Source organism: Streptomyces sp. NPDC102467, from assembly GCF_044765445.1.
GTDB lineage: Bacteria > Actinomycetota > Actinomycetes > Streptomycetales > Streptomycetaceae > Streptomyces.
This window is the reverse complement of record NZ_JBIWKA010000008.1, coordinates 57,672-169,903: the sequence shown is the minus strand read 5'-3', so window position 1 is coordinate 169,903 and position 112,232 is coordinate 57,672. Positions and strand designations below refer to the sequence as shown.

At 70.8% G+C, this 112,232-nt stretch carries 104 protein-coding genes, 11 tRNA genes, 1 other RNA gene and 2 pseudogenes (2 of these 118 cut by a window edge); 59 read left to right on the top strand and 59 right to left on the bottom strand.

Translation table 11 applies throughout. The features are described 5' to 3' along the window. From ACIREE_RS18445 to ACIREE_RS18415, 7 genes are all read right to left on the bottom strand, one after another. Positions 1–1,126: the 5' portion of a hypothetical protein gene (locus ACIREE_RS18445; RefSeq protein WP_404152704.1), read on the bottom strand. 458 nt of this gene lie to the left of the window's left edge; the window shows 1,126 of its 1,584 coding nt (coding positions 1–1,126); the start codon lies at positions 1,124–1,126; the stop codon falls past the left edge of the window. A 93-nt stretch (positions 1,127–1,219) separates the two neighbouring features. Beyond that, the gene (locus ACIREE_RS18440) at positions 1,220–1,534 is read right to left on the bottom strand and encodes a hypothetical protein (RefSeq protein ID WP_404152701.1); all 315 of its coding nucleotides are present in this window, start codon (positions 1,532–1,534) and stop codon (positions 1,220–1,222) included. Between the two features lie 30 nt (positions 1,535–1,564). Next, on the bottom strand, positions 1,565–1,903 hold the full coding sequence (locus ACIREE_RS18435; protein WP_404152699.1) for an RRQRL motif-containing zinc-binding protein: 339 nt from the start codon (positions 1,901–1,903) through the stop codon (positions 1,565–1,567). Then, positions 1,903–2,910 carry a DUF2637 domain-containing protein gene (locus ACIREE_RS18430; RefSeq protein ID WP_404152696.1) on the bottom strand — a complete coding sequence of 336 codons (1,008 nt, stop codon included), beginning with the start codon at positions 2,908–2,910 and terminating at the stop codon, positions 1,903–1,905. The genes ACIREE_RS18435 and ACIREE_RS18430 overlap by 1 nt, the downstream gene beginning before the upstream one ends. Continuing rightward, a complete protein-coding gene (locus tag ACIREE_RS18425) occupies positions 2,907–3,440 on the bottom strand; it encodes a hypothetical protein (protein WP_404152693.1) in 534 nt (177 codons plus the stop codon). The genes ACIREE_RS18430 and ACIREE_RS18425 overlap by 4 nt, the downstream gene beginning before the upstream one ends. Next, on the bottom strand, positions 3,437–3,703 hold the full coding sequence (locus ACIREE_RS18420; protein WP_404152691.1) for a DUF6284 family protein: 267 nt from the start codon (positions 3,701–3,703) through the stop codon (positions 3,437–3,439). Before ACIREE_RS18420 ends, ACIREE_RS18425 begins: the two co-directional genes overlap by 4 nt. Positions 3,704–3,836: 133 nt before the next feature. Then, positions 3,837–4,028 carry a hypothetical protein gene (locus ACIREE_RS18415; RefSeq protein ID WP_404152688.1) on the bottom strand — a complete coding sequence of 64 codons (192 nt, stop codon included), beginning with the start codon at positions 4,026–4,028 and terminating at the stop codon, positions 3,837–3,839. 458 nt (positions 4,029–4,486) lie between these two features. Here ACIREE_RS18415 and ACIREE_RS18410 point away from each other — a divergent pair, with 458 nt between their 5' ends. The 3 genes from ACIREE_RS18410 (at position 4,487) to ACIREE_RS18400 (ending at position 6,807) form a co-directional block, all read left to right on the top strand. Then, positions 4,487–4,870: a GntR family transcriptional regulator gene (locus ACIREE_RS18410; RefSeq protein ID WP_404152685.1), complete on the top strand. Its 384-nt coding sequence runs from the start codon at positions 4,487–4,489 to the stop codon at positions 4,868–4,870. Between the two features lie 157 nt (positions 4,871–5,027). After that, positions 5,028–5,813 (top strand): aminotransferase class IV family protein, encoded by a 786-nt coding sequence (locus ACIREE_RS18405; protein WP_404152681.1) that lies wholly within the window; start codon positions 5,028–5,030, stop codon positions 5,811–5,813. A 55-nt stretch (positions 5,814–5,868) separates the two neighbouring features. Continuing rightward, positions 5,869–6,807: an SUMF1/EgtB/PvdO family nonheme iron enzyme gene (locus ACIREE_RS18400; protein ID WP_404152679.1), complete on the top strand. Its 939-nt coding sequence runs from the start codon at positions 5,869–5,871 to the stop codon at positions 6,805–6,807. Positions 6,808–7,104: 297 nt separating this feature from the next. Here the strand turns inward: ACIREE_RS18400 and ACIREE_RS18395 are convergent, their stop codons facing one another. Further along, entirely contained in the window at positions 7,105–8,001 is an 897-nt protein-coding gene (locus ACIREE_RS18395) for a bifunctional DNA primase/polymerase (protein ID WP_404152677.1), read from the bottom strand. A 367-nt stretch (positions 8,002–8,368) separates the two neighbouring features. On the opposite strand from ACIREE_RS18395, the gene ACIREE_RS18390 reads away from it, so the two are divergent. The 9 genes and pseudogenes from ACIREE_RS18390 (at position 8,369) to ACIREE_RS18350 (ending at position 17,441) form a co-directional block, all read left to right on the top strand. After that, positions 8,369–8,680: a hypothetical protein gene (locus ACIREE_RS18390; RefSeq protein WP_404152675.1), complete on the top strand. Its 312-nt coding sequence runs from the start codon at positions 8,369–8,371 to the stop codon at positions 8,678–8,680. Positions 8,681–8,922: 242 nt separating this feature from the next. Further along, positions 8,923–10,119 (top strand): acyl-CoA dehydrogenase family protein, encoded by a 1,197-nt coding sequence (locus tag ACIREE_RS18385; protein WP_404152673.1) that lies wholly within the window; start codon positions 8,923–8,925, stop codon positions 10,117–10,119. 2 nt (positions 10,120–10,121) lie between these two features. After that, on the top strand, positions 10,122–11,075 hold the full coding sequence (locus tag ACIREE_RS18380; RefSeq protein ID WP_404152670.1) for a bifunctional MaoC family dehydratase N-terminal/OB-fold nucleic acid binding domain-containing protein: 954 nt from the start codon (positions 10,122–10,124) through the stop codon (positions 11,073–11,075). Between the two features lies 1 nt (position 11,076). Then, positions 11,077–12,126: pseudogene (locus ACIREE_RS18375) on the top strand (acyl-CoA dehydrogenase family protein); the annotation flags it as partial. 212 nt (positions 12,127–12,338) lie between these two features. Further along, on the top strand, positions 12,339–12,752 hold the full coding sequence (locus tag ACIREE_RS18370; RefSeq protein ID WP_404153316.1) for a MaoC/PaaZ C-terminal domain-containing protein: 414 nt from the start codon (positions 12,339–12,341) through the stop codon (positions 12,750–12,752). Next, entirely contained in the window at positions 12,749–13,915 is a 1,167-nt protein-coding gene (locus tag ACIREE_RS18365; RefSeq protein WP_404152667.1) for a lipid-transfer protein, read from the top strand. Before ACIREE_RS18370 ends, ACIREE_RS18365 begins: the two co-directional genes overlap by 4 nt. Before the next feature lie 67 nt (positions 13,916–13,982). Further along, the gene (locus ACIREE_RS18360) at positions 13,983–14,795 is read left to right on the top strand and encodes a DUF1906 domain-containing protein (protein WP_404152664.1); all 813 of its coding nucleotides are present in this window, start codon (positions 13,983–13,985) and stop codon (positions 14,793–14,795) included. Positions 14,796–15,052: 257 nt separating this feature from the next. Beyond that, positions 15,053–15,661, top strand: a complete 609-nt coding sequence (locus ACIREE_RS18355; protein ID WP_404153313.1) for a SigE family RNA polymerase sigma factor — start codon at positions 15,053–15,055, stop codon at positions 15,659–15,661. A gap of 133 nt (positions 15,662–15,794) precedes the next feature. Continuing rightward, complete coding sequence (locus ACIREE_RS18350) at positions 15,795–17,441, top strand: long-chain fatty acid--CoA ligase (protein WP_404153311.1); 1,647 nt, start codon at positions 15,795–15,797, stop codon at positions 17,439–17,441. A gap of 80 nt (positions 17,442–17,521) precedes the next feature. Here the strand turns inward: ACIREE_RS18350 and ACIREE_RS18345 are convergent, their stop codons facing one another. Further along, positions 17,522–21,721: a PAS domain-containing protein gene (locus ACIREE_RS18345; protein ID WP_404152661.1), complete on the bottom strand. Its 4,200-nt coding sequence runs from the start codon at positions 21,719–21,721 to the stop codon at positions 17,522–17,524. A gap of 194 nt (positions 21,722–21,915) precedes the next feature. Next, on the bottom strand, positions 21,916–22,419 hold the full coding sequence (locus ACIREE_RS18340; RefSeq protein ID WP_404152658.1) for an SSI family serine proteinase inhibitor: 504 nt from the start codon (positions 22,417–22,419) through the stop codon (positions 21,916–21,918). A gap of 165 nt (positions 22,420–22,584) precedes the next feature. Here ACIREE_RS18340 and ACIREE_RS18335 point away from each other — a divergent pair. The 10 genes from ACIREE_RS18335 (at position 22,585) to ACIREE_RS18290 (ending at position 32,270) form a co-directional block, all read left to right on the top strand. Then, positions 22,585–22,675 (top strand) — tRNA-Ser (locus tag ACIREE_RS18335). Between the two features lie 190 nt (positions 22,676–22,865). Next, positions 22,866–22,938 (top strand) — tRNA-Arg (locus ACIREE_RS18330). Between the two features lie 112 nt (positions 22,939–23,050). Next, entirely contained in the window at positions 23,051–23,992 is a 942-nt protein-coding gene (locus ACIREE_RS18325; protein ID WP_404152656.1) for a DUF2797 domain-containing protein, read from the top strand. Between the two features lie 233 nt (positions 23,993–24,225). Then, positions 24,226–24,582 (top strand): antibiotic biosynthesis monooxygenase family protein, encoded by a 357-nt coding sequence (locus ACIREE_RS18320; RefSeq protein WP_404152653.1) that lies wholly within the window; start codon positions 24,226–24,228, stop codon positions 24,580–24,582. Then, positions 24,575–25,456: an amidohydrolase family protein gene (locus ACIREE_RS18315; RefSeq protein WP_404152651.1), complete on the top strand. Its 882-nt coding sequence runs from the start codon at positions 24,575–24,577 to the stop codon at positions 25,454–25,456. Before ACIREE_RS18320 ends, ACIREE_RS18315 begins: the two co-directional genes overlap by 8 nt. A 91-nt stretch (positions 25,457–25,547) precedes the next feature. Next, positions 25,548–26,270, top strand: a complete 723-nt coding sequence (locus tag ACIREE_RS18310; RefSeq protein ID WP_404153309.1) for a chitinase — start codon at positions 25,548–25,550, stop codon at positions 26,268–26,270. A gap of 111 nt (positions 26,271–26,381) precedes the next feature. Then, a complete protein-coding gene (locus tag ACIREE_RS18305) occupies positions 26,382–27,134 on the top strand; it encodes a response regulator transcription factor (protein WP_404152648.1) in 753 nt (250 codons plus the stop codon). Continuing rightward, a complete protein-coding gene (locus tag ACIREE_RS18300) occupies positions 27,131–28,654 on the top strand; it encodes a sensor histidine kinase (protein WP_404152646.1) in 1,524 nt (507 codons plus the stop codon). Before ACIREE_RS18305 ends, ACIREE_RS18300 begins: the two co-directional genes overlap by 4 nt. A gap of 26 nt (positions 28,655–28,680) precedes the next feature. Then, the gene (locus ACIREE_RS18295) at positions 28,681–30,090 is read left to right on the top strand and encodes a glycosyltransferase (protein ID WP_404152643.1); all 1,410 of its coding nucleotides are present in this window, start codon (positions 28,681–28,683) and stop codon (positions 30,088–30,090) included. Next, positions 30,087–32,270: an ArnT family glycosyltransferase gene (locus tag ACIREE_RS18290; RefSeq protein ID WP_404152640.1), complete on the top strand. Its 2,184-nt coding sequence runs from the start codon at positions 30,087–30,089 to the stop codon at positions 32,268–32,270. The genes ACIREE_RS18295 and ACIREE_RS18290 overlap by 4 nt, the downstream gene beginning before the upstream one ends. 119 nt (positions 32,271–32,389) lie before the next feature. On the opposite strand, the gene ACIREE_RS18285 is transcribed toward ACIREE_RS18290, so the two are convergent. After that, the gene (locus ACIREE_RS18285; RefSeq protein ID WP_404152637.1) at positions 32,390–33,259 is read right to left on the bottom strand and encodes an endonuclease/exonuclease/phosphatase family protein; all 870 of its coding nucleotides are present in this window, start codon (positions 33,257–33,259) and stop codon (positions 32,390–32,392) included. A gap of 85 nt (positions 33,260–33,344) precedes the next feature. Between ACIREE_RS18285 and ACIREE_RS18280 the strand changes: the two genes are divergently transcribed. Both ACIREE_RS18280 and ACIREE_RS18275 read left to right on the top strand, forming a co-directional pair. Further along, positions 33,345–34,856 carry an MFS transporter gene (locus tag ACIREE_RS18280; RefSeq protein WP_404152635.1) on the top strand — a complete coding sequence of 504 codons (1,512 nt, stop codon included), beginning with the start codon at positions 33,345–33,347 and terminating at the stop codon, positions 34,854–34,856. Positions 34,857–34,935: 79 nt separating this feature from the next. Then, positions 34,936–35,709 (top strand): TetR/AcrR family transcriptional regulator, encoded by a 774-nt coding sequence (locus ACIREE_RS18275; protein ID WP_404152632.1) that lies wholly within the window; start codon positions 34,936–34,938, stop codon positions 35,707–35,709. A gap of 26 nt (positions 35,710–35,735) precedes the next feature. On the opposite strand, the gene ACIREE_RS18270 is transcribed toward ACIREE_RS18275, so the two are convergent. Together ACIREE_RS18270 and ACIREE_RS18265 are read right to left on the bottom strand one after the other, a co-directional pair. Beyond that, positions 35,736–36,200, bottom strand: coding sequence for a PPOX class F420-dependent oxidoreductase (locus ACIREE_RS18270; RefSeq protein ID WP_404152630.1), 465 nt, complete (start codon positions 36,198–36,200; stop codon positions 35,736–35,738). Between the two features lie 73 nt (positions 36,201–36,273). After that, a complete protein-coding gene (locus tag ACIREE_RS18265; protein WP_404152627.1) occupies positions 36,274–36,639 on the bottom strand; it encodes an STAS domain-containing protein in 366 nt (121 codons plus the stop codon). Between the two features lie 198 nt (positions 36,640–36,837). Here ACIREE_RS18265 and ACIREE_RS18260 point away from each other — a divergent pair, with 198 nt between their 5' ends. Both ACIREE_RS18260 and ACIREE_RS18255 read left to right on the top strand, forming a co-directional pair. Beyond that, on the top strand, positions 36,838–37,584 hold the full coding sequence (locus ACIREE_RS18260) for an ANTAR domain-containing protein (RefSeq protein ID WP_404152624.1): 747 nt from the start codon (positions 36,838–36,840) through the stop codon (positions 37,582–37,584). 28 nt (positions 37,585–37,612) lie between these two features. Beyond that, positions 37,613–38,383 (top strand): GAF and ANTAR domain-containing protein, encoded by a 771-nt coding sequence (locus tag ACIREE_RS18255; protein ID WP_404152621.1) that lies wholly within the window; start codon positions 37,613–37,615, stop codon positions 38,381–38,383. Positions 38,384–38,420: 37 nt separating this feature from the next. Here ACIREE_RS18255 and ACIREE_RS18250 read toward each other — a convergent pair whose 3' ends face one another. The 3 genes from ACIREE_RS18250 to ACIREE_RS18240 form a co-directional block, all read right to left on the bottom strand. Then, positions 38,421–39,239, bottom strand: a complete 819-nt coding sequence (locus tag ACIREE_RS18250; RefSeq protein WP_404152618.1) for a YceI family protein — start codon at positions 39,237–39,239, stop codon at positions 38,421–38,423. A 213-nt stretch (positions 39,240–39,452) separates the two neighbouring features. After that, complete coding sequence (locus ACIREE_RS18245) at positions 39,453–41,981, bottom strand: MFS transporter (protein ID WP_404152615.1); 2,529 nt, start codon at positions 41,979–41,981, stop codon at positions 39,453–39,455. Between the two features lie 19 nt (positions 41,982–42,000). Then, on the bottom strand, positions 42,001–42,507 hold the full coding sequence (locus ACIREE_RS18240; protein ID WP_404152612.1) for a MarR family winged helix-turn-helix transcriptional regulator: 507 nt from the start codon (positions 42,505–42,507) through the stop codon (positions 42,001–42,003). A gap of 194 nt (positions 42,508–42,701) precedes the next feature. Here ACIREE_RS18240 and ACIREE_RS18235 point away from each other — a divergent pair, with 194 nt between their 5' ends. Beyond that, entirely contained in the window at positions 42,702–42,914 is a 213-nt protein-coding gene (locus ACIREE_RS18235) for a hypothetical protein (protein WP_404152609.1), read from the top strand. Between the two features lie 104 nt (positions 42,915–43,018). On the opposite strand, the gene ACIREE_RS18230 is transcribed toward ACIREE_RS18235, so the two are convergent. The 9 genes from ACIREE_RS18230 to ACIREE_RS18190 form a co-directional block, all read right to left on the bottom strand. Continuing rightward, positions 43,019–43,807, bottom strand: coding sequence for a hypothetical protein (locus tag ACIREE_RS18230; RefSeq protein WP_404152606.1), 789 nt, complete (start codon positions 43,805–43,807; stop codon positions 43,019–43,021). A 100-nt stretch (positions 43,808–43,907) separates the two neighbouring features. Then, the gene (locus ACIREE_RS18225; protein ID WP_404152603.1) at positions 43,908–44,864 is read right to left on the bottom strand and encodes a SigB/SigF/SigG family RNA polymerase sigma factor; all 957 of its coding nucleotides are present in this window, start codon (positions 44,862–44,864) and stop codon (positions 43,908–43,910) included. A gap of 246 nt (positions 44,865–45,110) precedes the next feature. Next, complete coding sequence (locus ACIREE_RS18220) at positions 45,111–45,929, bottom strand: RNA polymerase sigma factor SigF (protein WP_404152600.1); 819 nt, start codon at positions 45,927–45,929, stop codon at positions 45,111–45,113. A 181-nt stretch (positions 45,930–46,110) separates the two neighbouring features. Beyond that, on the bottom strand, positions 46,111–46,404 hold the full coding sequence (locus tag ACIREE_RS18215; protein WP_404152597.1) for a Dabb family protein: 294 nt from the start codon (positions 46,402–46,404) through the stop codon (positions 46,111–46,113). A gap of 36 nt (positions 46,405–46,440) precedes the next feature. Continuing rightward, the gene (locus ACIREE_RS18210) at positions 46,441–46,629 is read right to left on the bottom strand and encodes a hypothetical protein (RefSeq protein WP_363197858.1); all 189 of its coding nucleotides are present in this window, start codon (positions 46,627–46,629) and stop codon (positions 46,441–46,443) included. A 381-nt stretch (positions 46,630–47,010) separates the two neighbouring features. Then, positions 47,011–47,095, bottom strand: a tRNA-Ser gene (locus tag ACIREE_RS18205). 10 nt (positions 47,096–47,105) lie between these two features. Then, entirely contained in the window at positions 47,106–47,564 is a 459-nt protein-coding gene (gene tadA / locus ACIREE_RS18200; protein ID WP_404153306.1) for a tRNA adenosine(34) deaminase TadA, read from the bottom strand. A gap of 108 nt (positions 47,565–47,672) precedes the next feature. Next, entirely contained in the window at positions 47,673–48,233 is a 561-nt protein-coding gene (locus ACIREE_RS18195) for a hypothetical protein (RefSeq protein WP_404152594.1), read from the bottom strand. A 204-nt stretch (positions 48,234–48,437) separates the two neighbouring features. Then, positions 48,438–48,644, bottom strand: coding sequence for a hypothetical protein (locus tag ACIREE_RS18190; RefSeq protein WP_404152592.1), 207 nt, complete (start codon positions 48,642–48,644; stop codon positions 48,438–48,440). Between the two features lie 134 nt (positions 48,645–48,778). Between ACIREE_RS18190 and upp the strand changes: the two genes are divergently transcribed. After that, positions 48,779–49,414, top strand: coding sequence for a uracil phosphoribosyltransferase (gene upp, locus ACIREE_RS18185; protein ID WP_404152589.1), 636 nt, complete (start codon positions 48,779–48,781; stop codon positions 49,412–49,414). Between the two features lie 96 nt (positions 49,415–49,510). Here the strand turns inward: upp and ACIREE_RS18180 are convergent, their stop codons facing one another. The 4 genes from ACIREE_RS18180 to ACIREE_RS18165 all read right to left on the bottom strand — a co-directional run bounded on the left by ACIREE_RS18180 (position 49,511) and on the right by ACIREE_RS18165 (position 51,400). Continuing rightward, a complete protein-coding gene (locus tag ACIREE_RS18180; RefSeq protein WP_404152586.1) occupies positions 49,511–50,161 on the bottom strand; it encodes a LytR C-terminal domain-containing protein in 651 nt (216 codons plus the stop codon). Between the two features lie 98 nt (positions 50,162–50,259). After that, complete coding sequence (locus tag ACIREE_RS18175) at positions 50,260–50,556, bottom strand: type II toxin-antitoxin system VapB family antitoxin (protein WP_003955420.1); 297 nt, start codon at positions 50,554–50,556, stop codon at positions 50,260–50,262. 290 nt (positions 50,557–50,846) lie between these two features. Then, the gene (locus tag ACIREE_RS18170; protein ID WP_404152583.1) at positions 50,847–50,990 is read right to left on the bottom strand and encodes a hypothetical protein; all 144 of its coding nucleotides are present in this window, start codon (positions 50,988–50,990) and stop codon (positions 50,847–50,849) included. 62 nt (positions 50,991–51,052) lie between these two features. After that, positions 51,053–51,400: a hypothetical protein gene (locus ACIREE_RS18165; RefSeq protein WP_404152580.1), complete on the bottom strand. Its 348-nt coding sequence runs from the start codon at positions 51,398–51,400 to the stop codon at positions 51,053–51,055. 161 nt (positions 51,401–51,561) lie between these two features. Between ACIREE_RS18165 and ACIREE_RS18160 the strand changes: the two genes are divergently transcribed. After that, positions 51,562–54,240: a GNAT family N-acetyltransferase gene (locus ACIREE_RS18160; protein WP_404152577.1), complete on the top strand. Its 2,679-nt coding sequence runs from the start codon at positions 51,562–51,564 to the stop codon at positions 54,238–54,240. An 11-nt stretch (positions 54,241–54,251) separates the two neighbouring features. On the opposite strand, the gene ACIREE_RS18155 is transcribed toward ACIREE_RS18160, so the two are convergent. After that, positions 54,252–55,013, bottom strand: a complete 762-nt coding sequence (locus ACIREE_RS18155; protein WP_404152575.1) for a sulfite exporter TauE/SafE family protein — start codon at positions 55,011–55,013, stop codon at positions 54,252–54,254. Positions 55,014–55,189: 176 nt separating this feature from the next. Here ACIREE_RS18155 and ACIREE_RS18150 point away from each other — a divergent pair, with 176 nt between their 5' ends. The 3 genes from ACIREE_RS18150 (at position 55,190) to ACIREE_RS18140 (ending at position 58,489) form a co-directional block, all read left to right on the top strand. Beyond that, positions 55,190–56,101 (top strand): LysR family transcriptional regulator, encoded by a 912-nt coding sequence (locus ACIREE_RS18150; protein WP_404152572.1) that lies wholly within the window; start codon positions 55,190–55,192, stop codon positions 56,099–56,101. A 114-nt stretch (positions 56,102–56,215) separates the two neighbouring features. Continuing rightward, entirely contained in the window at positions 56,216–56,542 is a 327-nt protein-coding gene (locus ACIREE_RS18145) for a cupin (RefSeq protein WP_404152570.1), read from the top strand. 51 nt (positions 56,543–56,593) lie between these two features. Beyond that, complete coding sequence (locus ACIREE_RS18140; protein WP_404152567.1) at positions 56,594–58,489, top strand: propionyl-CoA synthetase; 1,896 nt, start codon at positions 56,594–56,596, stop codon at positions 58,487–58,489. Here the strand turns inward: ACIREE_RS18140 and ACIREE_RS18135 are convergent. Then, positions 58,472–59,164, bottom strand: a complete 693-nt coding sequence (locus tag ACIREE_RS18135; protein WP_404152564.1) for a sensor domain-containing protein — start codon at positions 59,162–59,164, stop codon at positions 58,472–58,474. The two genes, ACIREE_RS18140 and ACIREE_RS18135, sit on opposite strands and share 18 nt — an antisense overlap. A 307-nt stretch (positions 59,165–59,471) precedes the next feature. Here ACIREE_RS18135 and ACIREE_RS18130 point away from each other — a divergent pair. Next, a pseudogene (locus ACIREE_RS18130) lies at positions 59,472–60,339 on the top strand (MFS transporter); the annotation flags it as partial. Positions 60,340–60,523: 184 nt separating this feature from the next. Then, positions 60,524–60,739, top strand: coding sequence for a hypothetical protein (locus tag ACIREE_RS18125; RefSeq protein WP_404152561.1), 216 nt, complete (start codon positions 60,524–60,526; stop codon positions 60,737–60,739). 22 nt (positions 60,740–60,761) lie between these two features. Here ACIREE_RS18125 and ACIREE_RS18120 read toward each other — a convergent pair whose 3' ends face one another. The 3 genes from ACIREE_RS18120 to ACIREE_RS18110 all read right to left on the bottom strand — a co-directional run bounded on the left by ACIREE_RS18120 (position 60,762) and on the right by ACIREE_RS18110 (position 63,381). Continuing rightward, positions 60,762–61,532, bottom strand: coding sequence for a S1 family peptidase (locus ACIREE_RS18120; RefSeq protein WP_404152559.1), 771 nt, complete (start codon positions 61,530–61,532; stop codon positions 60,762–60,764). Positions 61,533–61,810: 278 nt separating this feature from the next. Next, positions 61,811–63,037 (bottom strand): sensor histidine kinase, encoded by a 1,227-nt coding sequence (locus ACIREE_RS18115; protein ID WP_404152557.1) that lies wholly within the window; start codon positions 63,035–63,037, stop codon positions 61,811–61,813. A gap of 256 nt (positions 63,038–63,293) precedes the next feature. Further along, positions 63,294–63,381: transfer RNA gene (locus tag ACIREE_RS18110), tRNA-Ser, on the bottom strand. Positions 63,382–63,499: 118 nt separating this feature from the next. Here ACIREE_RS18110 and ffs point away from each other — a divergent pair. The 6 genes from ffs to ACIREE_RS18080 all read left to right on the top strand — a co-directional run bounded on the left by ffs (position 63,500) and on the right by ACIREE_RS18080 (position 72,350). Then, an RNA gene (gene ffs, locus ACIREE_RS18105) (signal recognition particle sRNA small type) lies at positions 63,500–63,596 on the top strand. 82 nt (positions 63,597–63,678) lie between these two features. Then, complete coding sequence (locus tag ACIREE_RS18100; protein ID WP_404152554.1) at positions 63,679–65,895, top strand: DNA polymerase III subunit gamma and tau; 2,217 nt, start codon at positions 63,679–63,681, stop codon at positions 65,893–65,895. 173 nt (positions 65,896–66,068) lie between these two features. Further along, positions 66,069–67,328, top strand: a complete 1,260-nt coding sequence (purD, locus tag ACIREE_RS18095) for a phosphoribosylamine--glycine ligase (RefSeq protein WP_404152551.1) — start codon at positions 66,069–66,071, stop codon at positions 67,326–67,328. 468 nt (positions 67,329–67,796) lie between these two features. Further along, positions 67,797–69,653, top strand: coding sequence for a hypothetical protein (locus tag ACIREE_RS18090; RefSeq protein ID WP_404152548.1), 1,857 nt, complete (start codon positions 67,797–67,799; stop codon positions 69,651–69,653). A gap of 257 nt (positions 69,654–69,910) precedes the next feature. Continuing rightward, a complete protein-coding gene (locus ACIREE_RS18085; RefSeq protein WP_404153303.1) occupies positions 69,911–71,347 on the top strand; it encodes a N,N-dimethylformamidase beta subunit family domain-containing protein in 1,437 nt (478 codons plus the stop codon). Between the two features lie 100 nt (positions 71,348–71,447). Beyond that, entirely contained in the window at positions 71,448–72,350 is a 903-nt protein-coding gene (locus tag ACIREE_RS18080; protein WP_404152545.1) for a phosphoribosylaminoimidazolesuccinocarboxamide synthase, read from the top strand. Positions 72,351–72,407: 57 nt separating this feature from the next. On the opposite strand, the gene ACIREE_RS18075 is transcribed toward ACIREE_RS18080, so the two are convergent. The 8 genes from ACIREE_RS18075 to ACIREE_RS18040 form a co-directional block, all read right to left on the bottom strand. Then, positions 72,408–72,483, bottom strand: a tRNA-Gly gene (locus ACIREE_RS18075). 45 nt (positions 72,484–72,528) lie between these two features. Next, entirely contained in the window at positions 72,529–73,137 is a 609-nt protein-coding gene (locus tag ACIREE_RS18070; RefSeq protein ID WP_363197882.1) for a response regulator transcription factor, read from the bottom strand. Continuing rightward, entirely contained in the window at positions 73,134–74,642 is a 1,509-nt protein-coding gene (locus tag ACIREE_RS18065; RefSeq protein ID WP_404153300.1) for a sensor histidine kinase, read from the bottom strand. The genes ACIREE_RS18070 and ACIREE_RS18065 overlap by 4 nt, the downstream gene beginning before the upstream one ends. A gap of 25 nt (positions 74,643–74,667) precedes the next feature. Continuing rightward, a complete protein-coding gene (locus tag ACIREE_RS18060) occupies positions 74,668–75,435 on the bottom strand; it encodes an ABC transporter permease (protein WP_404153298.1) in 768 nt (255 codons plus the stop codon). 17 nt (positions 75,436–75,452) lie between these two features. After that, positions 75,453–76,433, bottom strand: coding sequence for an ABC transporter ATP-binding protein (locus ACIREE_RS18055; RefSeq protein ID WP_404152542.1), 981 nt, complete (start codon positions 76,431–76,433; stop codon positions 75,453–75,455). Positions 76,434–76,561: 128 nt separating this feature from the next. Continuing rightward, positions 76,562–76,637: transfer RNA gene (locus ACIREE_RS18050), tRNA-Gly, on the bottom strand. Positions 76,638–76,733: 96 nt separating this feature from the next. Continuing rightward, a tRNA-Gly gene (locus ACIREE_RS18045) sits at positions 76,734–76,805 on the bottom strand. A gap of 121 nt (positions 76,806–76,926) precedes the next feature. Further along, complete coding sequence (locus ACIREE_RS18040; protein WP_404152539.1) at positions 76,927–77,247, bottom strand: Lsr2 family protein; 321 nt, start codon at positions 77,245–77,247, stop codon at positions 76,927–76,929. Positions 77,248–77,596: 349 nt separating this feature from the next. Between ACIREE_RS18040 and purS the strand changes: the two genes are divergently transcribed. The 6 genes from purS to ACIREE_RS18010 all read left to right on the top strand — a co-directional run bounded on the left by purS (position 77,597) and on the right by ACIREE_RS18010 (position 83,880). Further along, positions 77,597–77,872: a phosphoribosylformylglycinamidine synthase subunit PurS gene (purS, locus tag ACIREE_RS18035; RefSeq protein WP_404152536.1), complete on the top strand. Its 276-nt coding sequence runs from the start codon at positions 77,597–77,599 to the stop codon at positions 77,870–77,872. Next, positions 77,869–78,552 (top strand): phosphoribosylformylglycinamidine synthase subunit PurQ, encoded by a 684-nt coding sequence (gene purQ, locus ACIREE_RS18030; RefSeq protein WP_404152533.1) that lies wholly within the window; start codon positions 77,869–77,871, stop codon positions 78,550–78,552. The genes purS and purQ overlap by 4 nt, the downstream gene beginning before the upstream one ends. Beyond that, a complete protein-coding gene (gene purL / locus ACIREE_RS18025; RefSeq protein ID WP_404152530.1) occupies positions 78,549–80,810 on the top strand; it encodes a phosphoribosylformylglycinamidine synthase subunit PurL in 2,262 nt (753 codons plus the stop codon). Before purQ ends, purL begins: the two co-directional genes overlap by 4 nt. Positions 80,811–81,012: 202 nt before the next feature. Continuing rightward, entirely contained in the window at positions 81,013–82,239 is a 1,227-nt protein-coding gene (locus ACIREE_RS18020; protein ID WP_404152527.1) for a hypothetical protein, read from the top strand. A gap of 102 nt (positions 82,240–82,341) precedes the next feature. Then, positions 82,342–82,848, top strand: a complete 507-nt coding sequence (locus ACIREE_RS18015) for an ArsR family transcriptional regulator (RefSeq protein WP_404152524.1) — start codon at positions 82,342–82,344, stop codon at positions 82,846–82,848. 114 nt (positions 82,849–82,962) lie between these two features. Beyond that, positions 82,963–83,880, top strand: a complete 918-nt coding sequence (locus ACIREE_RS18010; protein WP_404152521.1) for a peptidoglycan DD-metalloendopeptidase family protein — start codon at positions 82,963–82,965, stop codon at positions 83,878–83,880. Here ACIREE_RS18010 and ACIREE_RS18005 read toward each other — a convergent pair. Further along, positions 83,777–85,321 carry an MFS transporter gene (locus ACIREE_RS18005; protein WP_404153295.1) on the bottom strand — a complete coding sequence of 515 codons (1,545 nt, stop codon included), beginning with the start codon at positions 85,319–85,321 and terminating at the stop codon, positions 83,777–83,779. The genes ACIREE_RS18010 and ACIREE_RS18005 overlap by 104 nt on opposite strands. A gap of 147 nt (positions 85,322–85,468) precedes the next feature. Between ACIREE_RS18005 and ACIREE_RS18000 the strand changes: the two genes are divergently transcribed. From ACIREE_RS18000 to ACIREE_RS17990, 3 genes are read left to right on the top strand one after another with little or no spacing between them, the layout of a single operon-like run. Beyond that, positions 85,469–86,110, top strand: coding sequence for a TetR/AcrR family transcriptional regulator (locus ACIREE_RS18000; protein WP_404152519.1), 642 nt, complete (start codon positions 85,469–85,471; stop codon positions 86,108–86,110). Between the two features lie 10 nt (positions 86,111–86,120). After that, entirely contained in the window at positions 86,121–86,990 is an 870-nt protein-coding gene (locus tag ACIREE_RS17995; protein WP_404152516.1) for a sterol carrier family protein, read from the top strand. 49 nt (positions 86,991–87,039) lie between these two features. Beyond that, positions 87,040–87,852 (top strand): META domain-containing protein, encoded by an 813-nt coding sequence (locus ACIREE_RS17990; RefSeq protein WP_404152513.1) that lies wholly within the window; start codon positions 87,040–87,042, stop codon positions 87,850–87,852. A gap of 18 nt (positions 87,853–87,870) precedes the next feature. Here ACIREE_RS17990 and ACIREE_RS17985 read toward each other — a convergent pair whose 3' ends face one another. Both ACIREE_RS17985 and ACIREE_RS17980 read right to left on the bottom strand, forming a co-directional pair. Continuing rightward, positions 87,871–89,280 (bottom strand): sulfatase, encoded by a 1,410-nt coding sequence (locus tag ACIREE_RS17985; RefSeq protein ID WP_404152511.1) that lies wholly within the window; start codon positions 89,278–89,280, stop codon positions 87,871–87,873. 170 nt (positions 89,281–89,450) lie between these two features. Then, complete coding sequence (locus tag ACIREE_RS17980; RefSeq protein WP_404152508.1) at positions 89,451–89,543, bottom strand: putative leader peptide; 93 nt, start codon at positions 89,541–89,543, stop codon at positions 89,451–89,453. 388 nt (positions 89,544–89,931) lie between these two features. Here ACIREE_RS17980 and purF point away from each other — a divergent pair, with 388 nt between their 5' ends. Together purF and purM are read left to right on the top strand one after the other, a co-directional pair. Then, complete coding sequence (purF, locus tag ACIREE_RS17975) at positions 89,932–91,458, top strand: amidophosphoribosyltransferase (protein ID WP_404152506.1); 1,527 nt, start codon at positions 89,932–89,934, stop codon at positions 91,456–91,458. A 68-nt stretch (positions 91,459–91,526) separates the two neighbouring features. Next, entirely contained in the window at positions 91,527–92,588 is a 1,062-nt protein-coding gene (gene purM, locus ACIREE_RS17970) for a phosphoribosylformylglycinamidine cyclo-ligase (protein ID WP_404152503.1), read from the top strand. Positions 92,589–92,761: 173 nt separating this feature from the next. Here the strand turns inward: purM and ACIREE_RS17965 are convergent, their stop codons facing one another. Both ACIREE_RS17965 and ACIREE_RS17960 read right to left on the bottom strand, forming a co-directional pair. Next, positions 92,762–93,028, bottom strand: a complete 267-nt coding sequence (locus ACIREE_RS17965; RefSeq protein ID WP_404152500.1) for a DUF3073 domain-containing protein — start codon at positions 93,026–93,028, stop codon at positions 92,762–92,764. Between the two features lie 263 nt (positions 93,029–93,291). Then, positions 93,292–94,413, bottom strand: a complete 1,122-nt coding sequence (locus ACIREE_RS17960) for a Leu/Phe/Val dehydrogenase (RefSeq protein WP_404152497.1) — start codon at positions 94,411–94,413, stop codon at positions 93,292–93,294. A gap of 241 nt (positions 94,414–94,654) precedes the next feature. Between ACIREE_RS17960 and ACIREE_RS17955 the strand changes: the two genes are divergently transcribed. Both ACIREE_RS17955 and bldC read left to right on the top strand, forming a co-directional pair. Next, complete coding sequence (locus ACIREE_RS17955) at positions 94,655–95,542, top strand: hypothetical protein (RefSeq protein WP_404152494.1); 888 nt, start codon at positions 94,655–94,657, stop codon at positions 95,540–95,542. Positions 95,543–96,028: 486 nt separating this feature from the next. Further along, a complete protein-coding gene (gene bldC / locus ACIREE_RS17950; RefSeq protein ID WP_003949541.1) occupies positions 96,029–96,235 on the top strand; it encodes a developmental transcriptional regulator BldC in 207 nt (68 codons plus the stop codon). 513 nt (positions 96,236–96,748) lie between these two features. Here the strand turns inward: bldC and ACIREE_RS17945 are convergent. The 3 genes from ACIREE_RS17945 to hrpA all read right to left on the bottom strand — a co-directional run bounded on the left by ACIREE_RS17945 (position 96,749) and on the right by hrpA (position 101,343). Beyond that, complete coding sequence (locus ACIREE_RS17945; RefSeq protein WP_404152491.1) at positions 96,749–96,952, bottom strand: DUF6274 family protein; 204 nt, start codon at positions 96,950–96,952, stop codon at positions 96,749–96,751. 200 nt (positions 96,953–97,152) lie between these two features. Then, positions 97,153–97,227: transfer RNA gene (locus tag ACIREE_RS17940), tRNA-Asp, on the bottom strand. A gap of 93 nt (positions 97,228–97,320) precedes the next feature. Then, positions 97,321–101,343 carry an ATP-dependent RNA helicase HrpA gene (hrpA, locus tag ACIREE_RS17935; protein WP_404152489.1) on the bottom strand — a complete coding sequence of 1,341 codons (4,023 nt, stop codon included), beginning with the start codon at positions 101,341–101,343 and terminating at the stop codon, positions 97,321–97,323. Positions 101,344–101,480: 137 nt separating this feature from the next. On the opposite strand from hrpA, the gene ACIREE_RS17930 reads away from it, so the two are divergent. Then, complete coding sequence (locus ACIREE_RS17930; RefSeq protein ID WP_404152486.1) at positions 101,481–102,575, top strand: ABC transporter permease; 1,095 nt, start codon at positions 101,481–101,483, stop codon at positions 102,573–102,575. Between the two features lie 55 nt (positions 102,576–102,630). Here the strand turns inward: ACIREE_RS17930 and ACIREE_RS17925 are convergent, their stop codons facing one another. The 4 genes from ACIREE_RS17925 to ACIREE_RS17910 all read right to left on the bottom strand — a co-directional run bounded on the left by ACIREE_RS17925 (position 102,631) and on the right by ACIREE_RS17910 (position 106,558). Beyond that, complete coding sequence (locus ACIREE_RS17925) at positions 102,631–103,869, bottom strand: ABC transporter permease (RefSeq protein WP_404153293.1); 1,239 nt, start codon at positions 103,867–103,869, stop codon at positions 102,631–102,633. Positions 103,870–103,871: 2 nt separating this feature from the next. Next, entirely contained in the window at positions 103,872–104,555 is a 684-nt protein-coding gene (locus tag ACIREE_RS17920) for an ABC transporter ATP-binding protein (protein WP_404152483.1), read from the bottom strand. Further along, the gene (locus ACIREE_RS17915; protein WP_404152480.1) at positions 104,552–105,841 is read right to left on the bottom strand and encodes a peptidoglycan-binding protein; all 1,290 of its coding nucleotides are present in this window, start codon (positions 105,839–105,841) and stop codon (positions 104,552–104,554) included. Before ACIREE_RS17915 ends, ACIREE_RS17920 begins: the two co-directional genes overlap by 4 nt. A gap of 225 nt (positions 105,842–106,066) precedes the next feature. Then, positions 106,067–106,558 (bottom strand): hypothetical protein, encoded by a 492-nt coding sequence (locus ACIREE_RS17910; protein WP_404152478.1) that lies wholly within the window; start codon positions 106,556–106,558, stop codon positions 106,067–106,069. A 248-nt stretch (positions 106,559–106,806) separates the two neighbouring features. Between ACIREE_RS17910 and ACIREE_RS17905 the strand changes: the two genes are divergently transcribed. The 3 genes from ACIREE_RS17905 to ACIREE_RS17895 all read left to right on the top strand — a co-directional run bounded on the left by ACIREE_RS17905 (position 106,807) and on the right by ACIREE_RS17895 (position 108,785). Then, on the top strand, positions 106,807–107,253 hold the full coding sequence (locus ACIREE_RS17905) for a hypothetical protein (RefSeq protein ID WP_404152475.1): 447 nt from the start codon (positions 106,807–106,809) through the stop codon (positions 107,251–107,253). A gap of 115 nt (positions 107,254–107,368) precedes the next feature. Continuing rightward, entirely contained in the window at positions 107,369–108,370 is a 1,002-nt protein-coding gene (locus tag ACIREE_RS17900; protein WP_404152472.1) for a hypothetical protein, read from the top strand. A gap of 100 nt (positions 108,371–108,470) precedes the next feature. After that, on the top strand, positions 108,471–108,785 hold the full coding sequence (locus ACIREE_RS17895) for a helix-turn-helix transcriptional regulator (protein WP_404152470.1): 315 nt from the start codon (positions 108,471–108,473) through the stop codon (positions 108,783–108,785). 65 nt (positions 108,786–108,850) lie between these two features. Here ACIREE_RS17895 and ACIREE_RS17890 read toward each other — a convergent pair. From ACIREE_RS17890 to ACIREE_RS17875, 4 genes are all read right to left on the bottom strand, one after another. Beyond that, positions 108,851–108,924: transfer RNA gene (locus ACIREE_RS17890), tRNA-Phe, on the bottom strand. 27 nt (positions 108,925–108,951) lie between these two features. After that, positions 108,952–109,026: transfer RNA gene (locus tag ACIREE_RS17885), tRNA-Asp, on the bottom strand. Positions 109,027–109,063: 37 nt separating this feature from the next. Next, positions 109,064–109,136 (bottom strand) — tRNA-Glu (locus tag ACIREE_RS17880). Positions 109,137–109,216: 80 nt separating this feature from the next. Continuing rightward, positions 109,217–110,782 carry a metallophosphoesterase gene (locus ACIREE_RS17875; RefSeq protein ID WP_404152467.1) on the bottom strand — a complete coding sequence of 522 codons (1,566 nt, stop codon included), beginning with the start codon at positions 110,780–110,782 and terminating at the stop codon, positions 109,217–109,219. A gap of 59 nt (positions 110,783–110,841) precedes the next feature. On the opposite strand from ACIREE_RS17875, the gene ACIREE_RS17870 reads away from it, so the two are divergent. Continuing rightward, positions 110,842–111,192, top strand: coding sequence for a metallopeptidase family protein (locus ACIREE_RS17870; protein ID WP_404152464.1), 351 nt, complete (start codon positions 110,842–110,844; stop codon positions 111,190–111,192). Between the two features lie 123 nt (positions 111,193–111,315). Here the strand turns inward: ACIREE_RS17870 and ACIREE_RS17865 are convergent, their stop codons facing one another. Beyond that, positions 111,316–111,882: a hypothetical protein gene (locus tag ACIREE_RS17865; protein WP_404152461.1), complete on the bottom strand. Its 567-nt coding sequence runs from the start codon at positions 111,880–111,882 to the stop codon at positions 111,316–111,318. Positions 111,883–112,100: 218 nt separating this feature from the next. On the opposite strand from ACIREE_RS17865, the gene ACIREE_RS17860 reads away from it, so the two are divergent. Further along, positions 112,101–112,232, top strand: the 5' end (the start) of a protein-coding gene (locus ACIREE_RS17860) for a DEAD/DEAH box helicase (RefSeq protein WP_404152459.1). It continues 2,199 nt past the right edge of the window; 132 of the gene's 2,331 nt are visible here — the first part of the coding sequence; the start codon lies at positions 112,101–112,103; the stop codon falls past the right edge of the window.

The window sequence follows — 112,232 nt, the reverse complement described above, 5'->3', positions numbered from 1 at the left end:
CCTCGTCCGCCGCGGCCTCCGCGTCGGCCTGCTCCTCGCGGATCGCCTCATCGCGCTCGGCCCGCTGCTCACGGGCCGCCGCGGTGAGGCGCCGGTACAGGCGCCGGCCGGGGTGGACGAGCCAGGGCAGGCCCAACTTGCGGCCGATGGGGCTGGTCAGCAGCCCCAACAGGCCGAACGGGAGGGCGAGCAGGGCGGCCAGCGTGCGGCGCCCGTGGAAGCGGGCCGCGGACCGGCGCAGTGCCTTCCTGGCGGCCTGCCGGGCGGGTGCCTTACGCACGTTGGCGCGCTGCCCGGCAACGGCCGTGCCGGTCTTGGCATCGCGGCGGGCGCGGTGCTTCGCGATCGCCGCGGCCGTCATCGCGCGGGCCTTACGGGCGGCGCCCTTGAGCATCCGGCCGGCGAACCCGCCCGACCGGGCTGGTGTCCCCGGCGGGGTGCCCGGCTTCGTCTTGGGCGGGGTGGTCTGGGGTTTGTTGGGCTTGGGGGTGTTGCGGCGGGCGTCGGCGACCGCGCGGCGGGCCGCGGTGGTCTGCGCCCGCTTCTGGCCGCGCGTTGCGTCGCCCGTCTTCTGCCCGGACCGCAGCGCCTTGACCTGCGAGGCCTTCCCCAGCTTGCCGCCGCCCAGGCCACGGCTGGTCTTGTGGCCGGCCGACTTGTTCAGGGAGACCGGGGAGCGATGCTTGCCCGCCCCCGCGCGCCCCTGCCCGCCCGTGCCTCGCTTCTGCCCAGGCACACGGCCACCGCCACCAGCGGAGCGACGGCCCGCGGTGTTCAGGCCGCCGGCGCGGTTGCGGGCCGCGGTGTTGCGGCCTGCGGTGCGGGCGGCGTCGCGGCGGGCGGCCTGCTTGGGGCGGGGGTTGCGGTTGCGGTAGGAGGCGACGGTGCCCAGTACCGCGGCGCCGGTCGCGGCCACCGCCGCGGCGATCGGGCCGCCCGCGATACCGGCGGCGGCGACCATGCTCACGGTCGTATTCGCCCCGGTGAACGCCAGCGGCACCACCGGCCAGCCACCGGGCGTGTGCTCCACCTCGGGAGTCTTCTCGGTCTTGTCCACCGCCTGTGCAGGCGCGGGGGCGGGCGGGGTGGCGGGGGCCACTACCGCTTCTGTGCTCGTGTCGGTCATGCTTGAGGCACTCCTTATGGGGAGGAGCAGGGCCCGAACGCACCGGTCCAAGGGAGGCGTTCGGGCCCTGCGCATGAGCGGGAACTGTGCTGGTCAGGCGGTGGGGTGGGCGGGGTGCGCGGCGGCGACTTCCTGCCAGCGGCGGTTCTCCGCGGCGTCCACGTGCTGTACGCGGACCTGGAAGGTGCAGCCCTTGACCGTGCAGCGGTGCAGCGTGCTGGACCACGTCTCTTCCACGTGGACCAGCAGCCACAGCGCGGAGGAGAGCACCGTGAGCACGCACGGGGTGATCAGAGCGAGCGGCACACCGTAGGAGTGCAGCCGCACACCGATCGAAACCGCCACCGCACCCGCGGCGGCGATGAGGGCGGCGCTGGTGATCCGGCGCCGATTCGGACTCTGTGCCATGAGACGAACTCCCAGATCAGAGAGGGGATGTCAGGCGGCGCGCTGTTCCTCGGAGGCGGCGCAGGCGCCGCACATGCCCAGCGAGGGCGGGATGACGTAGCCGACGTCGTGCCCGCACTCCGGGCAGATCCGGCGGGCGGTGTTGGCCTTGGCCAGCGCCGCCCACTTGCCGGGGGTCATCGGACGTACCGGCTTGGCGTCGTCGATGCGGTAGAGGTAGGCGACCAGCGGGCCCCGCCGGCGGCGGGGGCGTTCGAGCTGCGCGGCGACGTCCTGCCCGCCGGGGCGCAGGCCCAGGGCGCGCAGTTGCCGCACCGTCGCCAAGCCGTCCGGGGCGAGGCGCCACCGGTAGACGGGCAGGGTGCCCATCACTGGCTCGCGATGGCGAGTTCAGCCCCGGTGTGGCTGGGGTCGCGGTGGTCGGCGTAGCGGGTAGAAACCCAGCCGACCGACCAGCCGCACAGCTCCGCGGCCTGCCGCACCGGCAGCGCCGCCGCATACGCGGCAGCCACGATCCGACGCGCTTCCTCCTCGGGCAGCTTCTCCTCTGCGGGCCCGCGCTCAAGTAGGGCGTCGCGTTCACGGGTCACGCGCTCGGTGTGTTCACGCTGTTCACGCTCGGCCTCCGCGGCCCGCTCGCGCTGCTCGTCCGCGGCCCGCTCCCGGGCCTCGTGTTCAAGACGTTCGCGTTCTTGTTCACGGTGTTCACGCTCGCGTTCACGGCGTTCACGGATCTCCCGCTCGGCCGCTGCCGCGCGCTCTTGGGACTCGCGTTCCTCGCGGGCCCGCCGGTCTTCCCGCTCGGCCTGTTCACGGGCCAGGGAGGCTTCGTGCTCGCGCTGTTCACGGGTCAGTGCCGCGGCGTGCTCGCGCTCCTCCCGGGCGTCCGCACGGCCCCGCTCCTCGCGCTCCCGGGCCTCCTGCTCGCGCCGTACACGCTCGGCTTTCCGCTCGACTTCCTGCGCCGCCACCGCCGCGGCGATGGCCCGCCGGTAGGCCAGGCTGGCTTCCGCGGTGACGATCAGCAGCAGCGGCGCCACCGAGTGCACCGCGACGCCGACCAGGTCTTTCTTCAGCGCGGAGTCGGCGGTGTTGAGAGCCAGGGTCATGAGTCCGGTCATCCACCGGAGCACGATCGGCCAGCGTCCACCGTGCCCGCCCAGACGGGACAGCACGTCATCGAGCTTGACCACGATGACCACCGCCGCGTCCACCACAAGGGGCAGGATCGGCGCCGTCCATGCCCACGCCGGTGCAGTGTGGTCTGCCATGAGCGGGGTGACGGTGAGGATCGAAAAGAGCATCGCCCCACACACGATCAACCACGTGCCACCGGACAGGGCGCGCTCGGCTGAACGCGTCTGAACACTGTTCACGCCACACCCCCAACCGGCTCCGGAGCGGGCATGAACGCCCGACGGAACCCATTCGATCCGGCGTCGTAGATGAACGCCTCAACGCGCCACTTGCACGCGGCCGCCGGGCGTTCACCAGAAGGCACCCACACCGCATCCGGCGCGACCCCGTGCACGGCGGTATCGGCACACGCGTCCTCGCGGGAGCGGTAGACCGTGTGGGGCTTGCCGTAGTGGAGCAGGACCGTGAGCGAGTCCCCCTCGGCCGGGCCGCGCTCCAGCTCCTCACGGAGAAGCCGGATCGCGATGTCCTTCAGGAGGAGGTCTTCCTGCGCTGCGGCCAGCTCGGCCACCGCGCCGGCCAGGAGCGTGGCCACCTCGGATGTGGCCGTCTCCGCCCGCTCCGCACGGTCGGTGGCGGCGAACAGCTCGCGGACGTGCTGGCCGAACGCCTCGTTCGCCGCTCCGCTGGTCTGCCGGGCGTGCTCGTAAGCCGCGCGGGCGTCGTGCTCAAGCTGCTTGATGCGGGCCGTAGTGGTGAGACGGATCATGCGGCGTCACCCTCCCGAGCCGCGGTGCCGCGGTTGGCGAGCGCGGCCCGCTCGGCCATCACCTTGTTCGCCGCGCGGCGCCGCCGGCGCTCGTCCAGCGGCGTAACCGGCCGGTCCAACAGCGCGATCTGCACGTCCAGCAACTCCAGCTCCGCGGAAATGAGCGGCGCCTCAAGCTCGATGGCGTCCAGCTCCGCGGCCGTGGGCTCCAGATCCTCAGCGAACGCGGTAACAGCATCCTGAACAGGAACGATGAGCTTCATGGGTCGTGTCTCCCTAGCAGTAGGCAACGGCCCAACAGCGGCTCCCGGGAGGCACCCCGGGAGCCGCGCGCCGTTGATGAGATGCCGCTGTAGTGCGGCGATGCGGTCAGCGAGTGCGACCGCGAGGAGTGGTTCAGAGCTTCTGCAGCTCGGCCGTGCTGCACAGCACCGGGGCGATCAGCAGACCGATGTGGCCGACGGTCCAGCGACCGCCCGTCAGGGCGCCCGGCGGAACCTCGTCGACGATCCGGCCGGTCCTGCCGGCCGCGCGGGGGTCATCCGCGCAGGAAACGATCCGCACCTTGTCGCCAGCGTTGAACGACATGACGTGCTCCCCTCCGGGGCCAGACGTTCCGGCTCCCCTCACGCTGCTCGTACGAGACGAGCAGCGGAGGCAACCGGCCGCGGTCGAGCCGCGGTAGGTCGAGATGTGCTGTTCCGCGCACGGGACAGAACCCGTACGCGCCCGCCCACTTGCAGAGGGGCGGGACTCTCTCAGGACCCATCGACCACCCGTGATCAGGTAGCTAGGTCCGCACGCTGTTGAGTTCTCAAGACGCCCTCAGAGGGCGCCACAGTCACTTCTGACGAGTGCGGTAACCCCAGATCAGGGCTCCCGTCCGCACGGGACTCGCCAAGAGCTTTGGAGCAGGTTCTTTGGCTTTCTGAGGCGAAGCGACCTAGGTCGCTTGCCGTTGATGAGAAAGCTACCTAGGTCGCTTACGGGTCGTCAAGTGTTCCGCGCTCCGAATCCGAGCGACCTAGGTCAAGTACGCTTTCGGGGTGGACTCACAGACGAAGAGGAAGCCCAACGCCCGCGAGATCGCCGCCAGGATCCGAGACGAGATCGCCGCGGGGACGTTCGGCCCTGGAGATCGCCTTCCCGGCGGTCGCGCCTACGCGAAAAAGCTCGGCGTATCGCTGATGACCGTCCAGGGCGCCTACGCTCAGCTCCGGGAAGAGGGGCTGGTGGAGGGCGTTACTGGGAGTGGCACCTACGTGCGTGACGCCGCCCCCGGCGAGCAGACGCCCCGCGAGTCGGCTCGGCGTCTGACCGACCTGCAAGCCGAAGTTGCGCGTGTCTCGGCCGAACTGGCCGGCCTTGTTGAGCGCATCAAGCAGCTTGAGGTGGCCGTGGGTCCCACCGAGGGGAAGCCCGACGCTTAGCGTCTCTCGCGGTGCTGCGTTCGTGTTCATGCTCTAAGCGTGTCCCGGTGAGCGCTCCGCGAGTACGTACTCTTGCCGCCCCTGTACCGAACTAATCCGAACTTTCGCCGCTTGGAAGGGTGTTGGCGGGCCGTCAGTCACTGCGAGACTGATCCGCATGGCTGAACTGAACGGAAAACCCGCCACTCTCGACGAACTCCAGAGCCTTGCCCTTACGAACTACGGGCACTTCACCTCCATGCGCATGGAGGACGGCACGATTCGGGGCCTCTCGCTTCATCTGGACCGCTTGGTACGGGACTGCCGCATCGTCTTCGGTGTCGACCTGGACCGCGAACGGACCCTGAGCTATATCCGCAAAGCAGCCGACGGCGTCACTGGTGTTGCTGGCCTCCGCGTCACCATCTTTGACCCTGCGATCGATATGGGGCGTCCTAGTGAAGCTAAGGACCCACACGTTCTCGTGAACCTGCGGCCGGCAGGTGCGTTGTCCCCTCCGCCGCTCAAAGCCAAGTCTTTTACCTTCACGCGCGACAGCGCAGAGGTGAAGCACATTGGCCTCCACTCTCAGCTCCGTATTCGGCGTGATGCTCAGCTCGCCGGATTCGACGATGCGGCGTTCGTGGAACCGGATGGCCGCATCTCCGAGGGCGGCACATGGAACCTAGGTTTCGTGGACAGGGACGGAACGGTCATCTGGCCGGATGCCCCCGTGCTCCCAGGCACGACGATGCTCCTGCTCCAAAGCCTTGACTCCCCCAAGCAGGTCACTGCCCCGGTGCGGCTCGTAGATGTCCCGAACATGGCGGCTGCATTTGCCACGAACACGACGATCGGCGTGCGCTCCGTAAGCGCGCTCGATGACGTGCAGTTCCCGCAGGACCACCCCGTGCTTGAAGCGCTGCGTGTCGGCTACGCCGGAATTCCCGGCGATCGCCTGTAGACGCATGTGTCCGCCGCCCCCGACCAGGGGCGGCGATCCACGACAGAGGTAGCCCATGCCACTCGTTACGAAATGGACCGGACGTGAAGTTAAGGCACTGCGTGAAGCCGTACGCATGAGCCTCATGGAGTTCGCCGAAAAGCTCGGGGTGTCCGACCGCATCGTCTCTCGATGGGAGGCGGACGGCGAGCAAGCCACTCTGCGCATGGTGAACCAAGCGGCCCTGGACACTCTGCTCGCCAAGGCTGACCAGGACGCTCAGGGCCGGTTCGTCGGCATCCTTGCGGCGGATGACATCCCCACACAAGCGGTCATCGAACCCGGCGACGAGCAGACGAGCAGCGGCGAGTACGTGAAGCATCCCGGTGACGGCAAGCTCATGGCGCACGTTCCGGAGGGGATCTTCCTAGCAGGGGAAGACGATGAACCCGTGTGGGTGGACGACTTTCACATCGACACCTTCCCGACCACCAACGCCGATTACGCGCGCTTCTGCGCGGCCACTCGACACCCGGTGCCCGAGCACTGGGCAAACGGACGGTGCCCGCGGGAACTGTATGACCACCCCGTAGTGCACGTGACTTGGCGTGATGCTTGCGCGTACGCGACGTGGGCGGGCAAGTCACTCCCTGCGGCCGACCAGTGGGAGAAGGCGGCGCGTGGTACTTCGGGCCGCGCCTTCCCATGGGGAGATCAGAAGACTGCTGCGAAGTGCAACGTCAGGGAGACCGGTGTCGAGGTCACGACATCCGTCTCTCGGTACCACAGCGGTGTCTCGCCGTACGGGGTCTACGACATGGTCGGCAACGTGTGGGAATGGCTTGCGACGCCGACCAGGCCGGGACGGTACGAGCTCCGCGGCAGTGCCTTCACGAGCCCTCTGTTCCGAGGCGTTCCCTCCGTCCCCAATGACGCCAACGACACGATGCACGACGACGACACAGGGTTCCGTTGCGTGGCGACACCGGAACAGATGACGCCCCGCAAGAGGTGACGGGAAGGGCGCCTTTTCGGGGTCCGTGGGCCATCTGTGGGCCAGGGGACCTTGTAGGAGAGGCGAAAGCGCCCCTGACCAGGGCGTTCGTTCGGTTTGCTTGACGCTCTTGAAAACCGTCGTGGCGAGAGTCACCGTGGGTTCAAATCCCACACCCACCGCGCAGGTTGAAGGCCTCTGACCAGGAAGTTCGGTCGGAGGCCTTCAGCGTTGTCCTGTGCGGTGGTGGTCGCGGTCCCCCGTGGCTCCTCGGCCGACCGGGCGCGCGTGGGGCGCCTCTTGTATGGGGGGCATTTTCTATGGTCCCGATGTCAGCCGCGCTGCCGAGGCGATGGTTGAGCGGGCCTCCCGTTCCGTCAGGCCCGTGCGCACCGCCGCGTCCACCAGGGCGTCGGTGAGGGTGTCTCCCAGGCCGCTTTCGTAGGCGCGGCAGGCTGCCCAGAAGAGGCGGGTGTTGCGCTGTCCTTGATGGGCGCCGAGGACGAACTGGGTGAGGCCCAGGCCGTGTTGTCCGGCGCGGGAGGGGTCGGGATGGCGTTGCGGGCGTGGCGGGGGCGTGAGCAGCCGTAGGAGCGCCGGCGGGCAGGGGGCGGGTGTCAGGTGGGCCGTGCCGGGGACCGTGGCGTAGACGCCGTGCTCGGTGCGGGAGCCGGGCCCCACCAGGTAGCCGCCGGCCCCGCGGATGTCGATGCCGGGGGCGAGTCGGCCTGCGGAGTTGGGCACCACGACGTCCGGCGGGCCGGACAGCCACACGTGCCGCCCGCCGCTCGGCGTGGCCACGACCACGGTGTCGGGGATCGTGAACAGATGCCGTAAGGCCAGCTCACGTAGTGAAGCGGAGGAATCCGTGCCGGTCTTGGTGTCCAGGTCGACGCCGATGAGGTGGTGCGGCGGAAGGCCGCACGCGATCCCGTACCCGGTGGCCCTGGGCGCGGCGGCGAACAGGGCGCGGACGCGGCGCGGGTCGGTCGTCGCGTCGTACACACCGTGGCCGGGGAGCCCGCATTCGCCGTGGCAGCGCGGAGTCCACGGGGGATCGTCGCGGTGCGGTGACGGCAGAGCCGGGAGCTTGGTGCGCGAGAGCGGGATGACGGCGAGCCCGCGCGTGGCGGCGGAGAGGGCGTGCGCGAGGGCCAGGGTCGCCAGGGAGGTGGTGGGGGCGGAGGGCGCGGGCTGCCGGTCGGTGGTGGCCATGGATCCATTTTCGTACGGGTGTTCGAAATAGGGAAGGGGGGTGGGCCGTACGGGGTGCCTATTTACCAAAAATGTGCCGAAACGCTTCGTCGCCTCTGGGGGCTGGGCCGTGATCGCCCGGGGGGCGGCGTGTTCGAGGTGATCCGGGAGCTTATGGGCGTGAGCGGGTTTATCGACAAGTCATCACGCTTGCGGGCGATAAGCGGCTTCCGGGGTGGTTCGCCAGGGATTCGGTGGGCAACTCTGGAGTCGCGACGTCGACAACATCGCCAGGGCGGTCGGCCAACTGCCTTGGAGCAACCCGAACTTCCCCGGGTGCCGGACATCCGTCCGTACTCCCGGTGGACTTCCTTCTGGAGGAAAAGACATGGCTTCCATCCGTAGCGCCCGCGTCATCGCCGCCGTCGCCGCCCTGCCCCTCGCGGCGGCCCTGTTCTCCGGAGTGGCGATCGCCGACAACGGCTCGTTCGCGGACAACGGATCGAACGCGGGGGTGGCGACGGTCGGTGGCAGCGGGGTAGGACACAACAACAACGGCAACTCGTCCACCACCCAGCAGCAGGCAGTCGGCAACGGAGCCTCGAACCAGAACAACACGGCCCAGGTGAACGGCTCCGCATTCACGGCGATCGACCAGTCGAACCAGAACCTCGTCGTGAACTTCAACGAGCTCTGGTGACGTCGCGGCCTCTGCTCGGCAGGGGTCTTCCGCGGGGGGCGTGACAGTCTGCGCGGCGGTGCTTCGGCACCGCCGCGCAGGCGTTTTCGTGCGGGCGTCTTCATGCGTGCGTCGTCGTACGGGAGCTTCCGGGTGGTCGTTTTCGCGGAGGCCGGGCGGCTCGGTCGATCTCTTGACACGCGTAGTTATCTGACGGACAGTCAGAAAACCTTGTCCGTACGAGGTCCGGGAGGGCCGCCGCCGTGCACCTCGCCCCCACCGAGCGCCAGCGTGAGCTCCGAGTCCAACTGCGTGCAGCGTTCCGTACGTTGATGCCGGGCGGGCCGCCCGCGGCGGACGACGTCGACGAGCAGCGCCGGGTACTGCGGGCCTTGGGGGCAGAGGGGCTGCTGGGGCTCGGCTGGCCTGTGGCGTACGGCGGACAGGGGCGCGGCCCCGACGAGCAGTTCGTGTTCTTCGACGAGGCGTACCGCGCGGGCGCACCGATCTCCATGGTCACGCTGAACACGGTCGGCCCCACGTTGATGAGATACGGCACCGAGGAGCAGAAGGCCTACTTCCTGCCCCGGATCCTCAGCGGTGACGTGGTCTTCGCGATCGGCTACAGCGAGCCGTCGGCCGGGACCGATCTCGCGTCGCTGCGGACGCGGGCCGTGCGGGACGACGTCAGTGGCGACTGGCTGGTCGACGGGCAGAAGGTCTTCACGTCGAACGCGCAGAACGCCGACTGGATCTGGCTCGCCTGCCGCACCGACCCCGAGGCCGCCAAGCATCAGGGCATCTCGATCATTCTCGTGCCGACCGATGCGCCGGGCTTCTCGTGGACGCCGATCGAGACGGTCGGCGGGCTGACCACGACGGCCACGTATTACGACGGGATCCGCGTTCCCGGATCGCATCTGGTCGGCGAGGAGAACGGCGGCTGGGGGCTGATCACCAACCAGCTCAATCACGAGCGGGTGGCGCTCGCCGCGATCGGGATGCAGGCCGAGGACTTCTACACCCGGGTTCTCGCCGCCGCCCGCTTGCCCGATCGGGTGACAGGCGAGCGTCGGGTTGACGCTCCGTGGGTCCGATCCGGGTTGGCCGAGGCGCATGCCCGGCTGGCGGCAACGCGCCTGCTCAACTGGCGTTTGGTGGGGGATGTCGGGGCTGGCCGACTGGCCCCCGGCGACGCCGCGGGCGTGAAGTTCGCGGGAACCGAATCGGCGGTCGAGGTGTACCAGATATGTCAGCAGATCGCGGGAGAGACCGGGTGGCTGCGGAGGGGATCGCCCGGGGCGTTCGGAGCGGGGGGCGGTGATTCCGCGGTGGGAGACGGGGAGTTGGAGCGGATGAATCGGGCGGCACAGATCAACACGTTCGGCGGCGGGGTGAGCGAGGTGCAGCGAGAGATCGTGGCCACGATGCGGCTCGGGATGAAGCGGGGCAGGCGGTGAGCGTGGTGACGCAAGCAGGCCAGGAAGCTCTTGAGTATGCGGGCCTGAAGGCCTTCGAGGGGCGTGCCGCGGCCACGACGGGCGAGGGCAGGGACCCGGTCAACGCGCCCATGATCCGGCACTGGTGCGAGGCGATGGGCGACACCAACCCGGCGTACGAGGGGCCGGACGCCATAGCGCCGCCCACCATGCTGCAGGCGTGGACGATGGCGGGCCTGTCCGGGTACGCGGGGCGCGCGGGAGCTTACGACGACCTGCTCGCGCTGCTTGACGGCGCGGGGTACACCTCGGTCGTCGCCACCGATTGTGAGCAGGAGTACCTGCGGCCGCTGCGACCCGGGGACGCGATCAGCTTCGACGCGGTGATCGAGTCGGTGTCGCCGCTGAAGACGACGAAGCTCGGCACGGGGCACTTCGTCACGACCCGCATGGATGTCCGGGCGGGCAGGGAGCTCGCCGGGACTCTCCGGTTCCGCATTCTGAAGTACGCACCTGCAGCCCGTGGTGCGGGTCGTAGCGGAGCAGGCGGGGCACCCGACGCATCGAAGAAGCTCCGCCCGCGCCCAGTCGTGAACCGGGACAACGCCGGGTTCTGGGAGGGCGTCACGGAGCACCGGCTGCTCATCCAGCGCTGCCGCGGCTGCGAGACGCTGCGCTTCCCTTGGCTGCCGGGGTGCAATGCGTGCGGCGGCCGGCAGTGGGACACGGTCCGGGCGGGCGGGGAAGGCACGGTCTTCAGTTACGTCGTCATGCACCACCCGCCCTTCCCGGCGTTCGACCCGCCGTACGCGGTGGGCCTGATCGAGCTGGCGGAAGGCGTGCGCATCGTCAGCAATGTCGTCGGGGTGGCCCCCGACAAGGTGCGCATCGGAATGCCGGTCCGGCTCGAATTCATGCGAGCGGACGCGGAGTTGGAGCTTCCCGTGTTCCGGGCCCTTGAGGGAGGTGAGGCGTGACATGGACTTCACCCCCACTCCGGAGCAGGCGGCGGCTCAGGAACTGGCCGCGCAGATCTTCGGCGACCTCTCCACACCGGAGCGGCTCGCGAGCCTCGGTAACGGCACGGACAGCGAGCTGTGGAAGGCACTGGCCGATGCCGGACTCGCCGGCGCCGTGGAGGAGACAGGGCTGCTCGGGCTCGTGCTGATGCTGGAGGAGCAGGGCAGGACGACGGCACAGGTCCCGTTCGCGGCGAGCTGTGTGTACGGGCTGCTCACCGTGGGCGCGCACGGCAGCACCGAGCAGCGGGAGCGGCTGCTTCCGGGCCTGCGGGACGGATCGGCTGTGGCGACCGGGGCCTTTCCGGGGCGCGGTGGGATCGTGGTGAGCGGGCCCGACGGTTCGGGGCGGGCCCGGCTGACCGGCGCGGTGCCATGGGTGCCCTGGCTGCGGGAGGCGACACACGTACTGGTGGCCGTGCGGGGCGACACCGAAGAGGTTGCCCACAGCCTGTGGATGGTGCGGGCGGTCGACGTGCACTGTGAGCCGGTCGAGCTCACCGCGCCCTGGTCGGCCGGGCGGCTCGTGCTCGACGGTGCGGCGGCGGAGCGGGTCGGCGTCCCGGAGGCGTACGAGGACGTGCGGGCGACGGCCCGGACCGCATTCGCCGGACTTCAGGCAGGGGTGTGCGCGGGCTCCCTGGCCAGAGCGGTGGAGTACACGAACCAGCGGGAGCAGTTCGGTCGGCCTCTCGCCGCCAAACAGGGGGTCCAACTCCGGGCCGCGGAAGCCCATATGGACGTCGAGGCCATCCGTGTCACCGCGTACGAGGCGGCCTGGCGGCGGGACGAGGGACTCGCGTACCGGAGCCATGCGCTGACCGCGTCCTGGTGGGCGTCCGAAGGCGGCCGGCGCGTCGTGCACACGGGGCAGCATCTGCACGGCGGAATGGGCGCCGACCTGGACCATCCGGTGCACCGGCACTTCCTGTGGGGACGGCAACTCGACGGGTACCTCGGCGGCGGCAGCGAAGTCCTGGAAGAACTCGGCGGGTTGATCCTCTCGGAGGCCGACGCGGCCATAGGGGGAGGCGCGGGCACGGGTGCAGGCGCAGGTACGGGATCGGGTACGGGCAGGGGTACCGGTACGGGAGCGGTCACCGGCACGGGCGCAGGGACAGGTGCCAGCACGCGCACGGGCGCAGGTACAGCCACAGGCACAGGTACAGACGTCGAGCGGGCGGAAGGAGAACCCGTATGAGCAGCGGGAGCGAAGTACTGCTGAAGGCGGGTGCGGAGCTGCCGCCGCTGGAGATCCCGGTCACCCGGACCCTGATCGTGGCCGGTGCGATCGCCTCCCGTGACTACCAGGACGTGCACCACGACGCGGAGTTGGCCCGCCAGAAGGGCTCTCCCGACGTCTTCATGAACATCCTTACGACGAACGGGCTGGTGGGCCGCTACATCACCGACCACTTCGGCCCGACGGCCGTACTGAGAAGGGTCGCGATACGGCTCGGTGCACCCAACTACCCCGGTGACACGATGGTGTTGACCGGCACGGTCACCGACGTCGTGGGTGGGGGCGGCGGCGACACGGCTGAGGTGAAGGTCGTCGGGAAGAACGGCCTGGGCAGTCATGTCACCGGCACCGTGACCGTCACCGTGCCCCGGGCCGAGGGGAGCCCGTCATGAGCGTGCACACCAGGGACCGGCTCGGCGGCAAGGCGGCGATCGTCGGTATCGGGGCCACGGAGTTCTCCAAGGATTCGGGGCGCAGCGAGCTGCAGCTCGCGGTGGAGGCGGTGCACACAGCGCTCGACGACGCGGGCCTGTCCCCCGGCGACGTCGACGGCCTGGTCACCTTCACCATGGACACCAACCCGGAGATCACCGTGGCGCAGGCGGCGGGGATGGGAGAGCTCTCCTTCTTCTCGCGAGTGCACTACGGAGGCGGCGCGGCCTGCGGCACGGTGCAGCAGGCGGCCCTGGCGGTGGCGAGCGGGGTGGCCGAAGTGGTCGTCTGCTACCGGGCGTTCAACGAGCGGTCGGGCAGACGGTTCGGCTCGGGGGTGCAGCACCGGGAGCCGTCGGCGGAGGGCGCGGCGCTCGGCTGGAACCTGCCGTTCGGGCTGCTCACCCCGGCGTCGTGGGTGGCGATGGCGGCGCAGCGCTATCTGCATGCGTACGGGCTGACTCCCGAGGCGTTCGGGCATGTCGCGGTGGTGGACCGCAAGTACGCGGCGACGAACCCGGCCGCGTACTTCCATGGCAAGCCCATCACTCTTGCCGAGCATGCGGCATCACGCTGGATCGTCGAACCCCTGCGACTGCTCGACTGCTGTCAGGAGACGGACGGCGGGCAGGCGATCGTCGTCACCAGCGTCGAGCGGGCCCGCGATCTGCGGCACTCGCCCACCGTGATCGCTGCGGCGGCGCAGGGCGCGGGCCGTGGGCAGGAGCAGATGACGAGCTTCTACCGGGACGGTCTGACCGGGCTCCCCGAGATGAGCGTGGTGGCTCGACAGTTGTGGCGGACGGCTGGGATCGGGCCCGGTGACATAGATGTCGGGATCCTGTACGACCACTTCACGCCGTTCGTGCTGATGCAGCTGGAGGAATTCGGGTTCTGCGCTCCCGGTGAGGCGGCCGGCTTCGTCGCCGAGGAGCGGTTGCCGCTCAACACGCATGGCGGACAGCTGGGCGAGGCGTACCTGCACGGGATGAACGGGATAGCGGAGGGAGTGCGGCAGCTGCGGGGCACTGCGGTGAACCAGATATCCGGCGCGGCCACGGCTCTGGTCACCGCGGGCACCGGGGTCCCCACATCGGGTCTGATTCTGGGGGCGGACGGCTGAACGGGGAGCGTGTCCGCGGCCCACGCGCGGCAGCGCATCCTTCACTCGGTCCATGTACCGGCAAAAGATGATCATTGGACTTGTGGTGCTCGTGCTGGGGTTAGGCGCCCTGCCGGCGGCCGGAGCGGGCGCGTCGGCGGGCTCCGCGCCCTGGGGCTCCGCGGTGCGTACCTTCCACGGCTGGGCGTTCGACGTCTGCAGGACGCCGTCCCTGGACACCATGTGGCGGTGGAGGGCGTCCCGCTACCGGGCGGTGGGCGTCTACTACGGAGGCCGGGGCCGGGCCTGCAAGCACCAGCCCGCGCTGAGCCGGGGGTGGGCGCGGAGAGTGACCCGCATGGGGTGGCGGGTGCTGCCGGTGTACGTGGGGTCGCAATCGCCCTGCGTCGGGGCCCGGACCAAGAAGGGGGTGCGCATCGGGCGGCACCCGTGGCGACAGGGGGTGCGGGAGGCGCGGGACGCGGTGCGCCGGGCCGGGGCGCTCGGCATCCAGCGGCGCAGCCCCCTCTATCTCGACATGGAGGCCTACCGGTATCGGAAGCGCGGGTGCGCGGGCAGGACGTTGGCGTTCGTGCGGGCGTGGGACAGGGAGGTGCGACGCCATGGTTATGTCCCCGGTTTCTACAGCAGCGCCGACTCGGGGGTGCGGCACATGGAGATGGCGCGGCGGGCGGGGGTGCGGGATCTGCCGTCGGTGATGTGGTTCGCGCGCTGGCACACCAAGCCCCATCTGTACCGGGAGCCCGTGCTCGGGCGAGATGCCTGGCGCCCGCAGCGCAGGATCCACCAGTACGCGGGAAACAAGAAGGAGCGGCACGGTGGTCGCACCCTGGTGGTCGACCGGAACCTGGTGCACGCCCCGGTGGCGCGCATCAGATGACTCAGGGCCCGCTCGGGCCGACCGCGAGCCGGACTCAGCACCGCCCCCGAGCCTGACTCGGCACCGCCTCCGGGGCTGTATTCAGCACCGCTCCCGCGTCCGAACTCGGGGCCGGACCCTCAGGGATCGTCACCCGTTCCTCCACCTTCAGGAGGTGGGGTCAGCACCCCGTGTACAACCTGAGGCGGACGCGGCTTCGGGACCTCCGGCCGATCCGCAGGAGTAGGGGGCGCTCGTAGCGTGGAGCCATGACCGCAATCCTGGCGCCTGTCTGCACCAGCGCATCGGAGCCGGCGTCGCGTACCCCCGCGGGGACGCGCCCGGTGCACCCGGCAAACCCGGCGCGCTCCGCGTCGTCCGCGCATCCGGCGTACCCGTCGTTCGCTTCGTACGTACGGGCGCGCCAGCCCGTGCTGCTGCGCACCGCTCGGTCGCTGACCGCGAACCCGTGCGATGCCGAGGACCTTCTGCAGACGGCGCTCACGAAGACGTATGTCGCGTGGGACCGGATCGAGGATCACCGGGCGCTGGACGGTTACGTGCGCAGGGCCTTGCTGAATACGCGGACCTCGCAGTGGCGCAAGCGCAAGGTCGACGAGTTCGTCTGCGACGAGTTGCCGGAGCCGGTGGCGCCGGCGGTCGGGGACCCGGCCGAGCAGCAGGCGCTGCACGACGCGATGTGGCGCGCCATCACGAAGCTGCCGGCCCGCCAGCGGGCGATGGTCGTGCTGCGGTACTACGAGGATCTGAGCGAGGCCCAGACGGCCGAGGTGCTCGGGGTCTCCATCGGCACCGTGAAGAGCGCGGTCTCGCGGGCGCTCGGCAAGCTCCGTGAGGACCCCGAACTGGTCCCCGCGCGCAGCTGAGCTGGGCGACCGGTCGGGCCGCGCGGTGATCGATCATTCCCGGGACTAGTGACATACCGAGTGGTATGCGGTGAGAATCGGCGGAACCCTACTGCTCCGTAGCGCCCACCGGGAGGACGCCGTGCTGAGCACGATGCAGGACGTACCGCTGACTGTGACCCGCCTGCTGAATCACGGGGTGCGTGTCCACGGCACCTCGCGGATCACCACATGGACGGGCGAGAGCGAGCCGCACCGCCGTACGTTCGCCGAGGTGGGAGCCCGGGTGGCCCAGCTCGCGCACGCGCTCGGAGACGACCTGGGCATCCGGGACGACGACCGTGTGGCGACGCTGATGTGGAACAACGCGGAGCACGTCGAGGCCTACTTCGCCGTCCCCGCCATGGGCGCGGTGCTGCACACGCTCAACCTCCGCCTGCCGGCCGAGCAGCTGACGTGGATCGTGCACCACGCGGCCGATCGCGTGATCATCGTCAACGGTTCGCTGCTCCCGCTGCTCGCGCCCCTGCTGCCCGGCCTGACGACGGTCGAGCACATCGTGGTCTCCGGGCCGGGCGACCGCTCGGTGCTCGAAGGCGTTCGCCCACAGGTCCACGAGTACGAGGAGCTCATCGCCGGGAAGCCGACCACGTACGACTGGCCGGAGCTGGACGAGTACCGGGCAGCGGCCATGTGCTACACATCCGGCACCACGGGGGACCCGAAGGGTGTCGTCTACTCGCACCGTTCGATCTACCTGCACTCCATGCAGGTGAACATGACGCAGTCCATGGGGCTGACCGACTCCGACACCTCGCTCGTCGTCGTCCCGCAGTTCCATGTGAACGCCTGGGGGCTGCCGCACGCCACGTTCATGACCGGCGTGAACATGCTGATGCCGGACCGTTTTCTGCAGCCCGCGCCGCTCGCCGAGATGATCGAGTCCGAGCGTCCCACGCACGCCGCCGCCGTCCCCACCATCTGGCAGGGCCTGCTCGCCGAGCTCACCGCCAGACCGCGCGACGTCTCCACGCTCACCCAGGTCACCATCGGCGGCTCGGCCTGCCCGCCCTCCCTCATGAAGGCGTTCGACGACCTGGGCATGCGCGTCTGTCACGCCTGGGGCATGACCGAGACGTCGCCGCTCGGTACGGTCTCGCGGCCACCGGCCGGGGTCGAGCCGGGCAGCGACGAGGAGTTCGCGTACCGGCTCACGCAGGGCCGCTTCCCGGCGGGAGTCGAGGCGCGGCTGAGCGGCCCCGGTGGCGAGCACCTGCCCTGGGACGGAGAGTCCGCGGGCGAGCTGGAGGTCCGCGGCAACTGGATCGCGGGCGCCTACTACGGAGGCGGCGGCTCGGACGGCGAACCGCTGCGCCCCGACGACAAGTTCAGCGAGGACGGCTGGCTGAAGACGGGTGACGTCGGCACGATCAGCCCCGATGGCTACCTCACCCTCACCGACCGCGCCAAGGACGTCATCAAGTCCGGCGGGGAGTGGATCTCCAGCGTCGACCTGGAGAACGCGTTGATGTCGCACCCAGAGGTTGCCGAGGCGGCTGTCGTGGCCGTCCCCGACGACAAGTGGGGCGAGCGCCCGCTCGCCACTGTCGTGCTGAAGGAGGGGGCGAGCGCCGACTTCGAGACGCTGCGCGCGTTCCTCGCCGAGAAGGTCGCCAAGTGGCAGCTGCCCGAGCGCTGGACGGTGATCTCCGCGGTCCCGAAGACCAGCGTCGGCAAGTTCGACAAGAAGGTGCTGCGCAAGCAGTACGCGGACGGGGAGCTGGACGTCACTCAGCTCTGACCCCACTTGATGAGCGCCACGCTCGGTGAGCGGTGTTTCACGTGAAACAAGGGCGGCCCTCAACGGGCCGCCCTTGTGTGTCAGTTGGTACCGATCTTCGCCAGCAGATCCACGATCCGGCTCTGCACCTCGGTGCTCGTCGAGCGCTCCGCCAGGAACAGCACCGTCTCCCCCGCCGCGAGCCGCGGCAGGTCGGCGGGCTCGACGGCGGCCGTGTAGACCACGAGGGGCGTCCGGTTCAGCTGGCCGTTCGCCCGCAGCCAGTCGATGATGCCCGCGCGCCGACGACGGACCTGGAGCAGATCCATGACGACCAGGTTCGGCCGCATCTGCGCCGCCAGCGTCACCGCGTCCGCGTCGCTCGCGGCCCGCGCGACCTGCATCCCGCGCCGCTCCAGCGTGGCGGTCAGCGCGAGCGCGATCTCCTCGTGCTCCTCGATGAGCAGCACCCGCGGCGGGTGCTGCTCGCTGTCACGTGGTGCCAGCGCCTTCAACAGCACGGCGGGATCGGCCCCGTACGCCGCCTCGCGCGTCGCCTGTCCGAGGCCCGCGGTCACCAGGACCGGGACCTCGGCCGCTACGGCGGCCTGCCGCAGCGACTGCAGCGCGGTCCGGGTGATCGGCCCGGTCAGCGGGTCCACGAACAGCGCGGCCGGGAACGCCGCGATCTGCGCGTCGACCTCCTCGCGCGAGTGCACGGTCACCGGGCGGTAGCCGCGGTCGCTCAGCGCCTGCTGCGTCGTCACGTCCGGCGCGGGCCACACGAGGAGCCGGCGCGGATTGTCGAGCGGCTCAGGGGGCAGCTCGTCGTCCATGGGCTGCGGCTGCGGCCTGTTGGCGATCTCGACCGCCCCGCCAGGACCGTCCAGCGGCTCGGGCCCCTCGTCGGCGTCCTGGTCGGGGGCGCCGATCGCATAGGAACGACCCAGGCCCTCTGAGGAGTTCAGTGAGTTCGGCGACAGGAGGGATTGCTGAGTCTGCTGGGACTGAGGGTGCGAACGGGCCGCCGCTCCTCGCGCCGGAGTCTGCGCAGCCCCTCGTGCCGGGGCCTGCGTACCTCCTCGCGCCGGAGTCTGCGTCGTTCCCCGCGTCGGGCTCTGCTGCGTCCCTCGCGGCGGCGTCTGCTGGGCCGTCCCTTGGGCTGTTCCCTGCGCCGGGGTCTGCGTGTCCGCGGCGTCGGACGGGTCCTGGCGGTTGCCCAGCTTGCGCCGGCGGCCCGAACCGTTGCCCTGGGTCTGTCCCTCCTGCGGCACGCCCTGGGGCGGCGTGGCCCCCGGGCGGGCGGGCGCCTGCGACGGAGCGGGGCCCTGTGGCTGCCGCTGCTGCTCGACGGCCTGCCGCCCGAACGGGACGCCCTGTCCGAGGGTGCGCACGCTGAAGGCGCGGCCCTGCGTCGAGTTCGTGTCCCCGGTCGGCTGCTGCGGAGCCTCGGCGGGCAGCGGCTGAGCGGCGCGCTGCCGCGGCGCGTCCTGCGGCGGCAGCGCGCCCGGAGCCGGTGTGCCGTGCGGGGGCGTGCTCTGCGCCGGATGCGGCTGCGGCGGCGTGTGGTCCTCCGCCGGGTGCCCCGTGGCGGCGTCGTGCCGCTGGGCCTCGTCCGGCAGCGGCAGGGGCTGCGCGGAAGCGGCCTGGGCCGCGTCGGCGCCGGGTGCGCCCTGCGCCGCATCGTCTAGGTCGTCCACGTCGCCGCGGGCGGCCGGGGTTTCGGTCGCACGGGCCGCCTCGGGTGCCACCGGTTCGGGGGCGCGGTCGGCCTGGGCGGGCGGCAGCGCGAACACCTCGCGGGGCGCCGCCGCTTCATCCGTGGCCGCGGCTGTCTGTGCGGCGCCGAGCGCACGCCGGGCCCGACGGCCCGAAGGCTGCCCGGCACCGGCTCCGGCACCATGACCGGCGCCCGCCAACTCCAACTCGGCGCGGCCCGCCTCGGCCTCCTGAGCGGAACCCGAAGGCGCGGAACCCGACGATGCGGAACCCGAAGGCGCGGAACCCGAAGGCGCGGAACCCGAAGGCGCGGAACCCGAAGGCAACGCGGGCAGCGCCGCCTGTTCCGAGTCGCCCGCGCGCCGGGCCCGGCGTCCGGTGGGCGCGGGTACACCCTGTGGCGGCACGGTCTCGCCCAATGCCGGAGACCCCGCCGCGTGTTCGGCCGCGGTCCGTACGGAGCCCTCGGCCGCCGCCCCGGTCCTCGCGGACCGTGCCCGACGCCGTCCGGTACCACCGGCAGAACCCTCGGCTCCGGCATCGGCACCAGCACCGTCACCCGCGCCAACACCCGCACCGGCTGCCGTCTCGGGCAGCTCCTCCGGCTGCGTATCGCCTTCCGCGGAGGTCGCCGTCGGCTCTTCCGCGGCACGCCGTCCACGCCGTCGGCCCGTGCCACCGGACCCTTCGCTCTTCGGCAGCTCGCTGTCCAGGAACGAGTCGACCGACGGCCCGGAGTCGCGCCGGGCCCGCCGCCGCCCGCCACCGGTGGCCGCGGTGGCCTGCTCGGGAAGAGCGGGGGTGGCAGGGGCGGCCGGGGGGAGCGGCTCGGCGAACGGTTCGACAGGGACCGCGACGACCCCGGCACCGCTCCCGATCGGCACCTCGAGCACATACGCACTGCCGCCCATACCGGGCATCTCGTGTGTCTGCAGCACACCGCCGTGCGCCCGCACGATGCCCTGGACGATCGGCCCGTGCACCGGGTCGCCGCCCGCGTACGGGCCGCGCACCTCGATGCGTACGCTGTCGCCGCGCTGTGCGGCGGCCACGACGACGGTCGAGTCGACGTATCCGGAGCCGGCCGGGACCCGCGCGTTCCCGGTGGCGTCGATCCCGGCCACATCGGCGATCAGGTGGGCGAGCGCGGTGGCGAGCCGCCCCGCGTCCACCTCGGCCTCGATCGGCGGCGCGTGCACGGCGAACTGGACGCGCCCGGGTCCGATCAGTTCCACGGCCCCGTCGACACCGGCGGCCACCACGGCGTCCAGCATCACGGGCGTGCGGATCAGCTGTTCGCCGCCCGCGTCGAGAAGTTGGTAGGCGAGCACGTTGTCGACGAGGGTCGTGATGCGCGCGTAGCCCGCGGACAGGTGGTGCAGGACCTGGTTCGCCTCGGGCCACAGCTGTCCGGCGTCGTCCGCGGCCAGCTGTCCCAGTTCGCGCCGCAGCTCGTCGAGCGGTCCGCGCAGCGACTGGCCGAGGACGGCGAGCAGCTGGCTGTGGCGCGCGGCCAGCTCCTCGAACCGGTCCTTCTCCCGCTCGGCGAACGCGGCGCCCCGCTCCCGCTCGGCGGAGAGCTCCTCGGCGTGCTCCTCACGCGTGGCGGCGAGTTCGGCGCTCAGCTCGTCGCGCGTGGCGGCGTGCTCGGCGCCCAGCTCCTCGCGTACCCGCTGCAGCTCGGCAGCGCGCTCCTCGCGCTCCCGCTCCGCCGCCTCGTCGCGCCGGGCGATCTCCTCGGCGTGCTCGGTGACGAGCTTGTCGTAGGGGCGCCGGTCGGTGAAGGTCATGACGGCGCCGACCAGTTGGTCGCCGTCGCGCACGGGTGCCGTCGTCATGTCGACGGGCACCTTTTCGCCCTTCTTGTTCCACAGGACCTGCCCGCGTACCCGATGCTTGCGCCCGGAGCGCAGGGTGTCGGCGAGCGGCGACTCCTCGTAGGGGAACGGCTCGCCGTCGGGCCGCGAATGCAGGACGAGCGGATGCATCTCCTGCCCGCCGAGATCGCTGGCGCGGAAGCCGAGGATCTGCGCGGCGGCCGGATTGACGAGGACGATCCGACCATCGGTGTCGGTGCCGACGACTCCCTCGGCGGCGGCCCGCAGGATCATCTCGGTCTGGCGCTGCGAACGGGCCAGTTCGGCCTCGGTGTCGAGGGTCCCCGACAGATCGCGGACGACGAGCATCAGCAGCTCGGAACCGCTGTAGGAACCGCCGCCCGCGCTGTACGAATCCATCGCGTCCCGGGCGCCATCGGCGACGTTCGCGCTGGTCACCTCGACGGGGAACTCGCTGCCGTCGGTCCGCCGGGCGATCATCCGGGTCGGCTTGGTGCGGCCGCGCTCGTCGGTCACGGTGTCGGGACTGCGCATCGATCCGGGGATCAGCCGGGAGTCGAACTCCGGCAGCAGATCGAGCAGTCCACGCCCCACCAGGGCAGTGCCCGGCGCCTCGAAGGCCTCGAGGGCGATGGAATTGGCGTTGACGACGGTCCCGTTGGTGTTGACCAGCACCAACGCATCAGGGAGCGCATCGAGTATGGCTGCGAGGCGAGCAGCGCCTCGGGATGGCCTGCTGCTCACGACGACGCTTCCTCCCTGATTACCGCGACTTGCCGACCGTGCGGGCCATCTTGCCTCGCGGCCCGCAGCGTGTCACGGGAGGGAGTCTACGGGCAGTGGTTGCGCTCGCGGCGCCGGATGAGAGGGAGCCCACGTAGAGGATGTGCGGACCCCGTGCACGCCGGGTCGCGGCGGTGTGAGCGTTGGACCCAGGGTTACGGGGCCGTCGCAGGCAGCACGGGGACCATTCGCTGCCACCGTGAGATCTCGCAGCCGTTGGTCAGCTTGTACGAGGCGTCGACGGGCCGGCCGTGCCAGGTCCCGGTGATGTGGGCGGTGGCGCCGCCGCCGTACTGCATCGTGCAGTACGCCCCCTTCGGCACCGGCGCGAACGGATCCGGGTCGCCGGCCGCGAGCTCATCGAGCCGCCCGCAGGCCGCGCCCGGATCGGCGTGGGTGCCGCCGGCGGGCCCGCACTCCAGCTCGTGCGTGCCGTCGCTGCCGTTGCCCGAGCCGGCGACGGAGACGAGGAGGTGGTCGCCGTAGGCGCTGTCCGGGGAGCCGAACGGGGGCGGCGGCATCCGGAACGGGCCGGTGTCGGCGTGCGCGGCGGCGGGCACGGCCGCGAGGGCGGTGACCGAGGCGGCGGCGGTGAGCAGCAGGCGGGCCGAGAATCGGGCCGAGAGACGGGGGGAGAGGCGGGTCGAGACGCGTCGCATGAACATGCCGTGCCTAACGCGCCTGCCCGCCACGACGTTGCGCCTTCAGAAGGGCTTTGCTCTCTGGCCTGCCCGCCTAGTACCGTGGGGGGCGATTGGTGACACGGCGTTCAGCTGTGTCATCATCTGCACGCACCGAATCGCGTTCGCGTGATCGGTTGTGCTGGAGGCGTCGCCTAGTCCGGTCTATGGCGCCGCACTGCTAATGCGGTTTGGGACTTAAATCCCATCGAGGGTTCAAATCCCTCCGCCTCCGCCCGCACGATCCGAAGCCCCGGTCCACACGGACCGGGGCTTCGGCGTTTCTCCCCGGCCAAGGCGCGTTTTCGCAGGTCACAACGGGTGCGGCTAACGGATTTCACATGGCGCCGCCGGTCATGTAATGTTCTTCCTGTCGCCGCGAACGGGCCGAAAGGCCGGAGAGCGGAGACGAAAACAAAAGACAGGCACTCGTAGCTTAACGGATAGAGCATCTGACTACGGATCAGAAGGTTGCAGGTTCGAATCCTGCCGAGTGCACATAGAGACGAAGCCCCCGGAGATCCTCCGGGGGCTTCGTCGTGTGTCCGATGAGTGAGTCGGAGTTGCCGGGGGCGTCGGCGTTGTCAGTGGGGCGCGGCATGCTGGGCGTATGACGTGGTGGTGCACCGGGATGCGGTGGGGCGGGGGCGGGCCCGCGTTCGGGTGGACGGGGGACGGAGGGGAGCGGGAGAGCGGGGTGCGGTTCGGGGAGCCGGTGGTCTTCCGGGTCGGTGGGGCGCGGCGGTGTCTCGGGGTGTGGCGGGGCGGGCGGCGCACGCTGTGCCCGGGGCGGGAGGCTGTGCCGGTGCGGGGGACGCGGGCGCAGTGCGGTGAGTGCGCCGGGATCGACCGGGCGCATTCCGTGGCCGCAGATACCGTCGCCGACGATCCGCGGCCGTACCGCGTGTATCTGGCGTGGTTCGGGAACGGCCTCGTGAAGGTGGGGATCACGGGAGCGCGGAGGGGGAGCGCGCGGTTGCTCGAGCAGGGTGCCGTTGCTTTTACGTGGCTGGGGCAGGGGCCTCTGATGGCGGCTCGGCGGGCCGAGGAGCTGTTGCGGGTGGCGCTCGGGGTGCCCGACCGGATTCCGTACGAGAAGAAGCGCGGCGTACGGGCGAGGCTCGCGGGTGCGGAGGGGCGCGGTGCCGAGTTGGTGCGGGCGCACGCCGTGGCCGTGGGGCTCGGGGGCGGGTGGCCCGAAGCGTTGGAGCGGTTGCCGTGCCGGGTCGTCGATCACGGGGAGGCGTTCGGGCTCGCCGCGATCGACCGGGTGGACGCCGTGGTGAGCGGGCTCGCGGAGGGGGCCGTGGTGGCGGGCACCGTGGTCGCGGCCGCCGGGCCCGATCTGCATCTGGTCGAGCCGGCCGGGCGGCGGCTCGTGGTGGACACCCGGGTACTGGCCGGGTGGCCGCTGGAGCGGGCGTCCGGGTCGGGGTCGGCGATGGCGTCGGCACAGGGACAGGGACAGGGGCAGGCGCAGGCGGGGGTGAGTGGGACGGGGTCGGGGTTCGTGGTGCGCGAGGTGCCGGCCGTACAGGACGGGCTGTTCTAGCCGACTCCGACCCGGACTCCGGCTGCGGCTGCGGCTCCGGGCGCCGCCCCCGCTGCGGCTCCGGCTCAGAGCCCGGCTCGGGCTCCGGCTGGCTCCGGGTGCGGCCCCCGCTGCGGCTCCGGCTCAGAGCCCGGCTCGGGCACCGGCTGCGGCTAGGTCAAGTCTCCCTTCCCGTACGGCAAGGAGCGGGGGAAATGGTGGACAGGAGGGACGGGGCGGGTGACCGTGGGGGCATGAGTGATCACGTTGGCGCGGGTGCCGCGCAGTCCTTGCCGCCCTTCGAACCGCCCTACTACGTCGTGGTGTTCAGCTCCGTGCGGACCTCGGTCGAGCTGGGGTACGGGGAGGCCACCGAGCGGTTGGACGACTTGGTGCGGGAGGTTCCCGGGTACCTCGGGCACGAGGCGGCGCGGACGCCCGGCGGGCTCGGGATCACCGTTTCGTACTTCCGGGACGTCGCCGCGATCGAGGAGTGGCGGGCCGTCGGCGAGCACCGGGACGCGCAGCGGCGGGGCCGGGCCGAGTGGTACGAGCAGTACACCGTGCACGTGGCCAAGGTCGAGCGGAGCCATGGGTTCGGGCATGCCTGAGGTGGGTGAGGCGGGGCTCGTCGCCGAGTTCCTCGCGCGGCATCGGCTGCCCGGCCTTGTGGATGTGCACACCCACTTCATGCCCGAGCGGGTGCTGGCCAAGGTGTGGGCGTACTTCGACGCGGCCGGGCCGCTGGTGGGGACCGAGTGGCCGATCACGTACCGGGAGGAGGAGAGCCAACGGCTCGCTCTGCTGCGGGAGTTCGGGGTGGTCGCCTTCACCTCCATGCTGTATCCGCACAAGGCGGGGATGGCGGAGTGGCTGAACGGCTGGGCCGCCGACTTCGCCGCGCGGACGCCCGACTGTCTGCACACCGCCACCTTCTTTCCCGAGCCGGGCGTGGAGGAGTACGTGCGGCGGGCGGTCGAGGCGGGGGCGCGGGTCTTCAAGGCGCATGTGCAGGTGGGCGCGTACGACCCGAACGATCCGCTGCTCGACCCGGTGTGGGGGCTGCTCGCCGAGGCCGGGGTGCCCGTCGTGGCGCACTGCGGCTCCGGGCCCGCGCCCGGCAAGCACACCGGTCCTGAGCCGATGGCACGGCTGCTCGCGCGGCATCCGCGGCTGCCGCTCGTCGTCGCCCACATGGGGATGCCGGAGTACACCGACTTCCTGGACCTGGCCGAGCGGTACGCGCAGGTGCGGCTCGACACGACGATGGCGTTCACCGACTTCAGTGAGCGGATGGCGCCGTTCCCGAAGGGCGAGTTGGGGCGGCTCGTCGATCTGGGGGACCGGGTGCTGCTGGGCAGTGACTTCCCCAACCTGCCCTACCCGTACGTGCATCAGCTGGAGTCGATCGAGCGGTTGGGGCTGGGAAGCGACTGGGTGCGGGCCGTGTGTTACGGGAACGGGGCCGCCCTGTTTCTCAAGTGAGCGGTGTGTGGCGGTAGTTGGGATGGGTAGGTAGGGGCGCGGACGCTCTGGTCCAGACCAAACAGATCAACTACGCGGAGGTGCAAGCGTGTTGAGGCGTTGCGTGCTGTGGGTGGTGGCCGCCGTCGTCGGGCTGGCCGGTGCCGTCGTCGTACCCGGATCGGCGACCGCCGCCGGGGGCAGGACCGGGCAGGGGCGGTTCGTCGTCAGCGAGGCCCAGTTCGAGCGGATGTTCCCGCAGCGGGACTCCTTCTTCACGTACGACGGCCTGGTGGAGGCCACCGAGGCGTACCCGCGCTTCGCGCACACCGGCGGCCGCGCGCTGCGGAAACGGGAGGCCGCCGCCTTCCTCGCCAACGTCAGCCACGAGACGGGCGGCCTGTACTACGTCGTCGCGCAGAACAAGGAGACCTATCCGATCTTCTGCGACGAGAGCCAGAGCTACGGATGTCCGGCCGGCCATGACGCCTATTACGGGCGCGGCGCGATCATGCTCAGCTGGAACTTCAACTACAAGGCAGCCGGGGACGCCCTCGGCCTGGACCTGCTGCACAATCCGTGGCTGGTCGAGCAGGATCCGGCCGTGGCCTGGATGACGGCCCTCTGGTACTGGAACACGCAGACCGGGCCCGGGACCATGACCGGGCACGACGCGATGGTGCAGCGGGCCGGATTCGGGGAGACGATCCGCAGTCTCAACGGGACCGCGGAGTGCGACGGCGGGAACCCCGCGCAGATGCGGCACCGCGTCGACCTGTACGTCTCCTTCACCCGGATCCTGCACGCATGGCCGGGGCGCGGGCTGACCTGTTAGCGCCGGCCTCTTGGTGAGGGGGTCTCGCGGCTGAGAGGCGCATGTGTGTTTCTCAGGGGATTCACAGGTTCGAAAAAGGGTGCTCTCAGAGGAGCGTCGCAAGGTTGCAACATGACCGCGACCTCCTCGCCCCAGGGGCGTACCGAACTGCTGCGGCCGGATGGGAGCCCCGTCCGGGTGCTTGTCGTGGACGACGAGCAGTCCATCACCGAGCTGCTGTCCATGGCCCTGCGCTACGAAGGCTGGCAGATCCGTACCGCAGGTGACGGGGCCGGAGCCGTGCAGACCGCGCGTGAGTTCCGGCCCGACGCCGTCGTGCTCGACATGATGCTGCCGGACATGGACGGGCTGAGTGTGCTCGGGCGGCTCCGCCGCGAGCTGCCCGACGTGCCGGTTCTCTTCCTCACGGCGAAGGACGCCGTGGAGGACCGGATCGCGGGGCTCACCGCGGGCGGCGACGACTACGTCACCAAGCCGTTCAGCCTGGAGGAGGTCGTCGCGCGGCTGCGCGGGCTGATCCGCAGGACCGGTGCCGCCGACCGGCGCAGCGAGTCCGTTCTCGCCGTCGGCGACCTCATGCTCGACGAGGACAGCCATGAGGTGTCGCGGGGCGGGGCCAACATCCATCTGACCGCCACCGAGTTCGAGCTGCTGCGCTTTCTGATGCGTAATCCGCGGCGCGTGCTCAGCAAGGCGCAGATCCTGGACCGGGTGTGGAGCTATGACTTCGGCGGGCAGGCCAACGTCGTCGAGCTGTACATCTCGTATCTGCGGCGCAAGATCGACGCGGGGCGTGAGCCGATGATTCATACGCGGCGCGGCGCCGGATACCTGATCAAGCCCGCGGCCACGACGGTTTCGTGAAGCGGGCCCGCACGCTGCGGACCCGGCTCGTCGTCACAGCCGTCGGCCTTATCGCGCTGGTCAGCGTGGTGATCGGTACGGTGACGACGCTGGCTCTGCATACGTACTTGTACGGGCAGCTGGATGACAAGGTCGGGCAGACCGTGCGGATGGCCGGGGGCGGTGGCGGCCCCGCGGACCGATCGCCCGGAGGACAGTCGCGCGAGCCTGATCTGTCGTTCCTGAGCCTGCCGGGCCCCGGCGGCGAGAACACGGTGGGCGCGGTGGTCGACTCCGATGGCTCCCTCACACAGGCAGGACGCTCCGACCGGGACTCGGTCACGCACGTGTCCGAGCTGACCACATCCCAGGAGGAAGCGCTCGCCTCCGCCCCGTTGGACGGTAAGGCGCACAACGTCAGCCTCCCCGGGCTCGGGGACTACCGCGTCCAGTCGTCCGGCAACGGCAACCTGCTCGTCGGCCTCCCCGCCGACGACGTCGAGGCCACCCTCAACACCCTGATCGTCATAGAGCTGTCCGTCACCGGCGCCGGCCTCCTCGCCGCCGGCGTGACCGGAGTCGTCATGGTCGGCGTCGCCCTCCGCCCCCTCCGCCGCGTAGCCGCGACAGCGACCCGCGTGTCCGAACTCCCCCTCCACAGCGGCGAAGTCACCCTCTACGAGCGGGTGCCGGATGCCGAGGCCGATCCGCGGACCGAGGTCGGGCAGGTGGGCGCCGCGCTCAACCGGATGCTCGACCATGTGCACGGCGCGCTGACGTCGCGGCAGCAGAGCGAGACGCGGGTACGCCAGTTCGTCGCGGACGCCAGCCATGAGCTGCGCACGCCGCTCGCCTCCATCCGGGGCTACGCCGAGCTGACCCGGCGCGGACGCGAGGAGACCGGGCCCGACACCCGGCACGCGCTCGGCCGTATCGAGTCCGAGGCGCACCGGATGACCGGCCTGGTCGAGGACCTGCTGCTGCTTGCCCGGCTCGACTCGGGCAGGCCTCTGTCGTACGAGCCGACGGACGTGTCGCCGCTGGTCGTCGACGCGCTCAGTGACGCCCGCGCCGCCGGGCAGGATCACGTCTGGCGGCTCGAACTGCCCGACGAACCGGCGACCGTGCTCGCGGACTCCGCGCGGCTGCACCAGGTCCTGGTCAACCTGCTGGCCAACGCCCGTACGCACACACCCCCCGGCACCACCGTCACCGCCCGCGTGCACCGGCACGGCCCCTGGGTCCGCCTCGACGTGCAGGACGACGGGCCCGGTATCCCGGCGGAGCTGCTGCCGCGGGTCTTCGAGCGGTTCGCGCGCGGTGACTCGTCGCGGTCCCGCAAGGCCGGTTCCACGGGCCTCGGGCTCGCCATCGTGCAGGCTGTCGCGGCCGCGCACGGGGGCGCCGTGACCGTCGACAGCGTGCCCGGCAGGACCGCGTTCACCGTGCATCTGCCGGCCCATGCCGAACCCGTCACGTACCCCCGGTCGAACTCCCAGCCGCACTCACAGGCGGGGCATAGCGTCACCACACAGCGCTAACAGGGCAGTTGGCGAATGTCGATGGCATGCGAACCGACTCTTCTGAAGGCCTCGGCCCCACCGGTGAAGGCCTCGGCCCGACCGCCGCGAGGTTCGGGGCGCTGCCCGCGCGGGACCACCTCCCCGCAGGCAGCGGCAACGTTCCCGTCCTGGACGTCGTCATCCCCGTCTACAACGAGGAGAAAGACCTCGGCGCGTGCGTCCGCAGACTCCACGACCACCTGGTCCGCACCTTCCCCTACCGCTTCCGCATCACCATCGCCGACAACGCCTCCACGGACTCCACGCCCCAGGAAGCCGGCTGGCTGACCGCGGACCTGCCCGAGGTCCAGTACTTCAGGCTCGAGCAGAAGGGGCGCGGGCGGGCGCTGCGCACCGTGTGGTCGGCGTCCGACGCGCCGGTCCTCGCGTACATGGACGTGGACCTGTCCACCGACCTGAACGCGCTGCTGCCGCTCGTCGCCCCGCTCATCTCCGGCCACTCGGACCTGGCGATCGGTTCCCGGCTCGCCCGCAGCTCGCGGGTGGTGCGCGGACCGAAGCGCGAGTTCATCTCGCGCGCCTACAACCTCATCCTGCGCGGTTCGCTGCAGGCCCGTTTCTCCGACGCCCAGTGCGGCTTCAAGGCGATCCGGCGTGATGTCGCGCAGGTGCTGCTGCCGCTCGTGGAGGACACCGGCTGGTTCTTCGACACGGAGATGCTGGTGCTCGCCGAGCGCGCCGGGCTGCGCATCCACGAAGTGCCCGTCGACTGGGTCGACGACCCGAACTCGACCGTCCACATCGTGAAGACGGCGACCGACGACCTGAAGGGTGTCTGGCGCGTCGGCAAGGCCCTCGCCACCGGCTCGCTCACCCTCGACCGCCTCGCGCGGCCCTTCGGCGACGACCCGCGTGACCGACAACTCCCGGGCGTACCGAAGGGGTTGGCCCGTCAGCTGGTCGGCTTCTGCGTCGTCGGCGCCCTGTCGACGCTGCTCTACCTCCTGCTCTACTCCGGCTTCCGTACGTTCTCGGGGGCGCAGATCGCCAACGCGCTCGCCCTGCTCGTCTCCGCGGTCGGCAACACCTCCGCCAACCGGCGTCTGACCTTCGGCGTCCGCGGCCGCGACCGGGCCGTGCGCCACCAGGCCCAGGGCCTCGTCGTCTTCGGCATCGGACTCGCCCTGACCAGCGGTTCCCTCGCGGCGCTCGACGCGGCCTCCGGCGAGCCCGCGCACTCCACCGAACTGGCCGTGCTCATCGCGGCCAATCTCGCGGCGACGGTGCTGCGCTTCCTGCTCTTCCGGGCCTGGGTCTTCCCCGACCACCAGGCCCCCGCGGCACCGGCCGCCCCGTCCCCGACCCCTCAGGTTCCGCAGGCCTGGGAAGCCACCGTGCAGGTGCCCATGGCGGGCGCCCGCACGACCGACCCCGAACCCAGGAATCCCCGATGACCACAGACATCCGTCCGTACGATTCCGCTCCCGCGGTGCCTCCCGCAGCGCCCACCGGCTCGGGCCACAGCCGCCCGAAGGACCGTTTCGTCCGGCGCGTGTGGCGCGGCAGGCCCGAGGACGCGCGCTGGGTGCGCCCGGCCTTCCTCGGCCTGATGCTCGTCGTCGCCCTCGCCTACCTCTGGGACCTGTCGGCGTCCGGCTACGCCAACTCCTTCTACTCGGCGGCCGTCCAGGCGGGCAGCGAGAGCTGGAAGGCGATGTTCTTCGGCTCGTCCGACGCGGCGAACGCCATCACCGTCGACAAGCCCCCGGCCGCGCTGTGGCCGATGGCGCTGTCCGTCCGCCTCTTCGGCCTGAACTCCTGGGCGATCCTCGTCCCCGAGGTCCTGATGGCGCTGGCCACGGCCGGTGTCCTGTACGCGGCCGTGCGCCGCCGCTTCAGCGCCGCGGCGGGCCTGATCACCATCGCGGTGTTCGCGACGACGCCGGTCGCCGCGCTGATGTTCCGGTTCAACAACCCGGACGCGCTCCTGGCGCTGCTCATGACCGTCACGGTGTACGGCGTGCTGCGCGCCATGGAGCACGCCCGCACGAAGTGGCTGGTCCTCGCGGGCGTGGCCGTCGGGCTCGCCTTCCTGACCAAGACGTTGCAGGCCTTCCTGATCCTGCCGCCGCTGGCCGTTCTCTACGCGGTCTTCGCGCCGACGCGGCTGCGCAGGCGGCTCGGCCAACTCGCCCTGTCCGGGCTCGCGATGATCGTCGCGGGCGGCTGGTGGGTGGCGATCGTCGAGCTGTGGCCCGCGTCCTCGCGCCCGTACATCGGCGGCTCCCAGAACAACTCGTTCCTTGAACTGACCTTCGGCTACAACGGCCTCGGCCGGATCAGCGGCGACGAGACCGGCTCCGTCGGAGGCGGCGGTGGTGGCGCGGGCGGCGGCACCGGGCAGTGGGGCGAGACCGGCGTCGGCCGGATGTTCAACTCCGAGATCGGCAGCCAGATCTCGTGGCTGATCCCGGCCGCGCTGATCCTCTTCGTCGCGGGTGCCGTGCTGACCTGGAAGGTGAAGCGCACGGACACGGCGCGCGCCGCGTTCCTCGCCTGGGGCGGCTCGCTGCTCATGACCGGCCTGGTCTTCAGCTTCATGGCCGGCATCTTCCACCAGTACTACACGGTGGCCCTGGCCCCCTACATCGCGGCGCTGATCGGCATGGGCGCCACGGTCCTGTGGGAGGAGCGCGCACGCGTCACGGCCTCCGCGACGCTGGGTGTCTCCGTCGCCGCCACGGCGGTATGGGCGTACGTGCTGCTCGGGCGGACGGCGGACTACCTGCCGTGGCTGCGCTGGGCGGTGCTCATCGGAGGCCTCGTGGCGGGGCTCGGCCTCGCGTTCGTGGGCCGGCTCAACCGGCAACTCGCGCTCGGTGCGGCAGGGTTGGGCCTCGTGGCGTCCCTCGCGGCGCCGACCGCGTACGCCATCAGCACGCTGAACACCGGGCACACCGGGTCGATCGTGACGGCCGGCCCGTCCGGGGCGAGCATGATGGGCGGCGGCGGCCCGGGTGGGGGCGGCGGCGGTCGCGGTGGTGGCCCCGGCGGAGGTGGCATGCAGCCGCCCGGCGGCCAGGGAACGGGCAAGCAGCAGACCGGCGGTTTCCCCGGCGGCGGAATGCCCGGCCAGAACCAGAACCAGAAGCCGAGCCAGGGCACGGGCACGGGCATGGGCACCGGGAAGAGCCAGCAGGGCGGCATGCCCGGCGGCATGGGCGAAGGCGGACCCGGTGGCGGCGGTGGCGGCATGGGCGGTCTGCTCAACGGCGCCGAGGTCAGCGCCAAGGCCAAGAAGCTCCTGGAGAAGAACGCCGGGGACTACACCTGGGCGGCGGCCACGGTCGGTTCCCAGAACCAGGCGAGCTACCAACTGGCCACCGGCGACCCGGTGATGGCGATCGGCGGCTTCAACGGCACGGACCCGTCGCCGACCCTGGCCCAGTTCAAGCAGTACGTCGAGGACGGCAGGATCCACTACTTCATCGGGAGCGGGTCCGGTTCCGGCGGAGGCATGGGTGGTTCCGACTCCGGGACGTCGTCCAAGATCACATCGTGGGTGGCGGACAACTTCAAGAAGGTGACGGTCGGGAGCGCCACGTTCTACGACCTGACCCAGCCGAAGGGCTGATCCAGCCAGGCGGAATCAAGCCCCTGCGGCGATAAGCGGGTGAAGGACACGGGGCTCCACCCCGGGCCCCGCTCCTCAATCTCCCCCAGACTCCGTCCGGGGGACCCCCAGGGGCTTGATCACCGGGGCAGTGAGACGTCCGCGACCACCGGTCGGTGGTCCGACGCCGCCGACTCGTCCGGCACCGAGGCGTCCCGCACCCGGACCCCCTCCCCCACGGCCACGTAGTCGATCCGCTGCACCGGGGCGTCGGCCGGATACGTGCCGCCGTCGGCCGGTCCGGAGTCCGTCAACCCGACCCACAGCGGCGCGAGTTCCGGCGCGGAGGGAGCAGCGTTGAAGTCACCGAGCAGCATCTGCCGCGCCCCCGGGACGGACTTCCGCTCGGCCGCCATGACCCGCCGCGTATCCGCGACCTGCGCCACCCGAACCGCCGGGTCCTGCCGGTAGTCGAGGTGCGTCACGAACACCTGCACCGGCACCCCGCGCACCTTCAGCGTGACCTCCCCGAACCCGGGGGCCGGGGCCGGCGCGGGGTTCGGGTCCTGCGTGGACAGGCGGGTGATCTCGTGGTTCGCGGCGGCCCGGATCGGATACCGGGACAGCACGGCCACCCCGAACTCGCGTCTCGGCCCCCCGGCCGTCTCCGGATCGAGGCTGTAGATCGGCGCGAACGACACCCGCATCTTGAGCTGCGCCGCCAACTCGCGTGCCACGTCACGGCCTTGGCTGCGCGCACCCCAGTGGACATCGACCTCCTGAAGGCCGATCACCTCCGCGTGGAGCGCCCGTAGCGCCGCCGCCTGCCGGTCGAGATCGAAGACGTTGTCCATGCCGGATCCGGCGTGAATGTTGTACGAGGCGATCCGGAGCGGGATCGAGCCGGGCCGGTCGGTCCCGGCCGAGGCGGGTGGCGCCGCCGTCGCGACGATCCCCAGCAGGGCTGCGGACAGGGCCATTTGAGGCAGTGCTCCAGTGCGCATCGGCATGCCGGAACCGTATGCCGAAAACCTTGTTGTACACCGTAAGGCTAACCCTTACGGTGTACAACGAAGCCGACCGACAGGGGGACGTATGACGGCCACGACCACAGAGAACACCACACCACCCGCACCGGCCGGAGGTCACCCGCAGCGCTGGCTGATCCTCGGCGTCATCTGCCTCGCGCAGCTGACCGTGCTGCTCGACAACACCGTCCTGAACGTCGCGATCCCCTCCCTGACCAAGGAGCTGCACGCGTCGACGTCCGACATCCAGTGGGTCATCAGCGCCTACTCGCTCGTGCAGTCGGGCCTGCTGCTCACCGCGGGCAGCACCGCGGACCGGTACGGGCGCAAGAAGATGCTCGCGGCGGGCCTCGTGCTGTTCGGGGCGGGCTCGCTCGTCGCCGGACTCGCCGGGTCCACCGGGCAGCTGATCGCCGCCCGCGCGGGCATGGGCGTCGGCGGCGCGCTGCTGATGACCACCACCCTCGCCGTCGTCGTGCAGATCTTCGACGACACCGAGCGCGTGAAGGCGATCGGCCTGTGGGCCACGGTCAACTCGCTCGGGTTCGCCGTCGGCCCGCTGCTCGGCGGCGTGATGCTCGACCACTTCTGGTGGGGCGCGATCTTCCTCATCAACATTCCGGTCGCGGTCATCGGGCTCATCGCCGTGCTCGCCCTCGTACCGGAGTCGAAGAACCCGCGGGGTGAGCGGCCCGACCTGCTCGGCGCCGTGCTCTCCACGATCGGCATGACCGGTGTCGTCTACGCGATCATCTCCGGCCCCGGCGACGGCTGGACCTCCGCGACCACGCTCACCTCGGGTGCGATCGGCGTCGTCGTCATGGCGGCGTTCGTGACGTGGGAGCTGCGCAGTCCGCACCCGATGCTGGACATGCACTTCTTCCGCAACCAGCAGTTCACGGGCGCGGTGGCCGGGGCCATCCTGGTCGCGTTCGGTATGGGCGGCTCGCTCTTCCTGCTTACCCAGCACCTCCAGTTCGTGCTCGGCTACGAGCCGTTGGAGGCGGGGCTGCGGACCGCGCCCCTCGCCCTCACCGTGGTCGCGCTCAACCTCACGGGGATCGGCGCCCGCCTGCTGCCCAAGCTGGGGACGCCGCTGACCATCGCGTCCGGCATGACCTGCCTGGCGGCGGGGCTCGCGGCGATCTCCCTGCTCGGCGGGGACAGTTACGGCGGAATGCTGGCGGGCCTGATCGTCATGGGCGCGGGTATCGCCCTCGCCATGCCGGCCATGGCCAACGCCATCATGAGCGCGATCCCGCCGGAGAAGGCGGGCGTGGGCGCGGGCGTCAACGGCACGCTCGCGGAGTTCGGCAACGGGCTCGGCGTGGCCGTCCTCGGCGCGGTCCTCAACGCCCGGTTCGCGGCGCTCGTCTCGGTCTCCGCGGCCTCGCTCCCGGCGGCGCTCGCGGCGGCGAAGTCGGGCGAGGAGAGGGCGCGGATCTCCGACGCGTTCTCCTCGGGGCTCGAGACCAGTCAGCTGGTCGGAGCCGTCGCCGTGCTCATCGGCGGACTGCTCGCCGCCGCGTTGCTGCGGCGGGCCGAGCGGGCAGACTCAGCGGTGGTGGCGTCCGCATAGCATCACGTGCGGGCGGACGGACGGATTCCGCGGGGGTCCGTCCGCACCCGCGAACAAGGAACTCCTGGGAAGGTGCGCCATGGCGAAGGCAGCGCGGATGAGCGTCTGGCTGGAGGACTCCGAGGCCAAGGCCCCGCGCACCAGGCGCAGTGAGCAGCCCAGCGGCCTGGACCGGGAGCGGATCACCGAGGCGTCGGTGAAGCTGCTCGACGCCGAAGGGCTCGCCAAATTCTCCATGCGGCGCCTCGCGGGCGAGCTCGGGGTCACCGCGATGTCCGTGTACTGGTACGTCGACACCAAGGACGACCTCCTCGAGCTCGCCCTCGACCGGGTCTTCGGCGAGCTGGAGGTGCCGGACCCGGAGACCGTCGACACCGGGGACTGGCGGGTGCTGGTGCGCGAACTGGCGGCCACGTACCGGGCGGTGATCGTGCGGCACCCCTGGATCTCGCCGCAGATGGGCAACTACCTCAACATCGGCCCGAACTCGCTGCGGTTCTCCCGCGCGGTCCAGCGCGTCGTCGCCGCCACCGGGCTCTCGCTGCCCCGCCAGCGCGGCGCCATCGCGTCCGTCTTCCAGTTCGTCTACGGCTACGGCACCATCGAGGGCCACTTCCGCCGGCGGTGCGCCGAGGCCGGAATGAGCCAGGACGACTACTTCCGGGAGGCGATGGCGGGGTTCCGGGTACCGGAGGAGATGGCCGAGGACTTCCGGCACGCCGAGCAGATGGTGGCGGCGGTGGAGGACGGCCACTCGGTCGAGGAGATGCGCGACGCGGACTTCCAGGTCGCGCTCGACCTCCTGGTCGCGGGCATCGAGGCACTGGTCGCCCAGGAACCCCGGAAGCCCTGACGCCGGCCCTCTTGGTCCCCGGGGCCCTAGTCGGCCAGTCGTGCCGGGAATCCGCCGGTGGCGATCGGGCCCCACTTGTCCGGGGTCACGCGAATGATCGACTTGCCCTGCTTGAGCATGGCCGCACGGTACTCGTCCCAGTCCGGGTGTTCGCCCGAGATGTTCCGGAAGTACTCGACCAGCGGCTCGACCGAGTCGGGGGAGTCGAGGACCTCGGCGGTGCCGTCGATCTGGACCCAGGGGCCGTTCCACTCGTCGCTGAGGACCAGCACGCTCACGCGCGCGTTCCGCTTGGCGTTACGCGTCTTGGCGCGCTCGGGGTAGGTGGAGACGACGATCCTCCCGGCGTCGTCGACCCCGCAGGTCAGCGGTGAGGCCTGCGGGGAGCCGTCGGCGCGGGCGGTGATCAGGAGGGCGCGGTGGCGGGGGCGTACGAAGTCGAGCAACTCGTCGAGGGACACACGGGTGTTGGTCGCGATGTTCGGAGCCATACGGATCAGCCTATGCCGCGCCCCGGCCGGGCGCCTCGCCTCGCCCGCACGCCGTGCTCCACCCGCGCCCCGCTCACAGCTCGCGGGCCTGCATGGCCTCCACGAGGCTGTCGTGCATGGGCACGTCACGCCGGACCTGGGTGAGGGTCAGCACCCGCCGTACCGGGCCGTCCTCGGGGACCGCCATCCGCATGGGGGCGTCGTAGCGCACCAGCAGATAGCGGCGCAGTGCGAGGAGGAGCCGTACGCCTTGCGAGTCGAGGAACTCGGTACGGGTCAGATCGAGGATGAACTCGCGGCGCCGGTCGCCCCGCTCGTCCGCCAGGGCGAGTGCCTCGGCGAGCAGGACCGGCGCGTTGCTGAGGTCGATCTCGGAGGGAAAGGTGATGAGGGTGCAGTCGGCGATGTCGACGGGTGCCAGATGGACGGGTGTGGGCACAGGGGCTCACCTGCCAGACCGGTGATGTTGGTCGGTCGGTGGACGATGAGCCGCTTCCTGACCCAGTCCTTATTGCACCACTGATGGGGGTCTCTTCGCTGCTCTCCTTGCCAACTCCACGTTGCGTTAAGGAAAGGGTTACAGTTCTGTACGTCCTGCGCTCGCAGTCGGGAATGTGCTGCGGAGCTCTCCCCGCGCATGTCCAAAAGGGCATGCTCGCTGAAGAGGTTCGTGGTGGTTGCGCCCAGTTTTCCCGAAGTGCCGTTCTCCGCTGCCGATTTTCGGCTGGCCGAGGCGCTCACCGTCGCCGCTCGTCAATTGCACGAGCAGGGCAGCCCCCGCGACGCTCTCCATACCGCCGCACGTCTCGCCGTGCACGTCGTCCCGGGCGTTGATCACGCCGGCATCGTCACCGTCGGACGCGACCTCGTACCCGACTCCGTGACCTGGAGCGACGAGGTGGCGCGCAGCGCCCAGGCGCTCACCGGGATGCCCGGTCACCGTGCCTTCTGGGAGCGGCTGTGGGCCGCGCCCGTCGCCGCCCTCGCGGACACCGCCGCCGGGAACGGGTCGGGGCTGTCCGCGCTGGGTGTGCGCTCCGTGCTCGCACTGCGGCTGCGGACCGACCGGAACCGCCTGACGGCGCTCGTGCTGTACGGCCGCAAGCCGGGTGGCCACGACGAGGCGAGCCTGCGCGTCGGCCGGATGCTCGCCGCGCACGTCTCCGTGGCGCACGACTCCGCCACCGTGCAGGAACAGCTCACGGAGGCGATGCGCACCCGCGACCTCATCGGGCAGGCCACCGGGCTGCTCATGGCGCGGGAGGGGGTCGACGCGGCCGAGGCGTTCGCCCATCTCGTACGGGCCTCGCAGCAGCAGAACGTCAAGCTCAGAGAGCTGGCGCAGCGCTATGTGGACGCCGCGGCGCCGGCCCGCGACGCGTGAGCGCCTGAATCCGGGACATCCGTAGGGGATGAACAGTCCCGCCGAGACCCCCGCCGGACAGAGCGATCGCCTCGATCCACGGGCGACGCTGGACACGGCGGCGCTCTACCGGGCCCTGGCCGAGAGCGACGGCCTCGACGGCTTTCTGCAGGAACTCACCGAGCGCGCCGCGCAGGTCGTGCGGCCGGGCGCGTGCAGCGTCACCCTGCACCGTGCCGCCCGGCTGCGTACCGTCGCGGCCAGCGAGGGCCTGGTCAGCGGGCTCGACCAGCTCCAGTACGAGGCGGACACGGGGCCGTGCGTGACGGCGGCTCGCGAGTGCGCGGAGCAGCACGCGCCCGATATGGATGCCGAGTGCCGCTGGGCGCCGTTCCCCGCCGAGGCCCGGGGGCGCGGCGTGCGCTCGATGCTGGCGCTGCCGCTCACCCTGGACCACGGCGTCTACGGCGCGCTCAACTTCTACGCGGGCAAGCGCGACGCGTTCCGCGGTCGGCGCGAGAGTGCCCGCCGGCTCGCCGCGCAGGCCTCCGGCGCGGTGGCCGTGGCGCTGCGGATCGAGCGCGAGCGCGAGAACACCCTCGATCTGCGCGCCGCGATGCTCTCGCGCAGCGTCATCGACCAGGCCATCGGCATCGTCATGACGCAGCGCCGGTGCGACGCGGCCGCCGCGCTGGGCCGGCTGCGCCGCCGCTCCCAGGACGAGAACGTCAAGCTCCGGGAGTTGTGCGTCCGCCTGGTTACCCAGGTCGGCGGGGTGCCGCCGCGCCGCGACGACTTCACCGAACGCCTGCCCGGCTGAGCCGGACAGACTTCGGGGTCCCGGGCCTCAGAAGGTCCTAGACCTGCGGCAGCGCGTCGCCCTGGACCGCCTGGATGTCCAGCTCCACCTTCAGCGTCGCGCCGATCGCCGCGATGCCGGCCTGCACGACCTGGTTGTAGTTCATGGCGAAGTCCTCGCGCTTCAGCTCGGCCGTCGCCTTGAACGCAGCGCGGGTGCCGCCCCACGGGTCGGCGCCGGTGCCCAGGTAGCTCAGGTCGAGGTCGACCTGGCGGACGACGCCGTGCAGGCTCAGCTCGCCGTGCACGGTCCAGCGGTCCGGGCCCGCGGGGCTCAGAGCGGTGGACCTATAGGTGATCTCGGGGTGCGTCTCGACGTCCAGGAAGTCCGGCGACTTCAGGTGGCCGTCGCGCATGCCGTTGCCGGTGTCGATGGACGCGGCCTTGATCACGGCCTCGACGCGGGACTTCTCCACGTCCTGCGCGATGTCGACGCGGGCGGTGAAGTCGGTGAACCGGCCGTGCACGCTGGTGATTCCCAGGTGCTGCGCCGTCGCGGCGACGGCGGAGTGTGCCGGGTCCACCGTCCACGGTCCCGGCGGCGGCAGCTCGGCGCCGCCCTGCCGGGCGAGCACCACCGTGCCCACCTCGGCGCGGCCGGTCGCCGTCACCAGCGCGGTGGAGGCCACCGGGGCGTACCCGACGGCGGTCACGATCACGGTGTAGGGCCCCGGGGTGAGGACGGCCGCGTCGTGCACGGCGCCCTCGTCGTCGGCCTCGGCCCGCAGCACCTGCGAGCCGGTCATGTCGGTCACCGTGACGACGGCGTGCGGCAGGGCCCAGCCGTCTCGCGTACGGATCCGCGCACTCAGTCCCATCAGTCACAACTCCTAGCTCAAGTTCTCACACACGTAAGGGAATTGGGTTACCCCCGAACGCGAACGGGCCCCGGCCCGTGACATCTCCGGCCGTCCCCTGCCGTTAACGACGCCACCGGGTCCGGGGCCCATTTCCCACAACCGGGCCGGGAGCTCACGTCTCCGCTCGAAGCGTGCGCCGCCCGGCCCGGGGCCTTGAAGGAACTACGCGAACTACTCGCCCGGGTGCGAGAGCTCGATGTCGTGGCCGTCGACGCCACTGCCCTGCACGCTCAGGTGCGTGGCCACCGGCGGGTATCCGGTCGCGATGACCGTGTACTCGCCGCCGTCCAGGTCGGTGAAGGCGTACGCGCCGTCGTCACCGGTCGTGGACGTCGCGACGACGTTGCCCGCCGCGTCGATCAGCGTGACCCGCGCGTCGTTCAGCGAACGGCCCGCGGCCCGCACGGTGCCCTGCACCTGGGAGCCGGAGTTCAGGTCGATCTCGACGCGGGTGACACCCGTGCCGCCGACCTCGACGGGCAGCGCGAGCGGACGGTGTCCGGCCGCGTTCACCGCGACGGTCACCGGTCCCGGCACCAGCTCGGCGAAGGTGAACTCGCCCTCCTGGCCGGAGAGCCCGGTGGCGAGCACGTCACCGCGCACGTCCGTGACGATGACCATGGCGCCGATGACCGGGGCCTTGGTCTCCGCGGCCCGGACGAGACCGCTCAGGCCGCTCGTGCCGCTGAGCAGGATGTCGTACGTGACCGGTTCCTCGCCGACGACCACCGTGGAGGCCTGCGGCTGGTAGCCGTCGGCCGAGGCGATCAGGACGTAGGAGCCGGCGCCGGGGGCGTCGACCCCGTAGGAGCCGTCGCCCTGGGCCACGGCGCGGCCCAGCTGCCGTCCCCCGAGGGAGATCAGCGTGACCGCGGCGCGCGGCACCGGGGCGGACTCGGCGCCGCGGACGAAGCCGTGGACCGGGACGCCGCCGCCGAGGCTCTGCCCCGGGACGTCACCGGCGACGGACGCGACGGTGGCGATGCGCTGGGTCTGGGTGTCGGTGGCGGGCGCACCCGCGCCGACCAGGCTCGGCACCCGCTCGTCCACCGGCTCGGCCGGGGTGGTGGCGGCGCCTGCAGCGGCCGCTTCGTTCTCCTTGGCCTGGTCCAGGCCGCCTGACGTACGCAGCGGAACCTCCTTGATGAACAGCGTGGCGATGAGGGCGAGCAGCGCGATCGGCGCGGCGATCAGGAAGACGTCGGCGATGCCGTGCCCGTACGAGCTCTCCATGATCGTGCGCAGCGGCTCGGGGAGCTTGGCGAGGTCCGGGATGGACCCGCTGCTGCCGCCGCTCTGGCCCAGGGCAGCGCCCTTGGGACCGAGGTCGGCGAGGCCGTCCGTGACGTAGTGCGAGATACGCGTGGACATGATCGAACCGAGCGCGGAGACACCCATCGCACCACCGAGGGAGCGGAAGAAGGTGACCGTGGAGCTGGCCGAGCCGATGTCCCGCGGGTCGACCTGGTTCTGGGTGCAGAGCACGAGGTTCTGCATCATCATGCCGATGCCGAGACCCATGAGGGCCATGTAGATCGCGACGTGCCAGTAGGCGGTGTCGTAGCGGATCGTGCCGAGCAGTCCGAGGCCCGCCGTGATGAGCACGCCGCCGGAGACCAGCCACGCCTTCCACTTGCCGGTCTTGGTGATGATCTGGCCCGCGACGGTCGACGAGATGAACAGGCCGCCGATCATCGGGATCGTCATGACACCGGACATCGTCGGCGACTTGCCGCGCGCCAGCTGGAAGTACTGGGAGAAGAACACGGTGCCCGTGAACATCGCGACACCCACGAAGAGCGAGGCGATCGAGGCGAGCGTGATGGTGCGGTTGCGGAAGAGCCGCAGCGGGATGATCGGCTCGGCGGCCTTCGACTCCACCAGGAGGAAGATCAGGGCGAGCACGACCGCGCCGCCCACCATCGCGCCGGTCTGCCACGACATCCAGTTGTACTTGTCGTCGGCGAAGGTCACCCACAGGAGCAGGGTGCAGACCGCGGCGGTGATGAAGAAGGCACCGGCCCAGTCGACCTTGACGTTGTCGCGCTTGACCGTGGGGAGCTTCAGGGTCTTCTGCAGGACGATGAGCGCGATGATCGCGAACGGTACGCCGACGTAGAAGCACCAGCGCCAGCCCAGCCACGAGGTGTCGGTGATGACGCCGCCGAGCAGTGGGCCGCCGACGGTGGCGACGGCGAAGGTCGCACCGAGGTAGCCGGAGTAACGGCCCCGCTCGCGCGGGGAGATCATCGCGGCCATCACGATCTGCGCGAGGGCGGACAGACCGCCGACGCCGATGCCCTGGACCACGCGGCAGGCGATCAGCATGGTGGGGCTCTGCGAGAGCCCCGCCACGACCGAGCCGCCCACGTAGACGATCAGGGCTATCTGGACGAGCGCCTTCTTGCTGAAGATGTCGGCGAGCTTGCCCCACAGGGGCGTCGTCGCGGTCATCGCGAGCAGCGAGGCGGTGACGACCCAGGTGTAGGCGGACTGGCCGCCACCGAGGTCGCCGACGATCTCGGGCAGGGCGTTGGTGACGATCGTCGACGACAGGATCGCGACGAACATGCCGAGCAGCAGCCCGGACAGCGCCTCCATGATCTGCCGGTGCGTCATCGGAGCGCCGGCTTCGGGGGCGGCGCCTCCGTGCTTGGCGGCATGGCTGCCCCGCACACCGGACGGTGTGGATGTTGCCATGGGATTCCTTTTCTTACGTTTACGCGGGTGTACGGGTGGTCTGTACTGACGCCGAGGCCTGCGCGGTGCCGGGGAGCTGTCCGCGGGACGCCGTCGTCCGGCAGTCCCCGAAGCTGTCGCGCAGCCGCGTCATGAGGGTGATCAACTGGTTGACCTCGTCGTCGGACCAGTCGCTCAGCCGTTCGGCGAGCAGCTCGGTCGTGCGGACATTGAGGTCTTCCATCCGCTCGTGTCCCTCGGCGGTGAGGGTGAGAATGCGCGAGCGCTTGTCGGCGGGGTCAGGGCGTCGCTCGATCCAGCCGCGGTCCGCGGTGTGGGCCACGTGGCGGCTCGCCACGGACATGTCGACCGCGAGAAGCTCGGCCAGCCTGCTCATCCGCATGTCGCCGTAACGCTTGAGAAGCGTGAGGACGGCGGCCGAACCGGCCGGGCAGTCGGGGGGCAGGATGCGTGCCATATCCCTTTTGACGGCGCCGAAGGCACTGAGCTGACGGGACAGCTCGTCGTAATGACGCTGTGCGGCCACAGCACCTCCTGACAAGTTTCTTATTCGTTGCTTAGGGCAACCATAGAAGCAGTTGGTTGCCGCAGGCAAACTAAAAGGGGCGTTCGCGGCTAAAATTGCAGTAAAGCCGAGGTGTGGATGAGTAAAATCGCAGCTCAAGCGACCTGTGGGCGGACTGTGGCGCCCGTCGCGCCGATTCGCTAGGGTCCTGCCCCATGGCTAACAACCCCCAGGGCCCGAACTCCGAAGGCAACTACGACCCCGCGGGCAGCACGCAGATGTTCCGCGCCTTCGTCGACGAGGGCGGCACCCCCACCCCGCGCGCGCAGGCGGCTCCGGTGAAGTCGGGCCCCGGCGCCGGCGTGATCATCGGCATCGTGGTCGCGGTCGTCGTGATCGCGGCGGTGGCGTGGCTGGCGCTCAAGTAGCGGGTCAGCAGTGTGCAGGTAATGCGTGCGTAGTGCGCAAGTGATGCGTACGCGGCTGTAGTTGCGGCGTCGGTCGACGATTCGGACCCTCGCCGCTCCGGCCGCTACTTCCAGTCGACGGAGACGTCACGGGTCTCGACGTGCATCCCGAGCGGGACGCGCCAGGACTCGACGCACACGGTCCAGGTCTTCTTCTTCTCCTCCCCGGCCCCGATGGGCACGGGGAGCTTCTCGGTGGACTCGACGGTCGCCCAGTCGATCCCGAGTGCTCCGATGATGTGCGTCTTGAACGTCACCGCGCCCGAACGCACCGGGCTGTCACCGGAGTTGCGCAGCTCAAGGGTCACGTCCTGGCACCAGCGCTTGTCGGCGTCCTCCAGGACGGGCTTGCTCACCTTGAGGACGGCGGGCCCGTCGGGAGACGGCGTCGAGCTGCCGCCGGGGGCTGAACTGCCGGGTGCGGTGGGCGCGTTGCCACCTTCTGTCCCGGTGGATGCGCCGGGCCCGGTGGCGGGGCGGCTGCCGTTGCCGGGGCTGCGGGTGTCGCCGGGTGTCGATCCGCCGCCGGACGCCCCGGGCTCCGACGCGCCGCCCGCGGCGGACGCCGATCCCCTCGCACCCGATGACGCGGAACCCGCGGGCGACCCCGACGCGTCGGACGACTGCCCGGAGGACTCCGGCTCGGCCGGGTCCAGCGGTACGAGCCGCACCTTTCCGGTGGGCGCGACGCTCGGCCCGCGCTCGCCGGGGGATCCACCGGCGGCTCCCACGGCGACGTACCCGGCCGGTCCTCCGCTCCCGCCGAGAACCCCGAAAGCACCGACAGTGCCCGCGCCGAGACAGACAACGGCGACGGAGGCGGCCCCTACGACCGCCCCACGACGCTCTCGCACCCATGTCCGTACCATCGCGCCAGTGTGTCTGACGGTCCGTCAATTAGGAACCCGTGTGCGCCAGTGCGCGTCAGCGTGTGTCGGTCCGCGTCAGCGTGCGTCAGTCCGCGATCAGGCCGTCGCGCAGTTGCGCCAGCGTCCGGGTCAGCAGCCGGGAGACGTGCATCTGCGAGATGCCGACCTCCTCGCCGATCTGCGACTGCGTCATGTTCGCGAAGAAGCGGAGCATGATGATCCGGCGCTCGCGGGGCGGCAGCTTGGCCAGCAACGGCTTCAGTGATTCCCGGTACTCGACGCCTTCGAGTGCCGTGTCCTCGTATCCGAGCCGGTCCGCGAGCGAGCCCTCGCCGCCGTCGTCCTCGGCGGCCGGCGAGTCCAGCGAGGACGCGGTGTACGCGTTCCCCACCGCGAGGCCGTCGACCACGTCCTCCTCCGAAACGCCCAGCACCACGGCGAGTTCGGGGACGGTGGGCGAACGGTCCAGCTTCTGCGCGAGCTCGTCGGAGGCCTTGGTCAGGGCGAGCCGCAGCTCCTGCAGGCGCCGGGGCACCCGCACCGACCAGGACGTGTCCCGGAAGAACCGCTTGATCTCGCCCACCACCGTGGGCATGGCGAACGTCGGGAACTCGACGCCGCGCTCGCAGTCGAACCGGTCGATCGCCTTGATCAGCCCGATCGTGCCGACCTGGACGATGTCCTCCATCGGCTCGTTCCGGCTGCGGAAGCGCGCTGCCGCGTACCGCACGAGCGGCAGGTTCAGCTCGATGAGGGTGTCGCGGACGTAGGGCCGCTCGGGGCTGTGCTCGTCCAGCGCGGCGAGGCGCAGGAACAGGGAGCGGGAGAGGGTGCGGGTGTCAATGGCCCCGGAGGAGACGGGCGGTGCGGCCTGCACGGGCGGTGCCGAGGGCGCGGACGCCTCGGGGGTCTCCGGCGGCTGCGCCGGAACGGAGGCCGGAACAGGTGAGTCGATCAGCACGGCGGTCGTGGACGCGTGTGCGTCATCGGACGCGCCGAGCGTGAGCGTGAGCACCTTCGAGCTGCCCTGGTCTGCGGACATGCCACCCCCTTGAGGTCGCGGACGGTCGCGGTGGGCGCTCCCGTCATTTAGAAGCGCAACCTCCACCTGAATACCGGACGTGGGGCTGCGCCAAACGCTCTTCCAGCAGAATGTCACATGTCGGCAACGCGCTGTAGTGACATGTCGACATGGAAGGGGCGTATCACCGCAGGATGCAGGGGGTGTGGCCAAAGGGGACAGGGATTCTGCCGGGAAATCCCCGCAGGAGCGGTCTACCCGTTTCAGCTACGCATCGATCCTGTTTGCGGATCGAAGTCGCGCGAAGCTGCGGGCGAGGAGCCTTGACACGTGCATCTGGGAGACGCCCAGTTCGGCGCTGATCTGAGACTGCGTCAAGTTGCTGTAGTAGCGCAACAGCAGGATCCGCTGCTCCCGTTCGGGCAGCTGGACCAGTAGGTGCCGGACGAGGTCGCGGTGCTCGACGCCGTCCAGTTCGGGGTCCTCGAAGCCGAGTCGGTCGAGCAGGCCGGGCATTCCGTCGCCCTCCTGCGCGGCCTCCAGGGACGTCGCGTGGTACGAGCGCCCGGCCTCGATGCAGGCGAGCACCTCGTCCTCGGCGATGCGCAGCCGCTCGGCGATCTCGGAGGTCGTGGGGGAGCGCCCGAAGGCGGTGGTCAGGTCCTCGCTCGCGGCGTTCACCTGTACCCACAGCTCGTGCAGTCGGCGCGGCACGTGCACGGTCCGCACGTTGTCCCGGAAGTACCGCTTGATCTCCCCCACGACGGTCGGCATCGCGAAGGTGGGGAACTGCACTCCGCGTTCCGGGTCGAACCGGTCGATGGCGTTGATGAGCCCGATGGTCCCGACCTGGACGACGTCCTCCATCGGCTCGTTGCGGCTGCGGAAGCGGGCCGCCGCGTACCGCACGAGCGGCAGGTTCGCCTCGATCAGCGCGCCGCGCACCCGGGAGTGCTCGGGGCTGCCCACCACGAGGTCCTTGAGCTGGGCGAAGAGGACCTGTGTGAGGGCCCGGGTGTCGGCACCGCGCGTGCTCTTCGCGGGCGGTGCCTGAGGCGCAGTACTGGCCGGCACGGTCAACCCCACCTCGATTCCGTCAACTCATCGGTCAAAAGCGGTCATAGCATCACAAGACATGTGCACTGTGTGCAAGCACCGTATAACTACGTGTTGACGTGCAAGTTGGGACAGTTGGGGATCAGGACAGGAAAAAGCCCCCCACCGTTCCGGCGAGGGGCCGTTTGGTCGTACGCTCCGTGCGGCCGGCTCAGAACTCGTAGTCGGCGATGACCCACGTGGCGAACTCCCGCCACAGCGCTACGCCCGCCTGGTGCGCGGGGTGTTCGATGTACCGCTTCAGGGCGTCGGTGTCCTCGACCGCCGAGTTGATCGCGAAGTCGTACGCGATGGGGCGGTCGGTGATGTTCCAGTCGCACTCCCAGAACGTCAGCTCGGGGATCTGCGCGCCCAGCGCGCGGAACGCCTCGACGCCCTCGACCACGCGCGGTTCGTCACGGCTCACACCGTCGTTGAGCTTGAAGAGGACCAGATGGCGGATCACGGCTGTGCTCTCCCTCAGAGGGCTCGGGGCTCGGGACTACTTGCCGCCGTTCGCGACCCAGGTCATGAAGTCGCCCACGGACTGCGCGGCGGACGAGACGCCTTCGAACCCTATCTGGACGTAGTCGGCCGCCTTGGCAGGGTCGGTGATGACCACATACAGCACGAAGACGACCACGACGAACAGACCAATTTTCTTCGGCTGCACTATGTTCGGCCTCCCCATGCCCGTGCTTGCGCCACTCTGTTCCCCTGGTGGCCCCTGTTGCCGGGCGCGAGTCTACTCGGCCGTCTGTTCCCCTGACTTTAAGGACCAACGGCCCGTGGGTGCAGGTCCTTTGCCGTCCTCGCGCTGTGAAGATGTGGCGCAGGATGGGTGGTGAGCCCGGAGGATCTGGCAGGAATCCGAAGGGCTGGGACGGCCCCCGACTGCGGGGTTTCGCGCCGCTCGCTTCCCCCTGACGCGGCGCGCGCCTACGGGGAGTCCGTCCTCATCGGGGGAAGCGGCTTGTCCCCCCGATGCCGCTTCCCCCGGCCCCACTTTCGCGCCCGGAACGCAGAACGCCCCCTCTTCCTCGGTAACCCGTGGAAGAGGGGGCGTTGTCAGCGGTAGCGGTGGGATTTGAACCCACGGTGAGTCTCCCCACACTCGCTTTCGAGGCGAGCTCCTTCGGCCGCTCGGACACGCTACCGAGAGAGATCCTAGCCCAAGGTGGGCCGTGCTCTGAAATCCGTATCCCGGAAGAAACGCGTGAGGGGGCGCGCACACTCCTCGGCGAGTACGCCGGAGATCACTTCGGGCCGGTGGTTGAGCCGCCGGTCGCGCATCACGTCCCACAGGGACCCGGCCGCTCCGGCCTTGTCGTCGCGGGCTCCGTAGACGACGCGGTCGAGGCGGGACTGGACGGCGGCGCCCGCGCACATGGTGCACGGCTCCAGCGTGACGACGAGCGTGCAGCCGGTCAGCCGCCACTCTCCGAGCGCCCGCGCCGCCCGCCGGATCGCCAGTACCTCGGCGTGGGCGGTGGGGTCGCCGGTCAGCTCGCGCTCGTTGTGCGCGGTCGCGAGCACGGACGTCCCGTCCGGCGCCAGGAGCACGGCGCCGACGGGTACGTCGCCGTCCACCGCGGCGAGCCCGGCCTCGGCCAGGGCCTGCCGCATGGACGGCTTCCAGGGATCTCGTACGGGGTCGGGGTCGATCACGGGATCGGCAGCGGGGTCGGGAGCGGGTCCGGGGGGCGTCACGGGCAGGAATCTATCCCTGCCCGCTCAGCGCACCGTCTCGAGCACCTCCGCGGCGCCCAGCGCGTCCGCGATCTCGCTCAGCGCGTCCGCCCCGCCCAGGGCGAGCAGTTCCTTCTCGGGGACGCCCAGGTCGGCGAGGATCCCGGTGTCCCCCATCGGCCCGGCGGGCACGGTCTCGGAATCCGGGCCTTCGGCCCCCGCTTCCTCCTCCTCGTCGTCGTCGGCCGTCGCCGATTCGCCGTCCTCCGTACCGTCCAGGTCGAGGGCGTCGAGATCGTCGGCGTCGTCCGGATCCTTGCCGAGCAGCTCGTCGGTGAGCAGGATCTCGCCGTAGCTGCTGCGGGCTGCGGCAGCGCCGTCCGAGATGTAGATGCGAGGGTCCTCCTCGCCGTCCACCCGGACGACGCCGAACCACGCGTCCTCTTGTTCGATGAAGACGAGGACGGTGTCGTCCTCGGCGTCGGACTCGGCCAACGCCTCGCGGGCCAGGTCGGACAGGTCCGACAAGGTCTCCACGTCGTCGAGCTCTGTGTCGCTCGCTTCCCACCCGTCTTCGGTGCGCGCGAGCAGTGCGGCGAAGTACACCGTGACTCTCCCACTGGTCTCAGGTGCCGGTCGGGGGTCCCCCCGGCGGAGTCTTGGAGGCGGGGAGTGCAGTTCAAGCCCCGCCCACTCGGAATCGTGGCAGAAAGTACGGCCGCAAGAGAGGTCTTCCGCGCGCTGTGTTCGCGTCGCGTCGCCCACGAGAGTGTCCTGTGTGAGGCGCGTCACCTGTATGTCACCCGGGTGTCACCAGCGAAACGTGCGCATCCGCATCTGCCGGCGCATCCGCGCGGCCCGCGCGCGGCGCGGCTGGACGCGGGCCCGCAGCTCCCGCGCCTCGGTCAGCTCACGCAGGAACAGGGCGCGTCGGCGCCTGCGTTCGGCGTCCGACTCCATGGGCTGACCCGGCACCGGGCCCCGGTCGGGCCGTTCACGGCGCTCCTGGTCGGGCATCGCCTCACCACCACCCCAGTCCCTCGCCCCAGCCCCTCGCTGTAGACGGGTCCTCTCCACTTTCCCCCCGGCCCCGCCCTTGATGCCACCGCGCGAGGAAGCCCGGGCCGCGGGCCCCGGATACCCTGGGGACCATGCGGATCCACGTCGTCGACCACCCTCTGGTGGCGCACAAACTCACCACGCTGCGCGACCGGCGCACCGACTCCCCGACCTTCCGGCGGCTCGCCGACGAGCTGGTCACCCTGCTCGCGTACGAGGCCACCCGGGACGTGCGCACCGAGCAGGTCGACATCGACACCCCTGTGTCGCGGACGACCGGCGTGAAGCTGTCGTACCCGCGTCCGCTCGTGGTGCCGATCCTGCGCGCGGGCCTCGGCATGCTGGACGGCATGGTCCGCCTGCTGCCGACCGCCGAGGTGGGCTTCCTCGGCATGGTGCGCGACGAGGAGACGCTGCAGGCCTCCACGTACGCGACGCGCATGCCGGACGACCTCTCCGGGCGCCAGGTCTACGTCCTCGACCCGATGCTCGCGACGGGCGGCACGCTCGTCGCGGCGATCCAGGAGCTCATCAAGCGCGGTGCGGACGATGTCACCGCCGTGGTGCTCCTTGCCGCGCCGGAGGGCGTCGAGATCATGGAGCGGGATCTGGCGGGGACGCCGGTGACCGTGGTGACCGCGTCGGTCGACGAGCGGCTCAACGAGAACGGCTACATCGTGCCGGGCCTCGGCGACGCGGGGGACCGGATGTACGGCGCCGCCGAGTAGCAGCCCACCAGGGGCGCGGGGAACTGCGCGAGCAACCCACGACAAGCCGCGGACGCGGCCGCTCGTTCACCGAGCGACGCGTCCGCGGCTTGTCGTCTACGAGCAGGTCGGCGACGAGGACGGCGCGGGCTTCGGGTGGGTCAGGGCCGCCAGCGCCTTGTCCGCGGCAGGCTTGGCCGTGAGTGCCTTGAACTTGGTGCCGATGATCAGGTCGACCTCGGCGGGCTTGGCGCGGCCGTCCGTCTTCTGCTCGGCGCCCGCCAGCTGCGTACCGAGCACCGGCAGCGCCGCACCGGTCGCCTTCTTCGCGCCCAGGAGTACCCCGGCGCCCTTGACCTTTTTGTCGTACGCCTTCGTCGCGTTGCCCACGTCGCCGATCTTGAAGCCGCGCTTCTTCAGCTCGTCGGCGGTCTCCTTGGCCAGGCCGCCGCGCGGCGTGGCGTTGAGGACGTTCACCTTGATCTGCGCGGGGGCGGGGAGCTTCGCGTCCGCGGGGTCCGCGGCGTCCGGCGACGCGCTCGGCCGCTTCTTGCAGTCGGCGGGGCCCGGCCCCGCGGCGCTGGCCTTGCCGCCCGTGAAGACGTCGACGAGCTGGAGCGATCCCCAGCCGATCAGGCCGATCGCGGCGACGGACGCGATGACGGCGAGCACGATCCTGCTGCGCGAGCGACCACGACGCATGCGGGGGTATTTGTCCCCCGTGATGCGGTACTTACCGCCCATGCCGGGGGGAGTGAGCATGCTCATGGGCGCAGCGTAGTGCCGCGTGGCGGTGATGCCTATTAAATGATCACGGTCCGGGGCCCAGGCCAACCCAAAAGGGCCAATGCGGACCTGAGACCGAGTCAGCCCAGCTCGAGCACGCGGGCGTGCAGGACCTGGCGCTGCTGGAGCGCGGCGCGGACGGCGCGGTGCAGGCCGTCCTCCAGGTACAGGTCGCCCTGCCACTTCACGACGTGCGCGAAGAGGTCGCCGTAGAACGTGGAGTCCTCGGCGAGCAGCGTTTCGAGGTCGAGCTGGCCTTTGGTCGTCACCAGCTGATCGAGGCGGACCGGGCGCGGCGCGACATCCGCCCACTGCCGGGTGCTTTCCCGGCCGTGGTCGGGGTACGGCCGGCCGTTTCCGATGCGCTTGAAGATCACACGGAAAGCCTACCGGGCGAGGCTCTCCGGGCGCAGCCATGGAGACGCAGTACGAGTCTGTGAAATATCGCCGCGAATTGGGGCGAACCGGTAAGAGTCAATTCGAGGACAGGGGCCTGAAATGAGTGACAGCGGGCCGATGACGGGTGGGTCGGCGCGTGCGGAGGGTCCGTCCGGGTTGCCGCGGGCGCCGCGTTGACGGGCGGCGGCGCGTGTCGGCGCGCGGGCGCCGGGACCCGCGGAGGGCGGGCCGACGGTTCATCGGCCCGCCCGTTCTCGACTTCCCTGCTTCAGCGACCGTTCCGGTCGTCCTGCGGGGCCGGAGGCGTCCGGCGCTTCTTCACCGGCGGTCCGGCGGCGGCGTCCGCTCGGGCGTCCCGCGCCGCTTCCGCGCGCAGCAGGGCGCGCAACAGCGCGTAAGGATCCTTGGGCATGAGGGGTGGGTGTCCTTCCGAAGTCGTGCGTCGGTACGTGACAGGTCCGGGGCCGGAGACCGTCAGCAGCGCAGGACGACGGTGCGCAGGGCGCGGTGGAACGGGCGTGCGGCGTGTGCGGTGGTGCAGGGGTCGTGTGCGGCCGCCGGGCGCGGGAGGCGCGGGCGCGGGGCCGTGGGCAGCCGCGTGGCATGGCCCGTCGGGAGGCGGAGGGCGGCCTCGGGGGCGTCCTGGTGGAGTTCGCCGGGTTCGCAGGAGGACGTGGCGGCCGGGGGCGGGGCGGAGGCCTCCGCGGGCGCCGCGGCCAGCGGCGCGACCAGCAGGGCCAGCACGGTGAGCACCAGCACGACCGCGCGGGCCGGGACCCGGGCGGGACGGCCCGGGCCCGCGGTGGACATGGCGGCGCTCATACAACGTCTTGTCCCACGGACCCGCCCCTGACGTGCGCTCCGGGCCGCAAGATCCGCCCTCTTGGGCTACGGAACGATCAGCGCGTTGACGTGGGGCGCCCGCCCGCTCTCGTCGTCGGCCCGGGAACCGGTCCGCCCTGTGAGTTAGGGTCCCCTAATAAATGTGCGAACGGGGCGGACGGAGTGGGGGACGCGTGACCAACGGTGGCGTAGCGGACTTCGAAGTCTTCCGGGATGCGTGGGGAGTACCGCACCTGCGGGCGGGCGACGCCTCGGCGCTCGCGTACGCGCAGGGATATGTGACCGCCGTCGACCGTGCCTGGCAGATCGAGACCGAGCGGCACCGGATGCTCGGCACCTCGGCCGCGCTGCTCGGGGCGGAGGCGCCCGGCTGGGACCGGTTCGCGCGGCAGGCCCGGCTCGCGGACACCGCGCGCCGCTGTCACGAGGCCCTGGACGAGGAGACCCGGGCGTGGGTGGGTGCCTACGTCGACGGGGTCAATCACGGGCTCCGCCAACTGGGCGCGAACGCAACGGAGTTCGCCCGCGCCGGGGCCGCGCCGGGGCGGTGGGAGCCGTGGACGCCGCTCGGGGTGTGGCTGTCGACGCATGTGCTGTTCGCCGGGTTCCCGGCGAAGTTGTGGCGGGACGAGGTCGCCCGGCGGCTCGGGGCGGACGCCGTCGGGCTGTTCGCCACCGACGGGCCCGGCACCTCGGGCAGCAACGGCTGGCTCGTCGACGGGGAGCGCGCCGCGGGCGGCGGCGCCCTGATCGCCGGGGACCCGCACCGGCTCATCGAGGACCCGGGCGTGTACCAGCAAGTGCGGCTCGCCTGCCCGGAGTTCGATGTCGTGGGGCTCGCCGTGCCGGGGATCCCGGGCATCGGGCACTTCGGGCACGCGGGCCAGGTCGCCTGGGCCATCACCAACGCCATGGCCGACTACCAGGACCTGTACCGCGAGCGGCTGCGGCGCACGGAGGGCGGCGGCGTGGAGGCCTTCGGGCCGGACGGCTGGCGGGCGGCCCACGTAGAGGGGGAGGACGGCGTCGAGGTCATCGAGACCGAGCGCGGCGTCGTCGTCATCGGCGGCCCCGACGAGGGCGAGGGCATCAGCCTGCGACAGCCCGCCCGCGTCTACGGCGACCTGGGCTTCGGCGCGCTGCCCGCGCTGCTGCGGGCCCGTACCGTCGCCGACGTCGACCGGGCCTTCGACCGCTGGGCCGAGCCGGTCAACGTCGTGCTCGCCGCCGACACCGAGGGCGGGCTGCTGCACCGGGTCGCGGGCACCGTCCCCGTGCGCGACCCGGAGAACACGGTGCGTGTGGTGCCCGCCTGGGAGGAGCGGTACGCGTGGCGCGGCACGCACGAGCCGATGCCGCGCGCCGACGTGGAGGGCATCGCCGTCATGGCCAACGAGCGGTCCGTCGCCGGGCCGCTCGGCGTCGAGTTCGCGCCGCCCCACCGGGCACGCCGCATCCGCGCGCTCCTCGAAGAGCGCGAGACGTGGCACGCCGAGGACATGGGCGTCATCCACACCGACACCGAACTCGCCTCGGCCAAGCCCCTGTTGGCGTTCGTCGCGCGGCTCGACGGGCTGTCCCCCGAGGCGGCCGGCCTGCGGGAGCGGCTGCTGAACTGGGACCGGCGGATGGTGGCGGGCAGTGTGCGGGCGGCCGCGTACGCGCGGGTGCGGTCCCGGGTCGTCCGGCTGCTGGCCCGGCACGAGCTGTTCGCGCCGCTCGCCCACCTCGCCCCTGCCTACCCGGAGGTGTTCCGGCCGTGGCTCGCGCTCGTGCCGCGGATCGCGTTCGGCCTGGAGAACCTGCTGACGAGCGAGCGGCTGCCGGACGCGGAGCGGCTCGCCGTCGTCCGCGCGGCGGTCGAGGAGGCCGCGGGCGATCCCGACGTCACCTGGGGCGAACTGCACCGGCTCGCGCCCTGGCAGGCGCTGCCTGACCCCGACACCGTCTGGCCGGCCCTCGACGGCGATCATGACTGTGTCCTGTCCACGTCGAGCGTGCCGGGGCTGACCGACCTGAGCGTGCGGGGACCCGCCGCCCGCTACGTGTGGGACCTCGCGCGGCGCGACGACAGCCGCTGGATCGTGCCGCTCGGCGCGTCCGGGGTACCTGGTTCCGCCCACCACCGGGACCAGCTGCCGCTGTGGCTGCGCGGCGAACTCGCCCCCGTGGTGACCGACTTCGACCGCCTCATACGGGAGACCCACGTGACCGAAGCGACGTCCACCGAGTCCGCCGAGCCGGTCGGGTCCGTCGAGTACGAGCAGAGCGTCGACGGGTTCGGGACCTTCCGGCTCGCGCGCCTCGACCCCGCCGGCGCCGACATCGACGTACTGCACGCGTGGGTGAGCGAGGAGCGCGCCCGATTCTGGGGGATGACGGGGCTCGGCCCGGACGACGTACGCGGGATCTACGCGCACATGGACTCCCTCGACACGCATCACGCGTACCTCGTCCGCCTCGACGGCACCCCCGTCGCCCTCTTCCAGACGTACGAGCCCGAGGCCGACCGGGTCAGTGAGTGCTACGAGGTGCGGGACGGCGACCTCGGCGTCCATCTGCTGGTCGGCCCCGCCGGGCCGGGCGGCGCCGTGCACGGGTTCACCGAAGCGCTGGTGGGCGTGCTCGTCTCCTACGGGCTCGACGGCCTGGGCCGCAAGCGGCTCGTCGTCGAGCCGGACGCCCGCAACGACAAGGCGGTCGCCCTGTTCCGCCGCAGCGGGTTCGAGCTCGCCGACGAGATCGTGCTCCCGGAGATCGACCTGCCCGATGTGTACCTGCCGGAGAAGCGAGCGCAGCTCGCGTTCTACGACCGGTAGGGCCGGACGTCCTACGAGCGGACGATCAGCAGGACGGACGCCGTGACGCCGACCGTCACGATGACGCCGCGCATCACGGCCGGGGGCAGCCGTCGGCCGAGCCGGGCGCCCAGCAGGCCGCCGGCCGTGGAGCCCGCCGCGATCAGCGCCGCCACCGTCCAGTCGACGTCGGCGACAGCGATGAAGACGACCGCGGCGACGCCGTTGACCAGCGACGCGAGGACGTTCTTGGCGGCGTTCAGACGCTGCAGGTCGTCGCGGAGCACCGCGCCGAACATGCCCATCAGCAGGACGCCCTGGGCCGCGCCGAAGTAGCCGCCGTAGACGCCGGTGCCGAGGACGCCGAGCCACATGGGGACGCCGCCGTCGGCGCGCGAGCCTGCGCCCCGCCGGTTCTTCATCCAGCGGTTCAGGCGCGGCTGGAGCAGGACCAGTACGCAGGCGGTCAGGATCAGGACGGGCACGATGGCGCGGAACGCGGCGTCCGGCAGCCGCAGCAGGAGCACGGCTCCCACGAAGCCGCCGAGCAGGGAGGCGGCGCCGAACCGGATCAACCGCGAGCGCTGGCCGCGCAGTTCGCGCCGGTAGCCGTACGCGGCGCTGAGCACGCCCGGCACCAGGCCGACATTGTTGGAGACGTTCGCGAGGACCGGCGGGTAGCCGAAGGCGAGCAGTGTCGGGAACGTGATCAGGGTGCCGGACCCGACCACCGCGTTCATCCCGCCCGCGGCCATTCCGGCGGCGCCGATCGCCACGGCTTCCACTACGTCCACGAGGTCACTCCGGGTCGAGGTACTGGGGGTTTCAACGGGTCGGCACCCGCCGGGAGTTCGCGACCTCCGCGACGGGTTGCCGCCCTGGGCCGTCCCGTAGATGATCGTGCTCCCGCCCCGGACCCAAGTCAATCCTCGGGTTCGCTTACCAAAACCCAAGCTGTAGCTTGGGGCAGGTGACCCTCGACGACCTCCGCGTCTTCGTCGCCGTCTGCCGCGCGGGCAGTCTCAGCGCCGTCGCACGCGAACTGTCCTGTACGCAGTCCGCGGTCAGCCAGCACGTCAAGCGGCTGGAGAAGGAAGTCGGCATCGGTCTGCTCGAGCGGCATGCGCGCGGTGTCGTGCCCACCCCCGCGGGCCGCATCCTGCGCACCGCGGCGGCCGACGGCATCGGCGGCCTCGACCACGCGGTGCGCCGCCTCGGCGATTTGGCGCGCGGCGAGAGCGGATCGGTGCGGGTGACCACCGGCGCCACCTCGGTGCGCCACTTCATGGCGGAGGCGATCGTCGAGTTCCGGCGTACGCACCCCCGGATCAGCCTGGAATTCGAGACGGTCAGCTCCAGCCGCAGCTGTTTCGAGGCGCTCGCCGCGCACGACCTCGACCTCGCGTGGATCACCATGGGCGCCCCCGAGCGCGGCATAGAACTGCGCCCCGTGGTCGAGCTTCCCTGGGTCCTGGCGGTACGCGAGGACGACCCCCTGGCCTCGAATCCCACGGCCGAACCCGCCGACCTGCGGGCATCGGCCCAGCTGATCCTCCCGCCCGCGCACTCCACGTCCCGCGCGCATCTCGACGAGCGCTTCGCCGAACTCGGCCTCGCCCACGGGTCCGCGTCCGGCACCGGCATCGCCGACTGGGACACCGCCGTACACCTGGCCGAACTGGGCCTCGGTCACGCCGTCGTCCCCGACCTGCCGGGCCTGCGCCGCCCCGGACACCCCGGCCTGGCCCTGCTCCCGGTGCCCTGCCTGCCCCCGCTCCAGGTCGGCTGGGCGGCCCGCCGCTGGTCCGCGCTCTCCCCGCAGGCCAGGGCCTTCGCGGACACCGTGGGCCGCAGCTGCCCGGGCCCCTCGATCACCGTCTGAACGCCGCTGACGCCTCTGGATGCCTCTGAACGCCTTTGGGCGCTCCGAACGCCGGTGAACCGATCGGCTGAACGCCGCGTCGCGCCCGGCGGCGACCCGGGCCACGCTGGCTCCATGACCACCACGCATGACCTCACCACGCTGGCCGACGACCAGCTGGCCGCCGCCCACCGCTCCGCACACGGCCGCAGCGCCGAACTCCTCGTCCGCGAGGACCCCCTGCGCCAGAGCGTCATCGCGCTGACCGAGGGCAGCGCCCTCGACGAGCACAACGCCCCACCGGCCGCCACCCTCCTGATCCTGCGCGGCCGCGTCCGCCTGACCGCCGTCTCAGGCGACGCCACCCTCGCCCAGGGCGAACTCCACGCGATCCCGCAGGAAAGGCACGGGCTCGTGGCGCTGACGGACGCGGTGGTGCTGTTGACGGCGGTCACGGCCTGACCGGATCGTGTTCCCGTCTCTCCGGGTTCTACGTGAAGGGAGTGCGGGGCGATGGCGTCGTACGAGGAAGTCTTCCGGGCGAGCACCGAGGACCCCGAGGGGTTCTGGCTGGGGGTCGCCGGCGGGATCGACTGGGAGGTGGCCCCTACGCGGGCCCTCGACGCGTCGCGGGCGCCGTTCCACCGGTGGTTTCCGGACGGCGAACTGAACGTGTGCCACAACGCGCTCGACCGGCATGTGGCGGCGGGGCGCGGGGCGCAGCCGGCGCTGGTGTACGACTCGCCCGTCACCGGTACGCAACGGACGTACAGCTACGAGGAGTTGACGGAGGAGGTCGCCGCGTTCGCCGGGGTGCTCGCCGGGCTCGGGGTGGGGCGGGGGGACCGGGTCGTCGTCTATATGCCGATGGTGCCCGAGGCCGTCGTCGCGATGCTGGCCTGCGCGCGGATCGGGGCGGTGCACTCCGTGGTGTTCGGCGGGTTCGCGGCACCCGAGCTGGCCGTGCGGATCGACGACGCCGCGCCGAAGGCCGTCGTAGCGGCGTCCTGCGGGATCGAGGGCGCGAAAGTGGTCCCGTACAAGCCACTGCTCGACCGGGCCTTCGAGCTCGCCGGGCACCAGCCGGAGGCGTGCGTCGTCCTGCAACGGCCGCAGTGCGAGGCCGAGTTGGGTGAGCGCGACGTGGACTGGGCGCGGGCGGTGCGTGCGGCGCGTCCGGCGTCGCCAGTACCCGTGGCCGCCACCGACCCGCTCTACATCCTCTACACATCCGGAACGACCGGTAAACCCAAGGGAGTTGTGCGCGACTGCGGCGGGTACGCCGTCGCGCTGCGCTGGACCATGGAGGCCGTGTACGACGTCGGCCCCGGCGAGGTGATGTTCACCGCGTCCGACGTGGGCTGGGTCGTCGGCCACTCGTACATCGTGTACGGGCCGCTCCTCGCCGGTGCGACGACCGTCCTGTACGAGGGGAAGCCGGTGGGGACGCCGGACGCGGGGCAGTTCTGGCGGGTGGCCGCGGAGTACGGGGTGAAGGCGCTGTTCACGGCGCCGACGGCGTTCCGCGCGATCAAGAAGGCTGACCCGGCGGGGGAGCTGACGCGGGGATACGACCTTCGCCGCCTGGAGTACCTCTTCCTCGCCGGTGAACGGCTCGACCCGGAGACGTACCACTGGGCGAGCGACCTGCTGCGGATCCCCGTCGTCGACCACTGGTGGCAGACCGAGACGGGGTGGCCGATCGTCGCCAACCCCATGGGGATCGAGGCCGCGCCGCCGAAACCGGGTTCTCCCACCTTCCCGCTGCCCGGCTGGGACGTGCGGGTCCTCACCGCGGGCGGCAAACCGGCGGCCGCCGGGGAGGACGGGGCGATCGTGGTGAAGCTGCCCATGCCGCCCGGGGCGCTGCCCACCCTCTGGAACGACGACGAACGGTTCGTCGCCTCGTACCTGTCCGCGTACGACGGGTTCTACCTGAGCGGCGACGGCGGGCACATCGACGAGGACGGCTACGTCTTCGTCATGGGGCGGACCGACGACGTCATCAACGTCGCGGGGCACCGCCTGTCCACCGGCAGCATGGAGGAGGTGCTCGCCGCCCACCCCGCTGTCGCCGAGTGCGCCGTCATCGGCGTAGCGGACCCGCTGAAAGGCCAAGTGCCGTGCGGATACGTGGTGTTGAAGGCGGGCGTCGAAGCGGAACCCGGCGTCGTCGAGGCCGAACTCGTCCGGCTCGTACGGGACCGGATCGGTGCCGTCGCCTCGCTCAAGGACGTCGCCGTGGTCGCCGCGCTGCCGAAGACCCGGTCCGGGAAGATCCTGCGCAGGACCATGCGCGGCATCGCCGACGGACTCGACGAACCGGTGCCGTCGACCGTCGACGACGCGACCGTGCTGGACGCCCTGCGGCCGGTGCTCACGCGCGGCCGCTCACTTGGAGAGCAGTGAGCGGATCGCGACGCGGTCGAGGTTCGTCAGGCCGCGCACCAGCTTCGGGGTGAGGAAGACGAGGACGAACCCGATCGCGGAGACCGCGGCGATCTGGGCGGGCGACTCGATGTAGTAGGCGTGGTGCACGCCCGCGTCGGTCGTGAAGTCGTAGACGCGGTACCCGGGCCAGTCCAGGTAACGGTGGAACACCCAGGAGTACGCCGGGAAGAGCGCGACCGTCCAGCCGGTGACCAGGAACGTCACGGACACGACGAAGGACATCACCCGCCACGGGAACATCACCGTGTGGAACAGCAGCGCCTTCCAGCCGGCGGCGTCCGCGAGCCGCCCGCGCAGACCGGGCGCGGGAGCCCGCGGTCCCTCCACGTCCAGACCGAGCAGGGCGCGGGCCCGGCCGCGTTCGGCGGCGCCGAGCGCACGGGCGCCGCCCAGCATGCCCGCCAGCACGGGAAGCCCGATCCACAGGACGAGCGTGCTCGTGCCCAGGGCGAACATCGTCACGGCGAAGACGAACCCGGCGATCGCCACCGGCAGCGAGGTGAGCGTGTGCCCGATCTCGCGGTAGGTGGAACGGGCGAAGGGGCCGCGCCAGAAGGTGGTGGCGGGCGGGGAGGCCTGCTCGGTGCGGCGGGTGTCCGGGTAGGGGAACGTCGTCGAGGTCATCGAGGTCATGCGTACAGCCTCGCGGCCGGACGGCGCCGGGGACATGGGGCGACTTGGTGTCTTGGGGTGGGGTTAACCCCCCGCGATCATCATCGAGCCCCTCCCGATCAAGCCCCTCCCGATCAAGCCCCTCCCGATCAAGCCCCTCCGGCGATTGAGGAGCGGGGTCCGGGGCTGAGCCCCGTGACGGCACGAGCAAGCGCCGCTTCAGGATCAAGCCCGGCACCGACGCGGAACCACGCATCAACCCCGGCGGAGCCGAGCGCGGCCAAGCCCCGAGCCTCAACCCGATCGACATCCATCCGCTCAGCCAAGGGCAACGGAGCCCCCACTCACGAGCCTCACCGAAACCCTCCCGGCGGGCCTCCTCCCGGCCATGAGCGGGGCGCTCGGCGCGAGCGAGTCGGCGACGGGCCAGACCGTCACGGTCTACGCGGTCGGCACGTTCCTCACCGCGATCCCGCTGACCGCCGCGACAGCGGGGTGGCGCCGCGGGCGGCTCCTGCTCACGGCGATGGCCGGTTTCGCCGCCGCCAACACGGTGACCGCGCTCTCCTCCTCGTACGCCCTGACGATGACGGCCCGCTTCGCCGCCGGTGTCGCGGCGGGCCTGGCCCGGGCCCTGCTCGCCGGTTACGCGCGCCGCCTCGCCCCGCCCCACCTGCAAGGAAAGGCCATCGCGATCGCCATGGCGGGCATCCCGGTGGCCCTGTCGCTCGGCGTTCCCGCGGGCACCTTCCTCGGTACGGCGCTCGGCTGGCGCACCGCGTTCCGCGCGATGACGGCGCTGACCGTCGCCCTGCTGCTCTGGATCCGCCTGACGGTCCCCGGGCACGCTCCTGGTCGCCGCGGCCGCGTTCCTCCTCGCGGTGTTCGCCGGGAGCACGCCGCTCGTGTACGTCGCCGCGGCGCTGTGGGGCCTCGGCTGGGGCGGCATCCCGACGCTGCTGCAGACCGCCGCGGGCCGGGCGGGCAGCGACCGCGCGGACGCCGCCCAGGCGATGCTCGTGACGTTGTGGAACGTGGCGATGGCGGGCGGCGGCGTCGCAGGCGGTGTCCTGCTCGACATGGCGGGCTCGGGCTCGTTCCCCTGGACGGTGCTGCTGCTCCTGGCCCCGACGCCGGCCCTGGTCCTGACATCCCGCAGGCACAGCTTTCCTCCCGCTCCTTGCGAAGTCGGCTGAAATCAGGCAGGTGCCACCGGCAAAGTCCAGGTCCCCGCGGAACCAAAGCGTGGGTGCGCGGGCGCAGTTGACCGAAAAACCATCACGTCCGGTGAGCGCCTTCTTACCTACCGTCATAGATGCGTGCTGTCATACACGCGGGTGCGAAGGCGTGCCGGCACAGCCGGCCGGGATGGGGGTCCCCATGGTGCTGACGCTGAATGTGGCGGTCCTGCTCGCGATCATCATCTTCTTGCGCGTACGCCGAACCGTGCAGGCCCGGAGCAGGGCGGACACGTGGCTGACCGTAGCCATCGTGACGGTCTTCGGCCTGCTCATCGCCCCGACGGACTTCGGTCAGGGAATCTTGAACGCCGTGGGTCAGGTGGCCCAGGGCATCACGGACGCCGGCAGCCCGTGAGCCGACCCGGAGCTGTCGCAGGTCACTTCGCGGTGGCCCGCTCGAACCAGGCGCGGTGGGCCGTCAGGTCGGTGTAGATGCCGGGGCCGGTGGCGCACTCCGGGTCGGCGTCGCCGTCGCGGCTGGTCGCCCCGATCAGTTCCCAGCGCCCGGGACGGCCCTGGATCTGGGGCCCGCCGGAGTCGAGGATGCACGCTTGCGCGCCCTTGGTGGGACTGTCGGTGCACAGCTCGTTCGCGGCGTTGTAGTTCTCGCTGCACCGTGCGTCGGGGACGATCCTGGTGTCCAACTCCTGCAACGTGACCGGGGGGTTGGGGCACTCGCTGCCGTCCTCGCAGGTCATCCCCCAACCGAGGATCCGCGTGTCGGTACCCGCAGGTGTGGATCGAGCGGCCACCTTGACGGGCTCCGCCTTCACGGGGTGGTCCAGTTTCATGACGGCCACGTCGTCGCGGAACGGCTCGTAGGAGAAGTCCGGGTGCGCGACGACCTTGGTGACCTTCGCCGTCTCGCCCTTCGTACGATCGTGGTCCCCGACCCGCACGGAGAGCTGCTGGGGCTTGACGTTCACCGTGCAGTGCCCGGCGGTCACGATCCAGTCCGGCTTGATCAGGGAAGCCCCGCAGTAGTGGTGGCCGTCCTTCTGCACGCTCACCATGAACGGATACTCCGAGGTGGCGTCGTGTCCCCCGATGATCGCCGATGCCGACGGTGCCGCCGCCACGGTGAGCGCGATCGCTCCCGCCACCGCCGCCGCCACCGAGCACAGTGTCGCCTTGCCTCGCCTGGTCATCTGTCCTCCTGTGCCGCGTGTGTGTCGCGTCGAGGATTCGGTCACCCGCGAAGCTCAAGAGCCGTACCGGAACGCGCTCTTGTCCGCCCTCTCGAACTTCTGGATCCGAACATCCGCGCCGGGCCCGGCCGGACCCGACGCCGTCCACCCTGTCCCGGCAGCCCCACCCGGCGCGTCACCCTTTCCTCTCGGCCCGCCTCGCCCGCAAGTCGTACGGCACGAAGGTTGGATCATGCTGCGGGACGACCACGAGGTGACGGCCTAGGGGTGCGCCGGGCTCAGGGCGCGGGCGCTCCGGATGCCGCCGAGGGCAGCGCGGCAGCGATCCGGAAGCCGCCGTCACCGGTGGGCCCGGACTCGATGGTGCCTCCGGCCAGGCGGACCCGTTCCGTCAGACCGATCAGCCCGTGTCCTCCGCTGGGCAGCAGCGGCTCACCGTCGGTCGTCGGATCGGCGGGTCTGCCGGGCGGGCCGTTGGCGATCCCCACCCGCACGGTGAGGGGGTCGAAGGCGAGGTGGATCCGCGTCGCGGCGCCCGGGGCGTGCTTGTGCACGTTGGTCAGCGCCTCCTGCACGATCCGGTGCGCCGCACGCTCGACCGGCTCCGCCAGCGGTTGCGGATCGCCCTCGACGAGCACGGTGACGGGCAGCCCGGCGGTCCGTGAACTGTCGGCCAGTTCGTTGATCCGCTCGACGGTCGCCCCGAGGGCGGGCCGCTGCCGGGGCTCGTCCTGCGCGGGCACCGGTGACTCCTCGGCGTCGGTGGCCGGGCCATCGGCGTTGTCCCTGAGCAGCCCCAGCATCTCGCGGAGTTCGGTGAGCGCACGCCGCCCGGCCGCCTGGATGATCTGCGCGGTCTCGGCCGTCGTCTCCGGGTCGTGGGCGACGACGCCGAGCGCGTTGGCGTGGACGACGATCAGGCTCACCTGGTGGGAGACCACGTCGTGCATCTCTCCGGCGATACGGCGGCGTTCCTGCTCCCGTGCGGCCTCGGCGACGAGCCGCTGTTCCCGCTCGGCGCGCTCGGCCCGTTCGACGAGACCGGCGACGACGGCCCGCCGTTGTCCCACGTAGAGCCCCAACAGCAGCGGAACCAGACAGGAGAAGACGAAGTTCACCGTGAACCAGGCCACCACGACCCGGAGGCTGGACCAGGCCTCCGCGTCCCAGGGCACGAGGGCGACGAGCCCGATCCCGGCCGTGACCCAGACGGTCCGGCGGCTGTGCGGGCCGCGATAGGCGCCTTCCGCGTAGAAGGCGAAGGGCAGCGCGAAGGGCGAGACCTGGAGGAGCTTGGCGATCAGCGCGAGCGCGAGCACCGGCTCGGGGGCGCGGCGCCGGGCGAGCAGCGCCAGCGAACACACCGCGGCGATCGGCAGGTTCACCCAGGGCCCGGCCGGACCCAGGGTGGGGTTCAGGATGCCGTTCCACACCGAGAACACCAGCGCGATCACCACCGGCACCAGGTCCGTGACGCGGGCCGGCAGCACAGGCGAACGCGGCACGGGCGGAGCCGAAGTCCCTTGCGCCGAGCCACCGGGGGGCGGAAGCGCCCAAGAACGCAGCGCGTGCCCGAACGGGGAGGTGCGAATAGTTGATCTCACCCGGCGAGGATAGAAGGCGTCCCCGGACCGGAACGTGGCTGAGGCCGGTCGTCCCCACCGCGACCCGTGGGACGAAAACCGAGCCGGACAACCCGGACAACGTCGAAGGGCCCCACCTCGCGGTGGGACCCTTCGACGTTAGTGCCCGGTGAGGCACTGGCGGAGGATACGAGATTCGAACTCGTGAGGGGTTGCCCCCAACACGCTTTCCAAGCGTGCGCCCTAGGCCACTAGGCGAATCCTCCGCGGCAAACAATACAAGACGTTTGAGGGTGCTCGCGAACCCGTTCGCGTGGCCGGAGGGGAGCGGTCCTCCTGGCCCGGAGGGAACTCGTTCCCGCGGCTCGGAGCATGTACTCTGGGCGCAGCCCCTCACGTGGCGCTATCTGACTGAACTCCCCCAGGGCCGGAAGGCAGCAAGGGTAGGTTGGCTCTGGCGGGTGCGTGGGGGGCGTCTGCGTTCCCGGGTGTCCGCGCTGCTGGGCCGGGGGTCCGCGGCGGGCGTGGCCCGGTTGTCAGTGGTCGCCTATAACCTCGTATGCGTGTCGTCTCTCGCGCTGTACCGCCGTTATCGCCCGGAGTCGTTCGCCGAGGTCATCGGGCAGGAGCATGTAACCGACCCGCTGCAGCAGGCGTTGCGGAACAACCGGGTCAATCACGCGTACCTGTTCAGTGGTCCGCGCGGCTGCGGCAAGACGACCAGCGCGCGCATCCTGGCCCGCTGTCTCAACTGTGAGCAAGGTCCCACGCCGACGCCCTGCGGTGAGTGCCAGTCCTGCCAGGACCTCGCGCGCAACGGGCCGGGTTCGATCGACGTCATCGAGATCGACGCGGCTTCGCACGGTGGTGTGGACGACGCGCGTGACCTGCGCGAGAAGGCCTTCTTCGGCCCGGCGAGCAGCCGGTACAAGATCTACATCATCGACGAGGCCCACATGGTCACGTCGGCGGGGTTCAACGCGCTGCTCAAGGTCGTCGAGGAGCCGCCGGAGCACCTCAAGTTCATCTTCGCGACCACCGAGCCCGAGAAGGTCATCGGGACGATCCGGTCCCGTACGCACCACTATCCGTTCCGACTCGTGCCGCCCGGGACGCTGCGCGAGTACCTGGGCGAGGTGTGCGGCAAGGAGGACAGCCGCGTCGAGGAGGGCGTGCTGCCGCTCGTCGTGCGTGCCGGTGCCGGGTCCGTGCGTGACTCGATGTCCGTCATGGACCAGTTGCTCGCCGGTGCAGGCGAGGACGGTGTGACGTATGCCATGGCGACGTCTCTGCTCGGGTACACCGACGGCTCGCTGCTCGACTCCGTCGTCGAGGCGTTCGCCACCGGTGACGGGGCCGCCGCCTTCGAGGTCGTGGATCACGTCATCGAGCGGGGCAACGACCCGCGTCGCTTCGTCACCGACCTGCTGGAGCGGTTGCGGGACCTGGTGATCCTGGCCGCTGTTCCGGATGCCGCGGAGAAGGGGCTGATCGATGCCCCGGCCGATGTCGTCGAGCGGATGCAGGCGCAGGCCTCGACGTTCGGCGCCGCCGAGCTCAGCCGCGCCGCCGACCTCGTCAACGAGGGCCTGACCGAGATGCGCGGCGCCAACTCGCCACGCCTCCAGCTGGAGCTGATCTGCGCGCGCGTGCTGCTGCCCGCCGCCTACGACGACCCGCGTTCCGTCATGGCGCGCCTCGACCGCATCGAGCGCGGCGGTGTCTTCACACCGGGCGGACAGGGGCCCGGCCCTTCCATGGCGTACGTTCCCGGACCTGATGCCCATGCGCCCGCCCAGCCCGCGTCAGCCGCGTCGCCCGCTTCGTCCGGCCCGGTGGCGCCGGTCGCGCCGGTCGCGCCGGGTGGCGGTCCGGCGGCTGCCAGGGCGGCGGTGCGCGGCGGTGCGCCGGACGCCCCGGTTCCGGCACCCGTGACGCCTGCTCAAGCCCCGGCCCCGGAGCCCGCACCCGCGGCGCCCGTGGCCCCCGCCGAACCCGCCCCCCCTGCTGCCCCGGCGGGGCCCGGCGCCTGGCCCACCGCCGCCCCGGCAGGCGGTGCGGGTGGCACCGCGGGAGGCGCACGCAGGCCCGGCGGCTGGCCCACAGCCGCGTCCGCCGGTACCGGCCGGCCGACCGCCCCGTTGGCGGGCCCCACGAGCCCCGCACCGGCCACCCCCGCACCGGCCACCCCAGCCCAGCAGCCCGCGCCCTCCGCCCCGCCCGCGGCACCGGCGCCCGTCGGCGGCCCGGACCCCCGCACCCTCTGGCCGAACATCCTGGAGGCGGTGAAGAACAAGCGCCGCTTCACCTGGATCCTGCTCAGCCAGAACGCGCAGGTCACGGGCTTCGACGGCACCACGATCCAGCTCGGTTTCGTGAACGCGGGCGCCCGGGACAACTTCGCGAGCAGCGGCAGCGAGGACGTACTGAAGGCGGCCCTGACCGAGCAGTACGGCGTGCACTGGAAGGTCGACGCGGTGGTCGACGCCGCGGGCGGCCCTCCGCCGCAGCCCGCCCCCGGCGGCTTCGGGGGCGGCTACACCCCGCCCCCCGCCCCCGCTCCCGTACCGGCCCCGGCTCCGGCGGCCCCGTCCGCCCCGTCCTCGGCCCCGGCGCCCGCCCCGACACCGGCACCGGCCCCGGTCCGCCGCCCGGTCTCGGTGGAGGACGACATCCCCGAGGACGACGACCCGGACCTGGACGAGAACGCGCTGTCCGGCCACGACCTGATCGTCCGCGAGCTGGGCGCGACCGTGGTCGAGGAATTCGGCAACGAGTAAGCGAGTAACGAGTAACGAGTAAACGCGTCAACGAGTAGGGGACTGGCCGGCGCGTAGAACCAGGTCCGGGCCGCGCATCCGCCGCTCACCTGGAGAAACCCACAAGCCCTGACCCGCCCTGCATTGGGAAGGCCGTACAAGAGCACCCCGCCCGGACGGATAGGCTGACCGGCGTGAAGGTCCTCGTCATCGGCGGCGGCGCCCGCGAACACGCCCTGTGCCGCTCTCTGTCCCTCGACCCCGCCGTCTCCGCCCTGCACTGCGCCCCTGGCAACGCAGGCATCGCCGAGGTCGCCGAACTGCACCCCGTCGACGCGCTCGACGGTGCCGCGGTCGAAGCCCTCGCCCGGAAGCTGGACGCCGACCTCGTCGTCGTCGGCCCCGAGGCCCCCCTCGTCGCAGGCGTCGCCGACGCCGTCCGCGCCGCCGGCATCCCGGTCTTCGGCCCATCCGGCGAGGCCGCGCAGCTGGAGGGCTCGAAGGCGTTCGCCAAGGACGTCATGGCGGGCGCGGGCGTGCCGACCGCCCGGTCCTACGTCTGCACGACCCCGGAAGAGGTCGACGAGGCGCTCGACGCGTTCGGCGCTCCGTACGTGGTGAAGGACGACGGGCTCGCCGCCGGCAAGGGCGTCGTCGTCACCGATGGCATCGAGAAGGCCCGCGCCCACGCGAACGCCTGCGAGCGCGTCGTCATCGAGGAGTTCCTCGACGGGCCCGAGGTCTCGCTCTTCGCGATCACCGACGGCACGACGGTCGTCCCGCTCCAGCCCGCCCAGGACTTCAAGCGCGCGCTCGACAACGACGAGGGCCCCAACACCGGTGGCATGGGCGCCTATTCGCCGCTCCCGTGGGCCGACCCCAAGCTGGTGCAGGAAGTCCTCGAGACGGTCCTGCAGCCGACGGTCGACGAGATGAAGAAGCGCGGCACGACCTTCTCCGGTCTGCTCTACGCCGGTCTCGCGATCACCGGCCGCGGCATCCGCGTCATCGAGTTCAACGCGCGGTTCGGCGACCCCGAGACGCAGGTCGTCCTCGCCCGGCTGCGCACGCCGCTGGCCGGAATCCTGCTCGCCGCCGCGAACGGCACGCTCGCCGACCTGGAGCCGCTGCGGTGGAGCGACGACGCGGCCGTCACCGTCGTCATCGCCTCGCACAACTACCCGGAGACCCCGCGCACCGGTGACCCGATCACCGGGCTCGACGCGGTGGCCGCACAGGATGCCCCGCACGCGTACGTCCTGCACGCCGGGACCAAGCGCGACGGCGAGAGCGGGCCGGTCCGCAGCGCGGGCGGCCGGGTGCTGTCCGTAACGGCGACCGGCACGGATCTCACGCAGGCCCGCGAGCGCGCGTACGCCGCGGTCACCCGCATCGAACTGGACGGGTCCCAGCACCGTACGGACATCGCCGCGAAGGCCGCTGCCGAAAGCTGACCTCACCCCGAGAACACGCTGACACGCTGACCACAACCGGGCCGGATCAGGTCCGGATCAGGCCGGGGCCAGGCCGGGAGCAGGTCCGGATCCGGACCCAGACCGGACCCAAACCGGGCCGAACAAAGGTGCCGGGTGGGTGCCACCCTCTCCCGTCCGGCGCCCCGGTGTCAGCCACCTCTGCCCAAAGCCATTCCATCGAGTGACCGATGGCCCATCCTGCTGACGATGCCCCTGCTCCCAACTAGGGTGCGGCGCACGGAGTTCAGGCACCCGCGAAGCCGAATCGCCGCCCGGCAGGACCTGTCCCCGGTACGGACAGGACCAGACGGACCACCGGCATTGCGATGTCGTAGGCGGGTGCCACAGTGGGGGTGTGAGCAACGCCACCAGTGTTCTGCCGCGGATCTCGGTCCGCGGTTGGGCAAGAGGCACAGGCAGCAGGGGGTGACATCGATCGTGTCCGGTATGGGTGTGGAAGCGGGTGCGCAGGCAGCGCGCTCCCGGGCTGTCGCCGTGCTGCGCATCCGCGGCAGGGCGACGGCGCTGGCCCTGCTGCCCGCGGCCGCGTCGGTGATCCTGCTGGCGGGCGGCGCCACCGGCCATCTGACCGGCGGGGGCTGGGCCGTCGCGCGGCTGGTCGTCTCCGTCCTCGCGGTGCTCGTGCTGCTCGCCGCGGTGGCCGTCGCACTGGTCGTGGCGCGGGCCAGGCCCGCCCTCAGCCCGACCGTCCCGATCGCCGAGGCCACCGCCCCCGATCTGTACCGCATGGTGCGCGACCTGGCCGACCGCCTCGACGTCCCGGCGCCGTCGGCGATAGCGCTCACCCCGGACTGCGACAGCTGGCTGGAGGACCGCACGCATCCGGCGCACGGCCCGCCGCGCGCCGGTGCCGATGTCGGCGCGGCCGCCACCGGGAGCCCCGCAGGCAGCCCCACATCGGGTGACAGCGCCAAGGCGCCCGTCGCGCCGGTTCTGGTCATCGGCTCCCCGTTCCTCTGGTGGATGCGGGTGGCCGAGCTGCGTGCCGTCCTCGCCCCGGTCGTCGCCGGTACGGGTCCTTCGGCCCACCCCGACATAGCTGCGGCCCGGCGTTTCGTGCGCGGTCTGGACGCCGCCGTCGCGGTCGCCGCGACGCCCGGTCGCGGTCTCGTGGCCCGGATCGTGCTGGGCGGCGTCGGCCGGGTCGCCCGGCTGATGCTGAGCGGCTGCCGGGTGCACGCCGCCGAGATGGAGCGCGGGGTCGCCGTGGCCGGCGCCGAGCGCGCACAGGCTGTGGACTACGGCCTCAGGATCGTCGCCCAGGAGCAGGTCGGGCTCGCGTACGCGGGCTGGGACCGGCTGCTCACCCGGGTCGCGCTGCCCGCCTGGCGGATGGGCCGCTGGCCGTCCCGCCTGGACGTGGGGGTGGTCGCCGCTCTCACCGAGCTGTCCCGCCGTGACCGGCTCGCGGAGGGCTTCACCTCCCGGCTCGGCGAGCGTCCGGCCTGCGATCTCCTCGAAGAGCCCGGCATCGTGGACGAGGCCGCATCCCTGCTCGCCGCCCGCCTCTTCCACGGCGGCCCCGCCGAGCCGGGCCCCGACTGGGCGCCGGTGGACTGGCAGGAGTACCCGGACGAGGTCGTGGACCGTAAGTGGCGCACGGACGCCGCCCGCCTGCACCGGGTGCTGGACACCCTGGGTGTGCACAGCACCCGGGCCACCGCCGCCGCCCCCGAAGGCCCGACCCTGGCGCGCGTCCTCGACCACCTCGCGACCGGCCCGGAACCCCTGCCGGAGGAGACCTCGGCCCTGGCCCCGACTCCGGACCAGACCTCGGACGCGACTACGGACGAGGCCCCGACCCTCGCCCCGACCCCCGACCCGGACCGAGCTCCGGAGACCTACACCGACGCCGAACTCGACGCACTGCTAGCCCCCACCCCCCGCCCCGAGGCCGACTCCCTCTCCGCCGGGCTCAGCGCCGAGCTGGCCCGTGAGGAGGACGCGCGCCCCCCGGCCCCCGCGCCCGCGAGCCAGGGCCCGGACGGCGCACTGTGGGACGAGGGCGCGCTGCCCCTGTTCCCGTTGCAGCCACCGCGCAGCGGGCGGGAGTTGCTGGCCGACCACGTCACCGCGATGGTGTGCTGCGCGGCGGTGGACACGGCCGGCGCGACCCCGGGCCTCGACTGGCTCGACGGCCCCGCGCTGCTCGTCGGCGGGGAGCGCGCCGGCGACCTCGCGCCGCGCGTCCTGAGCCTGGTGGAGGACGGTGACCCGGAGCCCCTCAAGGGCTGGCTGGCCCGGCTCGGCGTGCGCCCGGAGAAGCCCGTACGTCTGGTGTGAGCGCCCGGCACCCCTCCCCACCCGCAAGCGGAGGGAAACGCTCCGGTCCTGCCAATTCACGACGAACGGTGACGGAGTGCGTGCGTAATGTGATGTGCTGGGACCGGTCGCGGAACAGCCCCGCGCATGAGGGCTCGGGGGAGCGAGGGAGGGGAGCAGCCATGGGGCCGGACAGCGCGGGTCACCCGGAGGAGACGGCGCGGCAGAACGTCGCCCCGAGGCCCCGCGCGCGCACGCCCCGCTGGGAGTCCGGTGCGATGGCGCATGCCGTCAGCGACCCGTTCGGCCAAGGACCGCTGCCCTGGCTGCGCGGCAGCGAGCACTACTTCGGCGACACAGGACAGGTCGTCCCCTGGTACGTGGACCACGCCCCCGGCGCCAGCACCATTCCGGCGCCGCGCTCCAGCAACCCCCGCACCGCCGACGACGTGCACCGTCAGATCAAGGGCTTCGCCTCGACCGGCGCGGCCGCGCCCGGCGAGGCGATCGACTTCCACGTCACGGTCGACCCGCCCCAGCAGTTCACCGTGGACATCTACCGCATCGGCCACTACGGCGGCGACGGCGCCCGAAAGATCACCACGAGCCCCCGGCTGTCCGGCATCGTCCAGCCCGCCCCGATGACCGCCGACCGCACGGTTTCCTGCCACCACTGGTGGCTGTCCTGGCGGCTGCAGATCCCGTCGTACTGGAACGTGGGGGCGTACGTGGCCGTCCTCACCACCGCCGACGGCTACCGCTCGCACGTCCCCTTCACGGTCCGCGACTCCCAGCCCGCCGATCTGCTCCTGCTGCTCCCGGACATCACCTGGCAGGCGTACAACCTCTATCCGGAGGACGGCCGCACCGGCGCCAGCCTCTACCACGCCTGGGACGACGAGGGCCGTCTCCTCGGCGAGAGCGAGGCCGCGACCACGGTCTCCTTCGACCGCCCGTACGCGGGCGCGGGTCTGCCCCTGCACGTCGGCCACGCCTACGACTTCATCCGCTGGGCCGAGCGGTACGGATACGACCTCGCGTACGCCGACACCCGCGATCTGCACGCGGGCCGGATCGACCCGACCCGCTACCGGGGCCTGGTCTTCCCCGGCCACGACGAGTACTGGTCGGCGAACATGCGCCGGACCACCGAGCTGGCCCGGGAGAACGGCACGTCCCTGGTCTTCCTCTCCGCCAACACCATGTACTGGCAGGTGGAGTTGGGCCCGTCCCCGTCCGGTGTCGCGGACCGGCTGCTCACCTGCCGCAAGCGTCGGGGCCCCGGAAAGGCGTCCCTGTGGCGGGAGATCGACAGACCGGAGCAGCAGCTCCTGGGCATCCAGTACGCGGGCCGCGTCCCCGAGCCGCACCCCTTGGTCGTACGGAACGCGGACCACTGGCTGTGGGAGGCGACCGGCGCCCATGAGGGGGACGAGATCGAGGACCTGGTCGCCGGCGAGGCCGACCGCTACTTCCCGCGTACGGCTCTGCCCGAGCACCAGGACCGCATCCTGCTGGCCCACTCCCCGTACCGGGACAGCGACCAGGCGCGGCGCCACCAGGAGACGTCCCTGTACCGGGCGCCGTCGGGCGCGCTGGTCTTCGCGTCCGGGACGTTCGCCTGGTCCCCGGCCCTGGACCGTCCAGGCCATGTGGACCCGCGGATCCAGCGGGCGACGGCGAATCTGCTCGACCGCATCTGCAAGCGAGACTGAGGGAGGCCCGGCCCGCAGCGCCCAGTCGGCCCCGTGGCCAGAACTCGTCCCCCGGTACGAGAGAATCAGAGGCATTCGTACAGAACCACCGGGAGGAACCGTGTCCGGATTCGTCGAAAAGCCCGAGCCAGTACAGGTCCCGGGCCTGGTCCACCTCCACACCGGCAAGGTGCGCGAGCTGTACCAGAACGACGCGGGCGATCTGATCATGGTCGCCAGTGACCGCCTGTCGGCCTACGACTGGGTTCTGCCCACGCCCATTCCGGACAAGGGCCGGGTCCTCACCCAGCTCTCGCTGTGGTGGTTCGACCAGCTCGCGGACCTCATGCCGAACCACGTCGTGTCCACGGAACTGCCGGCCGGCGCCCCCGCCGACTGGGCGGGCCGCACGCTGGTCTGCAAGTCCCTGGAGATGGTGCCGGTCGAGTGCGTGGCCCGCGGCTATCTCACCGGTTCAGGCCTGGTCGAGTACAACGAGACGCGTACGGTCTGCGGCCTCGCCCTGCCCGAGGGGCTCGAGGACGGCTCGGAGATCCCCGGGCCGATCTTCACGCCCGCCACGAAGGCCGCGGTCGGCGAGCACGACGAGAACGTGAGCTACGAGGAAGTGGCCCGCCAGGTCGGCCCGGAGACCGCCGCACACCTGCGCCAGTCGACGCTCGCCGTCTACGGCCGGGCCCGTGACATCGCGCGGGAGCGCGGCATCATCCTGGCGGACACGAAGTTCGAGTTCGGCTTCGACAAGGAGGGCACGCTGGTCCTCGCCGACGAGGTGCTCACCCCGGACTCCTCGCGCTTCTGGCCGGCCGACCAGTGGCAGCCGGGCCGCCCGCAGCCCAGCTACGACAAGCAGTTCGTGCGGGACTGGCTGACCTCGCCGGCCTCCGGCTGGGACCGCAGGAGCGAGCAGCCGCCGCCGGCCCTGCCCGACGACGTCGTGGCCGCTACGCGCGGCAAGTACATCGAGGCGTACGAACTGCTGACCGGAGTCCCCTGGTCGTAGGAGAACGCCGCGAACGACAGGAGCCCCGGTCCGTGAGGACCGGGGCTCCTGTATATGTGGAGCGAACGACCGGGTTCGAACCGGCGACCTCAACCTTGGCAAGGTTGCGCTCTACCAACTGAGCTACGTTCGCAAGCGCCGCTCTCGCGGTGCTCTGTGCGCCGAAGCGCGACGCCTACTATACCCAACCTCGCTCGCGCGCGATCCGCACCGCGGCGTGCCGGTTCTCGGCACCGAGCTTCGAGACGGCCGACGACAGATAGTTCCGCACGGTCCCCTGGGACAGCGCCGCCCGCTCGGCGATCTCCGTCACGGGTGCTCCGTCGGCAGCGAGCTCCAGGACCTCGGCTTCGCGGGCGGTCAGCGGCGAGTCCCCGGCGGAGATCGCGTCGGCCGCCAACTCCGGGTCCACATACCGGTTTCCGGCGTGCACGGTCCGGATGATCTCGGCCAGCCGCTGCGCGCTCACGGTCTTCGGTACGAAACCGCGCACGCCGGCCGCGAGGGCCCGCTTCAGATGTCCCGGGCGGCCATGGCTGGTCACGATCATGGTCCGGCAGCCGGGTAGCTCCGTACGGAGGGTTGTGGCCACGCTCACACCGTCGGCGCCCGGCATCTGCAGGTCGAGCACGGCGACGTCCGGCTTGTGCGCCCGCGCCATGGCGAGCGCCTCGGGGCCGGTGGCGGCCTCGGCGACGACGACCAGATCTTCCTCCAACGCGAGCAGGGCGGCGAGGGCGCCGCGAATGAGGTGCTCGTCGTCGGCGAGCAGGACACGCAGCGTCATCGGGCGGCCTCCGTACTCCGTGCGCGCCGTGTGCTCGGCGCCTCCGGTGCCTCCGGTGCCTCCGGTGCCGGGGGCTCTCCCGGCTCTCCCGGCTCTCCCGGTCCTCCCGGCTCTCCCGGTCCTCCCGGCTCTCCCGGCTCTCCCGGTCCTCCCGGTCCTCCCGGCTCTCCCGGTCCTCCCGGTCCTCCCGGTCCTCCCGGTCCTCCCGGCTCTCCCGGTCCTCCCGGCTCTCCCGGCTCTCCCGGTCCTCCCGGTCCTCCCGGTCCTCCCGGTCCTCCCGGGGTCTCACGCGTCGATGACGCCGACGACGGCAGCGGCACGCACGCCGTCACCCGGAACACTCCGTCCCGCACCACACCCGCCTCCAGCGTCCCTTCCAGCGCGGCCAGCCGCTCCCGCAGCCCCGCGAGCCCCGACCCGCCGCCGACGGCGCCGGGCGTGCCGACGCCGTCGTTCTCCACCGTCAGTACGACCTGCTGCCCCTGGGCCCTCAGCCCGACCCGGCAGGTCTTCGCGTCCCCGTGCCGCAGGACGTTCGTCGTGGCCTCCCGCACCACCCAGCCGAGCGCGGACTGTACGTCGGGCGGCAGCCCCGTGGCGGACCCGGTCACCGGGCAGTCGATCCCGGCCGCGCTCAACACGCCCCGCGCCCCGGCGAGTTCGGCCTCAAGATTGGCCTCGCGGTATCCCCGTACGACTTCACGCACCTCTTTCTGCGAGTCCTGGGCGATGCGCTGCACCTCGATCATCTGTGTCACGGCGTCCTCGGTCCGCCCGCGCCGGGCCAGCTGCACCGCCAGCTCGCTCTTGAGGGCGACCACGGCCAGATTGCGGCCCATGACGTCGTGCAGATCACGGCCGAACCGCAGCCGCTCCTCGGCGACGGCGAGCCGGCCCTCGACCTCGCGGGCGTGCTCGGACTCCCACATGACGGAGAGATTCCAGGCGCTGCACCGTGCGCTCAGCAGCTCCAGGGGAACGCTGATGCCCAACACGACGGCCAGCGCGACGAGTTTGCCGACGCCCGCGCCCACGGCGGCGAACAGGACCAGCGCCGCCGCGATGGCCAGCGCGCTCCGCCTGAGGAACGTACGGACCGGCACGGTGAGGACGTAGGCGCAGGCGAACGGCATCGGCACGAACAGCAGCGGCAGGACGACCAGGCCGTCCTTCATGCTGTCCGTCGCGATGAGAGCGGCGATCAGGCCGAGCGCCCCCACGGTCAGCCCCGCCGCCACCCGCGTCTGCACGGGTGGCACGGGACCGCGCCCGAGGTACTGGTCGAGGGCACTGCGCAGATGGACGTGGGCGACGGCGCACTGGGCGACGTTCACCACGGCCAGCGCGGCGCCCAGGGCGATCGCGGTGCCGTCGTGGTGGAGCGATCCGACGAGCGCCGGGGCGCTCCAGGCCACGAGGTACAGCCAGTTCACCGAGCGCAGCACGAGCCGGCTCTGCCACTCGACGCGCTCGACCTTGCTGCGCTCCCGCCACCGGCTCCGCATCCGCACCGCTACGCTCCCGCCCGCTTCACCGCCGCGGCTCCCACCGGAACCACCGTCGTACAGCAAACACCGCGACAACGATCCAAGCCACCGCCGTGATGACGGCGCCCAGCGCGTCCGACGTGGACAGCTCGCCGCTCCATCCGCCGCGGATCAGGGTGAGGGCCGGCGTGAGCGGCAGCAGCTCGCACACCGCCGCCAGCTTGTCCGGCATGACCTCCAGCGGGACGACCGTGCCCGAGCCGAGCATCGAGACGAGCAGCATCGGCATCGAGGCGACCTGGGCGCTCTCGACACTGCGGCTGAAGACGGTGGTCAACGCGGCGAGCGCGACACAGAGCGGAATGCCCAACGCAAGGCCCAGCAGGGCGTATTGAGGTGCCTCGGGGGCGCCCACGTCGAGCGCCACGGTGCAGGCGACCGCCAGGGCGACGCACTGCACGAGCCCGATCACGACGGAGGGCAGCGCGGCCCCGATGAGGATCTCGGTGTCGCGCAGCTCGCCGGTCCGCAGCCGCTTGAGGACCAGTTCCTCGCGGCGCGCCGCGTACACGCTCACCAGCGCGCTGTACACGGCGAACAGCAGCGAGAAGCCCATGGCCGAGGACAGGACGACGGTGCCGACGCTGAGCCCCGCGTTCTTCAGCGTGTCCTCGTCGAGCGATGCGCTGATGCTGAACGGCAGGACCAGGGGGACGAACACGGCGCTGAACAGGACGCCCTTGCTCCGTCCGATGAGCGTCAGCTCGGCCCGCGCGAGAGCCCGCAGGCGTCCCGCCGGGGTGGTCGTCATCGTCGCTGTCGCCGTGGTCACGACACCATCTCCTTGTCCCGCTCGCCCTGCTGTACGTTCTCGCCCTTCGCGTCCCGCGCGATCCGCAGGAACGCCTCTTCGAGGGAGGCGCCCCGCACATCGAGCCGGCGCAGCTCCACCCCCGCGTCCCTGGCCCACACAAGGAGCCCGGTCGCGGCGCGCTGGAGTTCGTCGGTACGCAGCCGGACGGCGCGCCCGGTCACCTCGTGGTCGGTGACGCCGAGCGGGCCGAGCGGCGGCAGGTCGCCCACGTGGTACCCGTCGGGCAGTTCGAAGGCGATGTGCGAGGGCTGCGTGGCGACGACCTCGTCGACGCGCCCTTCGGCGGCGATCCGCCCCTCGTGCAGGATCGCGAGCCGGTCGGCGAGCGCTTCGGCCTCTTCGAGGTAGTGCGTGGTCAGCAGCACGGTCGTGCCGTCGGCGCGCAGCTGTCGTACCAACTCCCAGGTGGCACGGCGCCCTTCGGCGTCGAGTCCGGTCGTCGGTTCGTCGAGGAAGAGCACCTCGGGCCGGCCGAGCAGCGCGAGCGCGAGATCGAGCCGCCGCTTCTCGCCGCCGGACAGCTGCTTGACGCGGACGTCGGCGCGCCCGGTGAGGCCCACCATCTCCAGGGCTTCGCCGACCGGCCGGGCCCCGCTGGTGCATCCGGCCCACATCCGGACGGTCTCGGCGACGTTCAGCTCGGCCGGGAAGCCGCCCTCCTGGAGCATCACGCCGATCCGCGGCCGGACCCGGTCGCGCTCGGCGTGCGGGTCGTGCCCGAGCACCCGCACCTGGCCGCCGGCGGGCACCGCGAGTCCTTCGAGGAGTTCGACGGTGGAGGTCTTGCCCGCGCCGTTGGTGCCGAGGAGTGCGAAGAGTTCGCCGCGGCCGACGGAGAAGCTGACTCCGCGCACCGCCTCGAAGGAACCCTGTCGACCGTCCCCGTACACGCGGCGCAGATCAGTGACATCGATCACGCGCTCGTTGCTGGTCATGTGTCCAGCCTCGCGGCGGTCGAGGCCGGACGGCAGTGCGCGGTGTCATCGGCCCGCATGACAAATGTCAGACGCCGCGCCGGTACGCGAAAGGCCCCGAATCCTGGTGGATTCGGGGCCTTTCGATCTGGAGCGAACGACCGGGTTCGAACCGGCGACCTCAACCTTGGCAAGGTTGCGCTCTACCAACTGAGCTACGTTCGCACTGCTTCCGGATCAGTACGCTTCTGGAAAGAAGCGGCCCGACCGGCGCGAGCACCAGCCTACCGCACCCATAAGAGTGATCGGTACGCGATGCAGAGCGGGTGACAGGAATTGCACACTGCGCCTTCCCCCTGGAAGGGGGATGTTCTACTACTGAACTACACCCGCATGCCCCGTGAGGTGCGGCCTTTCGGCCTTGCCCCTCGGCGTGCTCCGAACTCTAGCTGACCAGCGGGGGTGCAGCGCAAGTCGGTTGCCCCGAGGGGTTCCTGACGGCGGTGGCCGCTCCTCAGTTGGCCTCGGCGAACGCCTCGTAGACCCGCTTCGGAATCCGGCCGCGCGGCGGCACGTCGAACTGGTTCGAGCGGGCCCAGGCACGTACCGCCGCCGGGTCCGGGCTCAGGTTCGTGTGCTTGAAGGCCTTACCGGTCCTGCTGGACTGCTTGCGCCCTGCCTCCAGGTACGGGGCCAGGGCCGTGCGGAGCTTTTTGGCATTGGCCTGAGTGAGGTCGATCTCGTACGACCTGCCGTCGAGACCGAAGACGACCGTTTCCGCCGCTTCTCCGCCGTCGATGTCGTCAAAGAGAGTGACCACGACACGCTGCGCCACGAATATCGGTCCCTTCGTCCGGCACCCCCGCTTTGACGTGCGGTGATGTCGACTGTCCAGCTCTTGTCGAGCAAAGCTCGGGCAATACTGCTCCCCGAGTTCAGGCAGGTTGCCTGTATGCGCCATTTCCTTTTTACCCTGCCCGGCAATGCGCTGGGAAGACCAGTTAAAAACCTCCGCGTGTCCGATGCCCCGCTTATCGGGACTCTTTCCCTGAATTTTCCGTGCGGATCTCATGTCGTTGCCGTAACGTGATCCGGCTCTCGTAGCTTCCTACCGTCTACGCGAGTAGAAGATTTGGGCAGGTACGCTGAACGGACCTGCTCAGCACCACACACCGGGAGTGCCAGTGGCACGCGTCGTAGTCGACGTCATGCTCAAGCCGGAGATCCTCGACCCCCAGGGCCAGGCGGTGCAGCGTGCGCTGCCGCGCCTCGGTTTCGACGGCATCTCCGACGTTCGCCAGGGAAAGCGATTCGAACTCGAAGTGGACGGGCCGGTGGATGACGCCGCCCTCGCCCGTATCCATGAGCTCGCGGAAAGCTTCCTCGCCAACACCGTGATCGAGAACTTCACCGTGAAGGTGGAAGAGGCCGCTCAGTCCGCGGCGGGGGCCGAAAAGTGACCGCTCGTATTGGGGTCGTCACCTTTCCTGGTTCCCTCGACGACCGGGACACGCAGCGCGCGATCCGGCTTGCCGGTGCCGAGCCCGTTGCCCTCTGGCACAAGGACAAGGATCTGCACCAGGTCGACGCGGTCGTCCTGCCGGGCGGATTCAGTTACGGCGATTACCTGCGCGCGGGTGCCATCTCCCGTTTCTCGCCGGTCATGGAGACGCTGATCGAGCAGGCGAAGGCGGGCCTTCCCGTCCTCGGTATCTGTAACGGGTTCCAGGTCCTCACCGAGGCCCATCTGCTGCCCGGAGCGATGCTCGGAAACGACCACCTGCACTTCATCTGCCGCGACCAGAAGCTGCGGGTGGAGAACGCGGGGACCGCCTGGACCGCCGACTACACGTCCGGCCAGGAGATCCACATCCCGCTGAAGAACATGGACGGGCGGTACGTCGCCGACGAGCACACCCTCGACATGCTGGAGGCGGAGGGCCGCGTCGTCTTCCGGTACCTCGACGGCAACCCGAACGGCTCGCTGCGTGACATCGCCGGCATCACGAACGCGGCGGGCAACGTCGTGGGTCTGATGCCGCACCCGGAGCACGCCGTGGAGCCCCTCGTCGGGAGCGGCCGCACGGATGGCCTCCCGTTCTTCACCTCGATCCTCAAGAAGCTGGTCGCCGCCTCATGAGCCTCGACACCGTCGACAACGCCGCAAAGACCCCCGACGTCGAGCTGCCCTGGGCCGAACTCGGCCTGAAGAAGGACGAGTACGAGCGGGTCGTGGAGATCCTCGGCCGTCGTCCCACGGGTGCCGAGCTCGCCATGTACTCGGTCATGTGGTCCGAGCACTGCTCCTACAAGAGCTCCAAGGTCCACCTGCGCCAGTTCGGCGAGAAGGCGCCGCACTCCGACGCCATGCTCGTCGGCATCGGGGAGAACGCCGGTGTCGTGGACGTCGGCCAGGGTTATGCCGTCACCTTCAAGGTGGAGTCCCACAACCACCCCTCTTATGTAGAGCCCTACCAGGGCGCGGCTACAGGAGTGGGCGGCATCGTGCGCGACATCATCGCCATGGGAGCGCGGCCCGTCGCCGTGGTCGACCCGCTGCGCTTCGGCGCCGCCGACCACCCCGACACCAAGCGCGTACTGCCCGGCGTCGTCGCCGGCATCGGCGGCTACGGCAACTGCCTGGGCCTGCCGAACATCGGCGGCGAGGTCGTCTTCGACGCCTGCTACCAGGGCAACCCGCTGGTCAACGCCGGTGCGATCGGTGTCATGAAGCACGAGGACATCCACCTCGCGAAGGCGTCAGGATCCGGCAACAAGGTCATCATGTACGGCGCCCGGACGGGCGGCGACGGCATCGGCGGCGCCTCGATCCTGGCCTCCGAGACCTTCGACGACGCCAAGCCTTCGAAGCGTCCCGCCGTGCAGGTCGGTGACCCCTTCCAGGAGAAGCTGCTCATCGAGTGCACCCTGGAGGCGTTCGCCGAGAAGCTCGTCGTCGGCATCCAGGACCTCGGCGCGGCCGGAATCTCCTGTGCCACCAGCGAGCTGGCGTCGAACGGCTCGGGCGGCATGCGCGTCGAGCTGGACGACGTACCGCTGCGCGACTCCACGCTCTCGCCCGAGGAAATCCTCATGAGCGAGTCGCAGGAGCGCATGTGCGCCGTGGTCGAGCCTTCGAAGGTCGAGCGCTTCCTGGAGATCTGCGAGAAGTGGGACGTCATCGCCACCGTCATCGGTGAGGTGACCGACGGCGACCGCCTCGAGATCTTCTGGCACGGCGAGAAGATCGTCGACGTCGACCCGCGCACGGTCGCGCACGACGGTCCGGTCTACGAGCGCCCCTACGCCCGCCCGGAGTGGCAGGACGCGCTCCAGGCCGACGACGCGAACAAGCTGCCCAGGCCCTCGACGGGCGACGAGCTGAAGGCGCAGGTCCTCGCGCTCGTCTCCTCGCCGAACCAGGCCTCCAAGAAGTGGATCACCTCGCAGTACGACCACTTCGTACAGGGCAACACCGTGCTCGCGCAGCCCGAGGACTCGGGCATGATCCGCATCGACGAGGAGTCGGGGCTCGGCGTCGCCATCGCGACGGACGGCAACGGCCGGTTCGCGAAGCTCGACCCGTACACGGGCGCGCAGCTCGCCCTCGCGGAGGCGTACCGCAACGTCGCCACGACCGGCGCCAAGCCGCTCGCCGTCTCCGACTGCCTGAACTTCGGTTCGCCCGAGGACCCCGCCGTCATGTGGCAGTTCGCGGAGGCCGTCCGCGGCCTCGCCGACGGCTGTCTGCAGCTCGGTACCCCGGTGACCGGCGGGAACGTCTCGCTCTACAACCAGACGGGCGAGGCCGCCATCCACCCGACGCCGGTCGTCGCGGTGCTGGGCGTCATCGACGACGTGGCACGGCGCACGCCGGTCGCGTTCGCGGAGGAGGGTCAGCTGATCTACCTCCTGGGTGACACCCGCGAGGAGTTCGGCGGCTCTGCCTGGTCGCAGGTGGTGCACGACCACCTCGGCGGTCTGCCGCCGGCCGTGGACCTGGAGCGCGAGCGGCTGCTCGGCGAGATCCTCATCTCCGCCTCCCGCGACGGCATGATCGACGCCGCGCACGACCTGTCCGACGGCGGTCTGATCCAGGCCGTGGTCGAGTCGTCGCTGCTCGGCGGCAAGGGCGCCCGCCTGATCGTCCCGGACGGTCTCTCCGCGTTCACCTTCCTCTTCTCCGAGTCGGCGGGCCGTGCGGTCGTGGCCGTGCCGCGGAGCGAGGAGCTGCGGTTCAACGACATGTGCGGGGCACGGGGTCTGCCCGTCACCCGGATCGGTGTCGTGGACGGCTCCGGCGCGGACGCCGCGGTGGACGTGCAGGGCGAGTTCACGCTGCCGCTGGCCGAGCTGCGCGAGGCGCACGAGAACACGATTCCGGCGCTGCTGGCGTAATCCTTCCGGGCCTTGCCCGCAAAAAGTCCCCGTCTGTTCCGGTGTTCCCGGCAGGCGGGGACTTTCATATCGGCGGTCGAGCACGCGTACGGATTCGCCAGCTGTACGGACGTGATGTCAGTGGCGGTTGATAGCGTCGGCGGCGCTCGGATCCGTGGCGACGCGGCGGGCAGGAGTCATGGGGGACGGGGGAGCGGTGCGAGTGCCGGAGCGTGCGCGGAAGTTCGCCAATGTGGTGTTGTGCCTGACCGCCGTGTTCGGCATCGGCTGGGGCGGTAAGGAGATCTGGCTGGTCCTGAGCAATCGGCACCAGATCGACGCGGCCTGTGCGGATCTGGTACCGGCGGGCCGGATACTCGCGCTGTCCCCGGCGGGCGGCAAGATCACGGGTGGCGGCGGGGACGCGGGCATACAGCTCGACCGGCTGTGGTCGGGTCAGAAATGCGACCTGTTCAGCACCGAGGCCGGGAAGGGGCGCGGCTCCGGCGCGTTCCGGTTCTTCACGGGAGCGGTGGGCGTCTCACCGGGCTCACAGCGGGTGGTCGCCGACGGTCCGCTGGAGGATCTCCTCGACTTCAGGGGCGGGCCGACCTACCCTCAACAGCCGTTGGGCGGCGGTATCGCGGGCGTCGTGGGCGGCTCCGGGGTCGTGGTGCGACTGCCGTGCGCAGAAGGTGAAGTCGGCACGCGGTCGATCAAGGCTCTGTGGGCCCGCGCCGAACTGACGACCAGCAACGACGTGTTCACCGAGAAGGGGCAGCTGAGCGGGTCGGACCGCAGCATCCTCGCGGACACGGCCGTGAGCATGGCCAACAACCTCGCCGAGCGGCTGGGCTGCGACGACCGCCTGGCCGACGCCCCGGACGACGTGCCGGCCCTGCCCGAAGGCCCGGTACCGGCCGACCGTGCCGAGGGAACCTGTGCCTGGTATGCGAAGACGGGCTACGCGCGGCAGGGACGCTACCCGGACCAGGCCCTCGAAAGCCGTACGGACGCCGGGCTCTGGGACGAGCAGTGCGGGCTGATCCTCAGCGAGGGCCGGGCGACGGGCCTCTACATGCGGGGTGCGGATGAGCGCGAGATCCCGTCGGAGCCGGACCGCCCCGGGAAATGGTTCGTGTCCCTGCACACGTACGCCGGTGCGGACGCGAGGAACGTCTGGCTCACCAGCCGGACCACCTCCTACGAGAAGCCGGAGCCCGCCGAACCGGGCAGGGCGGGGCGCAGCGCCGAGGACCCCATCTGGTGGGCCTCGTCCGTCTGTGACGGCCAACCCCAGATCCACACCATGTCCCTCGCGATGGGCTACGACCGTCTGGTGACGCCCGAGATGGCGAAGGTGTTCCGCGCCTACGTCGAGGACGTCACCCACCGCCGTGGCTGCACGGACGTCACTTTCCCGGCGGCCTCGTCCTTTCGAGAGCGGTAGGGCTGCCGCCCGCGGGCAACGTCCCGCTCTGTTCGAGGTCACTGTTCGAGGTCACTCGAACGAGGGATTGCCTGGTTCTACGTAATTACGTAATCTCGATGCATGACGGATCTTGAGCGGCGGGTCGCCGAGCTGGAGCGGCGTCTCGATGCCTTGGAGAGCGGTCCGGCGGCGCCGACCGTCGCTCCGGGCACGTTCTGGGCGCTCGAAGGGCTGAAGGAGCAGCTCGGCGATGTCGCGAGCGGCGGCGTGCTGTTCACGGGAGCGGTGCGTCTGCCGGGCGCGGAGGGAGGCCGGGAGTACGAGTGGCAGTACGGCGCCGTCACCGATGAGCTGCTCGCGTCCGACTGGGCCGATGTGGCCGAGGCGTTCGCCGCGCTCGGGCACGGTTTGCGGCTCCGCCTGTTGCGCGAGGTCCTCGGCGGCCGCACCTCGGCCACCGAGCTGGCCGAGCTCGACGACGTGGGGACCAGCGGCCAGATCTACCACCACCTGCGGCAGTTGACCGCTGCCGGGTGGCTGCGCTCCGCGGGACGGGGGCGTTATGAGGTGCCCGCGGGAAGAGTCGTGCCGCTTCTGGTGGCGTTGACCGCGGCCCGGCCGGCCTGACGGATCACGGCAACGGGGATCAATTCAGCAGGACTGAGCAGGGCTGATTGGGCAGGACTGACCGAGCAGGGCTGATTGAGCACGACTAACTGAGCGGGACAAACCGGGGGAGTCATGTCCGTACGCAACCTGTCCGTACGCAAGACCGCGATGGTGTTCTACCGCCTCCTTCAGCTGGCGTTCATCGCCATGATCGTCGGGGATTTCTTCGACGGCTGGCCACTGGCGTGGGGCTGGGCGTTCGTGCCCGGCGGGTTGTCCTTCGCGATGGGGCTCGCCATCGGCAGGCTCACGCCGCGACCGAAGGACACCGGCCGGGAGCCGGTCGAGGTGGACCCGCCGGTGCGTGGGCGCTGGTCCGCGGTGAACAGCCCGGCCGACAAGGTGCCGAGCCATGGCACGCACGGGTACGGGCAGACGTACGCGATCGACATCGTGGCGGAGGGCGGCGTCGGGAAGCGGGAGCGGCCCGGGTTCGCCGCCGTGTGGCCGATACTCCGGCGGCCCCGTGCCTTCCCGGGGTTCGACGAGCCGCTGTACGCGGTCGCCGATGCCACGGTCGTCCACGCTTCCCACTGGCGCCGCGATCACCTCAGCCGCAACTCCGGGATTGCGCTGGCCTACTTGATGCTCCTGGAGGGTTCGATACGGGAGATGGGCGGCGCGGGCTGGATCATCGGAAACCACCTCGTGCTCGACCTGGGGGACGGGGTCTACGCCCTGTACGCCCATCTGCGACGCGGCTCCCTCGCGGTGCGCCCCGGCGACCGGGTGCGGGCCGGCCAGGAGGTGGCCCGCTGCGGCAACTCCGGGAACTCGACGGAGCCGCACGTCCACTTCCAGCTGATGGACGGCCCCGACCCGGACTCGGCGGTCGGCCTCCCGTTCCGGTGGCGCGAGGTCGGTGTGCCGGCGGGCGGCGAGATATTCACGGTCGATCGAGTGCGGGCCGATCCGGCACCGGCCCATCCGCCGCAGCCCCATCGAGCGCAGCCCGATCCGGCACCGGCCGATCGGACGCGGGTCGGCTGACCGTGGGTGCGGCGGTGGCGGTCCCGAGCCGACGGGGCAGTCGCGTCGCCAGCAGGGTTCCGAGCGTCATCACGGCGGCCCCGCACCAGAACACGAGGTCCGTGGCATGGACGAAGTCCCGTACGGCGGCGGCATGTTGGGCGCCGCTCAGCGTGGGGATGGCGTTGACATCGGTGTCGAGCAGGCGGAACAGGATGGTGCCGAAGAGGGCCGCGCCCAGCGCGTTGCCGAGGTTCTGGAAGAAGCGGATGCTCGTCGTGGCCACGCCGAGCAGCGGGCGGGGAGCGGCGTCCTGGACGAGTTGGATCAACTGGCCGATGAGCTGTCCGAAGCCGATTCCGGCCAGGAGGAGTTCGGCGCGGACCAACCACAGGGAGGTGTCGGGCTTGATGGTCGTGGCGAGCAGGACGAAGACCGCCGCCATCGTCAGGGTGCCCGTGACCGTGAAGGTCCGCGCCGACCAGCGCAGCCGCCCCGCGAGCAGCCCGACGGCCGTCATCCCGAGCGCCATCGGCAGCAGATACAGACCCGCGGCGGAGCTGGAGAGACCCCGGGCGACCTGGAGATAGACGAGGACGTAGTAGATCGCGCACATCATGGCGGCGCCGGTGATGCCCTGGACGACGAAGCCCCAGCGCAGTTCGGGGATGCGGAAGAGGGCGAGGGGGAGGACGGGGTCGGCGGCGCGGGACTGGCGCCACAGGAAGAGGCCGAGCCCGGCGGTGGCCGCGCACAGCAGCCCGATGATCTCCGGTGACGACCAGGCGTACTTCTTGCCGCCCCAGTCGGTGGCCAGGAGCAGCGCGGTGGAGAACGCGGCGGCCAGACCGGCCCCGGCCCAGTCGAGGGGGCGGCGCACCGGGTGGTCCGGCAGTTTCAGGACGAGCGCGGAGGCGGCGAGGACGGCGAGGCCGATGGGCAGGTTGACGTAGAAGATCCAGCGCCAGCTCGCGTGGTCGGAGAGAAAGCCGCCGAGCCAGGGGCCGAGCGCCATGCCGCCGCCGGCGACGACGCCGCCGAGCCCGCCGCCCGTGCCGCCGCCCTGCTCGTTGTCGGGGTCCCTGAGGTGGGCGATCACCACCATCGTGACGCTCATCAGGCCGCCGCCGCCAAGGCCCTGCACCGCGCGGGCCGCGATCAACTGGGGCATCGACTGGGCGAGCCCGCATAGCGCCGAGCCGAGCAGGAACGTGGCGACGGCTCCGACGAAGACGCGTTTGGCGCCGAGGGTGTCGCACAACTTGCCGTACAGCGGCAGCATCGCGGCCGAGGCGAGCGCGAACGCGCTGACCAGCCAGGGGAATTGGTCGATGCCGTGCGCCGGGTCGAGGTCGCGGACGATCGGCACGGCGGCAGCCGAGACGATCTGCATGTCGAGAACCGCTAGAACGATGGTGAGGAGGCAGAGGACCATGCCGACCTTGCGTTGAGCCGCGGTCATCGGAGCCGGTGCCGTCGAAGTCGGAGCCGGAGCCGGAGTCATCGGGGCCGGTGTCTTGGGAGTGGGCATGTGGCTCACCGTGGCGGGAAAAATGTACCAGGTCAATATTTAAGCTCGACCTAAATTTCATCTTGGTACAGTGATGGCATGGCTGACGACGGACTCGGGCTGCGCGAGCGCAAGAAGAAGCAGACGGCGTTGAAGGTGTGGCGCACGGCTGTGGACCTCTTCCTGGAGCACGGGTTCGACGACGTCTCCGTCGCGCAGATCGCCGAGGCCGCCGAGGTCTCGAAGATGACGGTCTTCAACTACTTCAAGACCAAGGAAGACCTCCTGATGGGCCCCATGGAGGAGCACGTCGAGGACCTCGCGCGAGCCCTCAGGGAGCGCGCGCCGGGCTGGTCCGCGGTCGACGCGACCCGTGGGATGGTGCTGCGCAAGGTCGCCGAGCGGGATCCGTCGATCGGCCTGAGCGAGCGGGGCGGCGAGCTGGCGTTGATCCAGCTGATCAATGGGACACCCGCCCTGGCCCGCCGTGCCCTGCTGTGGTCGGTGCGGGGCGAGCGGCTCGCTGCCGAGGTGCTCACCGAGGAGACCGGTGACGCGCTGCTCTCCTCGATCGCGGCGGCCCAACTGGCCGGGGTGGTGAGCGCGTTGATGAGTGAGAACCATCGGCGGGCGCTGGCGGGCGAGTCCCCCGCGGACGTCGCGGCGGGCGCCCCCGAGCGTGTCGAGCGGGCATTCGCGCTGGTCGAAAAGGGCCTGAGCGGGTTCGCGGTGCGGGCGTAGGGTCGACCTCATGACACCTTCGCCGAACGGCAGCGGTAGCGGCAGCGATAGCGGCACGGGCCGTCGAAGCGCCGGCGGCAGTGGTGCCGTGTCCAGGAGGCGCACGCGTTCCTACGCCTCCGCGAAGATCCGCGACGCGGTACTGACCCAGTTCGGGAACGTACGGAAGGCGGCCGGGACCCTCACGCCCGAGCAGCTCGCGGGTCCGACGCGGCTCGGCGACTGGACGGTGCGGGAGCTGCTCGCGCACACGTCGATGGCGCTCGGCGCGGTCGACCGGTTCCTCGCGCTGCCGGAGCCGGCGAAGTCCGAGGTGGCCGCGCTCGACTGGCCGTTCGCCACGGCCGCCAACGCGGCGGGCATCGCCGACCGCAGCCGGGACATCGCGCGTGAGCACCCCGACATCACGGCGCTGCTCGCCCGTACCGAGGAGCGCTTCGTGGCGAATCTGGCCGCCGTCGCCGACAGCCGGGCGCTCCCGGTGCCGACCGGCGCCATGTCCTTCGCCGACTATCTCGTCACCCGCACCGTCGAACTCGTCGTCCACACCGACGATCTGAACGACGCGGTGCCCGGTCTCGACGTCCCGTTCGACCGGCAGGCGCTGGCCGCCTGCACCCGGCTGCTCGCCGACGCGCTCGCCCTGAAGGCGCCGGGGGCCTCGACCGAGGTGCGGATCCCGCCGTTCGCCGTCGTCCAGTGCGTCGAGGGCCCCCGGCACACCCGTGGCACCCCGCCGAACGTGGTGGAGACGGACCCGCTGACCTGGATCCGCCTGGCCACGGGGCGTACGACGTGGTCGGTGGCGATCGACGACGCGCTCGTCGGTGCAAGCGGTGAACGCGCCGATCTGACCGGGCTGTTGCCGATCATGGCGTGAAGCCCCGGCGGGACGGAACCGATCCGGGGGGCCGACCCGTCCCATCGGCATGTTCACGCAACGCAGCACCCGCGCCCTGTTCACCGCCGCTCTTCCCCTGGTCGCGCTCACCACCGTCGCGGCCTGCGGGAACGAGAAGGCGCCCGGCACGGTGAAGGTCGGCGGCGCACCGGTCGCCGGCGTCACCTGGAACGTGGAGAGCATGACGGTGGACGGGGCGACGACGAAGGCGCCGGGCAGCGCGTACCTGAAGTTCGTCTCGGACGAACGTGTGCGAGGAAACTACGGCTGCAACGACTTCGACGCGCAGGCCAGGGTCGGCGGCGACAGCGTCGACCTGGGCCAGGCGAAGACCACGCTCATGGCGTGCGCCGACAAGAAGCAGCGTGCCTTCGAGAAGACCTTCGCCCGCGCGCTCGCCGACAAGAACACCGTCAAGGCCCACGGCGACGACCACCTCACACTCACCCGCGCCAACGGCGACACGATCACCCTCACCAAGCAACGGGACGCCGAGCTCGTCGGTACGAAGTGGGCGGTCGACACCCTCTACTCCGGCGCCGCGGCCCAGTCCCTGCCGAAGGCGGCGCAGGGCCGGGCCCGGCTCGTCTTCGACAAGGACGGTCACGTCAGCGCCAACCTCGGCTGCAACAGCGGCCGGGCCAAGGCCACCGTCAAGGACGGCCACGTCACCTTCGGCCCGCTGAACAGCACCAGGATGGGCTGCGTCGGCGAGGCCGCGGAGCTGGAGAAGACGATGAAGCACGTCCTCGACGGCACGTCGCGGTACGAGGTCCAGGGCGACGGCCTCACCCTGACCGCGGCCGACGGCACCGCGGTAGGGCTCAAGGCAGCGAAGTGACGCCCGGTCGTACAGCCGTCAGGCGGGATACGGAAGGAGCTCCTTGTCCTTCTTCTCCCATACGGCCTTCAGCTCGGCCAGCAGCGCCGGCTCGTCAGCGGCCCGGTCGGCCTGCTCGCGCCGGTCGGCGGAGAGGTCGAACAGCTGGTCCGCGCCGCCCTTGCCGCGGTAGTACTTCCAGTCGCCGCGCCGCACGGCCCGTTCCCCGCGCACCCGCCAGAACAGATCGCGCTCGGCCCGCTCCTCGCCGCGCAGCAGATACCCGGCGAGGCTGGCGCCGTCGAGCGGGTACGCCTTGTCGGGCCGCGCACCGCCGATCTCGAGCAGCGTCGCCGTCCAGTCGGGCGTGAAGACCGGCTCGTGGCTGACCTGGCCGCCGTCCAGGCGCGCGGGCCAGCGCACGATGGTCGGCACCCGGATGCCGCCTTCCTGCAACGACGCCTTGTTGCCGGACAGCGGCCAGTTGTAGGAGAACCGCTCGCCGCCGTTGTCCGAGGCGAAGAAGACGAGGGTGTCCTTCTCCTGCCCGGACTCCTTGAGCGCTTTCAGTACTTGCCCGACCGAGCGGTCCAGGTCCTGGACCATCTCCGTGTACTTCTCCACGGACCCGCCGTCGGTGTGGAACAGCGCCCCCGCGTTCCCGGACTTGATCTTCCGTACGACCTCGGCGCTCTCCGCCTCGTCCCCGTCGGCTATCCACGGCCAGTGCGGGGTGGTGAAGTTCAGGTTGAGCAGCCACGGCTTGTCGCCGTGGTCGCGCCCCACGTACTCGCTCGCCCGCTCGGTCAGGATCCGCGTGTAGTACCGCAGGTCCTTGTACTCGGCGTCGCCCTCCCGTACGTCGCCCTTGTAGAGGTCGTACTCGCCGCCGAGCCCCAGCTTCGAGTAGTACTCCAGGGCCCCGCCGAAGTTGCCGAAGAACTCGTCCCAGCCGGACTTGGTCGGCGAGTAGTCCGGGAGATAGCCGCAGTGCCACTTGCCGATCAGCGCGGTCGCGTATCCGGCGCCGCGCAGCAGTGAGGCGAGGGTGGGATGGTTCGGGTCGAGTCCGACGGACCGGTCGGCGATCGGCTCGGCGAGACCGCCCTTCGTACGCCCCGGATAACGGCCGGTGTAGAGGCTGAACCGGGTCGGCGAGCACGTCGCGGAGCCGCTGTACGCGTCGGTGAAGCGGACGCCCTGCCGGGCCAGTCTGTCCAGGTTCGGGGTCTTGATGTGCGGAGCGCCGTACGAGGAGAGGTCGGCCCAGCCCAGGTCGTCACCGAGGATGAACAGGATGTTGGGCCGCCGGGACCCGCGGTGGGCGGCGGCGCTGAACGGGGTTTCGCGGGGTGCGGCGGCGGCCGGTGCGCCCGTGGCTCCAAGAGCGGCGACGGCGGCGCCGCCCAGGGCGGCGCGGCGGGACAGGTTCGAGGCATGCGGGGTCATGAAGGACTCCGGGAACAGGGCACGCCCCGTCAGGGGCGCGGGGAACGGCGCGAGCGACCGGTGACAGCGGACAGCCCGCGGAGAAGGAGGGCGGGGCGGATGTGACCGGCCCCGGACCGGGCCTCAGCCGCGCATCACGGCCGAGGGGAGATCAGGCGTAAGAGTGGAGCTCAGGCGCAGCGACAGATCGCGCTGGCGACACGGACGAGGTCGACGTGTCGGCGCTCCACAAGGGTGACCGTGCGGTCACGGAGGGGCTGCATGATCCAGGACCATGCCGACCGGGACGTACACCTGTCAACGGCCGGTCCGCACTCCGGACGGGCGGAGTGCGTCCCGTCACATTTGGCGCGGTCGGCGCCCCACGGCCCCGCCGACCCGGCATCCGCCCCGTCGGACACAGCGGCACCGAGGGGCCGATGCGCCCCTGACAGGGCGGAATAGTCGCAGGTCAGCGGCGTGCGCAGCGGGGTGGGGGCGCCGCTGTCGGAGGGCGGTCGGGCCCCGGAATCAGGCGCTGAAAGAGCGCCCGGCACGGCCCCGCGCTACGCGCGTCCCGTGGCTTCGCCCAGGTCTGGAGGGGCCCCGTAGACGTAGGAAGCCACGGTCCCCAATTCGGACCCGTGGTCGATCTCGCCTACACTCGGTGGCGTGCCACGTGGTGACGGTCGACTCAATCATGATCTGCTCCCCGGCGAGAAAGGCCCCCAGGACGCTTGCGGCGTCTTCGGTGTCTGGGCTCCGGGTGAAGAGGTCGCCAAGCTCACTTACTTCGGGCTCTACGCCCTCCAACACCGAGGTCAGGAATCCGCGGGAATCGCGGTCAGTAACGGTTCCCAGATCCTCGTCTTCAAGGACATGGGACTCGTTTCCCAGGTCTTCGACGAAACGTCCCTGAGTTCCCTGCAAGGTCATATCGCGGTCGGTCACGCCCGCTACTCGACCACCGGGGCCTCCGTCTGGGAGAACGCCCAGCCGACGTTCCGTGCCACCGCGCACGGCTCGATCGCGCTCGGTCACAACGGCAACCTGGTCAACACGGCGCAGCTCGCCGAGCTGGTCGCCGCCCTGCCCAAGGAGAACGGGCGGGCGACGCAGGTCGCCGCCACGAACGACACCGACCTGATCACCGCGCTGCTCGCGGGCCAGGTCGACGACGACGGCAAGCCGCTGACCATCGAGGACGCGGCACTCAAGGTGCTGCCCCAGGCTCAGGGCGCCTTCTCTCTCGTCTTCATGGACGAGGGCACCCTGTACGCGGCTCGCGACCCGCAGGGCATCCGCCCGCTGGTCCTCGGCCGTCTGGAGCGTGGCTGGGTCGTCGCCTCCGAGTCCGCGGCGCTCGACATCTGCGGCGCCGCGTACGTCCGCGAGATCGAGCCGGGCGAGTTCGTCGCGATCGACGAGAACGGCCTGCGAACGTCCCGCTTCGCCGAAGCAAAGCCCAAGGGCTGTGTCTTCGAGTACGTCTATCTGGCCCGTCCCGACACGGACATCGCCGGCCGGAACGTGTACCTCTCCCGCGTGGAGATGGGCCGCCGCCTGGCGAAGGAGGCCCCTGCCGAGGCCGATCTCGTCATAGCGACCCCGGAGTCCGGCACGCCGGCCGCGATCGGCTACGCCGAGGCCAGCGGCATCCCCTTCGGCGCGGGCCTGGTGAAGAACGCCTATGTGGGCCGCACCTTCATCCAGCCCTCCCAGACGATCCGCCAGCTCGGCATCCGTCTGAAGCTGAACCCGCTCAAGGAAGTCATCAAGGGCAAGAGGCTCGTGGTCGTCGACGACTCGATCGTCCGCGGCAACACGCAGCGCGCCCTGGTCCGCATGCTCCGCGAAGCGGGCGCGGCGGAGATCCACATCCGGATCTCGTCCCCGCCCGTGAAGTGGCCGTGCTTCTTCGGTATCGACTTCGCGACCCGCGCGGAGCTGATCGCCAACGGCATGTCGGTCGAGGAGATCGGCACCTCGCTGGGCGCCGACTCGCTCTCGTACATCTCCATCGACGGCATGATCGAGTCGACCACCATCGCGAAGCCGAACCTCTGCCGCGCCTGCTTCGACGGCGAGTACCCGATGGATCTTCCCGACCCCGAGCTGCTCGGCAAGCAGCTCCTGGAGACGGAACTGGCCGCGGGTCCGGCGTCGACGGCCGCGAACGACGCGATCCGTCGTCCGTAACCTCCGCAGCTCCGACACGAAAGCTCTCCACACCCATGTCTTCTGAGTCTTCTGAGCGTGCTCCCCGCGTGGGCACCGGTGCCAGCTACGCCTCCGCGGGCGTGGACATCGAGGCGGGCGACCGCGCCGTCGAGCTGATGAAGGAGTGGGTGAAGAAGACGCAGCGCCCCGAGGTCCTCGGCGGCCTCGGCGGCTTCGCCGGCCTCTTCGACGCCTCCGCCCTCAAGAAGTACGAGCGGCCCCTGCTGGCCTCCGCGACCGACGGGGTCGGCACGAAGGTCGACATCGCCCGCCGCCTGGGCGTCTACGACACCATCGGCCAGGACCTCGTCGCGATGGTCATGGACGACATCGTCGTGTGCGGCGCCGAGCCGCTCTTCATGACCGACTACATCTGTGTCGGCAAGGTCCACCCGGAGCGCGTGGCCGCCATCGTGAAGGGCATCGCCGAGGGCTGCGTCCTCGCGGGCTGCGCCCTCGTCGGCGGCGAGACGGCGGAGCACCCCGGTCTGCTCGGCCCGGACGACTTCGATGTCGCCGGCGCGGGCACGGGCGTCGTGGAGTACGAGAACCTGCTCGGCCCGGATCGCATCCGTACGGGTGACGCGGTGATCGCCATGGCGTCGTCCGGCCTTCACTCGAACGGGTACTCGCTGGTCCGTCACGTCCTCCTGGAGCACGCCGGGATGGCTCTGGAGCAGCGCATCGACGAGCTCGGCCGGACGCTCGGCGAGGAGCTCCTGGAGCCGACGAAGATCTACTCCCTGGACTGCCTCTCCCTCACCAGCACCACCGAGGTCCACGCCTACAGCCACATCACCGGCGGCGGCCTCGCGGCCAATCTGGCCCGGGTGATCCCGGACGGCCTGCACGCCACCGTGGAGCGCTCCACGTGGGCCCCGGGCGCGATCTTCGACCTGGTCGGCACGGCGGGCCGGGTGGAGCGCCTGGAGCTGGAGAAGACGCTGAACATGGGCGTCGGCATGATGGCGATCGTGCCGCAGGAGTCGGTCGACGTCGCCCTCACGACCCTCGCCGACCGCGGTGTGGAGTCCTGGGTGGCCGGCGAGATCACCGACCGCGGCGAGCATGCCACGGGCGCCGAGCTCACGGGCGACTACGCGAAGTAGGCCTCTTCGGCCGCCGTGCGCGGCCGAAGAGCGGCCCAGGAGCGTGCGGAGAGCTTGAGGACAGCACAAAACCCGGTCCGGCGTGGTGACCACCCCGGACCGGGTGAAGTGCAGCAAGTAAGCAGAAATCAGTCAGCAGAGATCAGCTACGTGCTGGTGGTGCTGGTACGAGGTCAAGCGCCGCGGCGCTGAGACGAAGGACCAGACTCGTCGGAGTCCTCGTCCTCGCCCTCGTCGTACAGATCCGCATAGCGGGCGTACGGGTCGTCTTCCTCGTCGTCGTCATCGAAAGGCTCGCCGTTAGGCGGCTGATTCGATACAGGCTCCGACGTCGATGCGCCCAGCTCATTGGCCAGACGCGACAGATCAGTCCCGCCGCTGCTGTACTTCAGCTGGCGGGCGACCTTCGTCTGCTTGGCCTTTGCCCGGCCGCGCCCCATGGCTCGACCCCCTCGAATACGGGGCTCGATGGCCCCAGAGTCTTGACACGCGTTCATGAACCAGAACGGGCTCCCCGTAAGGAGACCGGTCCGTAGGGCTTCCACGGTACCTGAGCCCACGCCCATACGGTACGTCGCCCGCAGGACGCGCGTGTGCACAGGACCAGCAAGGAGCCCTGTCCTCGCTGGTCAGCTGCGATTTTAACCTCTTATTGGAGGGCGACCCGCCGATCGGCGTGACTCTCGTTACGCAGGCGTCCGGATCAGTGCCGGGAGCGCGCCTCCGCCATCCTCTGTTCGGCGATCCGGTCGGCCGCAGCGGCTGGCGGGATCCCGTCGACCTTTGCGCGAGCGAAGATGGAAAGCGTGGTGTCGAAGATTTTCGAGGCCTTGGCTTTGCACCGGTCGAAGTCGAAACCGTGGAGCTCGTCGGCGACCTGGATGACGCCGCCCGCGTTCACGACGTAGTCCGGTGCGTAGAGGATCCCGCGGTCGGCGAGGTCCTTCTCGACGCCCGGGTGCGCGAGCTGGTTGTTGGCAGCGCCGCACACCACCTTCGCGGTGAGCACCGGCACGCTGTCGTCGTCGAGGGCGCCGCCCAGCGCGCAGGGGGCGTAGATGTCGAGGCCCTCCACCCGGATCAGCGCCTCCGTGTCGGCGGCGACCGCGACCCCGGGGTGCTGCTCCGTGATGTGCCGTACGGATTCGGGGCGCACATCCGTCACCACGACCTCGGCGCCGTCCGACAGCAGGTGCTCGACCAGGTGGCGCCCCACCTTCCCCACGCCCGCGATGCCGACCTTGCGGCCGCGCAGCGTCGGGTCGCCCCACAGGTGCTGGGCGCTGGCCCGCATGCCCTGGAAGACGCCGTAGGCGGTGAGCACGGAGGAGTCGCCCGCGCCGCCGTTCTCGGGGGAGCGCCCGGTGGTCCAGCGGCACTCGCGCGCGACCACGTCCATGTCGGCCACGTACGTGCCGACGTCGCAGGCCGTCACGTACCGGCCGCCGAGCGAGGCCACGAACCGGCCGTACGCGAGCAGCAGTTGCTCGCTCTTGACCACGTCGGGGTCGCCGATGATCACGGCTTTGCCGCCGCCGTGGTCGAGGCCAGCCATGGCGTTCTTGTACGACATGCCGCGCGCCAGGTTCAGGGCGTCGGCGACGGCTGCGGCTTCGGAGGCGTACGGGTAGAAGCGGGTGCCGCCGAGGGCCGGGCCCAGGGCGGTGTTGTGCAGGGCGATGACGGCCTTGAGGCCGCTCGCCCGGTCCTGGCAGAGCACGACCTGCTCGTGTCCGCCCTGGTCCGAGTGGAACAGGGTGTGCAGCACATCAGAGGCAGCGGAGGCGCCCGAGATGGTGACAGGGTCGCCGGTCACATCGGTCACTGTGGTGACTCCCAAGTACGTAGCGGCGGTTGGGCGGAATCCCGTGCGGGTGGCGGGCTTTCCGTCGTTTCGTGGGACGAGATTAGAGCGTGTACGTGCCCGCCACGGCCGCAGTGCCGAGGATCACTCTCTCGCGACGAGGGGCGGTGGACGTACGGTCGAATCCCGCCGAGTCCCGCGCGATCCCGCCGTGGGACGATTTGCAGTGTTTTCCAGCCGGAGGGCGGGGGAGGGAGCAGCCGTGCCCAAGGTGTCGTCGGTGACCGTCCCGTACGCGGCGTATCTGCGCGTCTACGAACCTCTCGCGGCTTTTCCGCAGCCGGAGAGGGGCCACTGGGAGCGGTACGCGAAGCGCGAGCACCACCCCTCCTACCAGGACGAACTGCACCGGTCCCTGGCCGACTTGCTGCCCACCCCGCCGATCCCGGTGCCGGTGCACGAGAGCGACGACGCGTTCGTGATCGAGGTCGAAGGGGTGCTGTGCGTCTGCCCCTGGCGCACCCGGCTGCGCGGCTGGCAGGCCCTGGACGAGTTGCCGGCGCTGCTGCCGGCCCCGGTCCTGGACGCGGCGCTGCCGCCGGTGGTGCGCCGGCAGGCGTCCGACGACTACGAGCACTGGCTGGAGCGCAATCCGGACGCGCGGCCCTGGATCCGTACGTCGACGTGGCAGGTGCCGCTCAACTGGTTCGTGCTCGTGGCCGACGAGGAGCGCACGTACGAGAACAAGACGGCCGAGGGGAAGCCGGACGGCGACGCCGGCGACTCCGGCGACAACGGCAGCGGCGGCCCTCTGCTGCGCTACCGCACCCCGATGGTGCAGGCGAGGCGGCGGGTCGCGCGCGGGCTCAGAGCGCTGAGGGACGCGATCGACGAGGGGCCCCTGGTCGACGGTCTGGTGGATGTGGGGCGCTGGCTCGAGGAGTTCCACCCCCGCTCACTGGTCGAGCTCGACTACGGCGGTCTCGTGCACGCCCTGCCGCCCGACCTCCTCGAGGAGGACCACTCGGCGGCGGACGTCGCCGAGGGCATCGCGGCGCTGCGCTCCGGTGACGCGGACGGCGCGGCGGAGGCGTACGCCCGGCTCGTGTCACGCTGGCGGGCAGTGCGCGACCGGCAGAACGCCAACTGACGGGGCGCACAGGCTACTTCGGGACCTACGTCCCGATCCGGGCTTTTGTGTCAAGCGTGACGGACTGCACTAACTGCGCCCTTGCGCCCATCACCCCTCCTCGTGCCAAAATAGGACAAGGAGTCCGGGGAGGGCTCCATCCGTCCATCTATGTCCACCCATAGGCAAGCATGGACGGATTACTCGGCATTGCACTGTCGCTGGGGGGTCTGATGACTCCTGATCGCTCTGTGACTGATCGTCACTGTGGCGTGACTGTCCGCTATGGCATGGTCCATCGGCTTCCGTCGCTGATGAACACCTGGGAGGGCAATTCCATCGGTTTGGCCGACGAGGCTGGACGGATGGTGTAGTTGTAGTGCCGAGGACAAGCCGTTCGTCCTATAACCGACTCGACCCGTGTCCGCCATTTCGGGCAACGCGGGTCAAGGTGCAGAATTTAAAGGAAAGAACCGAGATGGTTCGGTTCTCCCGAGGAGGCCGCTCATGACCGCTCGCACCCCTGATGCCGAGCCGCTGCTGACCCCCGCCGAGGTCGCCACGATGTTCCGCGTGGACCCGAAGACGGTCACGCGCTGGGCGAAGGCTGGCAAGCTCACGTCGATTCGTACGCTCGGCGGGCACCGTCGTTACCGCGAGGCCGAGGTCCGCGCACTGCTTGCGGGTATTCCGCAGCAGCGCAGCGAGGCCTGAGGCACCGCACAACACAGCAATACCGGGCGTTTCGGGTCCCCCAACTCGTTCCGCGCCCACCACTGGCACCACACGACACGGGTCCTGCCCCAACAGGTCCCTTGCCCATTGAAGCGTCATCTCAACTGCATCACGGGTACGTCGTCGATCGCGCTGGACTCCGCCGGGTCCAGCGCGATCTTTTTTGTGCGCTGAGGCCCTGGCCGGCGGTGTTCTGTGCGCTCCCTTGTTGGACCTTGACGGGTCTTCAGCCGGCTCCTGGCCGGTCTCTGGCCGGTGTCCGGCAGGCGGCTGTGAGAGTGGTGCAATTGCACATATTAAATTGAGCAGTTGTAGGAAGGGTGTAAGAAACGGTGTTTCCAAAACTAGTTCGGTGACACCCGTCACACACCGCGCAGCTTGTTGTCGGTGGCGCCTGTGCGCTAGAGGGGCCAGCGGGTTCGCGTGTTCCCGGGGAGGCCTCCGACTCTCCCCAGACTCCCATCAGTTGAGGGGCTCGTGGGGCGGCTTAGGTCACCCCTTCGGGGGACTTTCGTCCCCGTCGCCCTCAAGGGCGCTCTCAAGGTCCTCCTGGGCCTCTGTGGCGGGGTCCATGGCCAGGCGCAGGAGTCGGTGGCAGATCGGGCAGTGCCGGGTCAGATGGGGCCGGCCGGAGGCGGCGGAGAGGTGCGCGCGCAGCAGGGCGCGGGTTTCGTGCCGTCGTATCGGTGTGGCCATGCACCGCCTCCCGCCCTGGTCCCGGTGGCGCCCGACTCCGGCGTACCGAGGTTCTGCCTGGTTCTGGCGTACCGAGGGGCCGCGCCGCCGTCAAGGGCGCCTTCCGGGGCATACGACGGGACATGCGACGGGACATGCGACGAGGGCGGGGCATACGAGAAGAAGCCCGCACCGATTCGGTGCGGGCTTCTCATCTACTGCGGTCCTGACGGGATTTGAACCCGCGGCCTCCACCTTGACAGGGTGGCGAGCACTCCAAACTGCTCCACAGGACCTTGTTTCGCTGCGCTGTTACCGCGTTGCGCTGCGAGCAGGACTCTACAGCAGTGCAGGCCCGCCGGTCGAACTCACTCCACGTACCCGGCCGCTCACGGCGCAGCGGCGTCGATCGCCTTCACGATCCGCTTGTCCGAGACGGGGTACGCGGTGCCCAGCGCGTGCGCGAAGTAGCTGACGCGGAGCTCCTCGATCATCCACCGGATGTCCAGGACCTCCTGCGGCACGGGCCGCCCCTGCGGCAGCTGTTCGAGCAGCCAGGCGTACTCGTCCTGCATCTCGTGGACCTTCTCCATGCGGGTGGTGTCCCGCTGGACGCCGGTCGGCATCTGCTGCAGCCGGCGGTCGGCCGCGACGAGGTAGCGCATCAGGTCGGGCAGTCTGCGCAGACCGGTGCCCGTCACGAAGCCGGGGTGGACCAGGGCCGTCAACTGGGTGCGCACGTCCTGGCGGTTGGGCAGCAGCGTCGGGCTGGTCGTGGCCTTCAGGCGCCGCTCACAGGCCTGCCACGCCGCGAGGACCTGCTGCACCTGCCCGACCGTCCGCACGGTCGTGTCGACGATCTCGGCGCGCACCTTCTCGTAGAGCTTCCGGTACGACTCCTCGTCCCAGGCGGGGCCGCCGAAGTCCCCGATGAGCTTGTCCGCGGCCGCCATCGCGCAGTCGTCGAAGAGGGCCTGGACGGTGCCGTGCGGGTTCGCGGACAGGGCCAGCTTCTGGGCGTTGCTCAGCTTGTCCGAGGCGAACTTGCCGGGGTTCACCGGGATGTTGCGCAGGATGAGCCGGCGCGTGCCCTTCCACATGGCCTGCGCCTGCTCGGCCTCGGTGTCGAAGAGGCGTACGGACACGGTGTTCGCCGTCGGGCCGTCGTCGACGAGCGCCGGGTACGCCTTGACCGGCTGGCCCGCGCGCCGGGTCTCGAAGACGCGGGAGAGCGCCCCGATCGTCCAGTCGGTGAGGCCCTTGCGCTCGACGGACTCGCCGCCGGAGCGCTCGGCCGTCGCCGCGGCCGCCTGGGAGATGGCCTGGCGCGCCTTCGGCTTCAGCCGCAGCTTGAGAGCTTCCAGGTCCTTGTCCTCGGCGAGCTTGCGGCGCCGCTCGTCGACGATCCGGAAGGTGATCTTCAGATGGTCCGGTACGCGGGTCAGGTCGAAGTCGTCGGGTGAGACCGGGACGCCGACCATCCGCTGCAGCTCGCGCGCGAGTGTCGTGGGCAGCGGCTCCTGGAGGGGCACGGCCCGGTCCAGGAACGCCTTCGCGAAGTTCGGAGCGGGTACGTAGTTGCGGCGGATCGGCTTGGGCAGGGAGCGGATCAGCTCGATCACGACGTCCTCGCGCAGGCCCGGGATCTGCCAGTCGAAGCCCTCGTCCGTGACCTGGTTCAGGACCTGGAGCGGGATGTGGACGGTCACGCCGTCCGCGTCCGCGCCCGGCTCGAACTGGTACGTCACCCGGAATTTCAGGTTCCGCTGGTGCCAGGTGTCCGGGTAGTCGTCCTTGGTGACGGCCTCCGCGGACTCGCGGATGAGCATGGACCGCTCGAAGTCGAGCGCTTCCGGTTCCTCGCGCTGCTTCTGCTTCCACCAGGAGTCGAAGTGCGCGCCGGAGACGACGTGCTCGGGCACCCGCTGGTCGTAGAAGTCGTAGAGGGTGTCGTCGTCGACCACGATGTCGCGGCGCCGCGCCCGGTGCTCCAGCTCCTCGACCTCGGTGAGGAGCTTGCGGTTGTCGGCGAAGAACTTGTGGTGCGTGCGCCAGTCGCCCTCGACCAGCGCGTTGCGGATGAACAGCTCGCGGGAGACCTCGGCGTCGATCCGGCCGTAGTTGATCTTCCGCTGGGCGACGAGCGGAACGCCGTACAGCGTCACCTTCTCGAACGCCATCACGGCGGCCTGGTCCTTCTCCCAGTGCGGCTCGCTGTACGTGCGCTTGAGGAGGTGCTCGGCCAGCGGCTCGACCCACTCCGGCTCGATCTTCGCGTTGACCCGCGCCCAGAGGCGGCTGGTCTCCACCAGCTCCGCCGACATCACGAAGCGCGGCGGCTTCTTGAAGAGGGCCGAGCCGGGGAAGATCGCGAACTTGGCGTTGCGGGCACCGACGTACTCGTTGCGCCCGCGGTCGCGACCTGCCTGCTTCGGGTCCTTCTGCGTGGACTCCTTGGACTCCTTCACGTCCTTCATCCCGATGTGGGAGAGGAGGCCGGAGAGGAGGGAGACGTGGATCAAGTCGCCGGGGGCATCGTCCTCGTTGAGGTGGATGCCCATCTGCTTGGCGACCGTGCGCAGCTGCGTGTAGATGTCCTGCCATTCGCGGATGCGCAGGAAGTTCAGGAACTCGCGCTTGCACATCCGGCGGAAGGCGGAGGAGCCCAGCTCTTTTTGCTGTTCACGGACGTAGCGCCACAGGTTCAGGAGGGCCAGGAAGTCGCTGGTCTCGTCCTTGAAGCGGGCGTGCTGCTGGTCGGCCTGCGCCTGTTTGTCGGAGGGGCGCTCGCGCGGGTCCTGGATCGACAGGGCCGCCGCGATCACCATGACCTCGCGCACGCAGCCGTTCTTGTCGGCCTCCAGGACCATGCGCGCCAGGCGCGGGTCGACGGGCAGCTGGGCCAGCTTGCGGCCCTGCTGCGTCAGGCGCTTCTTCGCGTCCTTCTCGCTCGGGTCCAACGCCCCCAGTTCGTGCAGGAGCTGGACGCCGTCGCGGATGTTGCGGTGGTCCGGCGGGTCGATGAAGGGGAACTTCTCGATGTCGCCGAGGCCGGCCGCCGTCATCTGCAGGATGACCGAGGCGAGGTTCGTCCGGAGGATCTCCGCGTCCGTGAACTCGGGCCGCGCGAGGAAGTCGTCCTCGCTGTAGAGGCGCACGCAGATGCCGTCGGAGGTACGGCCGCAGCGGCCCTTGCGCTGGTTGGCGCTGGCCTGGCTGATCGCCTCGATGGGCAGCCGCTGCACCTTCGTACGGTGGCTGTAGCGCGAGATGCGGGCGGTGCCCGGGTCGATGACGTACTTGATGCCCGGGACGGTCAGGGACGTCTCCGCCACGTTCGTCGCGAGGACGACGCGTCTTCCCGTGTGCTGCTGGAAGACACGATGCTGCTCGGCGTGCGAGAGGCGCGCGTACAGGGGCAGCACTTCGGTGAAACGGAACTTCTTCTTCTCCAGGGCGTCCGCGGTGTCGCGGATCTCGCGCTCGCCGGAGAGGAAGACGAGAATGTCGCCCTCGCCCTCACGCTGCAGCTCCTCGACGGCGTCCGTGATCGCGGTGATCTGGTCGCGGTCGGAGTCGGCTGAGTCGTCGGGGTCTTCTTCGAGCAGCGGGCGGTAGCGCACCTCGACCGGATACGTGCGGCCGCTGACCTCGACGATCGGGGCGTCGCCGAAGTGCCGTGAGAAGCGCTCCGGGTCGATCGTCGCCGAGGTGATGACGACCTTGAGGTCCGGGCGCTTCGGCAGCAGCTGGGCCAGGTAGCCCAGCAGGAAGTCGATGTTGAGGGACCGCTCGTGGGCCTCGTCGATGATGATCGTGTCGTACGCGCGCAGCTCGCGGTCCGTCTGGATCTCGGCCAGCAGGATGCCGTCCGTCATCAGCTTGACGAACGTGCTGTCCTGGGCGACCTGGTCGGTGAAGCGCACCTTCCAGCCGACCGCCTCGCCCAGCGGCGTGTGCAGCTCGTCGGCGACGCGCTCGGCGACCGTACGGGCCGCGATCCGGCGGGGCTGGGTGTGCCCGATCATGCCGCGCACGCCCCGGCCCAGGTCGAGACAGATCTTCGGGATCTGTGTCGTCTTGCCGGAGCCGGTCTCACCGGCCACGATCACGACCTGGTGGTCGCGGATCGCCGCGGCGATCTCGTCCTTCTTCTGGCTGACCGGGAGCTGCTCGGGGTACGTGACATCGAGGGCCGCGCGGCGCTCGCGCCGGGTGGCCATACGGGCCTCGGCCTTCTCGGCCTCGGCGTCGATCTCGGCGACCACCGTGGCGCGGGCCTCGGGCTTGCGGATCTTCCGCGCCCCTTCGAGCCTGCGGCCAAGACGGTGCGCGTCCCGGAGGGACAACTCGGAGAGGCGCCGCGCGACGGCGGCGAGCCGGTCGGCGGCGGGGGCAGGCTGCGTAGACATACGTCCTTCAGGATCTCACCTCGGGGAAATTTGTGGCGAACGGTTTTGCCACAGTGGCCGGGCCGGTAGGTGGCAGGTGGCCGACAGGCGGGCCCTCTCGGGGTGTATGCGGCTTATCTGTGCTTTAGCGTCCAGGTATGTCGTCCTTGCACGAGCCGGAACAGCCGCGACCGCACCCCCCGCACGGTGAGCACGGGCGCCCGCCGACGAAGGCCGATCGCTGGTCCTCGTACAAGAAGTCGCCGTTCCTGCCGGCGTGCGTCCTCGTCGTCATCCTGGCCGCGGCGGCGGCGCTGTTCGCGGCCTCATACACGTACTCCATGGCGAACCCCACGCCCCACAACATCCCCACCGGCGTCACCGGTGAGCCGGACGCCGCGCGGCGCAGTGCCTTCGTCGGCGCGATGGAGAAGGCGCTCGACGCGGAGCTCGACCTGAAGCACTACGCCACCCGGTCGGCGGCCCGCGAGGCCATCGACGAGCAGCGGATCTTCGCGGTGCTCGACGTGCGCGACAAGGGAGCCAAGGTGGAGCTGGACGTGTCCGGCGCGTCCGGGGTCTCCGTGGCCCAGGTGTTCTCCGAGTCGGCGCCGGTGGTCAGCAAGAAGACCGGGATCCCGGTGACCGTCAAGGACCTGCACCCGCTGCAGAGCGGCGATCCGCGGGGCCTCGCGATCTTCTACATCTCGCTCGCTGCGGTGATCATCGGGTTCGTCGGGGCGATCCAGCTGAGCGTGCACGCGCGGGGCCTGAACCCCGCCGAGCGGATCGCGTTCACCGTGGCCTACGCGCTGTTCGGCGGATTCGCCGTGGCGGCGGTCGTGGACTGGGGGCTGGGCGCGCTGGATCTGCCGTTCGTCGAGTCCTGGCTGATCCTCGCGCTGACGATGTTCAGCTGCGGGATGGTCTTCACGATGTTCAACACGTTCTTCCACCGCTGGGCGATGATCCCGACCTGGGGGCTGCTTGTCCTGGTCGGCAATCCGGCGTCGGGCGGCGCGGTGGCGCCGCCGCTGCTGCCGACGTTCCTCGGCCGCCTCGGGCAGTGGCTGCCGCCGGGGGCATCGGTGAACGCGCAGCACACCGCGGTGTACTTCCAGGGCCACCAGCACGCCTTCCCGTTCCTGGTGCTGGCCGGCTGGGGGCTCGTGTCGAGCGGCCTCTTCTGGTTCTGGCGGCACAAGCATCCGGGCGGCCGCGGGACACAGCCGCTGCACGCGGCCGCCGTCTGACCCGGTTCACGAGGGACTGCGGCGGCTTTGAGCGGGGCCCGGACAAGCGCCCCGGTCAGCGCCGAAGGGCCTCCACCGGCTGGATGCGCGAGGCCCGCCAGGCCGGATAGAGGCCTGCCAGCACGCCGGTGACCAGCCCGATCAGCGGGGCGGCGGCGACGGTCGCGGGGTGCACGACCGGCGTCCAGTCCCGGGCCAGAGCGACGGCGACCACCGTCACGGTGCCCAGGCTGGTGCCCACCAGGCCGCCGAGGGCGCCGAGGGCTCCGGACTCGGCCAGGAACTGGGCGGTGATGTGCCGGGCGCGGGCGCCCAGGGCGCGGCGCAGCCCGATCTCGCCGGTCCGCTCCAGCACCGCGACCAGGGTGGTGTTGGCGATGCCGACCGCGCCGATGACCAGGCAGATCCCGGCCAGCAGCAGAAAGAGCTGACTCAGGTCGGAGCCCACGGTCGAGCGCAGGGCCTTGGGGGCCGGGGGCGGGACGACCTTGAAGTACTCGGGGTGGTCGGGGCGCAGCGCGACGGCCGCTTCGGTGGCGACCTGCTGGGCGGCGCCCAGTTCGGTGGAGATCAGCATGCCGGACTCGGTGGGGCCGGGGGCGCCCCAGATCTGCTCGGCGGTGGTGCGCGGGACGACGACGGAGAGGAGCAGGTCGGCCTTGCGCTCCACGTCGTCGACGATACCGACGACGGTGAACGACTCCTCGCCGATGAACAGCGCGGGATGGGTCTCCAGGGTGGTGATGCCCAGCCGGCTCGCGGTTCCCGCGCCGATCAACGCGACCCGGCCGGCCCGGGCCATCCGCTCGTCGTACAGCCGCCCCTCGGCCAGGGTCGGCACGGCGGCCTCGAGGACGCCGGGTGAGGCTGCGACCACATCGATCCGCTCGCCTCCGGCACTGTCGCCGACGGGCGCGGAGCGGGTACTGCTCGCCCGGTCGTCCCGTACGGTCCAGTAGACGCCCGCGGCCTTGACCCCGTTCACTCTGCGCATCCGGGCGTCGGCGTCCTCGGGGAAGGCGGGCCCGGTGAGCTGGGCGGCGTCGTCGGCCGTCTCCTCGACCGTCACCTCGGTGGCGGTCAGCGCATTGAACCGGGCGTCGATCTGGGACGAGGTCGTCGCGGTCAGCCCGAGGATCGCCACGAACGTGCCGACGCCGAGCACCGTGCCGAGCGCGGTCAGCGCGGAGCGGGCGGGCCGCTGCAGCACTCCGGCCGTGGCCTCGGCGAGCAGGTCGCGGGGGGCGAAGGAGGAGGGGATGACGCCTGCGGCGCGGCCGCGCCGGATGCGCAGCTTCACGCGGCCACCCGCTGCTCACGAAGGACGCCGTCGCGGATGGCTACGGTGCGGGCACCACGGGCGGCCACCTCCAGATCGTGCGTGATCAGCAAGATGGTCATCCCGTCGGCGTGCAGTTCGTCCAGCAGCCCCAGGACCGCCCCGGCGCTGGCGGTGTCGAGGTTGCCGGTGGGCTCGTCGCACAGCAGCAGAGAGGGGCCGGCGGCCAGCGCCCGTGCGATGGCGACGCGTTGGCGCTCACCGCCGGAGAGCCGGGTGGGCAGCGAGTCGACGCGGTGGCCGAGGCCCACGCGGACCAGGGCGTCGCGGGCCCGCGGGCCCCGCTCGGCGCGGGGGACGCCGTTGTAGACCATGGCCAGGGTGACGTTCTCCAACGCCGAGCGGTGCGGCAGCAGATGAAAGGCCTGGAAGACGAAGCCGATGCGACGACCGCGCAGCGCGGTCCGATCGGCGTCACTCAGCGCGCCGGTGTCGTAGCCGTCGAGGAGGTACGTGCCCTGGGTGGGGGCGTCCAGCAGCCCGGCTATGTTGAGGAAGGTGGACTTGCCCGAGCCCGAAGGCCCGATGACGGTGACGAAATCCCCGGGCTCGATGAGCAGTTCACACGGCTTGAGGGCAGGCACGGGCGGTGGCCCCGGATAGGTGAGGCCGACCTGGCGGAACTCGATGACCGGCGTCACTGTCCCACCGCCCCCTTCTTCACACCCACGATGACCTGCTCGCCCTTGTCCAGCCGGGCAGCCCCCACCGGCTCCACGGCGACGAAGCCGTCGCCCGCGGTGCCCGTGCGTACCTCCACCCGACGCTGCTCGCCGTTCGGCTGGAGCACCGTGACCGTGGTCCGGCCGTCGGCGCCCGCGGTCAGCGCGGTGATCGGCACGACCAGTGCCTTGCCGTCGGTACGGGCCGCTTCGATGGTCAGCCGCACATCTTGCCCGGCCAACTGGGCATCCAGCGCCTTGTCCGGATCGACCCGCAGCAGATAGCCGCTCTGCCCCGGCGCCGTCGGCTCCCCACTGCCCGGCTCGTCCTCGCCGCCACCATTCCCGCTGCCGCTGTCCGGCGCAGTCGGCGAAGCGGCCAGCGAACCCACCTTCGCCTGCGCCTGGATGCCGGTCAGCTCCGAGTAGATCTGCACCCGCTGCCCCTTGCGCACCAGGCCCTTCTGATGCTCCTGCAGATAGGCCTGTACCGCGAGCTTCCCGCCGGACACCGTCAGCATCGTCCCGTCCACGGGCGCGCCCACCCGCCCCGGCACCGCATCCACCCGGGCGGGAAAGCCCTGCAGGTAGACCACTTCGCCGGCCGGCAGCCGGGGGCCCGACGCGGCCTGTGCGGCAGCCAGATCGTCCCGCGCCTCGGCCAGATCGTCCCGCGCGTACTGCACCGCACGCGCCGACCCCTTGCCCTTGGCGTCCTGGGCCTCCTCCACCGCCCGCTCAGCCGCCGTCACCGCACCCTCGGCCGTCTTCAACCCCGCCCCGTTGTCGTCCACGGCCGGCAGCGGGTCGTAACCTATCGCGGCGTAAAAGGCGTCGAGGGCGGCCTTGGTCCCCGCTCCGAAGGTCCCGGCGGTATCGCCGCCCGTGCCGTGCCCCAGGTCCCGCAGTGCCCCCTGCAGTTGCTTTACGTCGTCGCCTTCCGCGCCGGGCTTGAGGTCGCGGTAGACGGGTATCCGGCCGGGCAGCGCGAACACCGGGCGCCCGGAGACCTCGAGCAACACCTGCCCGGCCTTCAGCCGATCGCCCTGCTTGACCGGCAACTTGGTCACGACGGGTGCGGAACCGTCCTCCCCGCCGGCCACCTGCGGCGCCACATCCACACTCTGTCCGGCAACGACCTGCCCGCGCACGATCACCGACGACGTCAGCACCCGATGTTCCACCGGTGACGTCAACACCGACCGCTCCGGCGGCCTCGCGTCCGCCGCCGCCTGCGAAGGCGACTTGATCAGCGTGGCGGCCACCACTCCGGCCCCCGCGAGCAACACCGCCCCACCCGCGACAGCGGCGATCCAACGGCGCCTGCGCGCAAGGCCGTTGGCGGGCCCCCCGTTCGCGGAAGCCGTCTCTGCGACCTCCTGCGTCGTCTTGACAACGGGTTCGTCCCCGGCATCCAGTTGTGCGGTCACTTCACCACGTTTCCTCGTCGCACCCTGCGGACCTGCTTCACCGTGTCCTGCCGGGGCCGGTCAGCCGCCGACGACGACGTCCTGGTCGTCGTTCTCGCCAGGGCTGCACTTCTTCAGTGCCGCGATGAGGGCGTTGTTGTCGCCCTCCTTGGACCTGTCGTAGGTGGTGAACCCCTCGGCCTTCATGCACGCGACGAAGGCCGGGTCCGCCTTCGCTTTCTCACCTGCGTCCTTCGAGGTGTCCTGCGCAGGCAGGAGATCCGCGCACTCCTTCTCGGCCTTGGTCAGCACCGCCGCGTCCCCACCGGCCTTGACCACGCGGAGTTCACCGTCGGGGGTGGTCTCGGTCTTGACCCCGTTCTTCTCCAGGCACCCGTAGTAGTCGCGTTCCGAGTCGCTCGCCGCCGAGGGCTTCGCACCCGCTGCGGGCTTCTTGCCGGAGTCGCTCCCGCTGCCCGCGCCGTTCTCCTCGGCGCCGCCGCATCCGACCAGGACAGCGGCTGCCAGGAGTGCCGCGCACAGCGATTGCGTGACGCGAGTGGGGAACGGCATGAGTGACTCCGTTTTGCTGAGGGGAGGGGGGCGGCGCAGCCGCTCCGCGGCACGTCACGCCCAGCCGTCTTCCCCCGGGATCGTCCGCCGCAGAACGGGTCCAAGCGTGACCGACCCCACCACGTGGTGAGAGCCGCCGTCTACTGGCCCAAGGGACAGTAGACGGCGCTTGTTTGACGATCTGTAATGACGCGGCACGTCGAACAGCTGTACAGGCAACAACACCTCAGCAGCTAGGAGTTCTTTTTATGACCCACCTCACCCGCCGCGTGGCCACCGTCGCGCTGGCCATCTCCGCCCTCGGCGGTCTCGGACTGGCCACCGCCGGCACAGCGGCAGCCGAACAGGTCGCCTACGACGGCTACCTGGACCCGGAGGAGATCGGCTTCTACTTCAACTCGAACCAGGCCGGCTGCGTCTTCGACCTGTTCGACAAGGACCAGAACTTCAACAACGACTATTTCAAGGCCTTCCCGAGCTCCGGCTCGTGCAACGGCAAGGGACAGGTCGTCGGCAACAACACCGCCTCCTACAAGAACCGCAGCGGCGATGACTGGTACGTCCACACCGGCCCCAACAGTGGTGGTACGTACCACGGCGAGATTCCCGCCTATTACGTCGGTAACGCGACCGCCAACTTCAAGAACAACATCGAGTCGGTCTGCTGGGTGGTCGAGTACTGCGCCCCCTACTAGACCGCACCGGGCGGCACCCGCCCGAGCTCTCACCGCCCGCTGTCCCGCTTGCCGATATCAAGCGGGACAGCGGTTCGCTCACGCTACCCGGACGACGACCGCGAGGATCCCCGCCATGGCTCTCCCAGCCCGACTCCTGGCTGCCACCTGTCTGGTGAGCGCCGCCGTACTGACCCTCAGCGGCTGCGGAGGCGAGGAGACCGCAGGCGACAGCGCGGGAAAGGAGCCGGCCATCGGCAGCATCAAGAAATTGAGCAGCACCGAAGGCCTGGAGTTCCCCATCGCCGCGTACGAGGTCACTTCCGATCAGCAATATCAGGCGAAAAGGGCCCAGAATCGTCTGGTAGAGCAGTGCATGAAGCGCTTCGGCTTCGAGTACGCCCTCCCCGCCCCGACCCCTCCGAGCGGGGATGACTCGAGCTCACGGATCTTCGGGCTGACCAACGCGGAGGACGCGGCCCGGTCCGGCTATGCGAACCCTGGCCGGGCAACCGACCCGGCGCCCGCCAAGAGACAGTCGCCGACCCCTCTCAGCCGGACCGGCCAGACGGTGCTCAACGGGGTGGACCCCGTCGCCGAGGCTGCGGCGAAGGCCAAGGGCAAGGCGGCTGCCCCCACCGATGAACCCATGACGCAGGCCGAGGCGGAGAAGGCGCCGGGCAGCGGCATCACCATCAACGGCAAGGAAGTGCCCGTCGGCGGCTGCGGTCGCGAGTCGGCTCTGAAGCTGTACTCCCCGAAGCCGGGATCCGTCGACATCCTCTTCGTGTTCAATCTGGGTGGTGAGGCGGAGTCCAGAGCGCTGGAGGACTCCAGGGTGAGGAAGGCCACGAGCAAGTGGTCACAGTGCATGGCCGATTCCGGCTTCACCACCTCCAGCCCCGACAACATCCAGTCGGACCTGGGCCTGAAGCAAGGTCAGCTCTCCAGCCCTCAGGCCATCACCGTCGCCAAAGCGGACGTCGCCTGCAAGACGAAGGTCAACTACATCGGCATCCGCTACGCCGTGCAGAGCGCGTACGAGAAGTCTCTGGTGGAAGAGCACGCCGAGACCCTCGACCTGTTCAAGCAACAGACCCAGGACCGGCTCCGCCTCGCAGCGCAACTCAACGGCTGAACAAAGCAGTTACGATTCAGCCGGATCAGGATTGCGCGGGCTCCGAACAGCCGTGCGGCTATGGAAGCCCGGGGGGGGATTCATGCGTTCTGTTGATCACGTGGACAGGGACTGCTTGCCGGCCGGGGGCGGTGGTACGGCGGCAGCCGCGGACTTACTTCATCGCGCGCTCGCCCTCGATCCCCCTCTCACCGAGACCGAGGAGAAGATCCTCGACCTGCTGCGGGGTGGGCCGACCAACGCGGAGATCGCCACTCACCTGGGTATCACGACCCGTACGGTGAAGTTCCATATGTCGAACCTCCGGGTGAAGCACTGCGGGCTCTCCCGCCTCCAGCTCTGCCTGCTGGCCACGTTGCGCCGACTGGGCCCCGGTGCGGCCGGGACCACCGCGAGACCCACCGATCAGAAGTGAACAACGAGATCTCCGGAACCACGAAAAACACCCCGGACGGTATGTCCGGGGTGTTTTCAGTGCAGTGGCTGGGGCCGGGATCGAACCGGCGACCTATCGCTTTTCAGGCGATCGCTCGTACCAACTGAGCTACCCAGCCACGCAGTTCACCGAGGTGATCTGCAAGCGGTCCTGACGGGATTTGAACCCGCGGCCTCCACCTTGACAGGGTGGCGAGCACTCCAAACTGCTCCACAGGACCAAGCTGTGCGTGCAACAGTGTCGCACACGGTCTTACGTGCCCCCAACGGGATTCGAACCCGTGCTACCGCCTTGAAAGGGCGGCGTCCTAGGCCGCTAGACGATGAGGGCTATCGGCCCGCCTGGGCGCTTCGCAGCGCGTCGGGGACGTGAGAAGCATATGGGATGCGGGGAGCTATCGCCAAAACGGTTTACCGGGCCCCCGCGGAGGCGGAACCGGAGGGGGAGGCGGAGGCGGGTGGCGAGGGGATCGCACCCGGTTGGTTCTCCTTGGGCAGATGGCGGCTGACCTCGGCCTTCGTCAGACCCAGACCGCCCAGCCTGATCTCGTCCCAGGCCTGCAGACGCTTGGTGGCGCTGTCCAGGTAGAGGACGGAGGCCTCGACCGGATCGGGGTACTTGCCGTCGACCGCGCGCAGGCCGCTGCCGCCGGTCGAACCCTCGACGCGGAGCCGGGTGCCGAGGGGCAGCACCTGCATCTGCTCGCGGTGGATGTGTCCGGCCAGGACCAGCGGTACCGCACCGTCCGTCTCCCGGGCCGCCACCGGTTCGTGGGCCAGCGCGATGTCGACCGGGGTGCCGGCCGCCCGCTGGTCGCGCAGGGCCGAGGCGAGCCGGATGCCCGCCATGCGTTCCGCCGGGTCGCCCTGCGCCTGGATGGAGCGGTCCGGGGTGTACTGCGGGTCCCCGGTGCCGGCGATGCGCAGGCCCGCGACCGTGACCGCCCTGCCGTCGTCGAGTACGCGGACGTTCTTGAAGCGCTTGCGGGAGGACAGGTACTTCTGCGTCGTCTTGGAGTCGTGGTTGCCGCGGATCCACACGTAGGGCGCGCCGAGGTCCCTGATCGGGTCGAGGAAGGCGTTCTCGGCGGCCGAGCCGTGGTCCATGGTGTCGCCGGTGTCGATGACGGCCGAGATCCGGTACTGCTCGACGAGCGACCCGATGATCTTCCAGGACGCCGGGTTGAGGTGGATGTCGGAGACGTGCAGGACGCGGATCGTGGAGGGGTCGGGGCGGTACGTGGGCAGCGTGGACGTCACGTCGTAGAGCTTGGTGACGTTGGTGACCAAGCGGGCCAACTCCTCCTGGTAGACGTTGAATTCGGTGACGATCGAGCGGGCGTTGCCGACCACCGAAGGGGCCGAGGAGAGCAGCCCGGAGAACTTCGGCTCCAGGACCGACTTCGGGTTCCAGGTCGCGTACGCGGTCCCGCCGGACGCCGCGAGGAGCGCGAGGGCCAGACCGCCGGCCGCCAGGGCGCGGCGCGGGCGCCGGTAGACGGCGAGGCCGAGGGCCGTCGCGCCGGAGACCACCGCCACACAGGAGCGGACGGCCAGGTCGAGGGTGCCGTGCTCGACGTCGCGGATCACCTCGTCCTGGAGCCCCGAGATGCGCTCCGGGTGGTCGACGAGGGCCCGGGAGCGGATCGGGTCCAGCTGGTCGACGTCGACGTCGAGGCGGATGGGGGCCGTGTGGGACTTCAGCTCCAGGGCGCCGAGCGGGGACACATTGATCTTCGTGCCGCCGGAGAGGGACGGGCGCAGCGTCATCCGGGTGTCCATCGGGCCCACGGGGGCGCGGACGCTGCCGACGACGAGGAGGCCGAGCCAGGCGCCCAGCAGGACGACCGCGACCAGGCCGAGGGCGCGCGTCCAGGGGTGGGGCGCGGGGGCCTTCAGCAGGGCCTGCGGGGCGGTGCGCGGGCCCCGTGGCCGGTGAAGGACTCGGCGTATGGCTACAGCGGGCGAGCGGGCCATTGCTGGCGTATGCCCAAGTGGACGGGTGGATATGCGGGGTCGTGCCGGACAATGGCGGTGTGCTGGAGATGACGCGCGAGGCATTCGAGGAACTGGTGGCGGAGGCGCTCGACCGGATTCCGCCCGAGTTGACGCGGCTCATGGACAACGTCGCGGTGTTCGTGGAGGACGAACCGCCCGCAGGCGATCCCGAGCTGCTCGGGCTCTACGAAGGGACGCCGCTCACCGACCGCGGTGAGTGGTACGCGGGGGTCCTGCCGGACCGGATCACCATCTACCGGGGTCCGACGCTGCGGATGTGCGGGTCCAGGGAGGACGTCGTCGCGGAGACGGAGATCACGGTGGTGCACGAGATCGCCCACCATTTCGGGATCGACGACGCGCGGCTGCACGCTCTCGGGTACGGCTGAGAGCAGGTGTCCGAGGGGGCTGAGCCGGCTGAGCGGCCCCGGCGTCGTTTGTGCGGGCTTTGTGCGGTGGCCACGCGGTGCGTGTCCTTGTGCCGGGCGCGGGAGTTGGGAACGTTGACCCCGTCACGTGCCCGGAGGTGCGCCCGTGCGCCAACTGTCCGTATCGCTTTGTGCCCTTCGACTGAGCCGCATGGCCGCGACCACGGTGGCCGTCGCCGCGGCCGCCGGGTGCATGAGCGTGGCCGACGACGGGCGGCCCCCCGCGCCCTCGCACTCCGCGGCGCACCGCGGCGGGGGCACCGTGCTCGACGGGGGCGCGCTGGTCTCCGGCAGCGGCAGCGGCAGTGGCGTCCGGGCGCGGGGCAAGGACGGGTCGTCGGCGGGCCCGGACGCCGCCGCTTCGGCCTCGGGGTCCGCCTCGCCCGCGGCCTCCGCGTCGCACGGCGCGGCCCCGTCGAAGGCGGCCCCGCCCGCGCGGGACACCACGCCGCCGGTGAAGCCGAGTCCGCCGCGGGTCACTCCGTCGTCCCCGGCCCCGCCGAAGGAGACGCCGACACCGACGCCCACGCCGTCCGCGACGACCGCGGAGCCGTCGTCCTCCGCGCACGAGCACGGGACCTCCCCCCAGCTGATGCGCGAGCCGGCGCCGCGGGCCGGGAGCCCCGCGTAGGGGTGTGAGACGCGTCTCACGAGCGGGTATATCCAGGAAGCGGTTTGCCTTGGGGGGTGGGGGGTGCGTATGGTGGTAGATCGTTTGATCCCATTTGCCCGGCGCCGTACAAGAGCGCCGCGTGGCGCGTACTCTCCCTTGCCGTGGCTGGACCGCATTGAGGCGGTCGATTTGCGAATTTGCGAATACACGGAGTTGACGGGCGCGTGCCGAAACTCCGGAAGGTTTCGCATTTCGCATGTCCATTTCTGCTGAAAACACCATCGTGAACGTCGTCGAGAACGACGAGAAGAACGACATCGCCGAGGCCGTCGAGGCGCTCGAGAGCATCAACAGCGCCGACAGCATCGACGCCGATGTCGAGAACAAC

What these genes read in the sequence shown, in the direction of transcription:
- ACIREE_RS18425 (WP_404152693.1), bottom strand. Translation starts at nt 3,440, where the DNA reads ATGATCCGTCTCACCACTACGGCCCGCATCAAGCAGCTTGAGCACGAC.
- ACIREE_RS18085 (WP_404153303.1), top strand. Translation starts at nt 69,911, where the DNA reads ATGGCGCATGCCGTCAGCGACCCGTTCGGCCAAGGACCGCTGCCCTGG.
- ACIREE_RS18135 (WP_404152564.1), bottom strand. Translation starts at nt 59,164, where the DNA reads ATGACCTCGATGACCTCGACGACGTTCCCCTACCCGGACACCCGCCGC.
- ACIREE_RS18055 (WP_404152542.1), bottom strand. Translation starts at nt 76,433, where the DNA reads ATGACCAGCAACGAGCGCGTGATCGATGTCACTGATCTGCGCCGCGTG.
- ACIREE_RS17875 (WP_404152467.1), bottom strand. Translation starts at nt 110,782, where the DNA reads ATGGCCCGCTCGCCCGCTGTAGCCATACGCCGAGTCCTTCACCGGCCA.
- ACIREE_RS17930 (WP_404152486.1), top strand. Translation starts at nt 101,481, where the DNA reads ATGTCGTCCTTGCACGAGCCGGAACAGCCGCGACCGCACCCCCCGCAC.
- ACIREE_RS18120 (WP_404152559.1), bottom strand. Translation starts at nt 61,532, where the DNA reads ATGACCAGGCGAGGCAAGGCGACACTGTGCTCGGTGGCGGCGGCGGTG.
- ACIREE_RS18320 (WP_404152653.1), top strand. Translation starts at nt 24,226, where the DNA reads ATGAGTGATCACGTTGGCGCGGGTGCCGCGCAGTCCTTGCCGCCCTTC.
- ACIREE_RS17980 (WP_404152508.1), bottom strand. Translation starts at nt 89,543, where the DNA reads ATGCAGCCCCTCCGTGACCGCACGGTCACCCTTGTGGAGCGCCGACAC.
- ACIREE_RS18070 (WP_363197882.1), bottom strand. Translation starts at nt 73,137, where the DNA reads ATGACGCTGCGTGTCCTGCTCGCCGACGACGAGCACCTCATTCGCGGC.
- ACIREE_RS18420 (WP_404152691.1), bottom strand. Translation starts at nt 3,703, where the DNA reads ATGAAGCTCATCGTTCCTGTTCAGGATGCTGTTACCGCGTTCGCTGAG.
- ACIREE_RS18365 (WP_404152667.1), top strand. Translation starts at nt 12,749, where the DNA reads ATGAGCGTGCACACCAGGGACCGGCTCGGCGGCAAGGCGGCGATCGTC.
- ACIREE_RS18360 (WP_404152664.1), top strand. Translation starts at nt 13,983, where the DNA reads ATGATCATTGGACTTGTGGTGCTCGTGCTGGGGTTAGGCGCCCTGCCG.
- ACIREE_RS18125 (WP_404152561.1), top strand. Translation starts at nt 60,524, where the DNA reads ATGGTGCTGACGCTGAATGTGGCGGTCCTGCTCGCGATCATCATCTTC.
- ACIREE_RS18325 (WP_404152656.1), top strand. Translation starts at nt 23,051, where the DNA reads ATGACGTGGTGGTGCACCGGGATGCGGTGGGGCGGGGGCGGGCCCGCG.
- ACIREE_RS18235 (WP_404152609.1), top strand. Translation starts at nt 42,702, where the DNA reads ATGGCTAACAACCCCCAGGGCCCGAACTCCGAAGGCAACTACGACCCC.
- ACIREE_RS18060 (WP_404153298.1), bottom strand. Translation starts at nt 75,435, where the DNA reads ATGACGACCACCCCGGCGGGACGCCTGCGGGCTCTCGCGCGGGCCGAG.
- ACIREE_RS18440 (WP_404152701.1), bottom strand. Translation starts at nt 1,534, where the DNA reads ATGGCACAGAGTCCGAATCGGCGCCGGATCACCAGCGCCGCCCTCATC.
- ACIREE_RS18005 (WP_404153295.1), bottom strand. Translation starts at nt 85,321, where the DNA reads ATGACCGCGGCTCAACGCAAGGTCGGCATGGTCCTCTGCCTCCTCACC.
- ACIREE_RS18170 (WP_404152583.1), bottom strand. Translation starts at nt 50,990, where the DNA reads ATGCCCAAGGATCCTTACGCGCTGTTGCGCGCCCTGCTGCGCGCGGAA.
- ACIREE_RS18160 (WP_404152577.1), top strand. Translation starts at nt 51,562, where the DNA reads ATGTGCGAACGGGGCGGACGGAGTGGGGGACGCGTGACCAACGGTGGC.
- ACIREE_RS18010 (WP_404152521.1), top strand. Translation starts at nt 82,963, where the DNA reads ATGTCCGTACGCAACCTGTCCGTACGCAAGACCGCGATGGTGTTCTAC.
- ACIREE_RS18255 (WP_404152621.1), top strand. Translation starts at nt 37,613, where the DNA reads ATGAACAGTCCCGCCGAGACCCCCGCCGGACAGAGCGATCGCCTCGAT.
- purL (WP_404152530.1), top strand. Translation starts at nt 78,549, where the DNA reads ATGAGCCTCGACACCGTCGACAACGCCGCAAAGACCCCCGACGTCGAG.
- ACIREE_RS18390 (WP_404152675.1), top strand. Translation starts at nt 8,369, where the DNA reads ATGGCTTCCATCCGTAGCGCCCGCGTCATCGCCGCCGTCGCCGCCCTG.
- ACIREE_RS18145 (WP_404152570.1), top strand. Translation starts at nt 56,216, where the DNA reads ATGACCACCACGCATGACCTCACCACGCTGGCCGACGACCAGCTGGCC.
- ACIREE_RS18290 (WP_404152640.1), top strand. Translation starts at nt 30,087, where the DNA reads ATGACCACAGACATCCGTCCGTACGATTCCGCTCCCGCGGTGCCTCCC.
- ACIREE_RS18250 (WP_404152618.1), bottom strand. Translation starts at nt 39,239, where the DNA reads ATGGGACTGAGTGCGCGGATCCGTACGCGAGACGGCTGGGCCCTGCCG.
- ACIREE_RS18225 (WP_404152603.1), bottom strand. Translation starts at nt 44,864, where the DNA reads ATGTCCGCAGACCAGGGCAGCTCGAAGGTGCTCACGCTCACGCTCGGC.
- ACIREE_RS17995 (WP_404152516.1), top strand. Translation starts at nt 86,121, where the DNA reads ATGACACCTTCGCCGAACGGCAGCGGTAGCGGCAGCGATAGCGGCACG.
- ACIREE_RS18180 (WP_404152586.1), bottom strand. Translation starts at nt 50,161, where the DNA reads ATGAGCATGCTCACTCCCCCCGGCATGGGCGGTAAGTACCGCATCACG.
- ACIREE_RS18245 (WP_404152615.1), bottom strand. Translation starts at nt 41,981, where the DNA reads ATGGCAACATCCACACCGTCCGGTGTGCGGGGCAGCCATGCCGCCAAG.
- ACIREE_RS18015 (WP_404152524.1), top strand. Translation starts at nt 82,342, where the DNA reads ATGACGGATCTTGAGCGGCGGGTCGCCGAGCTGGAGCGGCGTCTCGAT.
- ACIREE_RS18140 (WP_404152567.1), top strand. Translation starts at nt 56,594, where the DNA reads ATGGCGTCGTACGAGGAAGTCTTCCGGGCGAGCACCGAGGACCCCGAG.
- tadA (WP_404153306.1), bottom strand. Translation starts at nt 47,564, where the DNA reads ATGCGGCAGGCCCTGGCCGAGGCCGGGCTCGCCGCGGTGGACGGCGAC.
- ACIREE_RS18260 (WP_404152624.1), top strand. Translation starts at nt 36,838, where the DNA reads ATGTCCAAAAGGGCATGCTCGCTGAAGAGGTTCGTGGTGGTTGCGCCC.
- upp (WP_404152589.1), top strand. Translation starts at nt 48,779, where the DNA reads ATGCGGATCCACGTCGTCGACCACCCTCTGGTGGCGCACAAACTCACC.
- ACIREE_RS18395 (WP_404152677.1), bottom strand. Translation starts at nt 8,001, where the DNA reads ATGGCCACCACCGACCGGCAGCCCGCGCCCTCCGCCCCCACCACCTCC.
- hrpA (WP_404152489.1), bottom strand. Translation starts at nt 101,343, where the DNA reads ATGTCTACGCAGCCTGCCCCCGCCGCCGACCGGCTCGCCGCCGTCGCG.
- ACIREE_RS18210 (WP_363197858.1), bottom strand. Translation starts at nt 46,629, where the DNA reads ATGGGGAGGCCGAACATAGTGCAGCCGAAGAAAATTGGTCTGTTCGTC.
- ACIREE_RS18400 (WP_404152679.1), top strand. Translation starts at nt 5,869, where the DNA reads ATGCCACTCGTTACGAAATGGACCGGACGTGAAGTTAAGGCACTGCGT.
- ACIREE_RS18285 (WP_404152637.1), bottom strand. Translation starts at nt 33,259, where the DNA reads ATGCCGATGCGCACTGGAGCACTGCCTCAAATGGCCCTGTCCGCAGCC.
- ACIREE_RS17945 (WP_404152491.1), bottom strand. Translation starts at nt 96,952, where the DNA reads ATGGCCACACCGATACGACGGCACGAAACCCGCGCCCTGCTGCGCGCG.
- ACIREE_RS18305 (WP_404152648.1), top strand. Translation starts at nt 26,382, where the DNA reads ATGACCGCGACCTCCTCGCCCCAGGGGCGTACCGAACTGCTGCGGCCG.
- ACIREE_RS18165 (WP_404152580.1), bottom strand. Translation starts at nt 51,400, where the DNA reads ATGAGCGCCGCCATGTCCACCGCGGGCCCGGGCCGTCCCGCCCGGGTC.
- ACIREE_RS18340 (WP_404152658.1), bottom strand. Translation starts at nt 22,419, where the DNA reads ATGCGACGCGTCTCGACCCGCCTCTCCCCCCGTCTCTCGGCCCGATTC.
- ACIREE_RS18190 (WP_404152592.1), bottom strand. Translation starts at nt 48,644, where the DNA reads ATGCCCGACCAGGAGCGCCGTGAACGGCCCGACCGGGGCCCGGTGCCG.
- ACIREE_RS17985 (WP_404152511.1), bottom strand. Translation starts at nt 89,280, where the DNA reads ATGACCCCGCATGCCTCGAACCTGTCCCGCCGCGCCGCCCTGGGCGGC.
- bldC (WP_003949541.1), top strand. Translation starts at nt 96,029, where the DNA reads ATGACCGCTCGCACCCCTGATGCCGAGCCGCTGCTGACCCCCGCCGAG.
- ACIREE_RS18000 (WP_404152519.1), top strand. Translation starts at nt 85,469, where the DNA reads ATGGCTGACGACGGACTCGGGCTGCGCGAGCGCAAGAAGAAGCAGACG.
- ACIREE_RS17900 (WP_404152472.1), top strand. Translation starts at nt 107,369, where the DNA reads ATGGCTCTCCCAGCCCGACTCCTGGCTGCCACCTGTCTGGTGAGCGCC.
- ACIREE_RS17905 (WP_404152475.1), top strand. Translation starts at nt 106,807, where the DNA reads ATGACCCACCTCACCCGCCGCGTGGCCACCGTCGCGCTGGCCATCTCC.
- ACIREE_RS18280 (WP_404152635.1), top strand. Translation starts at nt 33,345, where the DNA reads ATGACGGCCACGACCACAGAGAACACCACACCACCCGCACCGGCCGGA.
- ACIREE_RS18270 (WP_404152630.1), bottom strand. Translation starts at nt 36,200, where the DNA reads ATGGCTCCGAACATCGCGACCAACACCCGTGTGTCCCTCGACGAGTTG.
- ACIREE_RS18405 (WP_404152681.1), top strand. Translation starts at nt 5,028, where the DNA reads ATGGCTGAACTGAACGGAAAACCCGCCACTCTCGACGAACTCCAGAGC.
- ACIREE_RS18315 (WP_404152651.1), top strand. Translation starts at nt 24,575, where the DNA reads ATGCCTGAGGTGGGTGAGGCGGGGCTCGTCGCCGAGTTCCTCGCGCGG.
- ACIREE_RS18065 (WP_404153300.1), bottom strand. Translation starts at nt 74,642, where the DNA reads ATGCGGAGCCGGTGGCGGGAGCGCAGCAAGGTCGAGCGCGTCGAGTGG.
- ACIREE_RS17910 (WP_404152478.1), bottom strand. Translation starts at nt 106,558, where the DNA reads ATGCCGTTCCCCACTCGCGTCACGCAATCGCTGTGCGCGGCACTCCTG.
- ACIREE_RS18090 (WP_404152548.1), top strand. Translation starts at nt 67,797, where the DNA reads ATGGGTGTGGAAGCGGGTGCGCAGGCAGCGCGCTCCCGGGCTGTCGCC.
- ACIREE_RS18435 (WP_404152699.1), bottom strand. Translation starts at nt 1,903, where the DNA reads ATGGGCACCCTGCCCGTCTACCGGTGGCGCCTCGCCCCGGACGGCTTG.
- ACIREE_RS18295 (WP_404152643.1), top strand. Translation starts at nt 28,681, where the DNA reads ATGCGAACCGACTCTTCTGAAGGCCTCGGCCCCACCGGTGAAGGCCTC.
- ACIREE_RS17965 (WP_404152500.1), bottom strand. Translation starts at nt 93,028, where the DNA reads ATGGGGCGCGGCCGGGCAAAGGCCAAGCAGACGAAGGTCGCCCGCCAG.
- ACIREE_RS18275 (WP_404152632.1), top strand. Translation starts at nt 34,936, where the DNA reads ATGGCGAAGGCAGCGCGGATGAGCGTCTGGCTGGAGGACTCCGAGGCC.
- ACIREE_RS18350 (WP_404153311.1), top strand. Translation starts at nt 15,795, where the DNA reads ATGCAGGACGTACCGCTGACTGTGACCCGCCTGCTGAATCACGGGGTG.
- ACIREE_RS18415 (WP_404152688.1), bottom strand. Translation starts at nt 4,028, where the DNA reads ATGTCGTTCAACGCTGGCGACAAGGTGCGGATCGTTTCCTGCGCGGAT.
- ACIREE_RS17990 (WP_404152513.1), top strand. Translation starts at nt 87,040, where the DNA reads ATGTTCACGCAACGCAGCACCCGCGCCCTGTTCACCGCCGCTCTTCCC.